Source organism: Thauera sp. WH-2, assembly GCF_048321015.1.
In the GTDB taxonomy this organism is placed as follows: domain Bacteria; phylum Pseudomonadota; class Gammaproteobacteria; order Burkholderiales; family Rhodocyclaceae; genus Thauera.
In genome coordinates, this window is sequence record NZ_JBLWFG010000006.1 from 109853 (window position 1) to 220132 (window position 110280).

The 110280-nt window shown below is 65.6% G+C and carries 105 protein-coding genes (1 of these 105 running past the window's edge); 49 read left to right on the forward strand and 56 right to left on the reverse strand.

Going from position 1 to position 110280, the window contains the following annotated elements; all coding sequences use genetic code 11:
- The 4 genes from ppk2 to ACNKW1_RS11560 form a co-directional block, all read left to right on the forward strand.
- Positions 1–744: the 3' portion of a polyphosphate kinase 2 gene (gene ppk2, locus ACNKW1_RS11545; RefSeq protein ID WP_418364738.1), read on the forward strand. Its footprint begins 438 nt before the window's first position; only the last 744 of its 1182 coding nucleotides appear in the window; its start codon lies beyond the left edge, outside the window; the stop codon is at positions 742–744.
- 175 nt (positions 745–919) lie between these two features.
- The gene (locus tag ACNKW1_RS11550) at positions 920–1486 is read left to right on the forward strand and encodes a glutathione peroxidase (RefSeq protein ID WP_418364739.1); all 567 of its coding nucleotides are present in this window, start codon (positions 920–922) and stop codon (positions 1484–1486) included.
- 106 nt (positions 1487–1592) lie between these two features.
- Positions 1593–2933 (forward strand): glutathione-disulfide reductase, encoded by a 1341-nt coding sequence (gene gorA / locus ACNKW1_RS11555; RefSeq protein WP_418364740.1) that lies wholly within the window; start codon positions 1593–1595, stop codon positions 2931–2933.
- Positions 2934–2944: 11 nt separating this feature from the next.
- The gene (locus ACNKW1_RS11560) at positions 2945–3154 is read left to right on the forward strand and encodes a hypothetical protein (protein ID WP_418364741.1); all 210 of its coding nucleotides are present in this window, start codon (positions 2945–2947) and stop codon (positions 3152–3154) included.
- On the opposite strand, the gene ACNKW1_RS11565 is transcribed toward ACNKW1_RS11560, so the two are convergent.
- Positions 3151–3486 carry a DUF2249 domain-containing protein gene (locus ACNKW1_RS11565; RefSeq protein WP_418364742.1) on the reverse strand — a complete coding sequence of 112 codons (336 nt, stop codon included), beginning with the start codon at positions 3484–3486 and terminating at the stop codon, positions 3151–3153. The genes ACNKW1_RS11560 and ACNKW1_RS11565 overlap by 4 nt on opposite strands.
- A gap of 161 nt (positions 3487–3647) precedes the next feature.
- Between ACNKW1_RS11565 and ACNKW1_RS11570 the strand changes: the two genes are divergently transcribed.
- The 4 genes from ACNKW1_RS11570 to ACNKW1_RS11585 all read left to right on the forward strand — a co-directional run bounded on the left by ACNKW1_RS11570 (position 3648) and on the right by ACNKW1_RS11585 (position 6549).
- Entirely contained in the window at positions 3648–4265 is a 618-nt protein-coding gene (locus ACNKW1_RS11570; protein ID WP_418364743.1) for a LemA family protein, read from the forward strand.
- A 14-nt stretch (positions 4266–4279) separates the two neighbouring features.
- Positions 4280–5299 carry a TPM domain-containing protein gene (locus ACNKW1_RS11575; protein ID WP_418364744.1) on the forward strand — a complete coding sequence of 340 codons (1020 nt, stop codon included), beginning with the start codon at positions 4280–4282 and terminating at the stop codon, positions 5297–5299.
- The gene (locus tag ACNKW1_RS11580; protein ID WP_418364745.1) at positions 5293–5832 is read left to right on the forward strand and encodes a TPM domain-containing protein; all 540 of its coding nucleotides are present in this window, start codon (positions 5293–5295) and stop codon (positions 5830–5832) included. Before ACNKW1_RS11575 ends, ACNKW1_RS11580 begins: the two co-directional genes overlap by 7 nt.
- Before the next feature lie 210 nt (positions 5833–6042).
- A complete protein-coding gene (locus ACNKW1_RS11585) occupies positions 6043–6549 on the forward strand; it encodes a phasin family protein (protein WP_418364746.1) in 507 nt (168 codons plus the stop codon).
- Positions 6550–6672: 123 nt separating this feature from the next.
- Here the strand turns inward: ACNKW1_RS11585 and moaE are convergent, their stop codons facing one another.
- From moaE to ACNKW1_RS11670, 17 genes are all read right to left on the reverse strand, one after another.
- Positions 6673–7188, reverse strand: coding sequence for a molybdopterin synthase catalytic subunit MoaE (gene moaE / locus ACNKW1_RS11590; RefSeq protein WP_418364747.1), 516 nt, complete (start codon positions 7186–7188; stop codon positions 6673–6675).
- Between the two features lies 1 nt (position 7189).
- Positions 7190–7450 carry a molybdopterin converting factor subunit 1 gene (moaD, locus tag ACNKW1_RS11595; protein WP_418364748.1) on the reverse strand — a complete coding sequence of 87 codons (261 nt, stop codon included), beginning with the start codon at positions 7448–7450 and terminating at the stop codon, positions 7190–7192.
- Positions 7451–7510: 60 nt separating this feature from the next.
- On the reverse strand, positions 7511–8716 hold the full coding sequence (gene glp / locus ACNKW1_RS11600; RefSeq protein WP_418364749.1) for a gephyrin-like molybdotransferase Glp: 1206 nt from the start codon (positions 8714–8716) through the stop codon (positions 7511–7513).
- A complete protein-coding gene (mobB, locus tag ACNKW1_RS11605; RefSeq protein ID WP_418364750.1) occupies positions 8713–9207 on the reverse strand; it encodes a molybdopterin-guanine dinucleotide biosynthesis protein B in 495 nt (164 codons plus the stop codon). The genes glp and mobB overlap by 4 nt, the downstream gene beginning before the upstream one ends.
- A gap of 77 nt (positions 9208–9284) precedes the next feature.
- Positions 9285–11246 (reverse strand): ATP-dependent DNA helicase, encoded by a 1962-nt coding sequence (locus tag ACNKW1_RS11610; protein WP_418364751.1) that lies wholly within the window; start codon positions 11244–11246, stop codon positions 9285–9287.
- Between the two features lie 151 nt (positions 11247–11397).
- Positions 11398–13629, reverse strand: coding sequence for a mechanosensitive ion channel domain-containing protein (locus ACNKW1_RS11615; protein WP_418364752.1), 2232 nt, complete (start codon positions 13627–13629; stop codon positions 11398–11400).
- A 281-nt stretch (positions 13630–13910) separates the two neighbouring features.
- Positions 13911–15026, reverse strand: a complete 1116-nt coding sequence (zapE, locus tag ACNKW1_RS11620; protein ID WP_418364753.1) for a cell division protein ZapE — start codon at positions 15024–15026, stop codon at positions 13911–13913.
- 100 nt (positions 15027–15126) lie between these two features.
- Positions 15127–16551 carry a dihydrolipoyl dehydrogenase gene (lpdA, locus tag ACNKW1_RS11625; protein ID WP_418364754.1) on the reverse strand — a complete coding sequence of 475 codons (1425 nt, stop codon included), beginning with the start codon at positions 16549–16551 and terminating at the stop codon, positions 15127–15129.
- An 85-nt stretch (positions 16552–16636) separates the two neighbouring features.
- A complete protein-coding gene (odhB, locus tag ACNKW1_RS11630) occupies positions 16637–17827 on the reverse strand; it encodes a 2-oxoglutarate dehydrogenase complex dihydrolipoyllysine-residue succinyltransferase (protein WP_418364755.1) in 1191 nt (396 codons plus the stop codon).
- Positions 17828–17851: 24 nt separating this feature from the next.
- Entirely contained in the window at positions 17852–20704 is a 2853-nt protein-coding gene (locus ACNKW1_RS11635; protein WP_418364756.1) for a 2-oxoglutarate dehydrogenase E1 component, read from the reverse strand.
- A gap of 160 nt (positions 20705–20864) precedes the next feature.
- The gene (gene gltA, locus ACNKW1_RS11640; RefSeq protein WP_418364757.1) at positions 20865–22160 is read right to left on the reverse strand and encodes a citrate synthase; all 1296 of its coding nucleotides are present in this window, start codon (positions 22158–22160) and stop codon (positions 20865–20867) included.
- A 62-nt stretch (positions 22161–22222) separates the two neighbouring features.
- Entirely contained in the window at positions 22223–22459 is a 237-nt protein-coding gene (locus ACNKW1_RS11645) for a succinate dehydrogenase assembly factor 2 (protein ID WP_418364758.1), read from the reverse strand.
- A gap of 15 nt (positions 22460–22474) precedes the next feature.
- Positions 22475–23185, reverse strand: a complete 711-nt coding sequence (locus tag ACNKW1_RS11650; protein WP_418364759.1) for a succinate dehydrogenase iron-sulfur subunit — start codon at positions 23183–23185, stop codon at positions 22475–22477.
- Positions 23186–23216: 31 nt separating this feature from the next.
- Positions 23217–25010 carry a succinate dehydrogenase flavoprotein subunit gene (sdhA, locus tag ACNKW1_RS11655; protein WP_418364760.1) on the reverse strand — a complete coding sequence of 598 codons (1794 nt, stop codon included), beginning with the start codon at positions 25008–25010 and terminating at the stop codon, positions 23217–23219.
- A 2-nt stretch (positions 25011–25012) separates the two neighbouring features.
- Entirely contained in the window at positions 25013–25363 is a 351-nt protein-coding gene (gene sdhD / locus ACNKW1_RS11660; protein ID WP_418364761.1) for a succinate dehydrogenase, hydrophobic membrane anchor protein, read from the reverse strand.
- A complete protein-coding gene (gene sdhC / locus ACNKW1_RS11665) occupies positions 25357–25746 on the reverse strand; it encodes a succinate dehydrogenase, cytochrome b556 subunit (protein WP_418364762.1) in 390 nt (129 codons plus the stop codon). Before sdhC ends, sdhD begins: the two co-directional genes overlap by 7 nt.
- Positions 25747–25845: 99 nt before the next feature.
- Entirely contained in the window at positions 25846–26574 is a 729-nt protein-coding gene (locus ACNKW1_RS11670) for a GntR family transcriptional regulator (protein WP_418364763.1), read from the reverse strand.
- Positions 26575–26787: 213 nt separating this feature from the next.
- On the opposite strand from ACNKW1_RS11670, the gene ACNKW1_RS11675 reads away from it, so the two are divergent.
- From ACNKW1_RS11675 to ACNKW1_RS11685, 3 genes are all read left to right on the forward strand, one after another.
- Entirely contained in the window at positions 26788–27777 is a 990-nt protein-coding gene (locus ACNKW1_RS11675) for a malate dehydrogenase (protein ID WP_418364764.1), read from the forward strand.
- Between the two features lie 121 nt (positions 27778–27898).
- The gene (locus tag ACNKW1_RS11680) at positions 27899–28888 is read left to right on the forward strand and encodes an HpcH/HpaI aldolase/citrate lyase family protein (protein ID WP_418364765.1); all 990 of its coding nucleotides are present in this window, start codon (positions 27899–27901) and stop codon (positions 28886–28888) included.
- 136 nt (positions 28889–29024) lie between these two features.
- Complete coding sequence (locus ACNKW1_RS11685) at positions 29025–30227, forward strand: MFS transporter (protein ID WP_418364766.1); 1203 nt, start codon at positions 29025–29027, stop codon at positions 30225–30227.
- 9 nt (positions 30228–30236) lie between these two features.
- Here ACNKW1_RS11685 and ACNKW1_RS11690 read toward each other — a convergent pair whose 3' ends face one another.
- The 5 genes from ACNKW1_RS11690 to ACNKW1_RS11710 all read right to left on the reverse strand — a co-directional run bounded on the left by ACNKW1_RS11690 (position 30237) and on the right by ACNKW1_RS11710 (position 36624).
- Complete coding sequence (locus ACNKW1_RS11690; RefSeq protein ID WP_418364767.1) at positions 30237–31616, reverse strand: NnrS family protein; 1380 nt, start codon at positions 31614–31616, stop codon at positions 30237–30239.
- Positions 31613–32611, reverse strand: a complete 999-nt coding sequence (locus tag ACNKW1_RS11695; protein WP_418364768.1) for an ABC transporter ATP-binding protein — start codon at positions 32609–32611, stop codon at positions 31613–31615. Before ACNKW1_RS11695 ends, ACNKW1_RS11690 begins: the two co-directional genes overlap by 4 nt.
- Positions 32608–33399: an ABC transporter permease gene (locus tag ACNKW1_RS11700; RefSeq protein WP_418364769.1), complete on the reverse strand. Its 792-nt coding sequence runs from the start codon at positions 33397–33399 to the stop codon at positions 32608–32610. The genes ACNKW1_RS11695 and ACNKW1_RS11700 overlap by 4 nt, the downstream gene beginning before the upstream one ends.
- Positions 33396–34388 carry an ABC transporter substrate-binding protein gene (locus ACNKW1_RS11705; protein ID WP_418364770.1) on the reverse strand — a complete coding sequence of 331 codons (993 nt, stop codon included), beginning with the start codon at positions 34386–34388 and terminating at the stop codon, positions 33396–33398. The genes ACNKW1_RS11700 and ACNKW1_RS11705 overlap by 4 nt, the downstream gene beginning before the upstream one ends.
- Before the next feature lie 181 nt (positions 34389–34569).
- Positions 34570–36624, reverse strand: coding sequence for a TonB-dependent receptor plug domain-containing protein (locus ACNKW1_RS11710; RefSeq protein WP_418364771.1), 2055 nt, complete (start codon positions 36622–36624; stop codon positions 34570–34572).
- A gap of 236 nt (positions 36625–36860) precedes the next feature.
- On the opposite strand from ACNKW1_RS11710, the gene ACNKW1_RS11715 reads away from it, so the two are divergent.
- Positions 36861–37091 carry a hypothetical protein gene (locus tag ACNKW1_RS11715; RefSeq protein WP_418364772.1) on the forward strand — a complete coding sequence of 77 codons (231 nt, stop codon included), beginning with the start codon at positions 36861–36863 and terminating at the stop codon, positions 37089–37091.
- Here ACNKW1_RS11715 and ACNKW1_RS11720 read toward each other — a convergent pair.
- The 3 genes from ACNKW1_RS11720 to ACNKW1_RS11730 all read right to left on the reverse strand — a co-directional run bounded on the left by ACNKW1_RS11720 (position 37075) and on the right by ACNKW1_RS11730 (position 40844).
- Positions 37075–37917 (reverse strand): UDP-2,3-diacylglucosamine diphosphatase, encoded by an 843-nt coding sequence (locus ACNKW1_RS11720; RefSeq protein ID WP_418364773.1) that lies wholly within the window; start codon positions 37915–37917, stop codon positions 37075–37077. The genes ACNKW1_RS11715 and ACNKW1_RS11720 overlap by 17 nt on opposite strands.
- The gene (locus ACNKW1_RS11725; RefSeq protein WP_418364774.1) at positions 37917–39152 is read right to left on the reverse strand and encodes a glycosyltransferase family 4 protein; all 1236 of its coding nucleotides are present in this window, start codon (positions 39150–39152) and stop codon (positions 37917–37919) included. The genes ACNKW1_RS11720 and ACNKW1_RS11725 overlap by 1 nt, the downstream gene beginning before the upstream one ends.
- 87 nt (positions 39153–39239) lie before the next feature.
- On the reverse strand, positions 39240–40844 hold the full coding sequence (locus tag ACNKW1_RS11730) for a L,D-transpeptidase family protein (RefSeq protein WP_418364842.1): 1605 nt from the start codon (positions 40842–40844) through the stop codon (positions 39240–39242).
- 103 nt (positions 40845–40947) lie between these two features.
- Between ACNKW1_RS11730 and ACNKW1_RS11735 the strand changes: the two genes are divergently transcribed.
- Entirely contained in the window at positions 40948–41514 is a 567-nt protein-coding gene (locus ACNKW1_RS11735) for a YcbK family protein (RefSeq protein ID WP_418364775.1), read from the forward strand.
- Between the two features lie 5 nt (positions 41515–41519).
- Here ACNKW1_RS11735 and ACNKW1_RS11740 read toward each other — a convergent pair whose 3' ends face one another.
- Complete coding sequence (locus tag ACNKW1_RS11740; RefSeq protein ID WP_418364776.1) at positions 41520–41888, reverse strand: diacylglycerol kinase; 369 nt, start codon at positions 41886–41888, stop codon at positions 41520–41522.
- A gap of 253 nt (positions 41889–42141) precedes the next feature.
- On the opposite strand from ACNKW1_RS11740, the gene ACNKW1_RS11745 reads away from it, so the two are divergent.
- Positions 42142–44514, forward strand: a complete 2373-nt coding sequence (locus ACNKW1_RS11745) for a protein kinase domain-containing protein (RefSeq protein WP_418364777.1) — start codon at positions 42142–42144, stop codon at positions 44512–44514.
- Positions 44515–44536: 22 nt separating this feature from the next.
- Here the strand turns inward: ACNKW1_RS11745 and ACNKW1_RS11750 are convergent, their stop codons facing one another.
- Positions 44537–45586, reverse strand: coding sequence for a PQQ-dependent sugar dehydrogenase (locus tag ACNKW1_RS11750; RefSeq protein ID WP_418364778.1), 1050 nt, complete (start codon positions 45584–45586; stop codon positions 44537–44539).
- A 233-nt stretch (positions 45587–45819) separates the two neighbouring features.
- On the opposite strand from ACNKW1_RS11750, the gene ACNKW1_RS11755 reads away from it, so the two are divergent.
- The 3 genes from ACNKW1_RS11755 (at position 45820) to ACNKW1_RS11765 (ending at position 48637) form a co-directional block, all read left to right on the forward strand.
- On the forward strand, positions 45820–46164 hold the full coding sequence (locus tag ACNKW1_RS11755; RefSeq protein WP_418364779.1) for a VanZ family protein: 345 nt from the start codon (positions 45820–45822) through the stop codon (positions 46162–46164).
- A gap of 94 nt (positions 46165–46258) precedes the next feature.
- The gene (locus ACNKW1_RS11760; RefSeq protein WP_418364780.1) at positions 46259–48235 is read left to right on the forward strand and encodes a peptidase U32 family protein; all 1977 of its coding nucleotides are present in this window, start codon (positions 46259–46261) and stop codon (positions 48233–48235) included.
- 15 nt (positions 48236–48250) lie between these two features.
- Positions 48251–48637, forward strand: coding sequence for a thioredoxin family protein (locus tag ACNKW1_RS11765; protein WP_418364781.1), 387 nt, complete (start codon positions 48251–48253; stop codon positions 48635–48637).
- A 15-nt stretch (positions 48638–48652) separates the two neighbouring features.
- Here the strand turns inward: ACNKW1_RS11765 and ACNKW1_RS11770 are convergent, their stop codons facing one another.
- Both ACNKW1_RS11770 and ACNKW1_RS11775 read right to left on the reverse strand, forming a co-directional pair.
- A complete protein-coding gene (locus ACNKW1_RS11770; RefSeq protein WP_418364782.1) occupies positions 48653–50140 on the reverse strand; it encodes a type IV pili methyl-accepting chemotaxis transducer N-terminal domain-containing protein in 1488 nt (495 codons plus the stop codon).
- A 137-nt stretch (positions 50141–50277) separates the two neighbouring features.
- Entirely contained in the window at positions 50278–50754 is a 477-nt protein-coding gene (locus ACNKW1_RS11775; RefSeq protein ID WP_418364783.1) for a CreA family protein, read from the reverse strand.
- A 222-nt stretch (positions 50755–50976) separates the two neighbouring features.
- On the opposite strand from ACNKW1_RS11775, the gene ACNKW1_RS11780 reads away from it, so the two are divergent.
- Positions 50977–51504 carry a cytochrome c oxidase subunit 3 family protein gene (locus ACNKW1_RS11780; protein WP_418364843.1) on the forward strand — a complete coding sequence of 176 codons (528 nt, stop codon included), beginning with the start codon at positions 50977–50979 and terminating at the stop codon, positions 51502–51504.
- 9 nt (positions 51505–51513) lie between these two features.
- Positions 51514–51807, forward strand: a complete 294-nt coding sequence (locus tag ACNKW1_RS11785; RefSeq protein WP_418364784.1) for a hypothetical protein — start codon at positions 51514–51516, stop codon at positions 51805–51807.
- Between the two features lie 6 nt (positions 51808–51813).
- On the opposite strand, the gene ACNKW1_RS11790 is transcribed toward ACNKW1_RS11785, so the two are convergent.
- Complete coding sequence (locus tag ACNKW1_RS11790; RefSeq protein ID WP_418364785.1) at positions 51814–52014, reverse strand: SlyX family protein; 201 nt, start codon at positions 52012–52014, stop codon at positions 51814–51816.
- A gap of 42 nt (positions 52015–52056) precedes the next feature.
- A complete protein-coding gene (gene queG, locus ACNKW1_RS11795; protein ID WP_418364786.1) occupies positions 52057–53160 on the reverse strand; it encodes a tRNA epoxyqueuosine(34) reductase QueG in 1104 nt (367 codons plus the stop codon).
- A gap of 15 nt (positions 53161–53175) precedes the next feature.
- Here queG and tsaE point away from each other — a divergent pair, with 15 nt between their 5' ends.
- The 3 genes from tsaE (at position 53176) to ACNKW1_RS11810 (ending at position 55984) form a co-directional block, all read left to right on the forward strand.
- Complete coding sequence (tsaE, locus tag ACNKW1_RS11800) at positions 53176–53706, forward strand: tRNA (adenosine(37)-N6)-threonylcarbamoyltransferase complex ATPase subunit type 1 TsaE (protein WP_418364787.1); 531 nt, start codon at positions 53176–53178, stop codon at positions 53704–53706.
- Positions 53646–55031 carry an N-acetylmuramoyl-L-alanine amidase gene (locus ACNKW1_RS11805; protein WP_418364788.1) on the forward strand — a complete coding sequence of 462 codons (1386 nt, stop codon included), beginning with the start codon at positions 53646–53648 and terminating at the stop codon, positions 55029–55031. Before tsaE ends, ACNKW1_RS11805 begins: the two co-directional genes overlap by 61 nt.
- Positions 55032–55123: 92 nt before the next feature.
- Positions 55124–55984: a tellurite resistance TerB family protein gene (locus ACNKW1_RS11810; protein WP_418364789.1), complete on the forward strand. Its 861-nt coding sequence runs from the start codon at positions 55124–55126 to the stop codon at positions 55982–55984.
- Positions 55985–56046: 62 nt separating this feature from the next.
- Here the strand turns inward: ACNKW1_RS11810 and ACNKW1_RS11815 are convergent, their stop codons facing one another.
- The 5 genes from ACNKW1_RS11815 to ACNKW1_RS11835 all read right to left on the reverse strand — a co-directional run bounded on the left by ACNKW1_RS11815 (position 56047) and on the right by ACNKW1_RS11835 (position 59882).
- Positions 56047–56259, reverse strand: coding sequence for a dodecin (locus ACNKW1_RS11815; RefSeq protein ID WP_418364790.1), 213 nt, complete (start codon positions 56257–56259; stop codon positions 56047–56049).
- 13 nt (positions 56260–56272) lie between these two features.
- Positions 56273–56422 (reverse strand): hypothetical protein, encoded by a 150-nt coding sequence (locus ACNKW1_RS11820; RefSeq protein WP_418364791.1) that lies wholly within the window; start codon positions 56420–56422, stop codon positions 56273–56275.
- A gap of 20 nt (positions 56423–56442) precedes the next feature.
- Positions 56443–57105 carry an MOSC domain-containing protein gene (locus ACNKW1_RS11825; protein ID WP_418364792.1) on the reverse strand — a complete coding sequence of 221 codons (663 nt, stop codon included), beginning with the start codon at positions 57103–57105 and terminating at the stop codon, positions 56443–56445.
- 119 nt (positions 57106–57224) lie between these two features.
- The gene (locus tag ACNKW1_RS11830) at positions 57225–58532 is read right to left on the reverse strand and encodes a homoserine dehydrogenase (RefSeq protein ID WP_418364793.1); all 1308 of its coding nucleotides are present in this window, start codon (positions 58530–58532) and stop codon (positions 57225–57227) included.
- A 45-nt stretch (positions 58533–58577) separates the two neighbouring features.
- The gene (locus tag ACNKW1_RS11835) at positions 58578–59882 is read right to left on the reverse strand and encodes a pyridoxal phosphate-dependent aminotransferase (RefSeq protein ID WP_418364794.1); all 1305 of its coding nucleotides are present in this window, start codon (positions 59880–59882) and stop codon (positions 58578–58580) included.
- Between the two features lie 135 nt (positions 59883–60017).
- On the opposite strand from ACNKW1_RS11835, the gene ACNKW1_RS11840 reads away from it, so the two are divergent.
- The 6 genes from ACNKW1_RS11840 to ACNKW1_RS11865 all read left to right on the forward strand — a co-directional run bounded on the left by ACNKW1_RS11840 (position 60018) and on the right by ACNKW1_RS11865 (position 65991).
- Positions 60018–60401 (forward strand): Mth938-like domain-containing protein, encoded by a 384-nt coding sequence (locus ACNKW1_RS11840; protein ID WP_418364795.1) that lies wholly within the window; start codon positions 60018–60020, stop codon positions 60399–60401.
- 152 nt (positions 60402–60553) lie between these two features.
- A complete protein-coding gene (locus ACNKW1_RS11845) occupies positions 60554–61009 on the forward strand; it encodes a peroxiredoxin (protein ID WP_418364796.1) in 456 nt (151 codons plus the stop codon).
- 72 nt (positions 61010–61081) lie between these two features.
- On the forward strand, positions 61082–62584 hold the full coding sequence (locus ACNKW1_RS11850) for a PhoH family protein (protein WP_418364797.1): 1503 nt from the start codon (positions 61082–61084) through the stop codon (positions 62582–62584).
- A 195-nt stretch (positions 62585–62779) separates the two neighbouring features.
- Positions 62780–64678 carry a DUF294 nucleotidyltransferase-like domain-containing protein gene (locus ACNKW1_RS11855; protein ID WP_418364798.1) on the forward strand — a complete coding sequence of 633 codons (1899 nt, stop codon included), beginning with the start codon at positions 62780–62782 and terminating at the stop codon, positions 64676–64678.
- Entirely contained in the window at positions 64675–65316 is a 642-nt protein-coding gene (locus tag ACNKW1_RS11860; RefSeq protein ID WP_418364799.1) for a PolC-type DNA polymerase III, read from the forward strand. The genes ACNKW1_RS11855 and ACNKW1_RS11860 overlap by 4 nt, the downstream gene beginning before the upstream one ends.
- Positions 65317–65445: 129 nt before the next feature.
- Positions 65446–65991: a C40 family peptidase gene (locus tag ACNKW1_RS11865; protein WP_418364800.1), complete on the forward strand. Its 546-nt coding sequence runs from the start codon at positions 65446–65448 to the stop codon at positions 65989–65991.
- Between the two features lie 73 nt (positions 65992–66064).
- On the opposite strand, the gene ACNKW1_RS11870 is transcribed toward ACNKW1_RS11865, so the two are convergent.
- Positions 66065–66415, reverse strand: coding sequence for a DUF2325 domain-containing protein (locus ACNKW1_RS11870; protein WP_418364801.1), 351 nt, complete (start codon positions 66413–66415; stop codon positions 66065–66067).
- 126 nt (positions 66416–66541) lie between these two features.
- On the opposite strand from ACNKW1_RS11870, the gene ACNKW1_RS11875 reads away from it, so the two are divergent.
- Positions 66542–67552, forward strand: coding sequence for a Fe(3+) ABC transporter substrate-binding protein (locus ACNKW1_RS11875; protein ID WP_418364844.1), 1011 nt, complete (start codon positions 66542–66544; stop codon positions 67550–67552).
- Between the two features lie 29 nt (positions 67553–67581).
- Here the strand turns inward: ACNKW1_RS11875 and ACNKW1_RS11880 are convergent, their stop codons facing one another.
- Positions 67582–69705 carry an MASE3 domain-containing protein gene (locus tag ACNKW1_RS11880; protein ID WP_418364802.1) on the reverse strand — a complete coding sequence of 708 codons (2124 nt, stop codon included), beginning with the start codon at positions 69703–69705 and terminating at the stop codon, positions 67582–67584.
- Positions 69706–69994: 289 nt separating this feature from the next.
- On the reverse strand, positions 69995–71662 hold the full coding sequence (locus ACNKW1_RS11885; protein WP_418364803.1) for an ABC transporter permease: 1668 nt from the start codon (positions 71660–71662) through the stop codon (positions 69995–69997).
- Between the two features lie 165 nt (positions 71663–71827).
- On the opposite strand from ACNKW1_RS11885, the gene ACNKW1_RS11890 reads away from it, so the two are divergent.
- The 5 genes from ACNKW1_RS11890 (at position 71828) to ACNKW1_RS11910 (ending at position 76677) form a co-directional block, all read left to right on the forward strand.
- A complete protein-coding gene (locus ACNKW1_RS11890; RefSeq protein WP_418364804.1) occupies positions 71828–72925 on the forward strand; it encodes an ABC transporter ATP-binding protein in 1098 nt (365 codons plus the stop codon).
- On the forward strand, positions 72922–73629 hold the full coding sequence (gene aat / locus ACNKW1_RS11895; protein WP_418364805.1) for a leucyl/phenylalanyl-tRNA--protein transferase: 708 nt from the start codon (positions 72922–72924) through the stop codon (positions 73627–73629). Before ACNKW1_RS11890 ends, aat begins: the two co-directional genes overlap by 4 nt.
- A 27-nt stretch (positions 73630–73656) precedes the next feature.
- The gene (locus tag ACNKW1_RS11900; RefSeq protein ID WP_418364806.1) at positions 73657–74382 is read left to right on the forward strand and encodes an arginyltransferase; all 726 of its coding nucleotides are present in this window, start codon (positions 73657–73659) and stop codon (positions 74380–74382) included.
- Between the two features lie 108 nt (positions 74383–74490).
- Entirely contained in the window at positions 74491–75510 is a 1020-nt protein-coding gene (locus tag ACNKW1_RS11905; protein ID WP_418364807.1) for a quinone-dependent dihydroorotate dehydrogenase, read from the forward strand.
- A gap of 78 nt (positions 75511–75588) precedes the next feature.
- Complete coding sequence (locus ACNKW1_RS11910; RefSeq protein WP_418364808.1) at positions 75589–76677, forward strand: BMP family ABC transporter substrate-binding protein; 1089 nt, start codon at positions 75589–75591, stop codon at positions 76675–76677.
- Positions 76678–76739: 62 nt separating this feature from the next.
- Here the strand turns inward: ACNKW1_RS11910 and ACNKW1_RS11915 are convergent, their stop codons facing one another.
- Positions 76740–77540 carry an N-acetylmuramoyl-L-alanine amidase family protein gene (locus ACNKW1_RS11915; protein WP_418364809.1) on the reverse strand — a complete coding sequence of 267 codons (801 nt, stop codon included), beginning with the start codon at positions 77538–77540 and terminating at the stop codon, positions 76740–76742.
- Between the two features lie 168 nt (positions 77541–77708).
- Between ACNKW1_RS11915 and ACNKW1_RS11920 the strand changes: the two genes are divergently transcribed.
- The 10 genes from ACNKW1_RS11920 (at position 77709) to ACNKW1_RS11965 (ending at position 86746) form a co-directional block, all read left to right on the forward strand.
- Entirely contained in the window at positions 77709–78134 is a 426-nt protein-coding gene (locus ACNKW1_RS11920) for a c-type cytochrome (RefSeq protein ID WP_418364810.1), read from the forward strand.
- Between the two features lie 31 nt (positions 78135–78165).
- On the forward strand, positions 78166–79545 hold the full coding sequence (locus ACNKW1_RS11925) for a cbb3-type cytochrome c oxidase subunit I (protein WP_418364811.1): 1380 nt from the start codon (positions 78166–78168) through the stop codon (positions 79543–79545).
- A 259-nt stretch (positions 79546–79804) separates the two neighbouring features.
- The gene (locus tag ACNKW1_RS11930) at positions 79805–80899 is read left to right on the forward strand and encodes a type I glyceraldehyde-3-phosphate dehydrogenase (RefSeq protein ID WP_418364812.1); all 1095 of its coding nucleotides are present in this window, start codon (positions 79805–79807) and stop codon (positions 80897–80899) included.
- Between the two features lie 68 nt (positions 80900–80967).
- Positions 80968–81573, forward strand: a complete 606-nt coding sequence (locus tag ACNKW1_RS11935) for a cytochrome c oxidase subunit 3 family protein (protein ID WP_418364813.1) — start codon at positions 80968–80970, stop codon at positions 81571–81573.
- Positions 81574–81583: 10 nt separating this feature from the next.
- Positions 81584–81865 (forward strand): cytochrome C oxidase subunit IV family protein, encoded by a 282-nt coding sequence (locus tag ACNKW1_RS11940; RefSeq protein WP_418364814.1) that lies wholly within the window; start codon positions 81584–81586, stop codon positions 81863–81865.
- Positions 81862–82662: a CbbQ/NirQ/NorQ/GpvN family protein gene (locus ACNKW1_RS11945; RefSeq protein ID WP_418364815.1), complete on the forward strand. Its 801-nt coding sequence runs from the start codon at positions 81862–81864 to the stop codon at positions 82660–82662. The genes ACNKW1_RS11940 and ACNKW1_RS11945 overlap by 4 nt, the downstream gene beginning before the upstream one ends.
- Before the next feature lie 24 nt (positions 82663–82686).
- Positions 82687–83103, forward strand: coding sequence for a hypothetical protein (locus tag ACNKW1_RS11950; protein ID WP_418364816.1), 417 nt, complete (start codon positions 82687–82689; stop codon positions 83101–83103).
- A gap of 47 nt (positions 83104–83150) precedes the next feature.
- Positions 83151–85076: a nitric oxide reductase activation protein NorD gene (locus tag ACNKW1_RS11955; RefSeq protein WP_418364817.1), complete on the forward strand. Its 1926-nt coding sequence runs from the start codon at positions 83151–83153 to the stop codon at positions 85074–85076.
- 4 nt (positions 85077–85080) lie between these two features.
- Positions 85081–85839 carry a Crp/Fnr family transcriptional regulator gene (locus tag ACNKW1_RS11960; protein WP_418364818.1) on the forward strand — a complete coding sequence of 253 codons (759 nt, stop codon included), beginning with the start codon at positions 85081–85083 and terminating at the stop codon, positions 85837–85839.
- A gap of 100 nt (positions 85840–85939) precedes the next feature.
- Complete coding sequence (locus ACNKW1_RS11965; RefSeq protein ID WP_418364819.1) at positions 85940–86746, forward strand: EAL domain-containing protein; 807 nt, start codon at positions 85940–85942, stop codon at positions 86744–86746.
- Between the two features lie 9 nt (positions 86747–86755).
- Here the strand turns inward: ACNKW1_RS11965 and ACNKW1_RS11970 are convergent, their stop codons facing one another.
- From ACNKW1_RS11970 to ACNKW1_RS12025, 12 genes are all read right to left on the reverse strand, one after another.
- Entirely contained in the window at positions 86756–87943 is a 1188-nt protein-coding gene (locus ACNKW1_RS11970) for an NnrS family protein (RefSeq protein WP_418364820.1), read from the reverse strand.
- A 95-nt stretch (positions 87944–88038) separates the two neighbouring features.
- On the reverse strand, positions 88039–89676 hold the full coding sequence (locus ACNKW1_RS11975) for a cytochrome D1 domain-containing protein (protein WP_418364821.1): 1638 nt from the start codon (positions 89674–89676) through the stop codon (positions 88039–88041).
- Complete coding sequence (gene nirJ / locus ACNKW1_RS11980; protein ID WP_418364822.1) at positions 89673–90881, reverse strand: heme d1 biosynthesis radical SAM protein NirJ; 1209 nt, start codon at positions 90879–90881, stop codon at positions 89673–89675. Before nirJ ends, ACNKW1_RS11975 begins: the two co-directional genes overlap by 4 nt.
- A gap of 96 nt (positions 90882–90977) precedes the next feature.
- A complete protein-coding gene (locus ACNKW1_RS11985; protein ID WP_418364823.1) occupies positions 90978–91493 on the reverse strand; it encodes an Lrp/AsnC family transcriptional regulator in 516 nt (171 codons plus the stop codon).
- Positions 91494–91495: 2 nt separating this feature from the next.
- Positions 91496–92005 (reverse strand): Lrp/AsnC family transcriptional regulator, encoded by a 510-nt coding sequence (locus tag ACNKW1_RS11990; RefSeq protein ID WP_418364824.1) that lies wholly within the window; start codon positions 92003–92005, stop codon positions 91496–91498.
- Complete coding sequence (locus tag ACNKW1_RS11995) at positions 91998–93062, reverse strand: Lrp/AsnC family transcriptional regulator (protein WP_418364825.1); 1065 nt, start codon at positions 93060–93062, stop codon at positions 91998–92000. The genes ACNKW1_RS11990 and ACNKW1_RS11995 overlap by 8 nt, the downstream gene beginning before the upstream one ends.
- Positions 93062–94270 carry a cytochrome D1 domain-containing protein gene (locus tag ACNKW1_RS12000; protein WP_418364826.1) on the reverse strand — a complete coding sequence of 403 codons (1209 nt, stop codon included), beginning with the start codon at positions 94268–94270 and terminating at the stop codon, positions 93062–93064. Before ACNKW1_RS12000 ends, ACNKW1_RS11995 begins: the two co-directional genes overlap by 1 nt.
- A 66-nt stretch (positions 94271–94336) precedes the next feature.
- Complete coding sequence (locus tag ACNKW1_RS12005) at positions 94337–94723, reverse strand: c-type cytochrome (RefSeq protein ID WP_418364827.1); 387 nt, start codon at positions 94721–94723, stop codon at positions 94337–94339.
- 155 nt (positions 94724–94878) lie between these two features.
- Positions 94879–95196 carry a cupredoxin domain-containing protein gene (locus ACNKW1_RS12010; RefSeq protein WP_418364828.1) on the reverse strand — a complete coding sequence of 106 codons (318 nt, stop codon included), beginning with the start codon at positions 95194–95196 and terminating at the stop codon, positions 94879–94881.
- Between the two features lie 145 nt (positions 95197–95341).
- Positions 95342–96220, reverse strand: coding sequence for an ethylbenzene dehydrogenase-related protein (locus ACNKW1_RS12015; RefSeq protein ID WP_418364829.1), 879 nt, complete (start codon positions 96218–96220; stop codon positions 95342–95344).
- A 48-nt stretch (positions 96221–96268) separates the two neighbouring features.
- The gene (locus ACNKW1_RS12020) at positions 96269–96880 is read right to left on the reverse strand and encodes a NapC/NirT family cytochrome c (RefSeq protein WP_418364830.1); all 612 of its coding nucleotides are present in this window, start codon (positions 96878–96880) and stop codon (positions 96269–96271) included.
- A gap of 66 nt (positions 96881–96946) precedes the next feature.
- Positions 96947–98629 (reverse strand): cytochrome D1 domain-containing protein, encoded by a 1683-nt coding sequence (locus ACNKW1_RS12025; RefSeq protein ID WP_418364831.1) that lies wholly within the window; start codon positions 98627–98629, stop codon positions 96947–96949.
- A gap of 403 nt (positions 98630–99032) precedes the next feature.
- Here ACNKW1_RS12025 and cobA point away from each other — a divergent pair, with 403 nt between their 5' ends.
- The gene (cobA, locus tag ACNKW1_RS12030; protein WP_418364832.1) at positions 99033–99803 is read left to right on the forward strand and encodes a uroporphyrinogen-III C-methyltransferase; all 771 of its coding nucleotides are present in this window, start codon (positions 99033–99035) and stop codon (positions 99801–99803) included.
- A gap of 138 nt (positions 99804–99941) precedes the next feature.
- Complete coding sequence (locus ACNKW1_RS12035) at positions 99942–101384, forward strand: putative nucleotidyltransferase substrate binding domain-containing protein (RefSeq protein ID WP_418364833.1); 1443 nt, start codon at positions 99942–99944, stop codon at positions 101382–101384.
- Positions 101385–101393: 9 nt separating this feature from the next.
- Here the strand turns inward: ACNKW1_RS12035 and ACNKW1_RS12040 are convergent, their stop codons facing one another.
- The 3 genes from ACNKW1_RS12040 to ACNKW1_RS12050 all read right to left on the reverse strand — a co-directional run bounded on the left by ACNKW1_RS12040 (position 101394) and on the right by ACNKW1_RS12050 (position 103332).
- Positions 101394–102314, reverse strand: a complete 921-nt coding sequence (locus ACNKW1_RS12040) for a YihY/virulence factor BrkB family protein (protein WP_418364834.1) — start codon at positions 102312–102314, stop codon at positions 101394–101396.
- A 289-nt stretch (positions 102315–102603) separates the two neighbouring features.
- Complete coding sequence (locus ACNKW1_RS12045; protein ID WP_418364835.1) at positions 102604–102975, reverse strand: helix-turn-helix domain-containing protein; 372 nt, start codon at positions 102973–102975, stop codon at positions 102604–102606.
- Positions 102976–102993: 18 nt separating this feature from the next.
- Positions 102994–103332, reverse strand: coding sequence for a type II toxin-antitoxin system HigB family toxin (locus tag ACNKW1_RS12050; RefSeq protein WP_418364836.1), 339 nt, complete (start codon positions 103330–103332; stop codon positions 102994–102996).
- A 100-nt stretch (positions 103333–103432) separates the two neighbouring features.
- Between ACNKW1_RS12050 and ACNKW1_RS12055 the strand changes: the two genes are divergently transcribed.
- The 3 genes from ACNKW1_RS12055 to ACNKW1_RS12065 form a co-directional block, all read left to right on the forward strand.
- Positions 103433–104950, forward strand: a complete 1518-nt coding sequence (locus ACNKW1_RS12055) for a TIGR02677 family protein (protein ID WP_418364837.1) — start codon at positions 103433–103435, stop codon at positions 104948–104950.
- Positions 104950–106188: a TIGR02678 family protein gene (locus ACNKW1_RS12060; protein WP_418364838.1), complete on the forward strand. Its 1239-nt coding sequence runs from the start codon at positions 104950–104952 to the stop codon at positions 106186–106188. The genes ACNKW1_RS12055 and ACNKW1_RS12060 overlap by 1 nt, the downstream gene beginning before the upstream one ends.
- 11 nt (positions 106189–106199) lie before the next feature.
- Positions 106200–110280 (forward strand): TIGR02680 family protein (locus ACNKW1_RS12065; protein WP_418364839.1); only part of this gene is annotated, 4081 nt, incomplete at its 3' end.

Genomic DNA, 110280 nt, shown 5'->3' on the forward strand with positions numbered 1-110280 from the left:
CAGAAGTACCGCCTGCAGGTGGAGTTGCTGAAGCTCCAGGCCTGGGTCAAGGAGACGGGTCAGCGCGTGGTGATCCTGTTCGAGGGGCGCGACGCCGCCGGCAAGGGCGGCACCATCAAGCGCTTCATGGAGCACTTGAATCCGCGCGGCGCACATGTGGTGGCACTGGAGAAGCCGACCGAAACCGAGCGCGGCCAGTGGTACTTCCAGCGCTACATCCAGCACCTGCCCACCGCCGGCGAGATCGCGCTGTTCGACCGCTCCTGGTACAACCGCGCCGGCGTGGAGCGCGTCATGGGCTTCTGCAGCGACGACGAGTACAACGAGTTCATGCGCCAGGTGCCGGAGTTCGAACGCAACCTCGTGCGCAGCGGCATCCACCTGATCAAGTTCTGGTTCTCGGTAAGCCGCGACGAGCAGCGCCGCCGCTTCCGCGAACGCGAGTCGCACCCACTCAAGCAGTGGAAGCTGTCCCCCATCGACCTCGCCTCGCTCGACAAGTGGGACGACTACACCAAGGCCAAGGAAGCGATGTTCTTCTACACCGACACCGCCGACGCACCGTGGACAGTTGTCAAGTCCGACTGCAAGAAGCGCGCACGCCTCAACGCCCTGCGCTATGTACTGCACAAGCTGCCCTACACCAACAAGAACCTCGAACAGATCGGTGCCCTGGACCCGCTTCTGGTGGGGCGCGCCAACGTGGTGTATGAACGTGGCGAGAAGGACGTTGCGCTGCTGTGAACGCGCTTGGAGTCCGCCCACAAGGCGGGCTCTCTGCGTATCGACCCGCAGCGCTGGCCCTTGATCGCATCAGCGCAAGTGGCAATGACGGCGATAGTACGGTCCGCATGTAGCGCGCGGCGAACCGGATTGGCTCGCGCGGGTCCATACGACACCTTCCACGGAGACCATGACCATGCTGCGCACCGCTCTTCGACACCTTGCTCGTTCCGCGACGCTCGTTGCCCTCGCACTGGCCGGCACAAGCGTTCTCGCCCAGTCAGCGGACGCACCGGACAGCCTCTTTGACCACAGCCTGCGCCGTCTGCACGCCGACGAAGTCGTGCAGCTCGCCGAGCGCTACGCGGGGCATCCGGTGCTGGTGGTCAACACCGCAAGCCACTGCGGTTTCACCCGCCAGTTCCGCCAGCTCGAAACGCTGCACCAGCGCTACAAGGACAAGGGGCTGAAGGTCGCTGGCTTTCCGTCCGACGACTTCCGCCAGGAAGCGGACGACGAGGCGAAGACCGCGGAGGTCTGCTTCGAGAATTTCGGCGTCACCTTCGACATGTACGCGCCCATCCCGGTGACCGGCGAGGCCGCGCACCCGATCTTCCGCGAGATCGCGCGCCAGTCCTCGGCGCCAGAATGGAACTTCCACAAGTACGTGATCGATCGCAACGGGCGCGTGGTCGCCGCCTTCCCGAGCGAAGTCAAGCCGGACGCCCCTGAAGTGATCGCCGCGATCGAAAAGGTGCTGTAATCGCCCGCTGCCGCGACGCGCGAAACACGATAGAGTCCCCTTGGTGATCGCCGAGGTGCACCATGCACCCCGGCCGCGAGGACAAGAGAACAAGCAGGGAGAACGCATGAAGGAATACGATCTGATCGCGATCGGTGGCGGCAGCGGTGGCGTGGCCACGGCACGGCGCGCAGCCGAGTATGGCGCGCGGGTTCTGCTGATCGAAGGCGCCCGCCTGGGCGGCACCTGCGTCAATGTGGGCTGTGTACCCAAGAAGGTCATGTGGTACGCATCCAGCATCGCCCAGGCCATGCGCGACGCGCCGGGCTATGGTTTCACCGTGGGCGAAACACGCTTCGACTGGAGTGCGCTCAAGCAGCGCCGCGACGCCTACATCGAACGGCTGAACGGCATCTACGCGGGCATGCTCGACAAATCCGGCGTGGAAGTGGCGCGCGGCTTCGGGCGCTTCACCGGACCGGGCACGGTCGAGGTGAATGGCGAGCGTTTCAGCGCACCGCACATCGTCGTTGCCACCGGTGGCAAGCCGGTGACGCCGGACATCCCGGGCGCCGGGCTGGGCATGGACTCGGACGGCTTCTTCGCGCTCGAGACGCAGCCGCGCCGTGTTGCAGTGGTCGGCGCCGGGTACATCGCGGTGGAACTCGCAGGGGTCTTCGCAGGACTGGGCTCCGAGGTGAATCTGCTTGTGCGCGGCGATCGGCTCTTGAAGAACTTCGACGCACTCCTGCGCGAAGAGCTCGCAGTGCAGATGCAGGAAGACGGTGTCCGCCTCCATCTCGGGACGCAGGTCACCGCCATCGAGCGCACCGCAGACGGCGCACTGCGCGTCGCGTGCCGCGACGGCAAGGTGCTGGAGGTCGATGCGCTGGTCTGGGCGACCGGTCGCCGACCGAACACCGATGCGCTCGACCTGGCTGCTGCGGGAGTCGGCGTACGGGACGATGGCGTGATTCCCGTCGACGCCTTCCAGAATACGAACGCCGCCGGCATCTACGCCATCGGCGACATCACCGGTCACGCGGAGCTCACGCCGGTGGCGATCGCGGCCGGACGCAGGCTCGCGGCGCGGCTTTTCCTCGGCCAGACGGACAGCAGGCTGGAGTACGAGAACATCCCGAGCGTGGTCTTCAGCCACCCGGCGATCGGCACCGTCGGCCTCACCGAAGAGGCCGCACGCGCGCGCTTCGACACCGTGAAGACCTACGTGACCCGGTTTACTGCGATGTACCACGCCCTGACCGAACATCGCCCCAAGACTGCGATGAAGCTCGTATGCGCGGGCCCCGAGGAGCGTATTGTCGGCGCCCATGTAATCGGCGACGGTGCGGACGAGATGCTGCAGGGCTTTGCGGTAGCGGTGAAGATGGGCGCAACCAAGGCAGACTTCGACAACACTGTGGCGATCCATCCGACCAGCGCGGAAGAGTTCGTCACCCTGCGCTGAGGAAGCAACCCATGCCGATGACGTACGAGCAACATCTGGACGAGGTTGCAACCCTGCTCTACGAGCGCTTCGACCAAAATGAAAAGGCGGCCATCAAACTGGTGATGGCCGCCCAGGAGGACGGGTTCTTCAGCGGGCATGACGACGATCCGTCCATTTGCACGCTGGAACGCGCGCAGGCCGATGCCCGCGCGGTCTTCCGCAAGTACGGAAAGGCTTAGGAGCAGCAGCCGTGGCCGCCACCGCCACCGCAGCCACCGCCATGGCCGGCGACGGCTGCAGCCGCTGCGGGGGCACCCGCTGCAGCTTCGGCACCGAGCTGGATGGTGAAGTCGATGACGATGTTGCCGGGCTCGCGCTCGACATAATTGATACCGACCTGTTTGCCGTAGCGCTGCTGGATCTGGTTCAGCAGCGGCAGCGGATCGTGGTCATTCACGAAGCGCATGACTTCGCCGTCCTCGAGCGACTCGAGCGCACCGAAGATCGCGGCATGGCGGAAGCGCTTGGCGACGCCGCGCGCATCAAAGGGGTGAACAGCGTTCTGGAACATCGGGGGTCTTCCATCGAAGAGGTCCGGTCTCGGACTGCGGCCGGAATCGCAGCGAGCAGATCCTATCCCCACCAGCAGGAACGGACCTTGAGCAAGGACAAAAAAACTGCTCTTGCTGCTAAAGTAGTCCTCATCCACTCAGCATTCCCCGGGAACACACCATGCGCCCAGCGCCGATCCGACACTACCTTGCCCTCCTCGCCCTGGCCGCCTCGCTCGGACTGGGTGGGTGCGGCTACAACGACTTCCAGCGTCTGGACGAGGAAACCCGCTCCGCATGGTCCGAGGTGCTGAACCAGTACCAGCGGCGCGCCGACCTGATCCCCAACCTGGTGGAGACGGTCAAGGGCGAGGCGGATTTCGAGCAGGAGACCCTGAGCCGGGTGATCGAGGCCCGCGCCAGGGCGACCGCCATCCAGGTAACGCCAGAGATGCTGCAGGATCCGCAAGCCATGGAGCGCTTCCAGGCAGCCCAAGGGCAGCTTGGCAGCGCGCTGTCTCGCCTGCTCGCCGTGTCGGAGAACTATCCCAACCTGAAGGCCAACCAGGGCTTCCAGGATCTGCGCGTGCAGCTCGAAGGCAGCGAAAATCGCGTCACCGTCGCGCGCAACCGCTATATCGAGGCAGTCAGGAATTACAACGTGCTCGCACGCAGCTTCCCGAGCAATCTCACCGCGATGGTGTTCGGCTACGAACCCAAGCCGGGCTTCACCGTCGCCAACGAGGCCGAGATCGCTACTCCGCCGCGCGTGGACTTCGGTAGCCAGGACAAGCGCTGAACGGGGGCACGCGCATGCCCGATCCAGGTCTGACCCGGCTGCCCGACGTAGCCGCGCCCCGGCAGGGCCGCCGCGCGAGGCGGCGGCGTCCGGACCCCGGACGCCGTCTCGCCCTGCTGCTCACGCCGCTGCACACCCCCCTGTTCGCACTGTTTTTCGCCCCGCTGCTCGCACTTCTCGTCGTCGTCTGGCCGACCTGCGTGCACGCCGAACCCCTGCAGCCGGTTCCGCCGCTGAGTGCACGCGTGATCGACCAGAGCGGCGCGCTGAATGCGGAGGAACGCAGCGCGCTCGAACAGAAGCTCGCCACCTTCGAAGCCGAGCGTGGCAGCCAGATCGTCGTTCTGCTGCTGCCGACGACCGCTCCCGAAGACATCGCAGCGTTCGCGTTTCGCGCTGCGGATACCTGGAAGATAGGGCGTCGTGATGTCGGCGACGGCGTACTGCTGGTCATTGCCACGACGGATCGCAGGATCCGCATCGAGGTCGCACGTGCGCTCGAGGGCGCGATTCCCGACCTCGCCGCCTGGCGCATCATCGACGACGTCATTGCCCCCGCCTTTCGCCACGGCGGCTACGCGGCAGGAATCGATGCCGGCGTGGATGCGCTGTTCGCGCTGATCCGTGGCGAAGCCCTGCCGCTGCCCGAACCCAGGCTGGACGACGCACCGAGCAGTGCGCTGGAAGACATCGGTGCCCTGCTCGTCGTCATCGTCCCCATGCTCGGGGCCGTGCTTGTCAGCAACTTCGGCCGCAAGCTGGGTGCCCTTCTCACCGGCGGTGCGACCGGCTTGATCGTGCATGTGCTGACCGCGAGCGTGCTGCTCGCCCTCGTCGGCGCCGTGCTTGCCGTGGTCCTCGTTTTCGTCCTTGGCGTAGGCGCCAGCGGGCGCGGCGGACCACCCCACGCGGGCGGCGGCCCGGTCATCCGCAGCCGGGGCGGGTTCGGAGGTGGAGGATTCAGTGGCGGTGGCGGCTTCCGCTCCGGGGGTGGGGGCAGCTTCGGTGGCGGGGGAGCATCGGGGAGATGGTGACGGAGAAGTTGCGTCGCCTGCTCCGCCACCTCTGGCTGGACGCCGGAGACGCACGCCGCGCCCTGGACGAGGCCGCGAACGGCCGGCTAGAGGCCCGCATCGCACAGAGCGAAGCCACCCACAGTGGACAAATCTGCGTCTGTGTGGAGGCGAGCCTGCCGCCCAGTTACCTGTGGCGCCACCTCCTGCACGGCGAGCCCCTTTCCGAGGTGGTGCGGGACCGCGCCATCACGCTCTTCGGCAAGCAGCGCGTCTGGGATACTGAAAACAACAACGGCGTGCTGATCTACCTGCTGCTGGCCGAGCATCGCATCGAGATCGTCGCCGACCGCGGACTGACACGTGCGACCGGAGCGGCGCACTGGAACGATCTGGTCGGGGCAATCGGGCGCTGCTGCCGGGACGGCGAAGTCGAGCAGGCGCTGCTGCTCGCCATCGAGGATGTCGGAGCCTGCCTGCAGCGGCACTTCCCACGCTCGGGCGAGCCACCTGCGCCGGATGCGGGCCTGCCGAACCGGCCGATGATCCACTGAGCGAATCCCGCGGCAGAAATTGTTGCTGCATTGCGACATTCAAGCCGGATTTCCCACGCCAACTGCAGTCCCGGCGGAATGCGGCATCGCTTGTGCTATTGTGAAGCCAGGACGTTCGCTGCGGCACCAAGACCGCTTGCGCCGAAAAACGGTGTGCATAAACGTCCGACATTACAGCAACCGATCATTCAAGCGAGTGGAGAGGATCTTATGGCCAGCAAGCAAGACCAGTTGAACGAACTTCAGAAGAAAAACCTTGAGGCCGCCATGCGCCTGGCCCAGATGTCCATCGAAAATTCGCAGCGCATCATGGAGATCCAGGTCAACGCTGCCAAGCGTCTGTTCGAGGAGGGTGTCGAAAACGCCCGGGCGCTGACCGCGGCGAAGGACCCGAAGAGCATGATGGACATGCGTGCGCACTTCGCGCAGAACACCACCGAGCAGATGCTTGCCTGCGCACGCCAGATCACCGAGATCACCGCGGCTACGCAGGCGGAGTTCGGCAAGCTCATCGGCGAGCAGTTGAGCACCGGTAGCGCCGACATGTTCGAGGCCATGCAGAAGATGTTCAAGGGCATGCCGATCGCTGACCAGAACGCACTGGGTGCGATGCAGACCGCGATGGATACCACCCGCGCCGCCTTCGAGCAGATGACCCGCGCCTCGACCGAGGCCTTCCAGTCCTTCACGCAGCAGGCCGGCAAGGGCCGCCGCTGAGCCTCGCAGGGCGGAAGCCCCGGCAACCCGCTTACGGGTGACACGGATCGAAAGACGGCGCCTGCGGGCGCCGTCTTCACGTCTGCCCAGGCACTGCCCGGGCCGCGTGCAGCGCAGGTGCGCTCAGCGCCGCTGCTCGATCTCGTCCCAGGAAACGTCGTCCACACCTTCTCCTTCTTCCGCCCAGCGCGCCGCCGCGGAATCATCCGCCTCGCGCGCGTCGACCCAGCGCGCACCATGCGGGGTTTCCTCGCACTTCCAGAACGGCGCCCGTGTCTTCAGGTAATCCATGATGAATTCACAGGCAGCGAAGGCCGCACCGCGATGGGCGCTGGCGACTCCCACGAACACGATGCGGTCGGCCGGCTCAAGCCGGCCGTAGCGGTGGATCACGCGCACGCCGAGCAGGGGCCAGCGCGCACGCGCCTGCGCGACGATCTCCTCCAGCGAGCGCTCGGTCATGCCGGGATAGTGCTCCAGCGTCATCGCGCGCACACCGCTGCCGTCATTGACATCGCGCACCAGGCCCACGAAGCTCGCCACGGCGCCCACGTCGTTCCGATCCATGCTCAGCGCGGCCATCTCGCCGCCGACGTCGAAGTCGGCTTCCTGCACGCTGACCTCCGGGCGCATTTCCATCTCAGCCTCCCGTAACCGGTGGAAAGAACGCGACCTCATCCCCCGCGCCCACGGCCGCTTCCGCGCCCACCATGTGCTGGTTGAGCGCGGCGCGCACATTGCGTCCCGCCGCGAGCGCCTGCCAGCCGTCCCCGCGCTGCGCGAGATGGGCGCGCAATGCACCCACGGTCTCAACACCGGCAGGCAACTCGAGTTCCTCACCCGATTTCCCGACCGCCTCGCGCAAGCTGGCGAAATAAAGAAGCTTCACCTTCGTCGTCATTGCTGTATTCGTCCGCTGTGTTCGTCCACGATCGTTGTTGCGCGCCGGCCGCGGCGCGGCTCAGAGCATCAGGTCGCCATAGGGCAGGAAGCGCACGCTCTCACCACGTACGATCGCTGTGTCGGCCGGGATATCCACCAGGCCGTTGGCCCACACCGTGGAGTTGAGCGCCGCCGACCCCTGATTGGAGAAGAGCTCCACACCGCCCTGCGCATTCACGCGTGCGCGCAGGAACTCCCGCCGGCGATCGGGCCGGGGCCAGTCGAAGTCCGCACGCAACAGGATCGAGGCCGGCGCAACCTCACGCACGCCCTGTGTGGCGAGCAGGAAGGGGCGCACCATCATCAGGAAGGTGACGAAGCTCGAAACCGGGTTGCCCGGCAGGCCGATGAAGGCAGCGCCATGCACACGGCCGTACGCGAGCGGCTTGCCGGGCTTCATCGCGATCTTCCACATGTCGAGACTGCCCTCTGCCTCCACCGCGGGCTTGACGTGGTCTTCCTCGCCCACCGACACGCCGCCGCTGGTCAGGATCAGATCGTGGCCCTCGGCAGCACGCCGCAGAACCTCGCGCGTGGCGTCCAGGCGGTCGGGCACGATGCCGAAGTCTTCCACTTCGCAACCAAGCGCGACCAGCAGTCCGCGCAGCATGAAACGGTTCGAGTTGTAGATGCCCCCCGGCGGCAAGGGCTCACCCGGCATCACGAGTTCGGAGCCGGTCGAGAACATCGCTACTTTCACCCGTCGATACACGGGCAGCTGCGCCAGCCCGACCGAAGCCGCCAGGGCGACGGCCTGTGGTGTCAGGCGCAGGCCCGCAGGCAGGATGGCGTCGCCCGAGGCGATGTCCTCGCCCATCCTGCGCACGGCTTCGCCGATCCTGGGTACGGTGTTGATCAGGACCTCTTCGCCCGCATGCTCGCACAGTTCCTGCATCACCACCGTGTCGGCCCCCGGGGGCAGCGGTGCGCCGGTAAAGATGCGTGCGGCCGTGCCCGGTGCAAGCTCGTGGCCGACGCAGCCTGCGGGGATGCGCTGACTGACCGGCAGCCGCGTGCCCGCGACAGGCACGTCGGCCGCGCGTAGCGCGTAACCATCCATGCCGGAGTTGTCCATCGGTGGCTGATTGATTGCCGAGTACTGCGTCGCGGCAAGCACACGACCCGCGGCAAACATGGTGTCCACCTGCTCGATCTCGCGCACAGGGCGGACGAAGCCGAGCAGCTTCTCGTGGGCTTCATCGAAGGAAAGCATGTTGGCGTTCATTGGATCTTGAGGAAATCGAGAATGAAGTCTGCGATCGGGGCCGGCGCGTCGAGTGGCAGGCACGGCAGCGGGCAGTCGATCTCGCCGTTGGTGGCGACCGCAACCACGTGCGGATTCTCCGGCCACAGCGGCGGCTTGCCATGCGCGGGGCGATGGATTTCGATCTTCGGCACGGCGGCGGCCTTGTAGCCTTCGATCAGCACCAGGTCGCAGGGTTCGAGCAGGCGAAGCTGTTGTTCCAGCGTGGGCTCGGGCGCGCCGCGGAGTTCATGCATCAGCACCCAGCGGTCGTTCGACAGCATCAGGACCTGTGTCGCCCCAGCCTCGCGATGACGCCACGAGTCCTTGCCCGGCTTGTCGAGGTCGAAGCCGTGATGGGCGTGCTTGATCACCGACACGCGCAGGCCGCGCGCAGTGAACTCTGGAATGAGCTTTTCCACCAAGGTGGTCTTGCCGGAACCGGACCAGCCGGCGAAACCGAAGACTTTCATCGAGAAACCACGGAAGGTTGGGAGTTGCGTGACCCGAGAGGATACAACAGAGAGGCCCTCCTCACCCTTGACCCCGCTCAGTCGCCCTCCCGGGGCGGCGGCAGCTTCTCGAGGAACGCGACCGCATCGGCTTCGGCGCGCGTGCGCCGCATCGGCGGCAGGCTGCGCCACACGACCTTGCCGTAGGATTTCTCGATCATGCGCGGATCGCAAATGCACAGCACGCCGCGGTCGCGCTCGGTGCGGATCAGCCGTCCGGCGCCCTGCTTCATGTTGATCACGGTCTTCGGCAACTGGTGGTGTACGAAGGGACTCAGACCCTGCTTCTGCATGTGCTCGACGCGCGCAGCGAGCACCGGATCGTCGGGCGGCGCGAAGGGCAGCTTGTCGATCACGACCAGTGACAGCGCATCACCCGGCACGTCCACACCCTCCCAGAAGCTCTGGCTCGCCACCAGTACCGCATTGCCCAGGCGGCGGAAGCGTTCGAGCAGCTCGGTGCGCGAACCCTCGCCCTGCAGCAGCACCGGCAGCGCGTCGCCACGCTGCTGCAGGCCATCGAGGATGAGCTCGTGGATACGGCGCATCGCGCGCAGCGATGTGCACAGCACGAAGGCGCGCCCGCGCGCCGCGCGAATCAGTGGCAGCGCGACCTTCGCCACGCGCTCGGTGTAGTCGGGCGAGTTCGGCTCGGGCATTCCGGCAGGGGCATACAACAGGGCCTGCTCCGCATAGTCGAAGGGACTGCCCCACACCGCGGTGAGCGGCGGCGGATCCATCCAGGCCAGACCCAGCTCGCGACAATAGTGGCCGAAGTCGGCCTTGCCCACCGCCAGCGTCGCCGAGGTGAAAATCCACGCCCGCGGGTGACCTTCGAGCTGGCGCTTGAACACGTCGGATACGTGCAGGGGGGTCGCGTTAAGCGCAAGCGACTGGGAGAAGACCTCGACCCAGCGGATCACCTCCCTGCCTTCCGGCTTGCGCCAGCTCGTCAGCCGTTCGGCCATCTCCTCGGTGCGGCGCAGGCAGTTGCCCAGGCCCTCGGAGCGTTCGGCCTGGGTGTCGAGCACCGCATGGAAGTCCGCCAGCGCCTTCTCCAGCGCCTCGACCATGGCGTCGAAGTGCTCTTGCTCGGCAGCCTGCGCGGCCGAGATGCGCGCAGACTCGGCGCCAAACACCAGTCGCAGGTCGCGCGCGGCCTTCTCCAGGTTGCGGGTCTGGTCGATCATCGCCACGCAGTCGCGCGCCGCCGCCACCGTCTCGGAACGCGTGTCACGGGCCAGTTCCAGCACCTGGGCGGTGGATACGCTGTCGCCGAAGAACAGGCTCGCGGTTTCGGGCAGCTGGTGGGCCTCGTCGAAGATCACCGCGTTGCACGCCGGCAGCAGTTCGCCCATGCCCTCATCGCGCAACATCACGTCGGCGAAGAAGAGATGGTGATTGACCACCACCACGTCGGCCTCCATCGCGTTGCGCCGCGCCTGCATCACGAAGCACTCTTCCTTGTGCGGGCAGTCCTGGCCGAGGCAGTTGTCGCGCGTCGAGGTGGCAGCGAGCCAGGCCAGCGAGTCCTCGCGCACATCGGTGCATTCGGCCTTGTCGCCACTCTGCGTGACCTGGGCGAAGCGGCCGATGGCGCGCAGGTCGGCGGCATCCTGCGCGGTGAGGAAGCGGCCGTCCCGGGCGTTGCGCTCGAGGTGGTAATGGCAGACGTAGTTGGCGCGGCCCTTCAGCAGCGCGATCGACACCGGCACCTTGAGCGCCGCGCGCACCGTGGGGAGGTCGCGGTTGAAGAGCTGATCCTGCAGGGTCTTGGTGCCGGTGGAGACGATGACCTTTCCACCACCGAGCAGGGCGGGCACCAGGTAGGCGAAGGTCTTGCCCGTACCCGTCCCCGCCTCCGCCACCAGCACGCGGTTGTCGCGCAGCGCCTCGGCGATCTTCTGCGCCATCTCGATCTGCTGCGCACGGGCGCGGAAGCCGGGGATGGCAGTGGCAAGCGGACCGTCGGCGGCAAAGATCGGAGTGGGGTCGGACATGATGCAAGAGCGTGAAAACCCGAGAGTATAGCGCTCGGAGCCCCGCGCTCAGCGGGAAGCGGGACATCCCTTCATCATCAAGCCTCCGTGCGCTGGATGCAGCATCCCGACCGGCCAGCGACGCGATCGAGGTCCTGTCCTCTCGCCTAGCTCACGATCGCTCCTGCGTAATCTCGCCCGCCAGCGTGCCGTTAAGCACGCGCAGATTTGCCGGGGGCGCCTTGCCCTGCTTGTCCTCGCCGAAGTAGAGCGTCATGTGCGGATACGGGATCTCGATGCCCGCCGCGTCAAAGTGGCGCTTGACCAGGCGGTTGTAGGCGCGGCCCACCGGGAACTGAGAACCCGCGCGGGTCTTGATGCGCACGCGGATATTCACCGAGCTGTCTGCCAGCGCGGTCACGCCGTGCACTTCGAGTTGACGGTCCAGGATCACGTCGCACTGTGCCGGATCCTCGAGCAGTTCGGCGAAGGCTGCGCGCAGATGAACGATGGCTTCGTCGGTATCTTCACGGTAGCCGATCCCATATTCGCCGACGTGGTAGGCGAAGTCGCGGTTGTAGTTCGACACCATGTCGACCGACGAGAACGGCAGCAGGTGGTAGGTGCCATGCAGGTCGCGCATGCCGATGGAGCGGATGGTCATGCGCTCGACGGTGCCGGTGATGCCGCCTGCAGTGACGACATCGCCCACATCGATCGCACGCTCGAGCTGGATGAACACGCCGGTGATGACGTCCTGCACCAGCTTCTGTGCACCGAAGCCGATCGCAAGGCCCAGCACGCCGGCACCGGCAAGCAGCGGCGCAATGTTGATACCGATCTCGGCCAGCACCACCATGGTCGTGAGCACCACGAGCGCGATCGCCACCGCATTGCGGAAGATGGTCAGCAAGGTCCGCGCGCGCGGGTTCGACGCCCCCCCTGCCTCAGCGCTGAGCCTGAACTCGATCCAGCTCGCCACCACCAGCCACACGAGCAGCGCGAGCGCCACGATCAGCGCGACCGACACCACCCGGCCGACGAAGCGACCGCCTGCCTCCGAAGCGAGCCACGCACCGAAATCAAAAGGCGTCCACGCGTCCACGACGAAGGCCAGCACCACGGCCAGGATCACGAAGCGGGCGACCTTCAGCGCCGTCGGTACATAGGCGTTCAGCCGCGCCTCCAGGAGCGGGAACTTGCGCCGCAGTTCGTCGCCGATGCGGATGCGACGCAGGATCACCTGGGTGAGCAGCGCCGCCAGCGCGATGCCGATGAACACCGCGAGCAAGGTCTGGCCGGTCGCGCGCAGCATGAAGGGCAAGGCATCCTTCGGATACAGCAGCGAGGTGACCAGCACTGCGCCCAGATACACGAGTGCGGCGACATGCCAGATGCGCGCGCTGATCGTCATGCTGATGCGCCCGAAAGAGGTCTGCATGCGTTCGCCGAGCGCCTCGAGGGCGAGGCGGCCGCGCTGGCGGTTCTGCATCACCACCACCGCCGCACGCAGCACTGCCGAGAGCAGGATCAGGATCACGAGCGCACGCCCCAGCTCGGCGGTGAGATAGTGCTCCACCACCGGCACCAGCCACATCAGTCCATAGCCGAGGAAATACACCATGCGCCCGGCCCAGGTCGCCCAGTAGGCCTTGTTCTCGCCACTCATCGGAAGAACACCCAGGTTGTCGCCACGCTGCGACAGCAGCAGGCGTATCACCAGGCGAACGAGCTCCACCGCGAGGAAGGCATTGAGGAACAGCGACTCCTGGATGCGCAGGCTGCCCGGCTCGCCGAGCAGGAAGAGCGCAACGCCGTAGCCCGCAAGCCAGGCAAGCCCGATGGCAATGAGATCGACCAGGGCCGCGCCGGCCACCGCAAACACGCGACGAATCCAGCCCAGGGCGCGCAAGCCCTCGCCGCCCGCACCGTAGCGATCGAGCGCACGAAAGGCGGGGCCGGCCGCGGCGCCCAGGATCCGGTAGGCAACGAGCGTCACGACCACGAGCACCACGAGTTCCCCAAGCACCCACAGCAGGGCTTGCGGATCGGCCGCTCTCGCCTGCGCCCAGGCGTCCTGCAGCGCAGCCACGGCGGTGCGGCTTTCGTCGACGATCCCCTGGGCGAGCTGTTGCGTCAGACCGGCGACACGGCCGGCCAGCGTCTGCGCACCCTGCTCGCCTGCGATGGCCTCGGCAGCCTGGTCCTCACCGAGCTTGCGCAGCTGTTCGATGAGGGCGTTGCGGGTGGCTTCGTCTTCCAGCAGGTCGGCGAGCCGCTGATGGCCCGCCTGCTCGGCGCTCGTTGCTGCCGCCGGGTCGGCCGCATGGCTGGTCGTGGGGTTGATGGCCCCCATCACGATCGCGAAGACGAACGCGAGGAAGGCCGTGAGCTTTTGCGTCACAGCTGGGCTCCTTGAAGTCGGGATTGTCAGAACCGGCGCTTGCCCGAAAAGGCCTGCGGTTCGGGCGTCGGATCAGCGCCCACAAGGCCGTCGCAGGCGGCGCTTGCGAGAATGCGCCAGGCCGCCGGCCGGCCGCATTGGCAGCCAGAAAAAGCAGACCGCCTGTTACGGCGGTCATTTATATTTGCGCAATTGTAACACGCGACCGAGGTGGCTCGACAGGCCGACGCCCCTCTGCCGCGCGCCGGCTCCCGAGCCCCATGCGTGCGATGAGGCCCGCCTCACTCCGTCCGGTGCGCCTCGGCCAGGTAGTCGCGGGTGCGCATCTCGATCAGGCGACTGACCGTGCGCACGAACTCGTGAGCGTTGTGGCCTTCGGTGTAGAGGTCGTGAGCCTCGACGGCGGCACTCATGATGAGCTTGACGCGATGGTCGTAGAGCACGTCGATCAGCCAAGTGAAGCGGCGTGCCTCGGAGGCGTTGCCAACAAGCATCTTCGGCACGTCGGAGAGGATCAACGTGTGATGCTCGCGCGCGATCTCCAGATAGTCGTTCTGCGAGCGCGGTCCGCCGCACAGCGTGGCGAAGTCGAACCAGATCACCCCCGGAGCATGCCGCACCACCGGAAGGCTGCGACCCAGGATCTCGATCTGGCCCGGCCGGCCCTCGGTGGCGGCGAGGCGGCGGAAGTCCTCCGCCATCTTGGCCTCGGCCGCGGTGCTGTGCGGGACCAGGTAGATCTCCATCTTCTCCAGCGTGCGCAGGCGGTAGTCGGTGCCGTGGTCGACCTCGATGACGTCGAAGCGCTGTTTGATCTTCTCGATCGTGGGCAGGAAGTTGATGCGCATCAGGCCGTTGGGATAGAGGCCGTCGGGCGGATAGTTCGAGGTCATCACGAAAATCACGCCGCGGTCGAAGAGCGCGTCGAGCAGACGCCCCAGGATCATCGCGTCGGCGATGTCGGACACGTGGAACTCGTCGAAGCACAACAGGCGGGTGTGCTCGGCGATACGGTCGGCGACCTTCTGCAGCGGATCGGGCGCGTTGTTGAACTTGCGCAGGTCGTTCTGCACCTCCTGCATGAAGGCGTGGAAGTGCACCCGGCGCTTGCGGCGATATGGCACCGAGTCGTAGAAGCAGTCCATCAGGAAACTCTTGCCGCGGCCCACGCCACCCCAGAAATACACGCTGCGCGGCATCTTCGGCTTGTTCAGGAACTGCTTCAGGCGGCTGCCCTGGCGGGCGACCTTGAAGCCGACGAGTTCGGTGTACAGCCCCTGCAGGCGCTGGGCGGCGGCGCGCTGGGCGGGGTCGGACTGGAAGCCGCGCGTCTTGAGCTGGGCCTCGTAGGCGTCGATCATCCCGTGCTGGGGAACGTTCAGGATGCGATGGGGCATGAGAATCGGTCAGAAGCGTTGATCGGAGAGCAGCAGGTTGACGCGAAAAGGGGTGGGTGCGAGAGACCCCGCACCTCACCCCTCACGCCTTGCGCTTCGCTCAGAAGTGCAGCGGGCGCTTGTCGCAAGCGAGCGCGGCCTCGTGCACCACTTCCGACAGGGTCGGGTGGGCGTGGCAGATGCGCGCGAGGTCTTCCGAGCAGCCGGCGAACTCCATCGCCACCACGGCTTCGGAGATCAGCTCCGAAGCGTTGGCACCGATGATGTGCACGCCGAGGATGCGGTCGGTGTTGGCGTCGGCCAGCATCTTGACGAAGCCGGTAGGATCGCCCATGCCAAGCGCGCGACCGTTGGCGAGGAACGGGATCTTGCCGACCTTGTACGCCACGCCGGCGGCCTTGAGTTGCTGCTCGGTCTTGCCGACCCAGGCGATTTCGGGGCTGGTGTAGATGACCCAGGGCACGGTGTCGAAATTGCAGTGCCCGGCCTGACCTGCCATCAGTTCGGCAACCATGACGGCCTCTTCCATCGCCTTGTGCGCCAGCATCGGGCCGCGCACCACGTCACCCACCGCCCACACACCGGGCAGGTTGGTACGGCAGTGGTCATCGACCTCGATCATGCCGCGCTCGGTCACCTTGAGACCGACCGCCTCGGGGTTCAGGCCTTCGGTGTTGGGCACGCGGCCCACCGACACGATCAGGCGGTCGGCTTCCAGCTTCTGGTCGGCACCGTCCTTGTCCTTGTAGGCGATGATGACGCCCTTCTTGCCGATCTTGACCTCACCGATGGTGACGCCGAGGTTGATCTTGAGGCCCTGCTTGGTGAAGACCTTGAGCGCTTCCTTGGCCACGTCCTGGTCCGCCGCCGCGAGGAAGTCGGGCATGGCTTCGAGCACGGTGACATCCGCACCCACGCGGCGCCACACCGAGCCCATCTCCAGACCGATGACGCCGGCACCAATCACGGCGAGCTTCTTCGGCACCGCGTCGATGTCGAGCGCACCGACGTTGTCACACACGATCTTGTTGTCGACCGGAATGCCCGGCAGGTGGCGCGGGGCCGAGCCGGTGGCGACGATGACCTGCTTCGCGGTCACGGTCTCGTCGCCCACCTTGAGCTGCCAGCCCGCGTCCGCCTTGCCGACGAACGAACCATGGCCGTTGAGCAGGGTGACCTTGTTCTTCTTGAACAGGCCCTTGATGCCGCCGGTGAGCTGGTCGACGATGCCCGACTTGCGCGCGATCATCTTGGGCACGTCGATCTTGGGCGTGCCGACGCTGATGCCCTGGCCTTCGAAGGCGTGGCCGGCTTCCTCGAACAGGTGCGAGGTGTGCAGCAGCGCCTTGGACGGGATGCAGCCGACGTTCAGGCAGGTGCCGCCGAGGCGGGGCTCACCCTTGGGGTCGGCATAGGGGTTGGATTCGCAGCACGCGGTCTTGAAGCCGAGCTGCGCCGCACGGATGGCCGCGACATAGCCGCCGGGGCCGCCGCCGATGACGAGGACGTCGAATTCTTTGGACATTCATCTCTCCCTTCAGGAAAACGGGGCGCTGCCCCGCCGCGCGGGCGAGAAGCCCGGCGGCGTGACGCGCCCCTGTGCGTTGTGATCAGACGTCGAGGATCAGGCGAGCCGGATCTTCCAGCGCTTCCTTCATCGTCACCAGGCCGAGCACGGCCTCACGACCGTCGATGATGCGGTGGTCGTAGGACATGGCGAGGTAGTTGATCGGGCGCACGACGACCTGCCCGTTCTCGACCACGGCACGGTCCTTGGTGGCGTGGATGCCCAGGATGGCCGACTGCGGCGGGTTGATGATCGGGGTGGACATCATCGAGCCGAACACACCGCCATTGGAGATCGAGAAGGTGCCGCCGGACAGTTCTTCCAGCGACAGCTTGCCGTCCTTGGCCTTCTGGCCGAACTCGGCGATCTTGAGCTCGATCTCGGCGATCGACATGGACTCGGCGTTGCGCAGGATCGGCACCACCAGGCCGCGCGGCGAACCGACTGCGATGCCGATGTCGATGTAGCCGTGGTAGACGATGTCGTTGCCATCGACCGAGGCGTTCAGGATCGGGAACTTCTTCAGCGCGGCCACGGCGGCCTTGACGAAGAAGCCCATGAAGCCCAGGCGCACGCCGTGGGCCTTCTCGAACTTGTCTCCGTACTGCTTGCGCAGAGCCATGACCGGCGCCATGTTCACTTCATTGAACGTGGTCAGGATGGCGTTCTCGTTCTTCGACTGGAGCAGGCGCTCGGCGATACGGGCACGCAGGCGGGTCATCGGCACGCGCTCTTCGGCACGGTCACCAACGGCCGCGATCACGGCCGGCGCTGCAGCGGCAGCAGGCTTGGACTGCGCCGCAACCGCGTCTTCCTTGGTCACGCGCCCGCCACGGCCGGTACCGGCCACGTCCGCGGAAGCGATGCCCTTCTCGTCGAGGATCTTGCGCGCGGCCGGGCTGGCGGCGCCGGCAGCCGACGAGGCCGCAGCAGCCGGCGGCGGAGTGACCGCCGGGGCCGGCTCGGCGGCCGGCGCTGCACCGGCGGCGGCCTTGGCTTCGGTGTCGATCTGGGCGATCAACTCGCCCGACGCGACGGTGTCACCGCCCTGCTTGATGATCTTGACCAGCACGCCGTCGGCCGGCGCGGGGGTCTCGAGCACGACCTTGTCGGTCTCGATGTCGATCAGGTTCTCGTCGCGCGAGACGGCCTCGCCTTCCTTCTTGTGCCAGGTGACCAGCGTGGCCTCGGAAACGGACTCGGACAGCTGCGGTACTTTGACTTCGATCAGCATGAATATCTCTCCCTAGGTGTGCGTTCAGTTCGGGGACTGCGGCGTGGTGTCCTTGATCGGACCGAAGGCGTTTTCGATGACGCCCTTCTGTTGTGCATTATGCACGGCGTAATAGCCCACGGCCGGCGACGCCGCAGCCGGACGGCTGACGAGCAGCAGACGGCGCTTGGTGCCGAGCACGTTGACCAGGTGCTGACGCGAGGCGAGCCAGTACCACGCCCCTTGGTTGCGAGGCTCTTCCTGGCACCAGACCACTTCCTTGGCGTTCGGGAACTGGTTGATCGCCTTGGTGAACTCCTCCACCGGGAAGGGATACAGCTGCTCGATACGCACCAGCGCGGTGTCGGTGATCTTGTTCTCGCGACGATGCGCCAGCAGTTCGTAGTAGATCTTGCCCTGGCAGAGCACGACACGCTTGACCTTCTTGGCGTCGAGCTGCTCGACCTCGGGAATCACCGTCTGGAAACGGCCGCTGGCGAGCTCGTCCATCGACGAGATCGCTTCCTTGTGACGCAGCAGCGACTTCGGCGTGATGATGATCAGCGGCTTGCGCAGCTTGCGCAGCATCTGGCGACGTAGCAGGTGGAAGATCTGCGCCGGCGTGGTCGGCACGCAGATCTGCCAGTTGTGCTCCGCGGCGTTGTTCATGTAACGCTCGAGACGCGCCGACGAGTGCTCGGGCCCCTGTCCTTCGTAGCCGTGCGGCAGCATCAGCGTCAAGCCGCACAGACGGCCCCACTTCGCCTCGCCGGAGCTGATGAACTGGTCGAGCACCACCTGGGCACCGTTCACGAAGTCGCCGAACTGGGCTTCCCACACCACGAGCTCATTCGGTTCGGTGGTGGAATAGCCGTATTCGAAGGCAAGCACGCCTTCTTCGGACAGCACTGAGTCGAAGCACTGGAAGCGCGCCTGGCCGTCCTGGATGTGGTCGAGCGGCTTGTAGTTGCCCTCGTCCCAACGCTCGCGCTTCTGGTCGTGCAACACGGCATGGCGGTGGAAGAAGGTGCCACGACCGACGTCCTCACCGGAGATCCGCACGCCGTAGCCCTGCGCCAGCAGACTGGCGTAGGCGAGGTTCTCGCCCATGCCCCAGTCGAGCGGCAGGTCACCTCGACCCATCGCGGCACGGTCGTCGATGATCTTCTTGACGCGCGAGTGCAAGGTGAAGCTGGCGGGCACGGCGGTCAGACGCTCGGCCAGACGCTTGATCTCCTGCACCGGGATGCTGGTATCGGCCTCGTCGGTGTAGGGCTGCTTCAGGTACGGCGTCCAGTCGACCGCAAACTGGCGGTTATGACCGGACAGCACCGGGTTGTACAGCAGCTCGCCCTTGTCCAGGTGCTCGCGGTACTCGGCGATCATCTGGTCGGGCTCCTCGGTCTTCAGCGTACCCTCGGCCACCAGTCGGTCGGCGTAGAGCTTGCGGGTGCCCGGGTGCTTCTGGATGGTCCGGTACATCAGCGGCTGGGTCACCATCGGCTCATCCTGCTCGTTGTGGCCGAGCTTGCGGAAGCAGATGATGTCGACCACGACGTCCTTCTTGAACTCCTGACGGAACTCCACGGCCAGCGCGGTCACGAAGGCCACGGCCTCTGGATCGTCGCCGTTCACGTGGAAGATCGGCGCCTCGACCATCTTGAAGATGTCGGTGCAGTACAGCGAGGAGCGGTAGTCGCGCGGGTCGGAGGTGGTGAAGCCGATCTGGTTGTTCACCACCAGGTGCACCGTGCCGCCGGTGCCATAGCCACGGGTCTGCGAGAAGTTCAGCATCTCCTGGTTGACACCCTGGCCAGCAACCGCCGAGTCGCCGTGGATGAGCACCGGCAGGACCTGGCCCTTGGCGGTGTCGCCACGGCGCACCTGGCGCGCATACACCGAGCCCTCGACCACCGGGTTGATGATCTCGAGGTGCGACGGGTTGAACGCGAGCGTCAGGTGCATCGGGCCGCCCGGCGTCATGACGTCGCTCGAGAAGCCCATGTGGTACTTGACGTCACCCGCAGTGAGATCGGCCAGTGCCTTGCCTTCGAACTCCGAGAACAGCATCGAGGGCGATTTGCCAAGGGTATTGACCAGTACGTTGAGGCGGCCGCGGTGGGCCATGCCGATCACCGTCTCGGCCACACCGAGACTGCCGGCAACGCGGATCAGTTCGTCCATCGCCACGATGGTCGACTCGCCGCCTTCGAGCGAGAAGCGCTTCTGGCCGACGTAGCGGGTGTGCAGGTAACGCTCCAGGGTCTCGGCGGCCGTGGTCCGCTCGAGGATGCGCTTCTTCATCTCCGCCGAGTACTTCGCGGTGCCGCGAACGCTTTCCAGACGACTCTGGATCCAGCGCTTCTGACCGATGTCGGTCATGTACATGTATTCGGCGCCGATCGAGCTGCAGTAAGTCTGACGCAGCGCTTCGAGGATCTCGCGCAGGCTGGCGTGCTCGGTCGAGAAGCCGTGGAAGGAACCGACGTTGAAGTTCTTGGAGAGATCCGCCTCGGTGAAGCCGTAGTAGGACGGCTCCAGCTCGGCGATCTGCGGACGCTCGGTGCGCTTGAGCGGGTCAAGATTCGCCCAGCGGTTGCCGAGGAAGCGGTAGGCGTTGATCAGTTGCAGCACGGACACCTGCTGCTTGTCCTCACCGGCGCCCGACACGATGGTGCGTACCGGGCCACGTTTGGCCATCTGCTCGAAGGCCGCGATGATCGGACCGTGCGCGACATCACGCTGCGCAGCGCCCCCTTGGGCCTGCAGCTTGTCGAAATACTCACGCCACTCTTCGGACACCGACGCCGGGTCGGCAAGATAGTTCTCGTATTGCTCTTCGATGAACGGCGCGTTGGAGCCGAACAAGTGCGAAGTCTGTTCGAGTTGCTTCATCATGATGAAAGCCACCTGTTATGTACGGTTGCCCCGATCGACGGGGCTGCAGTGTCGGGGGTCTGCTCGATGCCACCCTGAAGGAAAAACGGGATGACCGCGCACACGCAGCCACCCCGTAGGCTCAGAGTCGGCGAAGCCCCTCTCCCCTCTTCATCGCCTCTTACGGACGCTGTGCGAGATCCGGCACGTCGCGGCGAGCCGCGCCAACGTAGAGCTGACGCGGACGGCCGATCTTGTACTCGGAATCCGTGATCATCTCTTCCCACTGGGTGATCCAGCCCACCGTGCGCGCCAGCGCAAAGATGCAGGTGAACATGGAGGTCGGGATGCCCAGCGCCTTCTGCACGATACCCGAGTAGAAGTCGACGTTCGGATAGAGCTTCTTCTCGACGAAGTATTCGTCTTCCAGCGCGATCTTCTCGAGTTCCTTGGCCAGCTTGAACAGGCGGTCGTTCTCGAGGCCGAGTTCACCCAGCACGTCGGAGCAGACCTTGCCCATCAGCTTGGCGCGCGGGTCGAAATTCTTGTACACACGGTGACCGAAGCCCATCAGCTTGAAGCTGTCGTTCTTGTCCTTGGCACGCTTGATGTACTCACCGACGCGCGAAACGTCGCCGATCTCTTCCAGCATGTTCAGGCAGGCCTCGTTCGCGCCGCCGTGCGCCGGACCCCACAGGCAGGCAATACCGGCCGAGATGCAGGCGAAGGGGTTGGCACCCGAGGAGCCAGCCAGACGGACCGTCGAGGTCGAGGCGTTCTGCTCATGGTCGGCGTGCAGCGTGAAGATGACGTCGAGCGCGCGCACCAGCACCGGGTTCGGCTCGTACTTCTCGCACGGGGTGCCGAACATCATGTGCATGAAGTTCGCGGTGTAGTCGAGGTCGTTGCGCGGGTACATGAAGGGCTCGCCCTTGTTGTACTTGTAGGCCATTGCAACGATGGTCGGCAGCTTGGCGATCAGACGGTTGATCGAGACGCTGCGGTGCTCGGCGTCGGAGAAGTCCATCGCCTCGTGGTAGAAGGCCGACAGCGCACCCACCACACCGACCATGACCGCCATCGGATGTGCGTCACGACGGAAGCCCGAGTAGAACTTGGTCATCTGGTCGTGCAGCATCGTGTGGTTCTTGATGGTGTTCTCGAACGCGGTCTTCTGGGTCGCGTTCGGGAGTTCACCGTTCTTGAGCAGGTAGGCGACTTCGAGGAAGTTGCACTTCTCGGCCAGCTGTTCGATCGGGAAGCCACGATAGAGCAGTTCGCCCTTGTCACCGTCGATGAAGGTGATCTTCGACTTGCAGCTCGCGGTGGAGAGGAAGCCGGAGTCGTAGGTGAAGAGGCCGGTCTTGGCACCAAGCGTGCGGATGTCGATGACATCATTGCCATGGGTGCCGGTCATGACCGGAAATTCGACGGTCTTGCCATCGACGGTAAGGGTTGCAGTGCGTTCAGTGCTCATAGATCGTCCCTTCTACTTGCCGGTTTAACTGCCTTTGGTCTCGTGGGACCGGTGCTGCCGCATCACCCCTGACGCAGCAGCCCGATCATCTCCTTCCAGCGGTCGTTCTCACATGCCTTGCTGCCATTGACCCACGCCCAGAGGTCGTAGTCGTCGCAGCGCAGCAGGTCGTCCAGATCCGCCACCTGATCGTCGGTCAGACGATCGAAATGCTTTTCGAGAAAGCGCGTGAACACCAGATCGAGCTCAAGCAACGCCCGTCTGCACTGCCAGCGCACGCGCCCCCTGTTGATGGTCATGCCGCTCGCCTGCCCTTAGATCGCGCGGCGAACCATCATGTCCTTGATCTTGCCGATCGCGCGGGTCGGGTTCAGACCCTTCGGACAGACATCGACGCAGTTCATGATGGTGTGGCAGCGGAACAGACGGTACGGATCCTCGAGGTTGTCGAGGCGTGCATTCGTATCCTGGTCGCGCGTGTCGGCCAGGAAGCGGTAGGCCGCGAGCAGGCCCGCCGGACCGACGAACTTGTCCGGGTTCCACCAGAACGACGGGCAGGACGTGGAGCAGCACGCACACAGGATGCACTCGTACAGGCCGTTGAGCTCTTCGCGGTCTTCGGGCGTCTGCAGACGCTCGCGCTCGGGCGCCGGGTCGTTATTGACCAGGTAGGGCTTGATCGAGTGGTACTGCTTGAAGAACTGCGTCATGTCCACGATCAGATCGCGGATGACCGGCAGGCCCGGCAGCGGACGCAGCGTGATCGGCTGCTGCAGGTCGTCGATGTCGGTCAGGCAGGCCAGACCGTTCTTGCCGTTGATGTTCATCGCATCCGAGCCGCACACGCCTTCTCGGCAGGAGCGACGGAAGGACATCGAGTCGTCCTTTGCACGCAGGCGCATCAGGGCGTCGAGCAACTTCTTGTCGGAAGCCTCGAGCTCGACCGAGATGTCCTGCATGTAGGGCTTCTCGTCCTTGTCCGGATCGTAGCGGTAGATCTTGAATTGAACGGTACGCTTGGTCATGTATGTTTCTCCCGTGCGCTCATCACGCTGATCAATAAGTGCGCTTGGCGAGCGCGATCGGCTCGACGTCGTCGGACAGCGGCTTGAGGTTCACCGGTTTGTAGTCGAGGCGATTGCCTTCGCTGTACCACAGGGTGTGCTTCAGCCAGTTGGCGTCATCGCGGCCGTTGGGGTTCTCCGCCGTATCCGGTGCATCGTCGCGCACGTGGGCGCCACGCGACTCCTTGCGGGCTTCGGCCGAAACCATCGTGGCGCGCGCGACCTCGATCAGGTTGTCGAGCTCCAGGGCCTCCATGCGGGCGACGTTCCAGACCTTGGACTTGTCCTGGATGCCGGTGCGCTTGGCGCGCTCGGCGACCTCGCCGATCTTCTGCACGCCTTCCTTGAGCAGGTTGTCGAAGCGGAACACGCCGGCGTGCTTCTGCATCGTGCGGCGCATCTCGGCGCCGACATCGAATACGCTCTCGCCGTTGGCCTGGCCTTCGAGACGCGCGATACGCGACAGCGAGAAGTCGGCGGCATCGGCGGGCAGCGGCTTGAGCTTGAGCTGGCCGGACTGGAAGTCCTCGACCACCGTCTCGCCCGCCGACTTGCCGAACACCAGCAGGTCTAGAAGCGAGTTGGTGCCCAGACGGTTGGCGCCGTGCACCGAGGCGCAGGCGCACTCGCCGGCGGCGTAGAAGCCGGCCACCGGGCTGTTCGGGTTGCCGTCCTTCGGCACCACGACCTGGCCCTTGTAATTGGTCGGGATACCGCCCATCTGATAGTGGCAGGTCGGCACGACCGGGATCGGGGCCTTGATCGGATCGACGCCGGCGAACTGAATCGCGATCTCGCGGATTCCGGGCAGACGCTTCATGATCGTGTCGGGCGCAAGGTGCGTGATGTCGAGCAGCACGTGATCCTTGTCCGGACCGCAACCACGGCCTTCGTTGATCTCGGTGGTCATGGCGCGCGAAACGACGTCGCGGGAGGCGAGGTCCTTCAGGTTGGGCGCATAGCGCTCCATGAAGCGCTCGCCCTGGGCGTTGCGCAGGATGCCGCCTTCTCCGCGCACACCTTCGGTGATGAGCACGCCCGCGCCAGCCACGCCGGTCGGGTGGAACTGCCAGAACTCCATGTCTTCCAGCGGGATGCCGGCGCGCGCCGCCATGCCCACGCCATCACCGGTGTTGATGAAGGCGTTGGTCGAGGAGTGGTAGATGCGGCCGGCACCACCGGTTGCGAAAATGGTGGCCTTGGAATGGAAGATCGAGACCTCACCGGTCTCCATTTCCATCGCGGTCACACCCAGCACGTCGCCGTCGGCGTCACGGATCAGGTCGAGCGCCATCCACTCGACGAAGAACTGGGTGTTCGCGCGCACGTTGCGCTGGTACAGCGCGTGCAGCATGGCGTGGCCGGTACGGTCGGCTGCGGCACAGGAGCGCATTACGGGCGCCTGACCGTAGTTCATCGAGTGGCCACCGAACGGGCGCTGATAGATCTTGCCGTTGTCGGTACGGTCGAACGGCATGCCGTAGTGCTCGAGTTCGATGACGACTTCGTTCGCCTTCTTGCACATGAACTCGATCGCATCCTGGTCGCCCAACCAGTCCGACCCCTTGACGGTGTCGTACATGTGCCAGTGCCAGTTGTCTTCGGTCGAGTTGCCGAGCGAGGCCGCCACACCACCCTGGGCGGCGACGGTGTGCGAACGGGTCGGAAAGACCTTGGTCAGCACGGCGGTCTTGAGGCCGGCTTCGGAGAGTTGCAGGGCCGCACGCAGGCCGGCACCGCCGGCGCCCACGATGACCGCATCAAAGGTACGCTTCGCGACGTTCACGCTTAGAGCCTCCACAGGATCTGGGCAGCCCAGCCGGCATAGCCGACGAGCAGGAAAATGGTGATGAGGTGCAGCGCCAGGCGCACACCGGTCGGCTTGATGTAGTCCATCCACAGGTCGCGGACACCGATCCACGCGTGATAGAACACCGACAGGAAGAACAGGAAGCTGAGGAATTTGAACAGGCCATGGGAGAACAGCCCGGACCATTCTTCGAAGTTCAGCTCACGCAGACTGAATGCACAGAGCGCGAAGATGATCGTGTAGACCGCCATGTAAACCGCGGTTGCACGCTGCGCGATCCAGTCCTTCAGACCGTAATGCGCGCCGACGACAATACGTTGCTTCACCATAGAACCACCCCGATGATCACAGTGAGCGTGAGGCTCACGGCCAGAACGATTTTCGAAGACTTGCGGGCAGGCTCGAGATCGACGCCCTTGTGCATGTCGAGCATCAGGAAGCGGATGCCGGCACAGAAGTGGTGCAGGTACGCCCAGAGCAAGCCGAACAGCACGAGCTTGATGAACCAGTTATCGACCACCGCGGCGAAGGTCTCGAAGGTTTCCGGCGAACCCAGGCTGCGATCCAGCAGATACAGCAGGAACGGCAGCATCAGGAAGATGCCCACGCCGCTAACCCGATGAAGGATCGACACGATGCCCGGCAACGGCAGCCGGATCTCATTCAAGGCCAGGTATTTCGGCCTTTGTTTGCGCACTGTCACTTCTGACATGAAGACTCCCCTCTGCATGTGCGACGAACACCCGCCGCGGACTCCGTTAAAGCCATAATTATAGCGCCGTCGACCTGCCTCTCGGCACCCTCGATCACGTCAATTCAATTCGTTCAGATAAAAATGCTCTGCCGTCGAATACAGCCCGCGCCGCCACTCCACAGGCTTGTCGCCATACGTGTAAGTCACCCGCTCCACCGACAGCAACGGCGTTCCCTCGGCGACCTGCAGTGCCTCGCTCACGCCGCGATCGGCCGCAACCGCACGGATGCGCTCCTGGGCACGGAGCATGCGCACACCGAAGCGGGTCTCGAACAGACTATAAAGAGAGCCATGCCAGCCCTGCAGGGTCTCGGCGGAAAGCCCCTGGAACACGTCACCCGGCAGATAGATCTCGTCGATCACCACCGGTCGATTGGTGAAGCGCAGCAAGCGGCGCACGATGATGATCGGCGCGCCGGGCTCGATCGCGAGCATTCGCGAGGCTTCCTGACCCGCCTTTGCGCGCCAGCAATCGAGAGGAAGGCTCTGCGGATGAGAGAGGTCACCATCCAGCGGCACCAGACGCAGGAAGCGGAACAGCGCGCGCGGATCATTGTGCGACGCAACGAACGTACCCTTGCCCTGCTTGCGTACGAGAAGGTTGTCGGCCGCCATCTCATCAATCGCCTTGCGTACCGTGCCCTGCGATACGCTGAAGCGCTGGGCGAGTTCCTGCTCGCTCGGGATTGCCTGACCCGGACGCCACTCACCCGCCTCAAGCGCCTGAAGAATCAAGGCCTTGATCTGTCGGTAAAGCGGGCTGAAGGTGGGCGATTCGTGTGACATGCGCGCATTTGAGCACAAAAATTCCAAATCGTCTATCCTCGGTCTTATGTCTTATATAAGACATAAGATGCCATTTGACATGCTCCGGACAAGTCTTTAGTATCCCCGCGCCTGTCGGGGTTCCGTCACGCCAGAGTCAGGTACCGCCCGGCGCGGTGGCATCGGGCCAGGTTCCAGTTCATCCAAGACCGTCTCACTCGAGGGAGTAATCATATGAGCAAAGCCCCCATGCGCGTTGCTGTCACCGGCGCTGCCGGCCAGATCGGCTACAGCCTGCTGTTCCGTATCGCCAGCGGCGAGATGCTGGGCAAGGACCAGCCCGTCATCCTTCAGTTGCTCGATTTGCCCCAGGCCCAGAAGGCCGTCAAGGGCGTCATGATGGAACTGGAAGACTGCGCTTTCCCGCTGCTCGCGGGCATGGTCGCCACCGACGACCCCAACGTCGCCTTCAAGGACGCCGACGTCTGCCTGCTGGTCGGCGCCCGCCCGCGCGGCCCCGGCATGGAGCGTGCCGACCTGCTGACCGCCAACGGCGCGATCTTCACCGTCCAGGGCAAGGCCATCGCCGAGAACGCCAAGGAAGACGTGCGCGTGCTGGTCGTGGGCAACCCCTGCAACACCAACGCCTACATCGCCCGCGCTGCCGCGATCAAGGTCGGCCGCACCAACCCGGCCAACTACCACGGCATGCTGCGCCTGGACCACAACCGCGCGCTGTCGCAGCTCGCCGCCAAGTCCGGCCGTGCAGTGTCCTCGCTGAAGAAGATGGTCGTGTGGGGCAACCACTCGCCCTCGATGTACGCCGACTACCGCTTTTGCGAGTCCAACGGCGACAGCGTCAAGGCGCTGATCAACGACCATGCCTGGAACAATGACGTGTTCCTGCCCACGGTTGGCAAGCGCGGCGCCGCCATCATCGAGGCGCGCGGTCTTTCGTCGGCGGCATCGGCTGCCAACGCCGCCATCGACCACGTGCATGACTGGGTACTCGGCTCGAACGACTGGGTCACCATGGGCGTTCCGTCCGACGGCTCCTACGGCATCCCCGAAGGCGTCGTGTTCGGCTTCCCGTGCGAGTGCAAGGACGGCCAGTTCAAGATCATCCAGGGCCTGGAGATCGACGAGTACTCGCAGGGCAAGATCAACATCACCCTGAAGGAACTCGAGGAAGAGCGCGCGGCCGTCGCCGACATGCTCAAGTAAGCACAACCGCCGCGCCTTGCCGCGACGGAGAAAGGGCCACGGGGTAGAATCCGGTGGCCCTTTTTTCATTGTGGCCGGCAGCGCCGAGAACGCGCGAAGCCTGCCCGCCAAGGAGACCCCGATGCCGCTACACCCGGACCAGGTTCTGTTCGCCGGCGAGAAGCCCTTCCCCGCCCTGCCCGCCGTGGACCACTACGCCGGCGCCGAGAAGCTGATGTTGAAGGCGCTGAAGCTGCAGCAGGAACTGGGCCCGGTGTTCGACATTACATGCGACTGCGAGGACGGCGCGCGCGCGGGGGCCGAAGCCGAGCACGCACGCATGGTGGTCGAGGTCGTGAATGGCGCAGACAACCATTTCGGACGGGTCGGCGCACGCATCCATGACATTACGCACGGCCACTGGCAAAGCGACCTCGAGATCCTGGTCGGTGGTGCTGGCCGCCGCCTGGCCTTCGTGACGATCCCCAAGGTGCGCTCGGCCGCCGATGCTGCGGCGCAGATCGACGAACTGCGCCGCATCGAAGCTGCGTGCGGTCTCCAGCGCGCGTTGCCCGTCCATGTGCTGATCGAAACCCATGGCGCCCTGCGCGAAGCCTGGGACATCGCGGCACTCGACGGCGTCGAGTCACTCGACTTCGGCCTCATGGACTTCGTCTCCGGCCACCATGGCGCTATCCCGGGCAGTGCGATGAAGAGTCCGGGACAGTTCGAGCACCCGCTCATCGTGCGTGCAAAGGCCGACATCGCCGCGGCAGCACTCGCCAATGGCGTGGTGCCCTCGCACAACGTCACCACCGAACTCCAGGACGTGGCCGTGATCCGCCACGACGCCGAGCGCGCACGGCGCGAGTTCGGCTACCTGCGCATGTGGAGCATTCACCCCAACCAGATCCTCCCGATCATCGCCGCCATGCAGCCCGACTTCACCGAGGTGACTGAAGCCGCAGCAATCCTGGGGGCAGCGCAGGACGCCGAGTGGGGGCCGATCCAGCACCAGGGCCGACTGCACGACCGCGCCTCCTACCGCTATTACTGGGAGTTGCTGCAGCGCGCGCGCCACACCGGCATGGAGATCCCGGACGACACGCGGCACCGCTTCTTCGCCCTGTGAGCGCCTGGCGCGCCCTCAGCCGGGGACACAGGCCCTTGTACGCCCCCAGCCCGATCCTTGCGCCACAGTCCGTCGTATCATCGCCTTCTCCCGAAAATCCGCGCCCCAGCATCATCAGGCGCCTGGCCTTCCAAGCATGATCGGTCCACAACACCTTCCCCTTCTGCTGCTCTTTGGCCTGATGCTTCCGGTCACGGCAATGGTGCCCGTGCTGCCCGATTTCACCGCGCAGCGCTTCCCCGGCCTGGGACAGTTCGCCAGCCATCTTTTCATGTCGATCAACATGATCGGCGCACTCCTTGGCGCGCCGATCGCTGGCCTGCTTTCGGACCGTCTGGGGCGACGCAAAGGCCTCGCCGTCGCGGCGCTCTCGATCAACGGGGCCACCCTGCTCGGCATCGCATGGGCATATGCGAACACCGAGCACTACGGGGTGCTGCTCGCCCTTCGCTTTCTCGAGGGTTTCGCGCACATGTCTGCGCTGTCCCTGCTGATGGCGCTCGGCGCCGACCACGCCGGAAAAGCCGGACTCGGAGCACGCATGGGCGCAGTCGGGGCCTCCATCAGCCTGGGGGTGGCAGCAGGCGCGCCATTGGGCGGCTTCGTCGGCGGGCTGGATCCACTGTGGGTACCGCTGGCGGGCGGCGCGCTATCGATCGCGCTCGCACTCGCCGGCCTCATCGGTCTGCACGACAGCGCCCACACTCGCCCTCGCATGGCTGCCGCCGAGATCGTCGGAACCCTGCGCCGGCGCCGGCAGTTGCTGATCCCGCTCGCATTCTCCTTTGCCGACCGGCTCACCGTCGGCTTCATTGTATCGACGCTGTCGCTCTACCTCGGCCTGGTGATCGGCTTCGACGCGCGCCAGATCGGTCTGGCGATGGCGGCCTTCCTGGTGCCTTTCTCGGTGCTGACCTACCCCGCCGGCCACCTGTCCCGGCACCTCGATCCGCTACTGATGATGGTGACCGGCAGCGTCCTGTATGGCATCTTCCTCGCCGTGCTGGCTTTCCTGCCCGGCGAATCGATCGCCACCGCGATGGCGGTCGGTGGCGTGATCGCCGCGCTGATGTACGCGCCGTCCCTAGTGCTTGCGGCCCAGTACGGGGGCACCGACTGCCGCGCCAGCGCGCTCGCTGCATTCAACATGGCGGGCTCGCTCGGCTTCGCCGCAGGCCCCGTGATCAGCAGCGTCCTGCTCGCGTTTTTCGGGCTGTTCATGGCCAAGGCCTACGCCCCCGTGTTCGTCATCATCGGGATGATCGAGGTGGTGCTCGCGGTCACCGTGCTGATACTGGCGCGTCGCGGGTACCTGAACGAGCAGGCTACTGCGTCCTGATGCGGCGAGTCAGCTTGCACCGCCCTGCGCCTGTGCGGCCGGCTCCACGCCTGCCGGCTCATCATATTCCGCGCATGCCGAAAGTCCATCCACGCGCGGGCGCACGAACACCACGCCCAGCCGCACACTCACCAGCACGAACGCCACCACCCAGGCCATGCCGGACAAGCCCTGCAACATCGCCGCTGGGGTATCCGGCAGGCCCGATGCCGCACGCAGAAGCGCTGCCAGCACGATCAGCCCCGCAGCTGCGCCTACCCAGGGCCGCTCGTCGAGCGGATAGCCCGCATGGGTACGTCCGGCAATGCACAACACAGCAAAGATGGACAAGCCCATCGCACCCACAGCGAGCAGATGCGTCCCCGCGCTGGGGGCCACTGGCGCGCCCAGATGCCCCAGCCCAAGCAACAGGTAGCCCAGCGCAAGGAGCCAGTACACCGCGTAGAGCATGAAGGCCCAGCGTGTAAACAGCGCCCGCCCGACATGCCAGTCATTGAGCAGGTTGAACAGCGCCGCGGCTGCTCCCAGGCCGAGCCAGCCGGTGATCGGGGACTGCGGAATCAGGAACTCCGCCGCGGTGTAGAGCACGATTGCAGAGATCGCCAGATTGCGCCGCGGCGGACGGGCACGATAGGACGGCAGCTCGAGTTCCGCATCCTCGTCGTGGCGCAGCGCACGCGCCGGCAGGCGGCGCGCGCGCTCGGCATCGAGCGCGTCGTTCATGACCCGCATGGAGATTCGGCTCATCGCCACCACGATCAGGGTCATCATCACCCCCAGGCCCACCAGCACCCAGCGCATCGGATACTCGCCACGCAGCACGTCCACATGGAAGCCGGCGAGCGCCACCGCCATCGCCAGCAGCCCCCACAGAAAGCCGAGCTGCCGACGCTCGGGGTCGCGCCACAGACGCGGTGCGAGCAGCGCGAACAGCGCGCATGCGAAGCCGACATTCAACAACGCTGAGGGCAGATTCCCCACCCACTCGATCCCCGTCACCGCAGCCAGCCCGCCCGACAGCCAGAAGGCCGCTCGGCCTGCAAGCCACAACAGCACGAAGTTCAGCGCCACACGCGGCGCAAAGGGCGGCGTGGCGGTGAACTCCGGCACCGCGGTGAGCAGAAAGCCCGCCACTGCGGCAAGCCCGAAGCCGAACATCAGCTCGTGCGCATGCCACACGAAAGGTCCGCCCGCCACGGCCGGCAGCGGCAATCCAAAACCAAGAAAGCCGGTCCATCCGAGTACCACCAGCACGGCGTAAAGCGCGGTGAGGAGAAAGAAGGAACGGAACCCGCACATGAACAGCGGCAATCCATCCAGCCGCGCAATCCAACTGGGACGATCGTCCGGGGATTGCGCCGCATTCGTCATCGCTTCATGCATGCTCATGCTCCACAGCGCTTGCCGCCCTGAACCGCGATCAGACCCGCCGAAGGCGACACCAGGCGCAGGCCCGAGGCGCCGCCCGGGCGTTCGACGCCGCCGCGCGCCCCTTGGGGGGAGGACCCTTCCACCACCACCACGGGTGGCATGCCGAAGCTCTCCCGCACCGCAGGCGTCTGCAGCAACTCGGCGGTGTGGTGATAGACCCAGGCGTCATCGCGCCGGGCCGCGGGTCGGTCGAGCTCGAAACGGCACACGATGCGACCGGGTTCAGGCGCCATCACAAGAATCGCATCCGACAAGCGCACCGCCTCCATCAGGTCATGGGTGATCATCAGCACGCCCATGCCACGCTCGGCCTGGTGGTCGAGCAGCAAGCGATAGAGCTCTTCCTTGAGGCCGACGTCGAGCGCCGAGAAAGGCTCGTCGAGCAGGAGCAGCTCGGGCGCGAGCACCAGCGCACGCGCCAGCGCCACCCGACTCTGCATGCCACCCGAGAGCTGATGCGGGAACTTGTCGAGGTCGCGATGCGCGAGCCCCAGACGCAGCGCCAGCGCGCGCGCGCGGAAATGGCGTTCGGCGCGTTTGACGCCCGCCGCCTTGAGGCCGAGGGCAACGTTGTCGAGCGCAGTCTTCCACGGCAGCAAACGCGGCTGCTGGAACATGAAGGCGGTCGAGGCGAAGCCGTTGTCCACCCGCCCCTCCTGCACAGTCAGCAGGCCAGCGGCCAGGTGAAGCAGGGTAGTCTTGCCACAGCCCGACGGCCCGACCAGCGCGACGACCTCACCCGCCCGCACCCGGAAATGGATGCCCGAGAGCACCTCATCGCGCGCAAAGGCGTGGGCAAGGTCGTGCACCCGCAACTCGGCGCGCGGCGCCGGGGCGGAGAGGCCAGCCGCGGAACCGGCGGATCGCGCCGCCCCCTCCTCCACCGGGCCGCCCTCCGTGACGGCGAGCACACCCAGGCTTCGGCTCGTGAATGGATTGGCCAGTGTCTTCATGCGCCCTGCATCCTCCAGCGTTCGACCTCGCGCTTGATCGGCTCCAGCACCAGGTACTCCACGGCGAGCAGCAGGCAGACCACGGCTGCGATCCAGGCCATGGTGGCAGAGGTATCCAGGTGCGAGCGCGACACCGCGAGCGCAGCGCCCACGCCGTCCTGTGTGGCGAGCAGCTCGGCCATCACCACCACCTTCCATGACGTACCGAGCGCCGCGATCCAGGCCGGAAACAGATAGGAGACCACATGCGGCAGATAGACGTCGGTGAGCATCATCCGGCGCGGCAGGCGAAAGGCTTCCGCCATGCCATGGAGCTGGTTGTCCAGCGTGCGCGTGCCCTGCAGGGCACCAATGAAGATCACCGGAAAGGACGCCACGAACACGGTGAACACCGGCGTGCCGTCGCTCGCACCGAACCACAGCATTGCCAGCACCAGCCAGGCGATCGGCGGCGTGCCCATCAGCACGGTGACAAGTGGGCGCGACATCATCGACGCCGTCATCGACAGCCCGGCGATCAGGCCAAGGACGCTGCCGGCGACCACCGACAGCGCATAACCGGTGAGCGCGCGGCGTGCGGTGGCAGCCAGTTCAGGCCAGGCCGCGCCGCTGTCGATCAGGCCCCACAGCGTAGCGAAGGCCGAGCGCGGGTCGGGCATCACCAGCGGGCCGTAAACGAGGCTCACCGCCTCCCAGGCGGCGAGCAGCAGAAAGAGGCTGGCGATCGCACCCCAGCCGCTCCACAGGTAGGCAGGCAGGCCAGCCAGCCAGGCACGCAACAGGTTCATTGCGGCCTTGCTCCACCGTAGAATCCCTCATCCGGCAGCTTGCCGCCGACCAGCGCCGGGTTCTTCGCCACCAAGTGGCCGAACATGAACTCCAGCTCTGCGCGCGCGTCCGCAATGGGAACCGCCTCGAGCTGGCTGACCGCGATGGAGTCCGCAACCGCTTCTGGACTGAGCATGTCGATGCGTGCCGCAACCGCCTTGCCACAGGCGTCGGCGTTCTCCTTGCACCACTTCAGCGAGCGTGCGTACTCGGCCGCGATGCGCGCCACCAGTGCGGGCCGGTCACGCAGTGCTCCCATCACTGCGATGCCCGCCTGCGGAATGCGCGCCTCGCGAGCAAACACCCTGCCCCACTCCTGCTGCAGGTCCACGCTGCGATGCAGTTCGGGCGCAACCACGCTGAGCGGGAAGGACCCGGTCTTGCGCAGCGCCATCGAGGCCGCCGGTTCGGCGAGCAGCGCGTGGTCAACGCGGCGCATCACCAGCAGTTGCATCGCATCCACCGGGCTTGCAACGTAGCGCAGCTGCAGGTCTTTCCGCACATCCATGCCCTGCTGCTCGGCAAGCAATTGCAGCACGATGTCAGGCATGTCACCGCGGAAGGGCATCGCCAGCTCCTTGCCGCGCAGGTCGGCCAGCGTCTTCAGCGTCGGGTCGCGCGACACCAGCCACAGCACGCCCCACGTCGATACGTTGATGAGTTGCAGCTTGGCGCCGCGGTTGTACAGATTCGCGGCAACGTTGGTCGGCATGGCCAGCACGTCGGCACGCCCGTCGAGCGCCATCACGCGCAACTGGTCGGGGTCGCGCCAGGGCACGAACTCGACCACCTCGGCGACATCGTTCAGCGCGCCCGAATCGACCATGTGAATGAGCGCATTCGACACCGACGCCGAAGGCCCGGCCAGGGTCAGCTTGGGCAGCTTATCCGCCTGGGCGTGGACGATGCCGGTCACGAGCAGGAAGGCACATACCACGCACACGTGCATGAGCGCCCGCGTCCACGCCGGAAGCGCAAGGCCGCGCCGCGGCGGGACGGACGCCGCCGCCCCCGCATCGGACCGGTCTGCGCGCGCAGAGCAGGCAGCCGATCGATCCACGAAGAGGAGGCCGCGTCGCGGACCCTCTTGGTGACCCTCGTGATGGAGGCTGGGGCGGCGGTCATGCATGTCAGAAGCTCCCGTTCAGGCTGAGTGCGATACCGCGGCCGGGCGCGGCGAGTTCGTTCCCCGAGACCCCCTCGGTCTGGTGCTCGTGATAGCGCTTGTCGGCCAGGTTGGTCAGCTGAACCGCCAGCCCGGCCGACTCGAAGGCGCCGACCTTGCCGAAACGCCAGCCGAACTCGGCGTCCGCGGTGACGAAGCCGGCGGTTGCGTTCTCGGCGCCGTTGGAGAACTTCGTCGCGATGCGATCCTGCTCGGCGACCGCACGCAGTTGAGCACGCCACCAGAAACCACGCTCAGCGGGCTGCCCGATCCCCAGCGTCAGCTCGGGCGCAGGCATCTGGAACAGGGGCTCATCATCCTGATGGTTCTTGCCACGCAGCCAGGTGAAACCAGCGTCGGCGACGAAGGCACCGACCGGCATGCTGGCACTGCCCTCAATGCCGTAAATGGAGACCTTGTCGAGGTTCTCGGTGAGCTTGAAAGGCAGACCGTTCTGGGGGTGATTCGTCCCGGTGATCCGCCCCGCAATGTAGTCATCGATCCGGGTGTAGAAGGCCGCGATCTGGTACTGCAGGCCGGCGCCACCCTGCTTGAAACCAAGTTCCAGACTGGTGGACACCTCGGCATCCAGCTGGGGGTTTCCAACGTGGTAATACCCGTCACCGCGCGCCGAATCCTCGAAACGCTCACGCATGTCGGGGGCACGATAGGCGCGACCGAGATTGGCGTAGGCGCTCAGGTTGTCATTCAGCGGCTGGATGGCACCGATCGACCACGAAAGATTGTTGTCCGTCTTGTCGAGCCCGGTCGTCTGCGTCATGCCCTTGCGCGCCGCATCGCCCTTCACCCGATCAAAACGGGCGCCGGCAACAATGCGGGTTTCGCCGATCGCGAACTCGTCCTGGACGAACACCCCCGCGGATTCGATCTCACCCTTGTTGAACGGATCATTCCGCATGTTGTTGTTGAATGCCGGAGGGTTGTTGTCGATGTAGCGCTCGGGATCGCCCCGCATACGCCATGTATCGGCACCCACCGTCAGCAGGTGGTTGTCGCCCAGCGGAAAGAGATATTTCGCCTTCGCACCATCGGTCACGAAGGTCACGTCGTTGCGCACGTAGTCGCGCTGCCGCGTGGACGAGAACGCACGAATCTGACGGAAAACCTCCTGACGATAGACCTCGGCTGACAGCGTACCCTCGCCCAGGCGCGCATCCACGCCGAGCTCGTAGAGCTCGCGGCGCTGCTCGGGGGAATGGATTGTGGCCGTACCGAGCGGAGCGGGGATGCCCGCGCCCGTGCGCGCCGACCCCGGATACCAGACATCCTCATCCTGATGCCGCTGCAAGTTCACCCGCAGCGTAAGGTCCTCGTTCAGCTTGTGCTTGTACTTCGCCAGCAGGGTGTCGGACTGGTAGCCGGTGCGATCCTCTCGACCGTCCGGGCTGCGATAGTCCTCCACGTCGCGCCCGGCCACGCCCAGCACCAGCGCACTGTTCTCGCTGGAGCGCGTCAGCAGCGCGGCCCCGGCGACGCCCTTGTCCACGCTGGAGAAGCGCGCGCCGATGCGGCCACCGAGCTTCTCCTCCGCGCTGAAGCCGACGTCGGGCGTGATCAGATTGACCACCCCGCCCATCGCGCCGCTGCCGTACAGCACCGAGCCGGGGCCCTTGACCACCTCGGCACGCTCGAGCAGACCGAGGTCGAGGAAGGAGGCGATTGCGCCCTGCGGTTGGGCGGAGTTCATGCGCACGCCGTCGACCATCACCACCACGCTTTCCTTCTTGAGCCCGCGCAACACCGGGTTCTGCCCCCAGGCGCCATCGGACTGGACCGCCAAGCCAGGCTTGCCGCGCAGCAGCTCGCCTGCCACGGCACCGGTCGCGCCCGGGGCGCGCAGGATCTCGACCGCCTGCGGCGTCTCGAGCGCTTCGGCGGCGTAGCCCTTGGCGGTGACGAGCTGCGTGTCGAGCACGGTTTCCGCCTGCAGCTGGGTCGCAAGGGAAGTCAGGAAGAGACCGAGCAAGGCAGCGGTCAGCGGGCGCAGGCGAAGAACCATCGAAAGCTCCGGAAATGTAGGGTTACGGGCTGGCTGGCGACGGCTGGCTTGCCCTGCATCTGTATTTACGGAAGCGATGATATATCAGACGCGAATCATTCGCATTTGCTTTCGATCAAACATTGTGCTGTTTGTGCAACAAATTCGCCGCGTATGATCCTGTCGAAGACAATCCATCGCGCACAGCACGCCGGGCAACGAGCGGCTCGCGCGACACGTATGGAGAACCATCGAGGATGAAGCTGTCCCGCCTATGGAGACCGCACGACCGCCGTTTCTGGCTGCTGATCGTGCTGAACCTGCTGTCCGCGGCATTGACCTGGGCGATGCGCGCCTACCCGCTCACCGCGACCGCGAACACGGTCGCCGGATTGATGGCGCTGGCCAACGCCGTGCTGGGTATTCTGGTCGCGATCGACCTGTTGCGCGACGACCGTGACGACGAAGCGCTCAGGAACCGGGAGTGAGCCTGTCCGTGCGCGCCACGCCCAGCGCCGGCGTCCGCATCTCGGGCCCAGCCCCCGCCTGAGCGGGCGCTGCGCCCGAGATGCCCGCCGCCTCGGAACCCCAATTCACCACCTCGATGCGTCCGTCGTAGTACTCGACGATGGCGCTGCAGGTATCCACCCAGTCGCCGCAGTTAAGGTAGCGCACCTTGCCGATGCGCCGATCCGCGGGCCAGTGGATGTGGCCGCACACCACACCATCCACACCGCGCAGGGAGGCCGCGTGGGCCACGGCATCCTCGAAGTCGAAGATGAAGCTCACCGCCTTCTTCACCTTCTGCTTCGCATAGCCTGCGAGCGACCAGTAGCCGGGCCGCCGCAACAGACGCCGAACGCGCGAGATCAAAAGGTTGATGCGCACCAGCGTGTCGTAGCCGACGTCCCCCAGCACCGCGACCCAGCGGTGGTGGCGAGTGACCTGATCGTATTCATCGCCATGCACAAGAAGGTAACGGCGGCCATCCAGCCCCTCGTGAATCCACTCGGACTCGACGCGGATATCACCGAAGGCGACACCCGCGTACTCGCGCAGGGCCTCGTCATGATTTCCCGGGATGAAAAACACCTGGCAACCATGCCGCGCACGACGCAGCACCTTCTGTACCACCGTATTGTGCAGGGACGACCATTGGACGCTGCGATTCATCGCCCAGAAGTCGATGATGTCTCCGAGCAGGTACAGATACTCGGACTCGTGCTCCTTCAGAAAGGCCAGCAGGCGCTCGGCCTGACAGGCGCGGGTACCGAGATGGACATCGGAGATGAAGATCGTGCGCACGCTCTGCATCAGGCGTCGGCTCCCCGGACACGTGCCGGCGCGTGCGCGACGGCCGCAGGCGCGAGCCCCGGCCGCCAGATGCGCAACAGCGCCTCTGCAAAGCGGTCGTTCACCCGTTCCCAGTCGATCCCCTCCGCGCTGCTGCGCGCGGCAGCACCCAACTGGGCACGCAGCTCATCCGCACAGGCCAGATGCACCGCCCGCTCCACGAAACCATCCGCATCCCCCAGCGTGGCAAGCCCACCATTGCCGAGATCACGGATCACCTCGGAGGCCGCCGCATAGTCGTACGCAAGCACGCACAGGCCACTCGCCATGGCCTCGAGCGTGACGTTGCCGAAGGTTTCGGTCTGGCTCGGGAAGAGGAACAGATCCGCCGAGGCATAGTGCGCGGCAAGATCCTCTCCGTGGCGCATGCCGGCAAACACGACCTGCGGATGTTCGCGCGCCAGCGCACCGCGCAGCGGGCCGTCGCCGACCAGGATCAGGCGCGCGTCCGGGCGTTGCCGGCGGATCTCGGAGAAGGCGCGCAGGACAAGGGCAAGATTCTTCTCGGGCGCGATACGGCCCACGCACATCACGGCGAGCGCACCGGGTGCCAGACCCCAGCTGCGGCGCAGGGCATCGTCGCGGCGCGTAGGCGAGTAGAGCCGGGTATCGACCCCGCGCGAGATCACCTCGACCCGGTCGTAGCCGCGCGCGGACAACTGGGCTGCAAGTGCCGCAGTGGGGACGAAGGTGATCGCGGTGCGATTGTGGAAGCGGCGCAGGTAGGCTGCCACCGGCTGGCGCAGCCACGCCATTCCATAATGGCTGCTGTAATGATCGAAGTTCGTATGAAAGTCGGACGTGACGGGAATGCGCAGCTTGTTCGCCGCCGTGACCGCGGTCCAGCCGAGCGGTCCTTCGGTGGCGACGTGTACAAGGTCGGGGCGGCCCACCGTCCACTCCCGGATCAGCCGCGCACGCGCAGGCAGCCCCAGCTTCAACCCCTCATAGCGCGGCAAGCGCAGGCTGCGCGACAGCACCTCATCGAGCACACCACCCCGCAGCGCCGTGTCGGAGGGCGTCTGGCGCGGACGCACCAGCTGCAGCGAATGACCGCGTTCGATCAAGCCATCGACCATGCGCCGCAAGGTCATCGCGACACCGTTCACCTCGGGCGGCCAGGTCTCGGTAACCAGCGCGATACGCAGCCGCGGCGCCACTCCGAGCTCTTCGGTCGTGTAGTCGAGTGTTCTCATGGCGCTGCAGCATAGGCGGCGCACGAGACAACGACGTTACGCGCGTCTTGCCGTCAGGTTACGAGGATGGCTGCTACAGGCACCCCTTCAGTGCCCACCCCCCGGACCGGCGGCCAGCGCGTCCAGAATCCCGGCGTCGTGATCGTAGATGTCGTTGCGTAGCAGCAGGCGTCCGGAAGCGTCGAGCGCTGCGGTGCTGTAATGCAGCAACACCCTCACCTCACGCCCGACCGGCAGCGTGCGCGTGCGGCCGCTGTCAAGCGCGGCCGCCAGCGCCGCCGGCCCCCAGTGGTCGGCATCGTCGAGCAACAGCACGGCAAGCTCTTCCGGTTGCTGAACACGCACGCATCCCGAGCTGAGCGCGCGCTCCGCGCGACCGAAGAGCGCGCGCGCATTGGTGTCGTGCAGGTAGATCGCGTAGCGATTCGACAACGAAAACTTGATGCGACCGAGCGAGCCCTGCGCGCCCGACGCCTGCACGATCATGTAAGGAAAACCGCCACGCCGGGCACCGCTCCAGTCGATCGAAGCCGGATCGATCGTCTGACCACTACGGTCGACCACGTGCATGCGGTGGCTCTCCAGGTAGTCGGGATTGTGCACCACGCCGGGAATCACGTCCTCGCGCAGGATGGTTGGCGGCACCACCCATTTGGGATTGAGCACCAGATTCACGACGCTGTCGCGCAGCGAGGGCGTCTTCCGCGTCGGCCGCCCCACGATGACCTTCGACGACCAGGCGCTGCGGCCACCCAGCACGAGGTCCGCACGGTAGCCAACGATATCCACGTACAGCCGATCGCCCTCCAGATCGGCCGCCACCCAGCGCAAGCGCTCGAGGTTCGCACGAACCTGCCGCGCACGCTCTGCGGGGCTGGTGTTGAGCGCGCGCAGGGTCTGGGCGCCGACGATGCCGTCGGCCTCCAGCCCATGGCGTTCCTGGAAACGCTCCACCGCCGCCGCAAGCAGCGCGTCGAAGCGCGCTGGGTCGGCGGCGTCGAGCCCCTCCTCGCCGTCGGCCTGAAGGCGCGCGCGCAGGGCCGGAACCCGGACACTGCTTTGACCGGGGCGCAGGGTGGAGCCACCCGGCACCTTGGGCCAGTCGCCCAGCGCTGCCAGGCTCTGATAGGTGGCAAGCGCCCTGCGCAAGGCTCGGTACAACGGGACTGCGGGGGCCTGCGCTTCGATTGCGGCGCGCAGGTCTGCGGCGTCGAGAACGCGCGCCAACTCGCCAGCGAGCTGGTACGGGTTCGGCACCGGCGTGTAGTTCCACTCACGGTACAGCGTGCGCGGATCCACCTTGCCATACCGGAGCTGGCGCACGAGCTCGGCCAAGGTGTCCGTCAGCACGAGCTCACGATCCACGCGCTCGACCGGATCATCGGGCACAGCGCGCAGCATGCGAAGCCGCTGCGGGCGGAAATCCTGCGGATCGAGGCCATGCGTCGCAGCCTGTTCGATCGCGGACAGCAACGCCGAGGCACGCTCCGGATCGCCCCACAGGGGTCGATAGCCGCGCCCCAGGTACAGCAACGCGGTGGTTTCATCCGCCGCCGCGGAGCGCAGCGCGAGGCGCTGCTCGATGAGCGCCGCGATCGGATCCATCGCGCCATCCGGCGCAGATTCCACCGAAGCCGGGCCGCCCGCGGCCCACGCCACATCATCCGCCCGTACCTGCGCCGCAAGCACCATCAGCACGCTACAGGCCGCAAGCGTTACAAAACTTTTGCCCAAACGGGCGCCGCTTTCGTTTAGGATTCGGCGCTCAAGTGCTTGTTCGGATTGCTTATTATCCATGTCGAAGATCATCCTGGACCACGCCGCACCCCAACGCCGCCTGTTCCTCAAAGGCCTTGCCGCGCTGCCGCTCGGCCTGTCTGCCGCGCCCTTGCATGCGGCAAAGACGGAACGTCACCTCGGCTTTCGCCACACCCACACCGAAGAACGCCTGCATCTCGCATTCCGCAACCACCACGGTTACATCGAGCCTGCGCTCAAGCGCATGAACTGGCTGCTGCGAGACTTCAGAACCGGAGAGTCTACACGCATGGACCCTCGGCTCTATGACATGCTTCACGCAATCAGCATCGCATGCGGCGGCGACACCTTCGAGATCATTTCCGGTTACCGCTCCCCCAAGACCAACAACATGCTGCGCAAAACGCGCGGCGGCGGCGTAGCCAAGCGCAGCCTGCACATGGACGGCAAGGCGATCGACATCCGCCTGGTCGGCGTCGACACGATCCGCGTGCGCGACGCGGCAATCGCGCTGGACGCCGGTGGCGTTGGCTATTACCCGGAGTCGGATTTCGTGCACATCGACACCGGCCCGGTCCGGAGTTGGGGCCCCAAGAAGGCCTGAGCACTTCAGCCGACGAGCAGGAACCCCCACACCACGGCAGCGTTGAGCAAGGCGATCAGCACTGCTGCGCTGCCGACGTCCTTCGCACGCTTCGCGAGCAGATGCCGCTCCAGCGATACACGGTCGACCGTGGCTTCGATTGCGGAGTTCAGCAACTCGACCACCAGCACCAGCAGCACCGAGCAAATCATCAGCGCGCGCTCCAGGCCCGACTCGCCCAGCCAGACGGCGAGCGGAATGGCAACGACCGCCAGCCAGATCTCCTGCCGGAAGGCGTCTTCATGGCGGTATGCCGCAGCGAGTCCATCCCGCGAATAGTTGAAGGCGTTCCATATCCGGCGTAAACCGGTCTTGCCCTTGTACGGACTTTCCATGCTGGCATTCCATCGCGGCTGAAAAAAGCTGCGCGATCATGCCACGAAAGATGTGAAGCGCCATCGTTGCGGGCAAGGCGAGAGGGGTAACAATTACACAAACACGGGCGAAACTTGCGTCAATGCCACATTCGACGGCAAACGCCATGGACGCCGCAACGCGCCTGCTATAGTTTCTCCCTCCCGGAGATCCGCCGCAGGGAGCCCCCGCCCCGCAGCGCACGAAAAACGACAAGACCACTCAGGACGGCACATGGCAGGCAGGATCGGACGCTTCGAGATCAGACGCGAACTGGGACGAGGCGCGCAGAGCGTGGTACATCTCGCCTGGGATCCGCAACTCGAGCGCGAGGTCGCGCTCAAGACCCTGCACTACGCGCCCGAACGCGGCCCCGACACCGCCACCCTGCTCGCGGAGGCACGCTCGGTGAGCCGTCTGCGCCACGCGGGGATCGTGCCTGTGTTCGAGGCGGGAGAAGAGAACGGCACGCCTTACCTGGTGTTCGAATACGTGCCCGGCCGCAGCCTGGCCGAGTTGATGCACCAGCGCGGCGCCTTGCCCGCGCACGAGGCGGTGACGCTGATGCGCGGCGTGCTGACCGCCCTCGGTGCAGCGCACACACAAGGCATTGTTCACCGCGACCTGAAGCCGAGCAACATTCTCATCGACGCGGATGGCAGGCCGCGGGTCATGGATTTCGGCATCGCACGGCGGGTGGACGATCCTTCTGCGCGCCAGGGACTCTCGGGCACACCGGGCTACATGGCACCCGAATACATCGAGCGGCGCGAGATCGGCCCGCAAAATGACATCTACGCGGCAGGCGTCCTCCTCTTGGAACTGCTCTCGGGCCGACGGGTGCACCGCGAAGCCGACCCCCGACGCCTGCTCGAGCACACCTGCACCAACGCGGTGACGCTCCCCCCCGGCGGAGCCCCGATCGACGACGCCCTGGTTGCGATCGCACTGCGGGCCGCCGCCCTTGCCCCTGAGACGCGCTTCGGCAGCGTCGACGCGTTTCAGGCCGCACTCGAGGCCTGGCAGACGCCCCAGGTCGAAGAAGACAGCACCGAGGCCGCACGCCCGGGCGCAATGGAGTTCCTGCTGCGCCGCATGAAGCATCGCGGAGACTTCCCCGCCCTCTCCGAGTCGGTGGTTGCGATCAACCGCATCGCTTCAAGTGAATCGGAGAACGTCGGTACGCTTTCCGGCCTGATCCTGCGCGACTTCTCGCTCACCAACAAGTTGCTCCGCCTTGTGAACTCGGCGCAGTATCGCCCTGCAGGCGGCGGGCAGATCAGCACCATTTCGCGCGCGATTGTCGTGCTCGGCTTCGACGCGGTGCGCAACATCGCCATCACCGTGCTGCTGTTCGAGCACATGCAGAACAAGGCCAACGCCGACCACTTGCGCGAGGAGTTCCTGCGTGCCTGCCTGGCCGGTCTGTTCGCGCGTGATCTGGCGGCACGGTTGCGCATCCGCGAGACCGAGCAGGCATACATCTGTGCGGTATTCCACAACCTGGGGCGCCTGCTGTGCCAGTTCTACTTCCCCGAGGAGAGTCAGGACATCCGCCGCCTCATGCAGCAAGCGGGCTGTAGTGAGGAAGCCGCGGCCGTCCGCGTGCTGGGGGCAAGCTTCGACGAGCTGGGGATCGCCCTCGCACGCAGCTGGGGTTTCCCGGAGCTCATCCAGCGCAGCATGGAGAAGCTGCCCGCTGACCGACCACACCGCGCCAAGAACGCAGAAGAGCGGCTGTGCGCCCTCGCGGCCTGTGCGAACGAGTACTGCGATGCATTCAGCCAGCTGGCGCCCGCCGAGCGCGAGCGGGCGATGCGGGCGATCACGAAGCGCTTCTCGGACGCCGTGCCGCTCGACCTGAAGGGGGTCGGAGAGGTTTTGTGCGGAGCCGCACAGGAGATCGAAGAGCTCGCCAACGTAATCCAGCTCGACCTCAAGCAGACCCACATCGGTCGCCAGTTGCGCCAGTTCGTCGAGGCCGCGTCCTCCGACGAGGGACCAAGGCCCAGCACCACCGAGATACCGAGTACCGTGCTGCTGGAACAGTCCGGCCCGGTCGAAGGCGCACCTCAAGGGCACAAGGCGCCCGACGCACAGGCGCTGCTCAGCTCCGGCATTCAGGACATCAGCAACACGCTGGTCGAGGACTTCAAGCTCAACGACGTACTGCGCATCATCCTCGAAACCATGTACCGCGCCATGGGCTTCAAGCGGGTGATGCTGTGTGTGCGCGATGCACGCAGCAACAGCATGACCGGCCGTTTCGGCTTCGGCCCCGACGCCGGCGAACTCGCAAAGAAGCTGCACTTCAGCCTCTCGGCGCATCCCGATAACGTGTTCAATGTGGCCACCGCAAAGGGCGTGGACATCCTGATCTCGGACATTGACGAGCCGAAGATCGCGCCGCGCATCCCCGAATGGTTCCGCAAATCCGTCCCCTCGCGGACCTTCGTGCTCTTTCCCCTCATGATCAAGGGCCGCCCCATGGCGCTGATCTACGCTGACAAGGATTGCGCGGGCGACATCCGCATCAGCGAGCAGGAACTCGCCCTGCTGCGCACGCTGCGCAACCAGGCCGTGCTCGCGATCAAGCAGACGGGCTGAAGGTATCCGCGCCCGGTCCGACTCAGGCCGGGTCCAGGCGCAGAATCCGTCCCTCGCTCTCCTCGAGCAGCCAGAGATGCCCATCCGGCCCCTGGCGCACGTCGCGCACGCGCTGGCCGATGTCGATGCGCTCCTCGTGGATCACCCGATCGCCGTCGAGCACCAGGCGCGCGACAAGCTGGAACTTGAGTGCCCCGACAAACAAGTTCCCCTTCCATTGCGGAAACACCTCACCGGTGTAGAAGGCCATGCCCGAGGGCGCGATCGACGGCGTCCATTGCGTCAGCGGGGGTTCCACATCGGACCGGGCCGTACCTTCGCCGATTCGGGTCCCGATCACGTATTCGCGCCCGAAGGTGATCACCGGCCAGCCGTAGTTACGGCCGGCAAGCACCTTGTTGAGCTCATCCCCGCCCTGCGGGCCATGCTCGTGCGCCCACAGGTCGCCGGTCAGCGGATGCAGCGCCGCACCCTGCACGTTGCGGTGCCCGTAGGACCACAGATGGGCGCCCGCATCGCCGCGGCCGACGAAGGGGTTGTCCTGCGGAACACGCCCATCGGGGCGGATGCGGACCACCTTGCCGAGGTCGCTCTGCAGCCACTGCGCCCGCTCGCGCAGGTGATATCGGTCGCCCAGCGTCACGAACAGGTTGCCTGCACGATCGAACACCAGACGCGAACCCCAGTGGAGGTTCCCTCCCGGGCTTTCGTTCTGGGCGAAGATGACCTCCACCTCCTCCAGGCGCATCGCATCGAGGTCGAGCCGGGCACGGGCCACCGCAGTACGCGCTCCGCCGTCGGTCGGCTGCGCGAAGGACAGGAAGAGGGTCCGGTCCTGCACGAAGTCCGGGCTCAACACCACATCGAGCAAGCCGCCCTGTCCCCTCGCATGCACCGCAGGGACGCCAGGCAGTGGCGGCGAAACGGTGCCTTCGCGCGTGACGACGCGCAGACGTCCGGGGCGCTCGGTGACCAGCATGCGCCCGTCGGGAAGGAAGGCTAGCGACCAGGGATTCTCTAGCCCCGTCGCCACTTCGACGAGCTTGACGCGCCCCTGTTCGGTACGCAGCATTCGTTCCGCCGCCTGCGCCGGCAGAATCGCCACGAGCGCCAGAAGCCCTCCGAGCGCTGCGCCCATCCACTGAGGCGCCCCGCATCGAGGCGAGTCATCCTCTCGGCGCAGTGCCCACAGGCCTCGCCGCTGCGAACGTACTGAACAAGGCACGGTCTGCTCCTCTCTGGATGGGCGCTCCGCCACACGTGCGCCCCATTCAAGTCCATGTACTGCGCATTTTAGGACCCTGCATGCTGAATTCCGTTCGTCACCTGCTCCGCCTCGCTTTCGTGGTCGCTTTGCTGGGCGTGTTCTGGCTCGCACTGATGCCGGCACCCGACACCGCCAGGCTGTTTTCGTGGCAGGACAAGGTCGAGCATGCCATCCTCTTCGCCGGGCTGGCCCTGCTCGCTTTGGCGGCCTGGCCACGCCACCCCTGGCTGATCGCCCTTGGTCTGCTCGCCTATGGCGGCGGAATGGAGATCGCACAGTCCATGACCGAGCATCGCCACGGAGACCCCTGGGACTGGCTGGCCGATGCGGTCGGTCTGCTGGTGCTGCTGCCCTTCGCGCTGCGCCGCCACGACCCGGTGTGACTCGACCCGGTGTGACCCGTCGGCCCATCCCGACAGCCTGTTATCATTGCGCCCCTTGTCATTTGCGATCAGACGCTTGCAATCCCCACTGCCCATGAACGATCCGCGCCGCACCCTGGAACTCCTCGCCCCCGCCAAGACCGCCGACTTCGGCATCGAGGCCATCCACCATGGCGCGGACGCGGTCTACATCGGCGGCCCAGCCTTCGGCGCACGCTCGGCCGCAGACAACACGGTGGAGGACATCGCCCGTCTGGTGCAGCACGCCCACCGCTACCACGCCGAGGTCTTCGTCGCCACCAACACCATCTTGTTCGATGCCGAACTGGAGCCGGCGCGCAAGCTCATCTGGCAACTCTACGATGCAGGGGTCGACGCCCTGATCGTGCAGGACATGGGCCTGCTCGAGCTCGACCTGCCACCGATCCAGCTGCACGCCAGCACCCAGACCGACATCCGCGACGCAAGCAAGGCGCGCTTCCTGCAGGACGTTGGCTTCTCGCAGATCGTGCTGGCGCGCGAACTCTCGCTCAGTGAAGTGAAGAAGATCGCCGCCGCCACCACCTGCCAGCTCGAGTACTTCGTGCACGGCGCGCTGTGCGTGGCCTTCTCCGGCCAGTGCTACATCAGCCACGCCCACACCGGGCGCAGCGCCAACCGCGGCGAGTGCTCGCAGGCCTGTCGCCTGCCCTACGACCTCAAGGATCAGGCCGGCAACACCGTCGCCAGCAACCAGCACATGCTGTCGATGAAGGACAACAACCAGAGCGCCAACCTGCGTGCGCTGGCTGCCGCGGGCATCAGTTCGTTCAAGATCGAAGGCCGCTACAAGGATCTTTCCTACGTCAAGAACATCACGGCGCATTACCGCATGCTGATCGACGAGATCCTCGAGCACCCCGAGGCCGACGGCCTTTCTTATCGTCGAGCCTCCAGCGGCCGCACCACCTTTTTCTTCACCCCTCAGGCCGACAAGACCTTCAACCGCGGCTACACCGACTACTTCACCAACGACCGCCGCCACGGCATCGAGGCCTTCGAGTCGCCCAAGTTCGTCGGCGAACCGATCGGCCGCGTGAAGAAGATCGACACCAAGGGGCGAAAGTTCTTTGACGTCGAGCGCGTGGCACCGATCCACAACGCCGACGGCCTGACCTGGTACGACCCGAAGGGCGAGCTCACCGGTCTGCGCGTCAATCGCGCCGAGGCGAACGGCGGCGGCGCAGGCATCGATCGCATCTTCCCCGCCGACCCGCTACCCACGGATCTCGTGCCCGGAACCTCGCTGTTCCGCAATCACGATCACGAGTTCGAGCGCGCGCTGGAGAAAAAGTCGGCCGAGCGCCGCATTGGCGTGGACGCGCGCTTCGAGGTGAGGGCAGACGGCTTCGCGCTCACCCTGGCCGACGCGGACGGCGTCTGCGCCACCGCGACACTCGCCGCAGCTTTCGAGCCGGCGCAGAACGCCGAGCGTGCGCTCGCCACCGTGCGCGACAACCTCGCCAAGCTAGGCAATACGATCTTCAGCCTTGGCGAGCTCGTGCTCGATCTGCCCGCTGCCCCCTTTCTGCCTGCCGCCCAACTCAACGCGCTGCGCCGCGAGGCCGTGGAGAAACTCGAAGCCGCCCGCCTCGCGGCCCACCCGCGTCCGACACGTGCCGCGCCAGTCGAGCCGCCCGTGGCCTACCCGCAGGACGCGCTGAGCTACCTCGCCAACGTGCTGAACGACAAGGCGCGCGCCTTCTACGCGAAGCACGGCGTCAAGCTGATCGACGCAGCCTACGAGGCCAACGCAGAGCACGACGATGTCTCGCTGATGATCACCAAGCACTGCCTGCGCTACAGCTTCAACCTGTGCCCGAAGGAAGTGAAGGGCATCCGCCCCGACCCGATGCAGTTGGTCAACGGCGACGAGACGCTGACCCTGAAGTTCGACTGCAAGCGTTGCGAGATGCATGTTATCGGCGCCCTCCGACCGCATGTGGCGAAGATGCGCGACACGGTGGTGGCGCAGAAAATCAACTTTTTCCCGGCCCGATCACCCAGCGTCGGGCATGCTGCCAACGGCTGAGGCAGTCACGTCGCCATGTCGATCCCCATCGCCGTCACCGAACTGCCCGGAAACACCCGTATCGCCGACGCAGCCCTCGTCGTCGTGGCCTTCTGCGCGAATTGGTGCGGCACCTGCCGCGAGTTCCGCCCGGTGCTGGAGCGCATCGCCAAAGCAAGACCGGAGATCCTGTTCGCCTGGGCCGACATCGAGGACCATGCGGAGCTGGTCGGCGACATCGACGTGGAGAATTTTCCGAGCCTGGCGGTGTTTCGCGCCGGCAGCGTGCTGCACTACGGCGTCAGCCTGCCCCATGAGGCGGTCGTGGCACGTATGGTGGACGCGCTGTCCGCGCAGCCCCCCGCGCGCGCTGCCGATGCCCCCCCCGAAGTGCGTGCACTCGCGGAGCGAATCTCACGCTGAACAGCCGCCTCTGCGCTAGCGGATCAGGCGTTCGTAGAGCTTGACGGCGGTATCGACATAGCGCAGCAAGCGACTGCTCTCACCCAGCACCTTACGCAACTGGCGGCTCCGCCGCAGGCCCCTCTCATCGGAGACGAGCGCCTCATTGAACCGACGCCACTGCTCATCGACCTCGTCCAACTGCGCGAGCAGTTCGGGGAGCGCCTGACCGCTCTGCCGCAGTTCGGCAAGATTGGCCTCGAATTCTTCCGCCGAGCGCGCGATCTCGACGTCCGCCTCGGACTCGCATTGAGCAAGGTCCTTGAAGGAGAAGAACTTCAGCATGCGCTGCGACAGCATGCGGTTGCGACCAGCAATATTGACGTAACGCGCCAGCTGACCCCCTGCCGCATGTTCCGCCAGCGTCGTCAGCGCATCGGCCGCACCGAGAAACACTTCGCTCGCAGCAAGCACCCTGCACGCAGCACCATCGGCTTCGCTGGGCGCCGCGAGCGAATGCTCATAGGTCACCCATGCATCGTCCAGCACATCCAATGCGTCGCCAAGCTTCAGGGCCAGTTGTGCCCCTCTGAGCCGTGCAAGGATGCGCTCGAGCTCACTGGCGCGCTGGCGAAGTTTCACGCGTGCGTCCGCAGGAGTGACCCCATGCGCAACCAGCGCCCAGGCAAGTGCCAGGCGCGGGGAAAGCAGGCGCAGCTTCCCGCACAGATTGACCAGTTCGCCCGGTGCAAGGCCCTTCTCAGGGGTGCCGCGCGGCGTGCGAAGCTTGCGCGCGAAACTCAGGCGCCGCGGCGCCTCGCCCGCACCGGTGTCGAGCAAAGCTGCGTTCTGAATGTGGATGCGGCTCTTGTCGACGACGATTACGCCCTTGTCCGAGAGCTCCCGCAGGCTGCGCGAGAAGGCCTCGGGGGTAATGCCCAGCCTGGCGGCGATCACCTTCTTCGGCGCCTTCAGTTCGACGGTAGTCTCTCCTGCAAGCGGCACATGACCACCTGCCAGTTCGAGAAGATAGTCGAGCATGCGCTGGGCGACGATGGCACCCGAACGATGTCCGGTGACATCGAACTCGATCGCGCACTGGCGCTTGGCGAGCACCTCGATGGTCCGCGCTGCGAGGCGGGCATCCTCCATCATCAGCCTGCGCAGCACCGCCACCCGGATGGCCACGGCCTCAGCCGCGGAAGTGGTCTCGCAGGTGGATTCGTAGCGTGCCAGCGCGAGCACCTCGCCGAGCGCGAGCATCTGCGGCCCCTGGACCAGTTCGATGACCTTCCGCCCATCGGCCGCAAGCTTCTGGAAACGCACGACGCTACCGCTGCGCAGCATGTAGGCCTCACGCAGGGGGTCGCCTGCGTCATAAAGCGTTTCTCGCGCGGGCAGCTCGATCAGCCGGCTCGCGGCGCAAAGCGCGTCAAGCCTGCCTGCATCGAGCGCGGAAAAGAGCGCGCAGCATGAAAAATGGTCGCGCTGCACGGCGCGACGGGTGGATGAACGCGGAATCAAGAGGGGACCTTCGCGCCCGGGGGCGAACGGCAACGGAGCGGTAACGATACTCCATCTCAAGCACTGCTGTTCTTGATGTTCATCAGAGGGAATACCTCCTCTGTTGCCGGATCACACCCGACGCGCGCGCGAGCACTTCAACGCAGCGGAATCGGCAGCGCGGCCGGGACCGGCACCGCAGTGACGTTGTTCTGCGGACTACCATCGATCAGCTTGTCGCTGTAGACGAGATAGACGAGCGTGTTACGTCTGGGGTCGACCATGCGCACGATCCGTACTTTCTTGAACAGGATCGAGGCGCTCTGCGAGAACACCTCCTCCTGCTCGCGCAGTGGCTCCGAAAAGGCGATCTCGCCCACCTGGCGGCATGCGACCGATGCATCGGAAGTATCCTCTGCCAGCCCGAAGGTACCCTTGAGCCCGCCCGTGCGGGCACGGGACACATAGCAGGCCACCCCCTTCACCTTCGGATCATCGAAGGCCTCGACCACGACCTGATGGTTGCGGCCGATCAGCTTGAACGCGGTATCGACGCTTCCAACCGTCTCTGCCGCCACGGGGTAGGCCAGTACGAAAGCGAGCAGGGAGAACACAGACCCGATGATCTTCGACATGAACGACTCCTGAATGCGGACAATTCTGCATTATCGCACTCGTACAACCCCATTCCTGAGCCGAATCAAGGCCACCCTGCCCCGCCGCTGGCAGCATGTGCCTGCTTACCAACCCGCTGACGCAAGGTCTTCCCCACACTCGTGAACCACGCCGCCCCCCTCCCCCTGCCCGCGTCGGTGACCGGGTTGCCCTCCATCGGGCGCATCCCGGGCAGCAAGGCCATGTGGGTGGGCATCTTCTGCGAATTCACCGAGTTCGCGTTGCTGTTCGCCGTTTATTTCATAGCGCGCGCACACAACCCCGAGGCCTTCGCTGCCGGCCCCGGCCGGCTGTCGCTGCTCGCCGGAACCGGCTACACCCTGATGCTGCTGACCAGCGGCTGGTGCGTGGCACGCGCTGTCCACGCGATGCGCAAGGGCGAGCGTGCCCGCTGCCTGCGCTGGCTGGGCGCGGCCTTCGTGTTCGGACTGGGCTATCCGGCGATCAAGATCTTCGAGTTGCAGCGCAACTTCGCACTCGGACTCGACGGTAGCGCCGGCGTGTTCATCGTCACCTACTACTACCTGACCTTCACCCATCTGGTCCATGTGTTCTGGGGGCTGCTCGGCATGTTGTGGGTCATGGCGCGCACCGGCTTCGGCGCCTACACGCCCGAAGAGCACGGCGGGCTCGAGGCGTTCGCCTGCTACTGGCATGCCACGGACATGCTCTGGCTGATGATCTTCCCGATGTTCTACCTACTCGGTTAAGAGGCGCACATGAACGCAGAACGCAAGCTCGACCTCGCCTGGGTGGCTCTGGTGCTGCTGAGCATCGGCGGCGCGCGCCTCGGCGGCGCGGACGATGACGGCTTCGGCGTCGCGGTGGTCGTCGCCCTGGTGATGGGTGCCAAGCTGCTCATCGTGAGCCGCTACTTCCTCGAACTCCACGAGGCGCACCCGCGCATCCGCCGGGCGGTGCATCTGTTCTGCTACGGCATGCCGTTCCTGGTGATCGCCACCACGGGCTTCCGCGAGGCCCTGGCACGCCTCACCGGCGCGGCGCTGATCTGACGCTGCTCACCAGTGCGGAGGGATCTCGTCTTCCGGCCGCAAGGGGTTGGCCGGCTGGATCGTCTTGACCTGCTGTGCAAGCTGGCGGACCTGTTCGCGCAACAGGTCTAGCTCCTGCCGCTGGCGCCAGACAGTGCGATTAAGCTCTTCGAGCAGATCCTCGGCGGCCATCAGCTTGGTCTCGAGCGTGACGATGCGATCTTCCATGGTGATTCCTGTCTTGAAGGCCCTGCCTGCGGGGCGCGGATTCTAGCCTGCAGTGGCCGCAGCGTGTCGCGCCAGCGCCCATGCCACATGTTCGCGCACCAGCGCGCTGTCGTGCTCCGCACGCGCGCGCAGCGCCGCACACACCTCGGCTGAGGTCTCCGCATTACCCAGCGCAACCGCAATGTTGCGCAGCCAGCGCTCATGACCGATGCGATAGAGCGGACTGCCTGCGGTGCGCTCTGCAAACTCGGCCGCGCTCCACGAGAAGAGCTCGACCAGGCGGGCGCGATCGAGGCCATGCCTGGGCGCAAAATCGGGCTCGGACGCGAGCCGCGCGAAGCGGTTCCAGGGACAGGCGAGCTGGCAATCGTCACACCCGTAGATACGGTTGCCCATGAGCGGGCGCAGATCCTCGGGAATCGCACCATCGAGCTCGATGGTCAGGTAGGAGATGCAGCGGCGCGCATCCACGACAAAAGGCGCGACGATCGCCCGGGTCGGACAGGCATCGATGCAGGCGATGCATCGGCCGCAGTGCGGCTCTACGGGCGCATCGGCTGGCAACGGAAGGTCGGTGAAGATCTCGCCAAGGAAAAACCACGACCCCACCGCACGATCGAGCAACAGCGTGTGCTTTCCACGCCAGCCCAGGCCCTTGCGGCTCGCGTGCTCCACCTCCAGAACCGGTGCCGAATCGGTGAACACCCGGTATTGATGCGGCACTTCCTGCGCGATGCGATCCGCGAGCTTCTGCAGCCGTGCGCGCACCACCTTGTGATAGTCCCGCCCCAGGGCGTAGCGCGAGACATACGCGCGTCGCGTATCGGCCAGCACGTCGCGCGCCGGGGCTGCGTCGGGCCAGTAGTTCATTCGCACGCTGATCACGCTCACCGTTCCCGGCAGCAGTTCCTGCGCACGAGCACGCTTCATCCCGTGGCGGGCCATATAATCCATGCCGCCATGGAAGCCCGCTTCGAGCCACGCCGCCAGCCCGGGCTCCGCGTCGGAGAGATCGACCCCGCCCACGCCGAGAGCATCGAAGCCCAGTTCAGCCGCCCACTGTCTCATGCGCGCAACAAAGGCCACACCCTCGGGCAGGCTCGCCCAGACCGTACCTGCGGCCTCGCGATCGGGGTTGTCGGCCATCTTTCAGAGGTTCCAATGATCAAGTTGATTCAAGCTGCCGATGATAACGGCGAGCGCCTGCAGGCGCACTTGCCCGCGGAAGAAGACACCGAAGCGCTGGGCCGCACGCTCGCGTCGACGCTGCGCCCCGGACTGCAGATCTGGCTACAGGGCAACCTCGGCATGGGCAAGACCACCCTCACCCGCGGGGTGTTGCGCGGCCTCGGTTACGAGGGTCGTGTGAAAAGTCCCACCTACACCCTCATTGAACCTTACGTAGTTTCTAGATTAGACTTATATCACTTTGATTTTTATCGCTTCAATTCGCCCGAAGAATATCTCGACGCGGGGCTGGACGAATACTTCGCCGGACAAGGGGTCTGCCTGGTGGAATGGCCTGAAAAGGCTGTTCCCTATCTGCCGTCCCCGGACTTGGAGGTGAGCCTCTCGCCAGCCGCGGATGGACGGATTGCAGTGATTCGCAGCAACACGGAAGCGGGGCAGACATGCGCGATCGAACTGGTGAGAGCTTTGCGGGGCACGGACCCGGCGCCCGGGCCGATCTGAGCGCCGGCACGGAGACGTTGCCGGCCGGCACACCTTCGTCGCGCATCGATCGCCGGCGCCTGCTCAAGTTCGCCGGCGCCTCGCTGGCGCTGCTGGTCAGCCCGGTCGGCCACGCCGCCAGCACCAGCCTCGTCGCGGTGCGCGTCTGGCCCTCGCCCGAATACACCCGCATCACCCTCGAGGGCTCATCGAACCTGCGCTTCAGCCATATGCTGGTGCAGGACCCGGATCGCCTCGTGGTCGACCTGGAAGGCGTCGAACTCAACAGCGTGCTGCAGTCGCTGCCGTCCAAGGTGCTCGACAGCGACCCCTACATCAGCCGCATCCGTGCGGGGCAGAACCGCCCCGGCGTGGTACGCATCGTGGTCGAGTTGAAGGCGGTGATCGAGCCTCAGGTCTTCACCCTCGCGCCGGTCGGAAGCTACGGCCATCGCCTCGTCCTCGACCTGCATCCGAGCGAGGAACATGATCCGCTCATGGCCTTGATCCTGAAGGACTCGCCGATGGATGCGGCGATGGGCGACGAAGGCCGCAGCAGTTCCACCGTGGCGAGCCGCGCCCCGCGCGAGCCGGAGCGCCCGGGCAAAGGCAACAGCCCCGCGGTGAACAGGCTCTACACGGTGGTGCTCGATGCCGGCCACGGCGGCGAGGACCCCGGCGCCATCGGTCGTCGCGGCAGCTACGAGAAGAACGTCACGCTCTCGATCGCGCGCCGGCTCAAGCGCAAGATCGACGCCGAACCCGGCATGCGGGCGGTGCTGACCCGCGACGGCGACTACTTCGTGCCCCTGCACCAGCGCGTCGCGCGTGCGCGGCGTGTGCGTGCGGACCTCTTCGTGTCCATCCACGCGGATGCCTTCGTGCGCCCCGAAGCCAACGGCAGCTCGGTGTACGTGCTGTCCGAGCGCGGGGCATCCAGTTCGGCCGCACGCTGGCTCGCACAGAAAGAGAACGACGCCGATCTCGTCGGTGGCGTCAATCTCTCCCGCCAGGAGGGACATCTGGCACGCACGCTGCTTGACCTGTCGCAGACCGCAACCATCAACGACAGCTTCAAGCTTGGCCGGGCGATGCTCGGTGAGCTCGGCACCATCAATCGCCTGCACAAGCCCGAGGTGGAACAGGCCGGATTCGCCGTGCTGCGCGCACCGGACATTCCCTCCGTGCTGGTCGAAACCGCGTTCATCAGCAACCCGCAGGAAGAGCGCCGTCTGAACGACGAGGCCTACCAGGAGAAGATGGCCAACGCCCTCATGCGCGGCATCAAGCGCTACTTCAGCGAACACGCCCCCACCGCGCCCACCCGCGTCGCGCAACTCGACTGAGCCCCCTGCACCCAGCGCAGGCCGGCACACAGGCGCCTCCGCCGTATCGGTGGAGTACAATGCCATTTCGCGCAAACGCACAGGAGCCGGACATGAACCTGGGAAACATCCTCGGCCAGATTCTTCAGCAAGGCATGGCGAGCCAGAGCCGCGCCCGCCTGGATCATGCGGTCGGCAGCAACGGAATCGGAGATCTTCTGGGTGGATTGCTCGGCGGTGCGCAGGGTGCAGGCAGCGCCAGGCAACCCGCGGGCCCGGGTGGCCTCGGCGATCTGCTCGGCGGCGTGCTGGGCGGCAGCCGTAGCGGTGGCGCAGGCGCGTTGGGCGACCTGCTCGGCGGCGTACTGGGTGGTTCTGCGGGCGGCCGGCCCACTGCCCCGAGTGGCGGTCTCGGCGATCTGCTTGGCGGCCTGCTCGGTGGCACACAGGGCACAGCGCCCCGCCGCAGCGGGAGCACGGGCGGCAATGCCGGCATGGCCATCCTGGCGACGATCGCCATGGCCGCGCTCAAGAACTGGACCGACAAACGGCGCGAACAGGCTGACTCCACAGGTGCCATGGCCGGCTTTGCGCCCGAGGACGTTCAGGCCATGACCGCCCCCGAAGCCGAGGCGCTGATCGTGCGCGCCATGATTTCCGCATCCAAGGCGGACGGCGAGGTGAGCGAGGAAGAGATTCAGCGCATCGTCGGCAAGCTCGGCGCGGACGGGCTCAGCGAAGAGGAACGGCAGTTCATCCTCAGCGAACTACGCCGCCCGCTCGACATCGCCGGACTCGTGCGCGACGTCCCCAACGCAGCTGTGGCCGCCGAGATCTACGCCGCATCACTGCTTTCGATCGGCATCGACACACCGGCCGAAGTGGCGTACCTACGCCAGCTCGCACAGGCGCTGCACCTGGACGCGGGCACGGTTTCGCGCCTGCACCAGATCACCGGCGCCACCGCGGTGTAAACAGGCGCGCGGGACCATGGGCGCGCCGCGCGGCGAGCGCAGCGCGCCCAAGGTGAGGCGGGTCATTCCGTCTCGAGACGGAAGCCCACCTTGAGCGTGACCTGGAAATGCGCCACCTCGCCATCGACGACGTGGCCGCGCGTTTCGACCACTTCGAACCACTCGATGTGGCGAATGGATCTCGCCGCAGTTTCGATGGCATTGCGAATGGCAGCATCGGTCCCTTCGCGCGACGAACCTACGACCTCGACGAGTTTGTAGACGTGATCGGACATGCTTGCGCCTCCTTCATTCCAGTTTGGATGCATCGTCGCTGCACAACGCCCGACGGATTCCACCCCGTTCCTCGAAGCGCCGCACGGATGCACGATACGCGCGCACTCCGAGCACCGCAATCAGGATCAGGATGGCGATGAACACGGCAAGCTTGAAAGCCATCCCGAACGCCCCTGCCGAACTCACAAGGAAGCCGATTCGAGCCAGTCGGCCCGCTCGGCCCAGCGCTTCGCCTTGTCGGCAGCGAGACCGGGCGCCATGGCGATCCGGCGTAGCATGCCCGGCTCCGGGCGATGAGCGGTCACCGACTCCCAGTAGTGCGCCAGCGTCAACCAGGGGTTGGGACGCTCGATGAGCTCGAGCACATCCCCTGCACCGATCAGGCCAGGCTGCAGCACCCGGTAGTACCAGCCGGTGATGCCCGCAGCCTCGACGAAGCGCGACGCGCCCTCGGCCTTTACGCGCAGATCGATCTTCCAGCAGGGCGAGCGGGTCTGGCTGACCTGGACGCGTGCGGCACCGATCGAAAGTACGTCTCCGATGCAAAGCTCGTGCTCGGTCAGGCCGTGCGTGCTGAGATTCTCACCGAGGAAACCCGCACCCACACTGTCCGCACAGTGCGGCCATTCCGCAGCGAGCAGGGCGTAGTGCTCGACCGGAAAATGATGCAGGGCCTTGTCAGGGCCACCATGATGACGAAGGTCGGCCTGTTCGTCCCCTGCGAGCCCGGTGGGCGTGAGCATCACCGGGCCATCGACCGGCGCCTTGAAGATGCCGCTACGTTCGCCATCGGCCGAAAGCAACCGCACCGTGCCGATGAAGACCTCGTCCACCGTGTAACGCATGTCCTTCCCCATTCTGTTCGTGGCGCGCTCTGCGCGTACGCCCAAACCGTCCCCTGAAATCAAAAAGGGCCGCACCCTGCGCGGGATGCGGCCCCCGTGTCACGACGCCCGGCGCTGCGTCACAGGCCTTCCATGCGCAGCTTGGTCACCTTGCCCTGCACCACCGGTAGCGCCTCGATGCGCGCGATCGCAGCGTTGGCGTTCTTCTCCACGGTCTGGTGGGTGAGCAGGATGATGTCGGTGTGGGTCTCGCCCTCGGCCGCTTCCTTCTGGCTGAGCGCCTCGATCGAGATGTCGCTGTCGGCCAGGATGCGGGTGATGTCGGCGAGCACGCCCGGCTTGTCTTCGACCCGCATGCGCAGGTAGTAGGAGGTGACGACCTCCTCGATCGGCAGCACCGGCACGTTGCGTACCTGGTCGGGCTGGAAGGCCAGATGCGGCACGCGATGCTCGGGGTCGGAGGTGTGCAGTCGGGTCACGTCGACCAGGTCGGCGATGACGGCGGAAGCGGTCGGCTCGGCGCCGGCGCCCTTGCCGTAATACAGCGTCGCACCGACGGCGTCGCCCTGCACCAGCACCGCGTTCATCGCGCCTTCCACGTTGGCGATCAGGCGCTTCTCCGGGATCAGCGTCGGGTGCACGCGCAACTCGACGCCCTGCTCGCGGCGGCGGGCGATGCCCAGCAGCTTGATTCGGTACCCCAACTGCTCGGCGTAGGCGATATCGACCGCATCGAGCTTGCTGATGCCTTCGATGTAGGCCTTGTCGAACTGCATCGGGATGCCGAAAGCAATCGCGCTCATGATCGTCGCCTTGTGCGCGGCGTCCACGCCCTCGACATCGAAGGTCGGATCGGCCTCGGCGTAACCGAGCGCCTGGGCTTCCTTCAGCACCTCGGCAAAAGGCAGACCCTTGTCGCGCATCTCGGACAGGATGAAGTTGGTCGTGCCATTGATGATGCCCGCCAGCCACTCGATGCGGTTGGCGGTGAGGCCTTCGCGCAGCGCCTTGATGATCGGGATGCCACCGGCGACCGCCGCCTCGAAGGCCACCATCACCCCCTTCTTCTGCGCCGCGGCGAAGATCTCGTTGCCATGCACGGCCAGCAGCGCCTTGTTGGCGGTGACCACGTGCTTTCCATTCTCGATCGCCTTGAGCACCAGTTCCTTGGCCACGCCGTAGCCACCGATCAGCTCGACGACGATGTCGATCTCAGGATCCGTCACCACTGCGAAGGCGTCGTCTGTGAGCTTCGCGTCACCGCCGGTGACCTTGCGCGCCAGCTCGAGGTTCTTGTCGGCCACGGTGGTGATGACGATCGGGCGACCGGCGCGACGGGTGATTTCTTCCGCGTTGCGTTTCAGAACGGTGAAGGTGCCGCCGCCGACGGTACCGATGCCCAGCAGGCCAACATTGATCGGTTTCATGCAGTGTGTTCCGTGGTGAGTGAGTGGTGACGAGTACGCCGCGATTCAGGTGCCGTGGCGCTTGCGATAGTTTTCGAGGAAGCGGGCGATGCGGCCGATCGCGTCGCGCAGGTCGTCTTCATGCGGCAGGAAGACGAGGCGGAAGTGATCGGGATACGGCCAGTTGAAGCCCGAGCCCTGCACCAGCAGCACGCGCTCTTCCTCCAGCAGTTCGGCGATGAAGGCCTGGTCGTCCTCGATCGGATAGATCCTCGGATCCAGCTTCGGAAACATGTACAGCGTCGCGTCGGGCTTCACGCAGGAAACCCCCGGGATCTGGGTGATCAGTTCCCACGCCAGGTCGCGCTGGCGACGCATGCGCCCCCCCTCGGCCACCAGGTCGTCGATGCTCTGATAACCGCCAAGCGCGGTCTGGATCGCGTACTGGCCGGGCACGTTGGCGCACAGACGCATCGAGGCCAGCATGTTCAGCCCCTCGATGTAATCGCCCGCCCGACGCTTGTCGCCGCACACCACCATCCAGCCGGCACGGTAGCCGCAGGAGCGGTAGTTCTTCGACAGTCCATTGAAAATGATGGTGAGCACATCTTCCGACAAGGCCGCCATGGACGTGTGCTTCACGCCCTCGTACAGCACCTTGTCATAGACCTCGTCGGCATAGATGATCAGGTCGTGCTCGCGCGCGAGTTCGATGATCTGCTTGAGCGTTTCGTCCGGATACACCGCGCCGGTGGGGTTGTTCGGATTGATCACCACGATCGCGCGCGTATTGGCGTTGATCTTGGCGCGCATGTCCTCGATGTCAGGCAACCAGCCGCGCGACTCGTCGCACAGGTAGTGCACCGGCCTGCCGCCCGACAGGCTCACCGCTGCGGTCCACAGCGGGTAGTCGGGTGCCGGCACCAGCACCTCGTCACCGGCGTCGAGCAGCGCATTCATCGCCATGACGATCAGCTCGGAGACGCCATTGCCGATGTAGATATCCTCGATCGTGACACCCTTGATGCCCTTCTGCTGGGTGTAGTGCATCACCGCCTTGCGCGCGGAGAAAATGCCCTTGGAGTCCGAGTAGCCGGCCGCGTTGGGCAGGTTGCGGATCATGTCCATCTGGATCTCTTCGGGCGAATCGAAGCCGAACGCAGCGAGGTTGCCGATGTTGAGCTTGATGATCTTGTGGCCCTCGTCCTCCATCTGCTTGGCGCGCACCAGCACCGGACCACGGATGTCGTAGCAGACTTCGGCCAGCTTGGCCGACTTGCGGATGGGGCGCGGTGCAGCCGCGCCCGCCTCGGCCTTGATCACCGGTTCCGGAGATGCCGTCGCGAGCTCGAGTGTCTTCACCGCTTTCATGCCAATCCTTTCTGATCGATGGATACGCGCATTGCCGTTTTCCGGCCCTGCAAAAGATTGCTATCTTAGCCCCGCTCCCGCATCGCGGCAATTTCACCCATGCAACGCGAGCAGCCCCTCGACCAGGAACGCGCAATGAAGCTCTACCAGGACAAAAACGCCAACACCAACATCATCACCGCCTATGCCGACGACCACGTCATGGTCGGCAAGGAGCGCCACGAGGGCAATCTGCTCGTCAGCGCCGGGCAGGTCGTCACCGGCTGGGCGCCTGCGGCGGCGGGTGACCTGTCCGGGCTCACCACGAGCGACCTGGCAGCCGCAGCGGAATCTGGCGCCGAGATCCTGCTCGTCGGTACCGGCCGCCGCCAGCGCTTTCCTGCCCCCGAGCTCCTGCGCCCGCTGATCGAGGCCAGGATCGGCTTCGAGTTCATGGACTTAGCCGCCGCGTGCCGGACCTACAACATCCTCGTCGGCGAGGGCCGCGCGGTGACGCTCGCCCTGCTCTACGAGCGTTGACGCCGCCCCCAGGCTGCAACCATCCGGTAACCTGGGTTCAACAAGATGTTCACCGCGAGCCGGCCTTTCCGCTACCCTGAACCCCGCGCACCGGCCGGGCTGCCCGCCGCCTCGCCTGCGCAGGCGCATCGACAAGCAGAAAAGGAGAAAGCATGAGCGCACATCCCGCCCCCGACTTCAGCCTGCCCGCCACCGGGGACCAGACGGTCACCCTGTCCGCGCTGCGCGGTCAAAAGCTGGTGCTCTATTTCTATCCCAAGGACAACACCCCCGGCTGCACCAACGAAACCCGCGATTTCGCTGCACTGCACGCGGACTTCGCCGCTGCCGGATGCCGGGTCTATGGTCTCAGCCGCGACAGCCTCCGCAGCCACGAGAACTTCAAGGCGAAGCTGACACTTCCCTTCGAACTGATCTCCGACCCGGAGGAAAAGGCCTGCGAAGCCTTCGGCGTGATGAAGCTCAAGAACATGTACGGCAAGCAGCTGCGCGGCATCGAGCGCAGCACCTTCCTCATCGACGCCGGGGGTGACATCGCGCGCGAATGGCGCGGCGTGAAGGTTCCCGGGCACGCCGAGGAAGTCCTCGCCGCCGCACGCGCCCTCTGACGCCCCGCCGGGAAGGCCGCGCCCCGGCCCGTCCCGCCGCCCTCCCCGCCACCGAACGGATCCGCCCGCCCAATGCCCGCGAAACGCCAAGCCCCCGCCACGCAGCCCCCCCCCGAACCCAAGCCCAAGGCCGCCGCAGCATCCGGGACGGCGCGCCGGACACGCACCGCGCGCGCAACCGCGCCGCACGGCGGTGCGTGCAAGCTCTTCGTGCTCGACACCAACGTGCTCATGCACGACCCCACCAGCCTTTACCGCTTCGAGGAGCATGATCTGTACGTGCCGATCATGACCCTTGAGGAGCTGGACAACAACAAGAAGGGCACGAGCGAAGTGGCGCGCAACACGCGCCAGGCGAGCCGCATGCTCGACGAGATCGTGTCGCAGTCCGAGAACGGCATCGAGGCCGGGATCGCGCTTGAAGGGCCATCGCGCGGGCTCGCCACGGGCCGGCTCTACCTGCAGACCGAGGCCATCGACGTGGCCCTGCCAGCCGCGCTACCCACCGCCCGTGGCGACAACCAGATCCTCGCCGTGGTGATGTTCCTCGCCGACAAGCACCCGCAGCGCGAAGTCATCCTGGTGTCCAAGGACATCAACATGCGCATCAAGGCCCGCGCGCTCGGGCTGGCGGCGCAGGACTACTTCAACGACAAGGTGCTCGAGGACAGCGACCTGCTGTACACCGGCACGCGCGAACTGCCGCCCGACTTCTGGGACGCGCACGGGCGTGGCATGCAGTCGTGGAAGGAGGAGGCGCACACCTACTACCGACTGAGCGGCCCGCTCGCACCCGAGATGCTGGTCAACGAGTTCGTGTACCAGGACGGGGAGCCGGCCCTGCAAGCCTGGGTGAAGGAAAAGGAAGGCCGCAGCGTGGTGCTGGAGACGCTGGTCGACTTCAGCCACCAGCGCAACAATGTATGGGGCATCACCGCGCGCAACCGGGAGCAAAACTTCGCGCTCAACCTGCTGATGAACCCGGAGATCGACTTCGTCACGCTGCTGGGCCAGGCCGGCACCGGCAAGACCCTCCTGACGCTCGCCGCCGGGCTCACCCAGGTGCTCGAATCGAAGCGCTACAGCGAGATCATCATGACCCGGGTCACCGTGCCGGTGGGCGAGGACATCGGTTTTCTGCCCGGCACCGAGGAAGAAAAGATGGCGCCGTGGATGGGCGCGCTCGAAGACAACCTCGACGTGCTCAACGGCACTGCCGGCGAGGGCGGTGACTGGGGCCGCGCCGCCACCCGCGACCTGATCCGCAGCCGCATCAAGATCAAGAGCCTGAATTTCATGCGCGGGCGGACCTTCCTCAACAAGTTCCTCATCATCGACGAGGCGCAAAACCTCACGCCCAAGCAGATGAAGACCCTGATCACCCGCGCAGGCCCCGGCACCAAGGTGGTATGCATGGGCAACATCGCACAGATCGACACCCCTTACCTCACGGAAGGCTCGTCCGGGCTGACCTTCGTGGTCGACCGCTTCAAGGGCTGGGCGCATGCCGGCCACATCACGCTGCAGCGCGGTGAACGCTCCCGGCTGGCGGACTACGCCGCAGAGGTGCTCTGAGCCGCGGGTTCCGCACGCAGGGGCACCTCGCCCGCACACGCCCCGTCCCTCGACAAATCCCCTCCTGCAAAGGAGGCCACGGCCTGCGCGTGCGCCCCCCGCCGGGGATGGCACGCCGCTGCAGCCCGGATCCGCCCGCCGCATCATCGGGCTGCTCACCTATAATCGGCGGATTCCTTCGTCGATCGAGCCGCCATGAGTACCGAAGCCGCCGACCTGCTGGTGGGTGCCAGCACGGATTTCCTGCGCAACTTTTCTCCATTCAACCGCATGGAGGCGGAAGCGCTCGCATTTCTTGCCGAGCGCGCAGTGCTGAGCTTCTTCCCACGCGGCGCGGACATCCTCACCCCCGAGATGGGGGTTCCCAAGCATTTCCATATCGTCCAGCGGGGCAAGATCCAGGCGCGTCAAACGGGCTCGACCACGGTGACCGAGTATGCCAGCCTGACGCTTGGCCCTGGCGAGTGCTTCCCGATCGGTGCGATCTCGGCACGCCGGCCTTCGACCAACGCGTATGTGGCGGTGGAGGACAGCTTCTGCTACCAGGTCACGACGGACGAGTTCCTCCACCTGATGCAGATCAGCCCGGTCTTCCACCTGTTCTGCACGCAGTACATCGCCAGCCTGCTGAACCAGTCGCGCCAGCAGCTACAAACCACCTTCGCGCAGCGCGCCGCCGAACAGCAGACCATGACCACGGCGCTGGGCAAGCTGATCCAGAAGGAGCCCGTCTTCGTCACGCCCGAAACACCCACCCGCGAGGCGCTCGAGCGCATGAGCGAGTTGCGCCTGGGCTGCATGGTCGTGGTGGACGAACAGACCCGCCCGGTCGGCGTACTGACCCAGAGTGACCTGCTGCCGCGAGTGATCCTCGCTGGCTTCGACCTGTCGCGACCGATCGGCGAGCTGATGACCGCCAACCCGCACCAACTGCCGCAATCGGCATCCGCCTACGACGCTGCGCTGGAGATGGCGACACACGGCGTACGCCACCTGCTCGTGGTCGACGTCGACGGCGTGCTCAAGGGCGTGGTGTCCGAGCGTGACCTGTTCTCGCTGCAGCGCATCAGCCTGCGCCAGATCCGTGCCGGCATCGACAACGCCGCGGACATCGAAGCCCTGCGGCACGCCAGCGGCGACATCCGCCAGCTCGCGCTCAACCTTATCGCACAGGGCATTGGCGCCGAGCAGCTCACTCAGTTCATCTCGGCGCTCAATGATGCACTGACCCGGCGCATCATCGTGCTGGCGCGCGAACGCCACGACCTGCTCGGCATCGATTTCGGCTGGTTCGCGTTCGGCTCGGAAGGCCGGCACGAACAAACGCTCTCCACCGACCAGGACAACGGGATTGTCTTTCGCGCCATGGAGGGGCAGTCGGTCGACGGCGCACGCAAGCGCCTGCTCGCCTTCGCGCAGACGGTCAACGACGACCTCGCCGCCTGCGGATTCCCGCTCTGCAAGGGCAACATCATGGCGAGCAATCCGGAACTCTGCCTTACCCTCGATGAATGGAAATCACGCTTCGGCGACTGGATCCGCGAGCCCGACCCCCAGGCCCTGCTCAATGCGTCGATCTTCTTCGATTTCCGCATCCTGTATGGCAACCCGCGCTTCGAGGATCAGCTGCGCAGCTGGCTCAACAAGACGGTCAAGGGCAACAGCAGCTTCCTGCGCATGATGGCGGTGAATGCGCTCAAGGTGCTGCCGCCGCTTGGGCGTATCCGCGACTTCGTGCTGGAAGACGACAGCACGATCGACCTCAAGAAGTCGGGTGCCCGCCTGTTCGTGGACGTCGCCCGCATCCTCGCCTTGCGCACCGGCGTGGACTCCAGCAGCACCGTGCAGCGCCTGCGTCAGGCCGCAGCCCGGATCGGCATGTCAGCCGAAGAGGTCGACGCCATGATTGATGGCTTCAACTTCATCCAGCTCCTGCGTCTGCGCGCCCAGCATCTGGAGACCGAGCACGACGCCCCGGAGGACAACCGCGTCAACCCGGAATCGCTGAACGAACTCGACCGCCGCATCCTCAAGGAAGCCTTCCGCCAGGCACGCAAGCTCCAGTTGCGACTTAAGCTGGATTACCAGATATGAGCCTGCTCTCACGCCTCAAGGCCGCCCGCGGCGGCTCGGTCAAACTCGATGCGGCGGCTGGACAGGCCCTGCAGGACTGGCAGGCCTTGCCGCGTGCGCGGCGCAGCCGGCCGCACTTCGAAACACGCTATGTGGTCCTCAACACCGAAGCCTCGGGGCTGGACCTGGAGCGCGACCGCCTGCTCGCAGTCGCCGCCATTGGCGTGGATGGGGGCCTGATCCGCCCAGCGGATGCCTATTACGCACGGCTCGACCCCTCACCTGCCGAGGCTCTCGTCGGTCTGCTCGCCATCATGGGGAAGAATCCGCTCGTGGTGTTCAACGCCTCGTTCAATCGCAACATGCTCGAGCGTGCCCTGCAGGAGCACCTCGCGCTCACCACCGAGCTTCTCTGGCTCGACCTCTACTTCCTGCTGCCCTCACTGTTCCCCGAAAAGCTGGAGCGCCCCAGCCGGCTCGGCGACTGGATGACGGCCTTCGGCATCGAAACCTTCCAGCGTCACCACGCGCTCGGCGACGGCTGGGCGATCGCGCAGCTCTTCCTCGCGGCACAGGCACGTGCGCTCTCGCTCGGGGTTGCCACGCCGCGTGGGCTGGCCGAGCACGAACAGGCCTTCCGCCACAAGCTCAAGATCTGAGCAGGCACCACGCGAAATGCCCCACGCTACGCCGCCCGCCGCGGCGGGTCGCCGGGCATTTCAGCTAGCAGCTTCGGCAAGCAGACATTTCCATTTACAAGTTCCATGCCGGTGCGTATATTCCGCCGAATGTTTTTTCGTGCTATCGCTTTCGCGCTGCTCATCTCAATCGCGTATGTGCCGGTCACACACGCGGATCAGCACGCACGCATGCAGGGTTCGTCCCGGGCGAGCGCAGGCGATGAGTACGTTACGGCGGCAGCACAACTCGTTGACGAAGCGCTGAGCCACCTCGGCATTCCCTACCGCTTCGGCGGCACCTCTCCCGAGACCGGCCTCGACTGCAGCGGCCTGGTGCTCAACGTGTTCCGGAACGCCGTAGGGCTGGATCTGCCCCGCACTGCACGCCAGATGGCGGGCCTGGGGGACAAGATCAGCCGCTCCGATCTGCAACCCGGCGACCTGGTGTTCTTCAACACAATGCGCCGCACCTTCTCTCACGTGGGCATTTACCTGGGCGACGGAAAGTTCGTGCACGCCCCCTCCCGCGGCGGCAAGGTGCGCGTCGAGAGCATCGGCACCCGCTACTGGGCAAAACGATTCAATGGCGCGCGCAGACTGATCGACGAACCGACACTCGGCAACGCATCTTCAGCGCTGCTTACGGCACGCTGAAGCGCGTCGACATCCCAGAAACAAGAAAGCCCGGCGTCAACCTCCGGGCTTTCTTGTTTCTGACGCGGCAGGTTCAGTTCCGCGTGCTGCGTGCGCCCTCACGATGCTTGCAGTCGATCTCGCACGATGCACAGCGCTCCCCCAGCCGCTTGCCCAGCGCCTGCTGCAGCGCGCAGGTCGACCGTCGGCAGCAGACGAACATCACACCCTCGCGACTTGCCGCCTCGCGAAAGCGCTGCATCACGTTGTGCCCGATGAAGTCTGTAAACAGGATCACCACGCCAATGCCGCTCGGCAAGGGCGCGCTGCGTCGCTGGTGTGTGGTGTCCCGCCCGCTCACATGCGCGGCGATGCGTATTCCGAAACTGCCGAGGACGTCGGGAATATTGCCCAGACGGTCGGCCCCCACGAGCAGTGCATTCATGAATCCCCCTTTATTGTTGCGAATCGTTCTCATCAATAATGCCGCTAATGAGATCCGTTTGCAACTGTGAATTCTTCTCGTTATTATCGCGCTGCAAGATCAACAACCCGGGGGTTCTCCAACATGATGAAGAAGGCCGTACTCGCCTCATTGCTCGCCGCATTCGGCGTTGCCGGCACCGCAGCCGCTGCCGAACTGAATATCTACTCCGCCCGTCACTACCAGACCGACGAGCAGTTGTACGGCGATTTCACCAAGCAGACCGGCATCAAGATCAACCGCATCGAGGCGAAGGAAGACGAGCTCCTCGAACGTATCCGCAACGAAGGCGCCAACAGCCCGGCCGACATTTTCATCACCGTGGATGCATCACGCCTGGCCAAGGCCGATGAGCTCGGGATCTTCGAGCCGGTCAAGTCGGAGGCACTCGAAGCCCGCATCCCGGCACACCTGCGTGCGCCGAACTGGTTCTCCTACTCCACCCGTGCACGCGTCATCGTCTACAACCCGGAGCTGGTCAAGGCCGAGCAGGTGCAGACCTACGAGCAGCTTGCGGATCCTGCGCTCAAGGGCAAGGTATGCACCCGCTCGGGCAGCCATCCTTACAACCTGTCACTGGGCGCTGCGCTGATCAAGCACAACGGCGCAGAAGCCGCCGCGAAATGGGCCGAAGGCCTGGTCGCCAACTTCGCACGCGCGCCCAAAGGCGGCGACACTGACCAGATCCGCGCCGTCGCTGCAGGCGAATGCGGCGTGGCGATCGCGAACAGCTACTACCTGGCGCGGCTGATGAATTCGCCCAGGGAGGAAGACCAGCGTGCCGTGGCCAGCATCCAGGCCGTGTGGCCCAACCAGCAAAGCTGGGGCACACACATCAACGTCTCCGGCGCAGGCATGCTGAAGCACGCGCCGAACAAGGAAGCGGCCGTGAAATTCCTTGAATATCTCGCCTCGGACTCGGCGCAGGCCTACTTCGCCAACGGCAACAACGAATGGCCGGTCGTGCCCACGGTCAAGGTCGAGAACGCCGCACTGACGAAACTCGGCGAATTCAAGGCCGACACCCTGCCGATCGGCGAACTCGCCGACACCGTGGCGGAAGCCCAGCGCATCTTCGACCGCGCCGGTTACCGCTGAGCGCCCACCGGGTCGCCGCTTGCGGCGGCCTACAGACTGGCCGGCGACGCGTCGGCGGCCAGTCCCGCAGCATCCTCCCGGTCCGCAGAAGACATCAGGGCGCGATTGCGTCCGGCATGCTTCGCTTCATACAAGGCCTCGTCCGCACGTGCGTAAGCGGCTTCGTGGTCCTCATCGTCCAGCGACAACATGGTGACGCCGATACTGACCGTGAACACAAGCGGGCCCGAGTCGATCGCCGCCGGATGCGCCGCAACGATACGGCACAGCCGCTCGGCAACACGCAGCGCACCGCGCGCATCGATACACGGCAGCAGGATGGCAAACTCCTCGCCCCCTAGCCGGGCGAACACGTCTGCCTCACGAAGCTGGGCGGTAACGGTCGCTGTGAAGTGACGCAGCACCTCGTCGCCGGCTGCGTGACCATGGGTATCGTTGATGCGCTTGAAGTGATCGAGATCGAGCAGGAGCAGCCCGGCCGTCGACTGATGTCTGCGCAGCCGTCCGAGTTCGCCGCGCACCATCTCCGCAAAGTGTCGGCGATTCCAGAGCCCGGTCAGGGGGTCGCTGGTCGCAAGCTGGACCAGGCTCTCTTCCATCACCTTGCGCTGCGAAACATCCTGCAGGATGCCAACCATGCGTAGCGCCTGCCCGCGCTCGTCACGGTCCAGCACCCGACCTGCGGCGAGCACCCACACCCATCTCCCGTCCTTGTGCCGAAGCCGGTACTCGGCCTGATAGGCGTCCCTTTCGCCGCGCAGGTGCGGCTCGAGCGAGTTGCGGATGTCGTTCCAGTCGTCGGGATGGACCAGCGACTCCCAGGTTTCCACATCCTGCTCGAACTCATGTGGCTCGAAGCCAAGCATCCGGCCCCAGGCCGGGCTATAGCTTGTCCGCCCGCTTGGCACGTCCCAGTCCCAGAGCCCCAGCTCCGCGCCCTCGAGCGCAAGCATGACCCGCCGCTCACGCTCTGCGATCTGCTCGCGCACCCTGCGCCGCTCGGTGAAATCGCGGCTTACCCGGATCTCGCCGAGGCTCTCGCCGCGCTCGTCGCAGAACGGCGCGCGCAGCGTGTCGAGCAGGCGCAGGGTGCCATCCGGCCCTTCCAGCCACTCTTCCACACGCACGGCTTCAGCGACCACCGCGTCCGGCGTGCCTCCCGCCAATCCTGCAAGCTGCGGGAAGACATCGGTCTCTCGGCGCCCGAGCAACTCCGCTTCCCGCACACCGTATGCCGCCGCGAAGGCCTTGTTGCAACCCAGGAAGCGCCCGCGCAGATCGCGGAATGCGATCAGGTCCGGCACCGAATCGATCAGTGCCCTCAGCAGCGCCCGCTCGCGGGCCAGCGCGTCGTGAGGCTCGCGCACGCCCGACACGAAGACCGCCCGGTAGATCATCGCAAAGCCCGCGATCTTGAACACGTGCCCCATGACGTTGAAGAAGTCGCTCACGTCCACATAGAGCGTGAAATAGAGCTCGGTGAGGGCAAGCACCCAGGCCGCCGCAGCAAGCCAGTTCGCCGACTTGTCCCGCTTCACCATTGCATGCCTTGCGAGCAGCACGGCCGCGAGCAGATACAACCCGGCGAGCACGTATTCGACCGCCAGCTTGAGCGTCGTGACGCCCTGCCCCGGCACGAAGGTGTGCGGCATGCGATCGGGCTGGAAGAGCACCATCCAGCTCCATGCCAGCGCCAGCGCAAGGCCTCCTCCGGTGACGACCAAAGCGCGCACGGACGACCAGCGCCCATCCCCCACGAAGGGATAGCCGATCAGGCCGATGAGCACCAGAGTCCGCGCCGCAAGCCAGAAATGGATCGCCTTCTCGGTGCCGCTGGGCGTGATGAAGAGCGGCATGCCCGCATACGAGAGCGTGTGCGCCAGATCGAGCAATCCTGCGCCGAGGAAGGCGGCACCAAGCCAGACCCGCCGCGCACTGCCGACTGCCTTGCGCAGGTTCCACCCCAGGGCCAGCACCATCACCGACACCGCAACCGAGAAGAACTCCAGCCCGGCATGCAGGGCGAGATAATGCTCAGGGGTTGGAAACAGGTTGGCGTGAACGAACAGCGTCCCGCAGAAAACCACGCTCAGCAGAGTTGCCCAGCCATAGGGACGGGCGATCTCGCCTTTCATGCCTAGCACACGCTGCATCGCCAGCCTGCTCGCAGGATGAGGGCAACACCCCCCTGCGCCGCAACGGCGAAAGGGGCATCGGAACACGGCGGCGCTGAAAGGAGAGGAAGCCGCAGCGCAGGCACCGGACCCCATACGATCGATTTCATGTTCTTGGCTTTATTCTCGTGGCCGCGATTATCCCCCAGCCTCGTATTCATGTGCGATCGCACAACCGCGCAATGGGGCAATTTTTCACGCTGTACAGCCAATGAGCAGGACCGCGGGCGGGGACGCCCCCCCCAACCGGGGGCGCCCACCTTGCATCTCAGCTGCGCCGCCGGCTCGTGCCAAGGATCTGGCGGGAGATCACGATCATCGGCAACAGGCCAACGGCGACGATGATCAGCGCGGCCGTCGAGGCCTCGCTCAGGCGCTCGTCCGCAGCGAGGGTGTGTGCCTGTGTCGCCAGCGTATCGAAGTTGAACGGACGGATCACCAGCGTTGCCGGCAACTCCTTCATCACGTCGACGAACACCAGCAGGCCGGCGGTCAGCAGGCTTCCGCGCAGCATGGGCATGTGCACGCGGCGCAAGGTCTCCCACTTGCCGGCACCGAGACTGCGCGAGGCGTCGTCCATGCTCGGCGTGATCTTGCCCAGGCTGGACTCCACGGTCTGCAGCCCCACCGAGAGGAAGCGCGCCAGGTAGGCGTACACCAGCGCCGCGATGCCTCCCGTGAACACCAGCCCGGGATTGACCCCGAACAGCGCCTCCCAACTGTGCGCCAACCAGTTGTCCAGCCGTGTGAGCGGGATCAGCACCCCGACCGCAATCACCGAACCAGGCACTGCATAGCCCAACCCAACCACCCGGTTCAGCGCGCGTGGCAGCTGCGAGCGCGCGAGACGCGCCGCATAGGCGAGCAGCACTGCAAGCAGCACCGCAATGAAAGCGGTGACCGCGGCCAGCACGAAGCTGTTGCGGGCCAATTGCACGAAACGGGCGCCGAACTGTGCGTCACCCTCGACCAGCGCCATCTCCAGCAGCAGACCGGCCGGCAACAGAAAGCCGAGCAGCAAGGGCATGAAGCAGGCGAGCGCAGCAAGCCGGCCTAGCCCCCCGCTGAGCTTGACCCGCACCGGCAGCGCCGCCTGGCGCGAAGTGTTGTTGAAACGCGCACGCCCGCGCGAAAGATGTTCGAGCGCGAGCACGAGCACCACGAAAGCGAGCAGCGCTGCAGAAAGCTGCGCGGCAGCGATGCGATCACCGAGCGAAAACCAGGCACGGTAAATCCCGGTCGTGAAGGTCTGCACGCCGAAGTAGGACACGGTCCCGAAATCGGCCAGCGTTTCCATCAGCGCCAGCGCCGTGCCCGCAACCACCGCCGGTCGCGCCAGCGGCAGCGAAACGCGGAAGAACGAGGACCACGGTCCAAGCCCCAGCGAGCGGGCGGCCTCGAGCATGCCCCCCGCACGCTCGAGAAAGGCCGCGCGGGCAAGCATGTAAACGTAGGGATAGAGCACGAACATGAACATCGCCACCGCGCCACCGACGCTGCGCACATCCGGAAACCAGTAATCGCCGTGCCGCCAGCCGAAGGCTTCCCGCAGCCCGCTCTGCACCGGACCGACGAACTGGAGGAAGTCGGTATATACGTAGGCCATCACGTAGGCAGGCATGGCCAGTGGCAGCACCAGCGCCCACTCGAAGAAGCGCCGCCCGGGAAAATCAAGCATCGTGGTCAACCAGGCCGCCGTTACCCCGATCGAGGCCACACCCAGGCCCACGCCGACACACAGCACGACGGTGTTGAAGACGAACTCGCCCAGCACGGTATCGGCCAGATGCGCCCAGGTGTCGCTGGTCTGCCCCACGAACACGTTGGAGAACACCGACAGCACCGGCGCCGCGATCAGTGCAGCAACCAGCACCGCGGACAGCGTGAGTGTCGACCCCTGCAGGCGCCTTGCGCCCCATACTCCCGAAGAATTCATTCCGTTCCCGTCTGATCGGGGCCTGGCCGCACATCGGCCGGCTCCGCTGCTGTCGGCGAATTATAATTGATCGCATTTGGAAACCTGCGGTGCAATAATCGACGCCTCGCCCCCTCAGCCCTGCAGCCCCTGCCGTCGCACCCGTTCCTCCCCTGGATCCGGCCCATGTCCCACCTCGAACTAGACCGCATCGATCTTGCCTTCGGCGACAATGTGGTCGTGCGCCAACTCTCGCTGCACCTCGCCAAGGGGCGCATCGGCTGCCTGCTGGGCCCCTCCGGCTGCGGCAAGACCACGGTGCTGCGCTGCATCGCGGGGTTCGAACGGCTCGCTTCCGGCCACATCCGGCTCGACGGAGAGATCGTCAGCACGCCGGCCCACAGCGTGCCCCCCGAGCGGCGGCGCATCGGCATGGTTTTTCAGGACTACGCGCTCTTCCCGCATCTTTCGGTAGCCGACAACATCGCCTTCGGCCTGCGGGGAGAGACACCGACCGAGCGGCGCCGGCGCGTGGAGGAACTGCTCGCACTCGTCGGGCTCGGCAGCCAGGGGGGCAAGTTCCCCCACGAGATGTCCGGCGGCCAGCAGCAACGGATCGCGCTCGCGCGCGCGCTCGCGCCGCGTCCCAGCCTGCTGCTGCTCGATGAGCCCTTCTCCAATCTCGACGTCGAATTGCGCGAAAGGCTCTCCTACGAGGTGCGAGACATCATCAAGTCCACAGACACCACGGCAATCCTCGTCACCCACGACCAGCACGAGGCCTTTGCGGTCGCGGACGAGATCGGTCTGATGCACGAAGGGCGCATCCAGCAGTGGGATACCCCCTACAACCTGTATCACCGCCCGGCGAACCGGTTCGTAGCCGATTTCATCGGCCAGGGCGCCTTTGTGCGCGGCAGGGTGCTCGACGACCAGCGCGTACAAGTCGAGCTCGGCGTGCTCAACAGCAGCACACCGCTGGTATGCGGGGAGAACTGCGCTGCCTGCGCGCACGGCAGCGAGGTCGACGTGCTGCTGCGTCCCGACGACATCGTGCACGATGACACCAGTCCGCTCGTGGCCGAGGTCGCCCACAAGGCGTTCCGCGGCGCGGACATCCTCTACACCCTGCGCCTTGGAAGCGGGGCACGGGTGTTGTCACTGGTGCCCAGCCATCACAACCACGCAGTCGGCGAGCACATCGGGATCCGGCTGGATGTGGACCATGTGGTCACTTTCCCCGATGGCGACACAGACCGCAGCTTCTCCACCCCGAAACCATGATTTCCTGGCTGGGCGATGCGCCGGAGTTTCCGCCCGACACGGCGGCGCTGGCCGAGCCCAATGGCCTGATCGCCGCGGGCGGCGCGCTCACGCCGCCCTGGCTCCTGGCCGCCTATCGGCGCGGCATCTTCCCGTGGTTCAGCGCCGGAGAGCCCATCCTTTGGTGGACGCCCGATCCGCGCCTGGTGCTCGACCCCGGGCACGTCCACATCAGCCACTCGCTACGCAAGACGCTGCGCCGCCGGCGTTTTGAAGTGCGTGCCGACACCGACTTCGCCGAGGTCGTGCGCGCCTGTGCCGCGCCGCGCGAGCCCGGCCTCGGAACCTGGATCACCCCCTCCATGCAGGCCGCTTACCGTCACATGCATGAACTCGGCTATGCCCACAGCGTCGAATGCTGGCAGGATGAACGGCTGGTCGGCGGCCTGTACGGCATCGCGCTGGGGCGGATGTTCTTCGGCGAGTCCATGTTCTCGCTCGAAACCGATGCATCCAAAGTCGCGCTTGCCCACCTCGCACGGCTGCTCGCAGCGCGCGGCTATGGCATGATCGACTGCCAGATGACCACACGCCACCTGCTGTCGATGGGCGCACGGGAGATACCGCGCGCACGGTTCATCATGGCACTGCAGCAGCTCGTGGCCGCAGGTGATGCGCCGGCCAAATGGGCTGCGGACGCCATGGACGACTTCGACTGGCCCTGAACCCAACCCTGTCTGGCGAACGAGGCAATGCAACAGGACTACCCCTATGCGCTGATCCAGTTTTATGCAACAGCGCCCTATGCCTGCTCCTACCTCCCCGAGCGCAGCGCACGCTCGCAGGTCGCCACACCCGGACACCTGATCGACACCCCCATCTACAGCGAGCTTGTGCGTCGCGGCTTTCGCCGCAGCGGCGTGTTCACCTACCGGCCCCACTGTGACAGCTGCAAGGCCTGCGTGCCCGTGCGCATCCCGGTGCAGGACTTCCGCCCCGACCGCAGCCAGCGCCGCGCGTGGAAGTTGCATGGCGGCCTGACAAGCACGGAGCGCCCACTCGCCTTGCACGAAGAACACTTCCAGCTTTACCAGCGCTACCAGGCGGCACGACATGCGGGCGGCGGGATGGATCTGGACAACCGCGAGCAGTTCAGCCATTTCCTGCTGCAAAGCCATGTCGACACGCGCCTGATCGAGTTTCGCGAATACGGCATGCTGCGGATGGTGAGCGTGATCGACTGCCTCAGCGACGGGCTGTCCAGCGTATATACCTTCTACGAACCGAGGCTGCCGCGCAGCGCGCTGGGCACCTACGGCATCCTGTGGCAGATCGAAGCCGCCCGCCGCCTCGGACTGCCCCACGTCTATCTGGGCTACTGGATCGAGGAGAGCAAGAAGATGGCCTACAAGTCGCGCTTTCGGCCGCTCGAGGCTCTGCAGGACGGGATCTGGCAGCCGCTGCGGACACAACCGTGAGCGGTCGGACCTTTCCGCGGACTACGCAGCGCCCCCCTCACCCCTTCAATTCCCCGCCTCCTCAACCGCCCCCTGCACCGCCACGGGGCGAACCGATACAATCCTGCAATGCTTTACGAACTCGCCCGCCCGCTGCTGTTTTCGCTCGACCCCGAAAGCGCACACAATTTCACCCTGCAGAGTCTGCATCTGGCCGGCAAGCTGCTGCCCGCCGGTCAGCCTCAGGCCGCCGATCCGGTCGAGGTCATGGGCCTGCAGTTCCCCAACCGGATCGGTCTCGCCGCAGGACTCGACAAGAACGGTGAAGCGCTCGACGGCTTGGCCCGGCTGGGCTTCGGCTTCATCGAGATCGGCACCATCACGCCGCGACCACAGCCCGGCAACCCGCGCCCACGCATGTTCCGCCTGCCCGAGGTGCGGGGCATCATCAACCGCATGGGGTTCAACAACCACGGCGTCGATGCGCTGATCGCCCATGTGCGTGCGGCAAAATTCCGCGGCATCCTCGGCATCAATATCGGCAAGAACTTCGACACCCCGATCGAACACGCCGCAGACGACTACCTCGCCTGCCTCGAAAAGGTCTATGCATTAGCGAGTTATGTCACGGTCAACATCTCTTCGCCCAACACGAAGAACCTGCGCCAGCTGCAGGGCGAGTCCGAGCTCGACGACCTGCTCGGCCGGCTCAAGGCCGCGCAGACCCGCCTCGCCGACACCCACGGTCGCTACGTACCCATGACGCTGAAGATCTCGCCCGATCTCGAGGACGCACAGCTCACCAACATCGCCGACGCGTTGCGCCGCCACCGCATCGACGCCGTCATCGCCACCAACACGACGGTCGCGCGCGACCAGGTGCAGGGCATCCGCCATGGAAACGAACAGGGCGGCCTGTCGGGCGCACCGGTGTTCGAGGCCTCGACCACGGTGGTGCGCAAACTTGCACAGGCGCTCGGAGACGAATTGCCGATCATCGCAGCAGGCGGGGTGCTCGAAGGCGCGCAGGCACGCGCCAAGCTCGATGCCGGGGCAAAGCTGGTCCAGCTCTACAGCGGCCTGATCTACCGCGGCCCCGAACTCGTGCCCGAATGCGTGCGCGCCACCGCGCATTACCCGCAACGCTGAACACGGCCCGGCGCTTCGCCACGGCTGAATTCCATCCGACCCACACCCGCCTTCACGACTGCCTCAGGAGACTCGTCCATGACCCATCGCCGCCAGTTCATGCTGTGTGCTGCCGCATTCGCTGTCGCCGCCACCCTTCCGCTGAGCGCGGCCGCCGAGGCACCCGCCAAGGTTGGCTTCGTCTATGTCAGCCCGATCGGCGATGCCGGCTGGACGTTCCAGCACGACCTCGGCCGCAAGGCGCTCGAAGCCGCGTTTGGCGACCGCATCGAGACGCGTTATGTCGAGAGCGTGGCCGAAGGTGCAGACGCCGAACGCGTGATCCGGGAGTTTGCCGCCAGCGGCAGCAAGATCGTGTTCGCCACCAGCTTCGGCTACATGAACTACGTCGAGCGCGTCGCCCGCCAATTCCCGAACGTCACTTTCCTGCACGCCACCGGCTACAAGTCGGCGAAGAACTTCGCCCCCTACAACGCGCGCTTCTATGAAGGGCGTTACCTCAACGGCGTGATCGCCGGCAAGATGACCAAGTCCAACGTGCTCGGCTACGTCGGCGCCTTCCCCATCCCGGAGGTACTGCAGGGCATCAACGCCTTCACCATGGGCGCGCGCAGCGTGAACCCGAACGTGGAAGTGCGCGTGATCTGGGCCAACAGCTGGTATGACCCGGGCAAGGAACGCGAGGCTGCGATGACGCTGATCTCGCAAGGCGCCGACATGCTCACTCACCATACCGACTCGACCGCCACCGTGCAGGCCGCCGAAGAAAAGGGCGTGCACGCCTTCGCCTACCATTCGGACATGTCCAAGTACGGACCGAAGGCCCAGCTCACCGCCACCACCCACCACTGGGGCGAGTTCTACAAGCGCACCGTCGACGCAGTCCTCGCCGGCACCTGGAAGCCCGAGGGCGTGTGGGGCGGCATGAAGGACGGCATGATCAAGCTCACGCCGCTCAATCCGGCGATCCCCGAGGACGTGCAGACGATGGTGCGTGATCTCGAGGCGAAGATCACCGCAGGCAGCTTCCACCCCTTCACCGGGCCGGTGGTGGACCAGGCCGGCACCGAGCGCCTCGCGACGGGGGCGGTCATGGACGATGCCGCGCTGGGCAAGATGGACTACTTCGTGCAGGGCGTGTCGTCGCGCCTGCCGAACGCGAAGTAAGCGGCCTCGCGGCACCCGCGCGGCGCCCCGCGAAGCGCCTCCGCCGGGTGCCGTGCGCGCCTTCACGACTGAACCCGATCGGCCGCGGTCTCGTCATCAGCGGGTTCGCCCATGCGCAGGCAGGCAGCGATCGCGGTCGCGATGCCGTCCGCCATGCGTGCCTGCCGTTCGGGGTCGCGCAGCAACACTTCCTCACCCCGGTTCTTGATCACGCCTGCCTCGAACAGCACGGCCGGCATCCGCGCATGGCGCAGCACGGCCAGCCCATCGTAGTAGTGCACCGCATGGGGATGATCTGCATAGGCACGCCGGAGGCCGTTCTTGTGCGTGGGCTCGAAGCCCATGCGCTGCAGCCGCGCGCCAATGGTGCGCGCGCACAGGACGCTGCGCGCCGTATCCGGGTTGTCGCGCGACACGAACAAGGAATGTCCGGCGAACTTATCGTTGTAATCCAGCAAGTGGCCGCCCCAGCGCCAGGGCCGCAGTTCATGCGCGCCCACCGAATCGTGATGGATCGACAGGAGGAAGGCTGCCCCTGCAGCAGCCTGGGGGCGCGCCTTCAAGCTGCCGATCCGCCCGTCCGCATTGATCAAGCGCACCGCAAAGCCACGCGATTCAAGTGCGGCGACGATATGCAGGGCGAGCGTGCGATTGAACTCGAACTCGCTGCGGCCGCGTGCGCTGATCGCCCCAGGTGCCTCAAGGGTATGCCCCACGTCGACCGCGACCCACTGACCAGCAGCCACGGGCTCCGTACGCGCCGGAACCGCCCCGCCCGCCAGCAGCACCGCGCATGCAAGATGCAAGCACCACACGCAACGACGATGCGCCCTCGCCCGGTCAGATGTGCCTCCATTCCTCATCAGCGCCTCCTTGCCGCTACATCTTGATTCATATCATGGAGCGGGTGGGGGGCCCCCACCCACAATGCCCCCACCATCGGCTTAGCCGTGGACAGTTGTAACCCCTGAACCACCCGGGCAAACCGACACCTTTTCGGAAAAAACGAGACAAGCGATGAGGAGTACTCCATGAGCGGTATCTTCACAAAATCAATGGCGCGGAACATCTTTTACGGGGGAACGGTATTCTTCTTCCTTCTGTTCCTGGCGCTCACCTTCGATACGGAGCGAGAGCTTCCGAATCGTGACAACCGGCAGGCAATCACCCCCGAGGTCGCAGCCGGCAAGCACATCTGGGAAGTCAACAACTGTCTCGGCTGCCACACGTTGCTCGGCGAAGGCGCCTACTTCGCGCCCGAGCTCGGCAACGTCTACAAGCGCCGTGGCGGTGACTTCATCAAGGCCTGGATGCAGGCCATGCCCACTGGAGCCCCCGGCCGTCGCCAGATGCCGAACTTCAATCTGACCGAAGAACAGCTCGACCAGCTCGTGGCCTTCCTGAAGTACACGTCCGAGATCAACACCGCCAACTGGCCGCCCAACATCGAGGGCTGATCGGAACACTGGAGACCAAAAGGGGATATCCATGCAATACAAATCACAAGCGGTCGCCATGCCCTACTTCATCGCGGCGATCGGGCTTTTCGTGGGGCAAATTATCTTCGGTCTGATCATGGGCCTGCAATACGTGGTGGGCGATTTCCTGTTCCCGGAAATCCCCTTCAACGTGGCGCGCATGGTGCATACCAACCTGCTGATCGTGTGGCTGCTGTTCGGCTTCATGGGGGCGGCCTACTACCTCGTGCCTGAAGAGGCGGAGACCGAACTGTTCAGCCCGAAGCTGGCGCTGGCATTGTTCTGGGTCTTCCTCGTCGCCGGGGCGCTGACCATCCTCGGCTACCTGCTCGTGCCCTACAGCACGCTGGCGTCGATGACGGGCAACGACATCCTCGCGACCATGGGCCGGGAGTTCCTCGAACAGCCTTTGCTGACCAAGATCGGCATCGTGGTCGTGGCACTGGCCTTCCTGTTCAACATCACCATGACCGTGCTGAAGGGCCGCAAGACCGTCATCAGCATCGTCCTGCTGTTGGGCCTGTGGGGTCTGGCGATCTTCTTCCTGTTCTCCTTCTACAACCCGGTCAACCTCGTCCGCGACAAGTTCTACTGGTGGTGGGTGGTTCACCTCTGGGTGGAAGGCGTCTGGGAACTGATCATGGCCGCGCTGCTCGCCTTCGTCCTCATCAAGGTGACCGGTGTTGACCGCGAGGTCATCGAGAAGTGGCTGTACGTGATCATCACCCTGGCGCTCGTGACCGGCATCATCGGTACCGGCCACCACTACTTCTGGATCGGTACGCCGGAATACTGGCAGTGGTGGGGTTCGATCTTCTCCGCGCTGGAGCCGATCCCGTTCTTCGCCATGACCGTGTTCGCCTTCAACATGGTGAACCGTCGTCGTCGCGAGCATCCGAACAAGGCGGCCGTGCTGTGGGCACTGGGCACCGGCGTGATGGCGTTCCTGGGCGCCGGCGTGTGGGGCTTCCTGCACACCCTGGCTCCGGTGAACTACTTCACGCACGGCTCGCAGATCACCGCGGCGCACGGCCACATGGCCTTCTATGGCGCCTACGTGATGGTGGTGCTGACGATCATCAGCTACGCCATGCCGATCATGCGCGGCCGCGCTGCCAACAGCGAGAAGGCTCAGGTCGTCGAGATGTGGTCGTTCTGGCTGATGACGATCGCCATGGTCTTCATCACGCTGTTCCTGACCGCTGCCGGCATCCTGCAGGTCTGGCTGCAGCGCGTGTCGGACACTCCGATGTCCTTCATGGCCACCCAGGATCAGCTGACGCTGTTCTACTGGATGCGTGAATGGGCGGGCGTGATGTTCTTCATTGGTCTGATCGTCTATCTCGCCAGCTTCTTCATCAAGGGCGAAGCGAAGGCAGTCAAGGCCTGATTTACGAGGTTCTTCGGTAGCAACTCCTGGGCGATCCAGGGGAAGGGGTTGGGGCGGCGATAGCCGCCCCTTTTTTTTGCTCGTCACGCCGCCCGAGTCAGCCGTGGCCGCGGCCCGGGTGCGCAATTCCGGGCGCCGTAGCTGCCCGCACCGCTAGAATGGCGGCTGCCCTGCGTTTGTTGACCACCCCGTGGTTCCATCGCCTGTGCGCAGATCAGCCCACCGCCGCCACCCATCCCCGCCTGCCCTCGAGTTCGACGTGACCGCTCCCGATCTCACCGCCAAACCTGCCTCCCCGGACAGCCGCTTCCGCGTCGCCATCAACGGCTATGGCCGCATCGGCCGGTGCTACCTCCGAGCCTTGCACGAAGCGGGACTCGCCGAGCGCTTCCGCATCGTCGCCATCAACGAGCCGGCCGACCTGGCCAGCATCACTTACCTCACCCGCTTCGACTCGACGCACGGCCGTTTCCCCGAACCGGTCGGCAGCAAGGAATCGAGCCTGCTCATCTCCGGCCACGAGATCACGGTCACGCACGCCTCGACGCCCGAAGGGGTGGACTGGGGCGCGCTCGGCATCGACCTGCTGGTGGAGTGCTCGGGACAGTACGGCGGCCGCGAGGCCTTGCAGCGCTTCCTGCACGCCGGGTGTCCACGACTGCTGCTCTCGCACCCCGGCAACAGCGGCGAGGACGTTGATGCAACCGTGGTGTTCGGGGTCAATGAAGGGCATCTGAACGGCGACGAGCAGCTGGTTTCGAATGCCTCGTGCACCACCAACGCAATCGTGCCGGTGCTCGACCTGCTGCACCGCGAGATCGGCCTCGAGCAGGTACTGCTCACCACCCTGCATTCGGCGATGAACGATCAACCGCTGATCGACGGCTACCATCACACCGACCTGCGCCGTACGCGCTCGGCGATGCAGTCGATCATCCCGGTGTCGACCGGCCTCGCCCGCGGCGTGGAACGGCTCCTGCCGGAGCTTTCCGGGCGGGTCGTCGCCAAGGCCATCCGGGTCCCCACGCACAATGTCTCGGCCATCGACGTGGTGCTCACCCTCGCACGGGACCTGCATCCCGGCGAGATCAACGCCTTGCTGCATGAGGCGGCCGCTGGCTGCTACCGCGGCCTCATCGCGTACTCGGACGATCCCCATGCGTCGATCGACTTCAACCACGATCCGCACTCGGCGATCCTCGACGCCAGCCAGACGCGCAGCGTCGGGCCGCGCATGATCAACCTGATGGTCTGGTTCGACAACGAGTGGGGCTTTGCCAGCCGCATGGTCGACGTCACGCGGCACTGGCTGGAAAAGAAAGCCCGGCTACAAGCGAGATTGGATCTCAATTAACCCCGATCAAGTTATTCGGGGGCAGGGTTTCCTAGACTCACGGGAAACCAACACGAGCCGCTCCCCAAATGACCACAAACACTGCCATCGCCCCGGATTCGGCCCCTGCGCAGGACAATGCCCCGCGCCTGGCGGGGGACCTGGCGATCTGGTTCTTCATCCTCGCCGAGTTGCTCGCCTTCGGCGTCTTCTTCGCCGCCTACGCCTTCACCCGCGCCAACAACATCGAACTGTTCAACACCGAGCAGCTCGAGCTCAACCGCCACGCCGGCGCGATCAACACCATCCTGTTGCTCACGGCGAGCTACTTCGTCGTGCGCGCGGTGCAGGCCGCCGAGCGCGAGGCATCGCGCGAGTGCGCCAACTGGCTGCTCGGCGCCATCCTCACCGGCTTCGGCTTCATCCTCGTCAAGCTCACCGAGTATGCGGCGGCGTTCGAGCACAACATCAGTCTCTCGAGCAGCCCGTTCCACATGTTCTATCTGTCGCTGACCTTCTTCCACTTCATGCATGTGATCCTCGGCCTGGTGATCCTGATCGCGATGTGGAACGGCGCACGCCAGGGGCGCTATCGTCCCGGCGAGATGAACGGCCTCGAAACCGGCGCCGCGTACTGGCACATGGTCGACCTGGTCTGGCTGGTGCTGTTCCCCCTCGTCTACGTCATTCACTGAGGAGAACGACATGAGCAAGAGCATGCACGGCACCCCTCGTACCTCCACCCTGCTCTGGGCCACGCTGATCCTCGCCACCATCGCCACCTGGGCCATGGGCGCACTGGGCGAGACGGGCACCTGGGGCGTTGCCCTCCTCGCCGTCATATCGTTCTGGAAAGGCGCAGTGATCATTCTCGATTTCATGGCGCTACGCCACGCACCGCTGCTGTGGCGCGCGGTCACCATGGGCTGGATGGTCCTCGTCTGGGCCGTCATCGCCATCGCCTACATCAAGGGACTCGCACAATGAAGCCGGACACCCCGAACCTCGACACCCCGTTCTACGAAGCCTCCGGCGACGAGATCAGCATCTTCGAGCACGCATGGAAGAACCGGCTGCCGCTGCTCATCAAGGGACCGACCGGTTGCGGCAAGACACGCTTTGTCGCATACATGGCCGCCCGCCTCGGCCTGCCGCTCTATACCGTGGCCTGCCATGACGATCTGACCGCCGCCGACCTCGTCGGCCGCCACCTGATCGGCGACGGCAAGACCATGTGGTGCGACGGGCCGCTGACGCGCGCCGTGCGCGAAGGCGGCATCTGCTACCTCGACGAAGTCGTCGAGGCGCGCAAGGACACCACTGTGGTGCTGCACCCGCTCGCGGACGACCGCCGCCTCCTGCCGATCGACCGCACCGGCGAGTTGCTCCAGGCACCACCGGGTTTCATGCTGGTGGTGTCGTACAACCCCGGCTACCAGAACCTGCTCAAGGGCATGAAGCCCTCAACTCGGCAGCGCTTCGTCAGCCTGCGCTTCGACTTTCCACGCCCCGCGCAGGAGGAAGCCATCCTGATCGGTGAGACCGGCTGCGCGCCCGACCTGGCCAAACGCCTGGTTGCGATCGCGGGCTCCCTGCGTTCGTTGAAGGATCGCGACCTGGAAGAGGCTGCGAGCACACGCCTGCTGGTCTACGCTGCGCTGCTCACCAAGGACGGCATGGATCCGATCGCTGCCTGCCGCGTCGGCATCGTCGAGAGCCTCACCGACGACCCCGAGATCGCGGAAGGCCTCATGGAGGTGGTTTCCGCCACCTTCGGCCGCTGACGGCCACCACGAACGGACACTGCCATGAGCCCCCAGCGCCCAGACCCCTTGCGGCATGTCATGCCGGGCCCCAAGCTGGCCGTCGCGGCCGAGGCCCTGTTCCTGATCAACCTGATGTTGCTGCCGGGGATCGCATTTATCGCGCTGATGGTGCTGTGGTCGCGCCATCACAACGACCCCGATCCGCTGGTACGCAATCACCTGCGCCAGACCGGATGGACCTGCATCTGGGGTGGCCTTTTACTGGTGACGATCAGCGTGGCGATCTTCCTGCTCGGCGGTTTCGACAACCCCTGGACATGGGTGATCGGTGTGCTTTACTTCACCTTCGTGCACTCAACATTGATCCTGCTGGGTGTCATGGGCCTGTCACGTGCAATCAACGGTCGCACCTGGCGCTACCCCGTTTTCGGTCCGCGCGAAGCGCCCGAACAGTCTTGAGCCATGGGCTTGCGGCGGAAAAGCCGTCGCATGAGGAGCACTGACAGATGGAAGAACACGTAGGCCTGCTCTGGCACCGACTGATCACCCGTGCGGCCGGCGGGCACTTTCCCAAGGCAGCGGTCAAGCTCAAGGAAATGGAGAAAGTGGCCGGGGTGTTCTTCCGTGCGCTGGGTGGCGACCCCGGCCTGCGCGTGGCCGCAGCCACGTCCGATACGCACGGCGCCCGCCGCAGCCTGCTGCAGCGCATCGCCGGCGCCGACGAGCGCATTCCGCGCGGTCGCATGGACATCAGCACCCTGCGCCTGCCCCCGGAACTGGACGCGCTTCCCGAACGCAGCCTCAATCGTGATCTCTATCTCTGGCTGGCGGCCCTGGCGGCCGCCCACGGCGGTGGGAACACCATCACCGATGCCGCAGCGGACGCCGCGCTTGCGCCCCTGCCCACGGGCGATTTTGACGAAGCCGCCACGCGTGAACTGCGCGAGAACCAGCGTGCGACGCTGCGCGCACTGCGCCGCTGGCCGGGCATCGAGACACGCTACCGCCGTCTGGTGGAGGCCGTGATCGCGCAACGCCCCCAGGTCGCCAAGTTGCCCGCCCCCGAAGCCGAACGCGAGAACCTGCTACGCCAGGCGCTGCACGCGCCCGGCAGCATCGCCGCACTCCCCAAGCTGCCCGCCAAGGCCCGGGAAACCCAGCCGGTGTTGCTGTGGCTGAGTGACTACCGCGGAGCGGGCGCCGGGGGACTCACCGGCAGCGCGAACGGCCCGGAAGGCGGCGAGGCCGGCAACAGCAAGCCGGGCCGCGATGCCAGCGAGCAGGCACACCGCGTCGAACGCCAGGACAACGCGCCCGAAAAGCATGGCATGATCATCCCCTTCCGCGTCGAGAGCCTGCTTTCGGTCGCGGAGTTCATCAAGGTCAAGCGCAGCACCGACGACGACCCCGACGACAATGCGGCCGAAGCCGCGGCGAACCTCGATCAGCTATCGATCACCCGCGACGGCGAGCGCGTGGCCTCGAAGATCCGCTTCGACCTCGACCTGCCGTCCGCGGCGGAAGACGACGTGGTGCTGGGCGACGGAATTCCGCTCCCGGAGTGGGACTACCGCAAGGACCTGCTGCGGGAGGATCACGTGCGCCTGACCGAGTTCACCGCCTCGGTGCACGACCCACGCGCCGCGCCCTGCAAGCTCCCCGACCATCTTCGTCGCACCGCACGCCGACTGCACCGTCAGTTTGCTGCGCTCACCCCCGCACGCCGCTGGCTCAAGGCTCAGGCCGACGGCAGCGAACTCGACGTCGACGCGCTCGTGCGCGCAACCACCGACCGCGCCACGGGCCATCACCCGTCCGACCAGCTCTATCTGTCGCTCGAGAAGCGCGAGCGCGACCTCGCCTGCCTTGCGCTCGCTGACCTCTCGCTATCCACCGACACCTGGATCTCTTCGCATGCCCGCGTGATCGATGTCATCCGCGACTCGCTGCTGCTGTTCGGTGAAGCGCTGCTCGCCACCGGCGACCGCTTCGCGCTGTGCGGCTTCTCCTCGGTCAAACGCAGCAACGTGCGCTTTCATCGCCTGAAGGATTTCGATCAACGCTTCGACGACCAGGCACGCGGCCGCATCATGGCGATCAAGCCCGGCTACTACACCCGTCTTGGCGCAGCGATCCGCCACGCCACCAACGTGCTCGAGAAACAGAGCGCGGCGCGGCGCATCCTCCTGATCCTGTCCGACGGCAAGCCCAACGACCTTGATCTCTACGACGGTCGTTACGGCATCGAGGACACCCGCGTGGCCGTCGTCGAGGCCCGCAATCGCGGCATCGTGCCCTTCTGCGTCACCATCGACCGCGAAGGCGCGAGCTACCTGCCCCACCTTTTCGGCCCCGCAGGCTTCGCGGTCATCCGCCAGCCGGACGAACTGCCCGCGCGCCTCCCCATGTTCTATGCCCAGCTCACACGCTAAAGCCATGCCCAGATGTGACGACCTGTGCCGCGACGGGCTGCAGCCAGCGCAGTACGGCACGCCGCCTGCGGACGAACTGGACCGCCTGTGCCGCCTGCTTTCGCAGGCCTCGCTGTTCAACGGGCTGTCCTGCAGCGACATCGCACGCTTTGCCCGTGGCGTGCGCGAGGTAAAAGCGCCCAAGGGCGAGATCCTCTTTCACCGCGGCGACCCCTGCAACGGCTTCCACCTGATTCTCAGCGGCCAGATCAAGCTGGCCTTCACCTCGGCCGATGGCAACGAGAAGGTGGTGGACATCCTTTATGCGGGGCGCAGCTTCGGCGAGGCGGTGATGTTTACCGACAAGCCCTACGTGGTGATGGCACAGGCCCTGACCGACTCCACCCTCCTCCACATCGGCAAGCAGGTGTTCTTCGACGAGATGGCGGTCGACCCAAGCTTCTGCCGCAAGATCATCGCCGGCCTGGCGCAGCGCCTTCATCACCTGATGGCCGACGTCGAGAGTTACTCGCTGCGCTCCGGCCGCGAGCGGGTGATCGGCTACCTGCTGCGCGAGGAAGAACGCGACGGCGATCACGTCGCCGAGGGCCAGGTTTCCATCCGGCTTCCCACCAGCAAGGGCACAATCGCCTCACGGCTGAACCTAACGCAGGAACACTTCTCGCGCATCCTCAACGAGTTGTCCAACGCGAGGCTCATCCAGGTCGAGGGCCGCACCATCCACATTCCGGACATCGGCCGCCTGCGCAAGAGCCTGAACTGAAGCCGCACGGGCGAGGCGCAAGCGTGACCTACGCCCTTGATCCTCGAAGCCCCGCGCCATAAGGTGCGAGGCGCGACCACATCACACCACGGCTGAACACATGACCGGCACGGAACACCCCCTGCACCCCCTTCAAGCCACTGTCGATACACCAGGCTGCAGCCGTTGCCGCGATCTGCCGCCCCTGGCCTTCGACTTCAGCATGGCCTTTCAGCCCATTGTCGACTTGGGCAAGGGCGAAACATGGGGCTGGGAGGCACTCGTGCGCGGCCCCGGTGGCCAGGGTGCAGCGACTGTACTCTCTCAGGTGACCGACGAGAACCGATACCCGTTCGATCAGCAATGCCGGATTCGTGCCATCGAGCTCGCACAGAAGCTGGGCCTGTCGACGCGACTGAGCATCAACTTCCTGCCGAACGCGGTGTACGAGCCCAAGGCCTGCATACGCGCCACCATCGAGGCAGCAAACCGCGTGGGTTTTCCCCTCAACCGGCTGCAGTTCGAGATCACTGAAGTCGAAGAGGTGCGCAACGATGGGCATCTACGCCGCATCGTGGAGGAATATCGTGCGATCGGCTTTGCGACTGCAATCGACGACTTCGGTGCAGGGTATGCCGGTCTCAACCTGCTCACGCACTTCCAGCCCGACACGCTGAAGCTCGACATGAACCTGATTCGCAACATCGACCAGGACCCTCGCCGTCAACTGATCGTGCGCCATCTGGTCAACCTGGCCGAAGAGTTTCCCTGCAGCCTGATCTGCGAGGGCGTGGAAACCCTCGGCGAGGCGCGTTGCCTCGCTGACATGGGCATATTGCTTCAACAGGGATACCTGTTCGCACGACCGGGCTTCGAGTCCCTTCCGGTTCCCGACCCCGGTGTGCTGTCCAGCCTGTTGCGTACCTGATGCGGCGGCTCAGCCCTCCTTGCCGTCTGCCCGCGCCCGCATGAGAAAGGGCGTATAGCGCCACAGATAAAGCAGGAAGCCGAGCGACCACAGGGTGGCGGCTGCATGCACGCCACCGATCTGTGCTGCCGGGATGAAGCCCACCGTCAGCACCCGCACCAGCGCCGCAAGGAGCACGAGCGCATACGCTGCCGTTTCGATCCGGCCCGCGATCAGCATGCGGCCCGTGTGCCCGAGCGCGGTGCGGGTGATCATGCCGATGATGAGACCGCCGGTCGCACCGATTGCCAGCGCGTGAATCCCTGCCGAGCGCGGCAGCACACCGAACTGCGTGAGACCAACCAGCGCGAGACCGAGCGGAATCCACAGATACGCCAGGTGCAGCACCCACAGGATCGGCGTACCACGGGTTGCCCACGGGTTCCAGCCTCCCAGCCGGATCGCCTGCAGCACGGCTGCCAGCAGGGAAACCACGCCCGCCCATGCACCGGCGTCAAACGCCCACAGCAGGAGGGCGATGCCCGTGGCGATCGCCGCAGCCCAATCGAGTTGCTTGTTCCGCCACTGACGGACGCCGCGCAGGCCATTGAAGGTGAACATCGGGATCACCCGTCCGCCCACGATGGTTTCGAGCACCACCACCAGACCGAGGGCAAAATGCATCGCCATCAGCGGATCCGCCTCGATCACGCCGAGCACCGCCAGATGGAAGAACAGGTTGGCCAGCGACAGCGCCGCGGGCACGGCCCCAACGAAGTAGTTGCGCGTGCTCTTGCCCTTGATCAGCACGCGCAACAACATGCCTGCCGCGACCGGCAGGAAGGCGAGATCGACGACCGCTACCCAGGCGCCGGAGCCAAAGGCCATGGCGAGCCGGCCAGCCAGCCAGACCGCAGCCAGCGCCGCGAGTGGCTTGCCCACGGGCGTCTTCAGTCCGGTCCAGTTCCCCGCCGCGGTGTACAGGAAGCCGATAATGACCGCCGCGGCAAAGCCGAAGATCATCTCGTGCGCATGCCACCAGATGCCGGGCATGGGCAGATCGATGCCCCCCGCGTAACCCACCGCCCACACCGGCACGGCGATGGCTGCGAACAGGGCAGCGAGCAGATAGAAGGGCCGGAAACCGAGCGCCCAGAGCGAGAAGGTTTCGGGGGGGATGCGTTTGCTTGTCGGTTCGTCGAGGCGAATCAGCGCCATGTCTAGATCTCTGTCTTGCTTGAGGAAGTGCCGGGGAGGATAAACCACCGCCGGGTCCACCCTTGTATAGGGACCCCGGCGGCGGAGCGTTGCGTTCAGTGGCTGGTGCCCTCTTCGCGCGTGATCTTGTTCCAAACGTTGTACTTGCCCACGGGCTTGCGCATCGGCAGACGCTTGCGCTCTTCGAGGGTCTGCGCGTCGAGCACGATCACCGCACCTTCGTCCTCCCAGAGACTGGCGAGCGCGTAGCGCCCGTCGCGGGTGAACTCGACGTGCGCCAGTGTCTTGCCCGGCTCGCCGGTGATCTCCTTGACCACCTCGAGTGTTTGCTTGTCGATGATCTGCAGGATGTGCTTGGCCTCGGGGCTCATCATCGAGTCCACGAAGGCGTAGCGGCTGTTGCCGTGGCTGCGCAGGAAGAAGCCCGGGCCACGCGTCTGGATGCGATTGACCACCTCCCAGGTCTTCATGTCGATCACCGTGACCTCGCCAGCCTTGAGGTTGGTACTCGCCATCACGGTGCGCGGCTTCGCATCCGGCCCGGCGGCGGGGTCGGTCCATTCCCAGGTGATGCCCGAGCCCAGGTGCGGCATGCCATCCAGCGGCAGGTTGGCGATCTTCTTGCGCACATCGAGGTTTACCACCTGGCCCACACCCTCGCGCGAGGCGCCCATCAGCTCGGAGTAATCCTGGGTGAAGAAGAAATCGTCCAGCACCTCGGCAAGCACCGTGCGGCGCGGGTTCAGGTAACCGGGGATGAAGCTGCCCTCGCGCTGCTTGTAATCATGGATGAAACCGGTGGGAATATCCTCCACCGCCTTCGTGTAGCTGATCTCCCAGACCTCGGGCACGTCCTTCAGCGCGGCAATGAAGGATTGGCGCGGTGTCGCATCGTAGACGGCCGACACGCGCGAGGTCTGCCTGCCATCCTGGTCCTTGGCCTCGAGGGTCTTGATCAGGTTCAGGTCGCCGTCGAGCAGCACCAGGGTGTGCGGCAGGTAGTTTGCAACCGCCACGTGCGTACCATCGGGCGATACGGCCACGTTGCGCGTGTTGATGCCGGCGCGCACCTCAGCCACCACCTTGAGGTTCCACATGTCGAACTTGGTGATCCAGCCGTCGCGCGAAGCGAAGAAGACGTAGCGCCCCTCGGCGGCAAACTTGGGCCCGCCATGCAGCGCGAAACGGGACTGGAAGCGATGGATCGGCTCGAGCTTGTCGCCGTCGAGCACGCTGACGTGATGATCGCCCGCCTCCACCACCAGGAAGAGGTTGAGCGGATCGGCGTCAAACACCGGCTTGTCGGAGAGCGTGGCCGGGTCGACATGCACGATGCGCGAGGCGCGGACATCCTCGTCGGTCCAGCGCGGCGCGGGTTCGACCGGCGTGTAGATCCACTCGGTGATGGCGGCGATCTCGCCGGCGCTGAGCACCTCGCCGAAGGCAGGCATCTGCGTGGCGGTGCGCCCCTTCGTGATGATCTTCACCGCCTCGGCCTTGCGCAGGCGCGCAAGGTTGTCGGGCAGCAGGGCCGGACCCATGGCGCCAAGGCGGTTGGGTGCATGGCACTCCGCGCAATGCTGGGCATAGAGCGCAATCACGTTCTGCAGGGGAATCGCCGCAGCCTGTCCTGGTGTTGCCGCCGGGCCCGCGGCTGGCGAGGCAAGCGTACCAGTCGATAGCGCAGCCGCAAGGGCTGCGAGCACGGTGGTCAGCGCGGTGCGGATTATCATGCCGACACCTTGTTGATGCGTTTCCAGGGCGTGGTGACCACACGCTCGGCGCCATAGTCCGCTGCGCTCACGCCAATTTCTTCGTCATACAGATAGCAGGCGGGATCCTCCGCCCACGGATTGCCGGTGACCTGTTCGGCACGCACCCGAGAGCTGCCGTTGCAGATGTCGAGATACCTGCACGCCCCGCAGCGCCCTTCGAGCTTGCGCGGATGCTGCTTGAGCCCGGCGAGCAGCGGATTGGAGAGGTCATTCCAGATGTCGCCGAAGGCCCGCTCGCGCACGTTGCCCAGCGGCACATGCCACCACATGGTGTCAGGGTGCACAATGCCGAGGTTGTCGATGTTCGAGACATTCACCCCGCTCGCGTTACCGCCCCACTGGCGCAGCCTGGCCTCGATGTGTGCGGCCTTGTCCGGGAAGCGCTGCTGCACCCAATGCAGCAGGAAGGGGCCGTCAGCGTCGTTGTTGCCCGTGACGAAGTCCTTCTCGATACCACGCTGGTGCAGATCGAGACAGGTCTCGAAGAGCAGTTCCATGGCCTCGCGTGTGGTCCGGTGCTGGGCGTCGCCGGCACGGTTCTTGTTACCGCGGCCAGCGTAGTTCAGGTGCGAGAAGTAGAACTTGTCGATGCCCTCGTCCTCGACCAGCTTCAGCAGCGCGGGCAGGTCGTGCGCATTGCCCTCGGTCATGGTGTAGCGCACGCCGACCTTGATGCCCCGATCGCGGCACAGGCGGATGCCATGCATCGAGGCCTCGAAGGCACCCTGCTTGCGGCGGAAGTGGTCGTGCGTGGCGCCGATGCCATCCAGGCTCACGCCCACGTAGTCGAAGCCGATCCCATCGATCGCATCGATGTTGGCGTCGTCGATCAGCGTGCCATTGGACGACAGGCCCACGTAGAAGCCCATGCCCTTGGCGCGGCGGGCGATGTCGAAGATGTCGGAGCGCAGCAGGGGCTCGCCGCCGGACAGGATCAGCACCGGCACGCGCGCGGCCTTCAGGTCGTCCATGACCTTGAAAACTTCCTGCGTGTTCAACTCGCCGGGGAAATCCTTGTCGGCCGAGATCGAGTAGCAGTGCTCGCAGGTAAGGTTGCAGCGCCGGATCAGGTTCCAGATCACCACCGGCCCGGGTGGATTGCGGCGGGGGCCGGCCGGCGTGGGATGATCGAGCTCGCGGATGAATTGGGAGATACGGAACATGAGGCCCTCCTGAATGGCGCCCATTTCACCCGAGTACCCCCATGCTGTAAATGACCCGTGTCAAGGGCCCCGAAGCGGGCAAGACGTGGCGCGCCCTCAGCCGCCGATGCGCAGCCCCGTCTTTTTGAGGATCCCAGCGGAGAACAGCACGTCGTGCTGGCGACAAGCCGCGGGGAATTCATGTTCGATCAGGGCGGCGATCTCCTGCACCCGCTCGAGCGCCGCCTCGCGACTGCCTGCATGGACCATGGCGAAAAGGTTGTAGGGCCAGTCGGGCAGATGGCGCGGCCGACGGTAGCAATGCGTGACAAAGGAAAGCCCCCCGACCCGCTCGCCCACGGCATCGATCGCCGCGTCATCGATCTCCCATACGCTCATCCCGTTTGCCGTGTAGCCGATGGCGTAATGGTTGGGCACGGCACCGATTCGGCGAATGCGCCCGTCCTCTAGCATCGCGGCCATGCGCGCACGCACCAGCGGCTCCCCCACGCCGAGCGTTTCAGCAACCGCCGCATAGGGCCGCGGCACCAGCGGCAGGCCGCCCTGAGTGGCCAGCACGATGCGTCGGTCGAGTTCGGCAAACTCGGCCAGTGCGGCAGCAGATCCGGTCATGCTCATGCCTCCAGCCTCATCTCGACAAAGTACTCGCGCTCCTTCGGAAACCGATGCACCAGCAGCCCGGTGGCCGCCTCGATACGGCGGGCGCAATCGACAATGCCTTCCGGCGTTTCAGTGGCAAGCACGAACCACATGTTGAGCGCATGCTCGCGGCGATAGTTGTGTGCAACTTCAGGAAAGGCATTGACCGCCTCGACCGTGCGCTCCCAAAGCGCCTCGGGCACGGCGATCGCTGCGAGGCAAAAGGCGCCGCCCATGCGCTCGATCTGGAACATCGGGCCGAAGCGGGTGAGTACGCGATCTTCGAGCAAGCTGCGCAGCCGCACGATGACCTCCTCTTCCCCAAGCCCCAGTGTGCGGGCGACCTCGGCGAAAGGGGTCTCCGAGAGCGGGAACTCACCCTGCAACGCATTGATGATGCGGCGGTCGGTGTCGTCCGGCTCGCGGCGGGCCGCCACCCCGCGGCGCCCTGCCGGAGTATGCGAGTTGGTGGAAGGATCAGGCATCGATCAGGTCCTTCGCGCCCAGATAGCGGGCGCCGGTTTGCTTGAAGCGGCGGCAGCTGAACAGCACGGCATGTGGAAAACGGTCCAGTCCCAGTCGGCCGGCGAGCTCGTCACGGGCGGCAAGCACCTCGTCCCGCTCGCTGCCATGGATCATGCAGAACAGGTTGTAAGGCCACTGCGGGGCCACCCGCGTCCTGCGGTAGCACAGGGTGACGGCAGGTTCACGCGCGAGCTGGCGCCCGAGCGCCGAAACCTCGCCGTCGGGGATGTCCCACACGCACATCGCGTTGGCGCCCAGTCCGAGTTCGTGGTGGCGGACGACCACGCCGAATCGCCGGATCAGGCCCGTCTCCACCCAGCGCGCAACCGTCGCGATGACCTCGGCCTGATCCAGTCCAGCCTCCAGGCCCAGACGCGCAAAGGGTTCGGTTTCGAGCGCAAGCCCGCCTTGCAGCGCAGCGACCAGCCGCCGCTCGTCCGCGCTCAGGCACGCAGCATCGCCCTGGTCCGGCAAGGCGATCGGCTCGCCGCGCCGCACCGCGCTGGCTCGGCGGAGCGGCGCGTGCGCGCTACGCTGGCCGTTCTCCCGCAGGTCGAAGCCCAGATCGATGTGGAACTCCTCCTCCAGCGGGAGCACGATCACTGCACAGCCGGTATCGCGCTCGATACCGGCAACCACCTCGCGCAGCTGGACCTCAGAGGCCGCGGTCACGACGAACCAGAGGTTAAACACGTGCTCGCGCTGATAATTGTGGTTGATCGCCGGCTCGCGGCTGACCCGCGCCGCGACGGCTTCGAGTCGATCGGGCGGCGCAGCCAGTGCTGCCAGGGCGCTCGCCCCCAGGCGCCGCGGCGCAAACACCGCACCAACCCGGCTCACCAGCCCCTGGCTTTTCAGCCGCGTGTAGGCGCCGACAACCTCGTCCTCACTGCAGCCCACTGCCTGTGCGATGCGCGCAAAAGGCCGCGCCTCCAGCGGGAAGTCGCGCTGCCATTCGTTGAGGAGGCGGAAGTCGATCGCGTCGACGGCATCCGGGATGGCGACCTGGCGCGGCATCAGAACCCGGTGCGCGCTGCGCGCGTAGTGAAGAAGATGCCACTGGGGCTGGCCGAGTCGAAGCTGCCAATCTGTTCCTTCGTAGCGGTGTCGTAAATCACGACCTTGTTGTCGTCGCGCGCCGACATCCACACCTCATGTCCCTTGGACAGGAACTCCATGTGCAGGATGCCGCGCCCGGGCTGGAGGGTGTCCGTCACCTTGCCGCTCACGGTATCGATGACCTGCACCCAGCCGTTGTCCGGGAAGGCAAAGTTGACCCAGATCTCGCGACCGTCGGGGCGCGCCATGGCAAACACCGGCTGGCTCTTCACCGGGATGCGACCGACCTCCTGCCAGGTGCCGGTATCGACCACGAGCACCTCATGACGACCAATGGCGGGCAGGTATGCACGTCCGCCGGCGATCGACCAGCCGCGCAGGTGGGGCATCTTGAACACCGGCAGCGGTTGCTCGCCGCGGCCGTAGCCGGAGAGGATCTTGCGGCTGCCCTTGTCCAGGTTCCACAGGTCGAGCATAGCCAAGCCATCCTCGCCGAACAGGCCTGCGATGTAGTGGCGACCGTTAGGGCTGACGAGTGCATCATACGGCTGCTTGCCACCTTCGAAGCGCTGCGTGACCGGGTTCCTCGGATCGCTGAAATCGGTGATGCGGATCTCACCCGCCTCGAACAACGAATAGATGAAGCGCTTGCCCGAAAGGTCGGCCAAGCCGACGACCTTGGAGCGCGAGCCATCTTCGATGCTTGCCGGCACGTCGGCGAGCAATTCCAGCGTGTTCGCGTCGAAGGCCTTGATGCCGCCCGGCTCGTAGTTCTGCACCACCACCATCGAGCCGTCGTGCGAGATCGATCCGCCGATCGCATTGCCCGCCTGCACCACCCGCCCGACGATCTTCGCCTCGAGCAGATCCACCTTGGTGAGCCCGCCGTCACGACCGAAGACGAAGGCGTAGCGGCCATCGCGGGAGAAGACTACCGAGGCATGCGACAGGTCGCCCAGCCCGCCCACCGTGGCGAGCACGCTCCGCCCCGTGGTCTCGATTACCTTGAGATTGCCGTCCGCGCGCTCGATGACGACGCCGAGGTCGCCGGTCCCACGCAGCGCGGCGGGCGGCGTTGTGGAACAGGCTGAGAGCAGCATGACCATTCCGGACAGCACCAAGCCCCAAACGACAGGGGGCGCGAGACGGACTTTCTTGACTGACATGGAATCTCCGGTTTGCAGGCCAGGGGAACACCCCCGGCAAGGAAAAGCTCGATGGGGCGGATGCGCTCAGCGGGCATCGGCGGCGGGCGGTAGCCCCTTGTCGGGCGGGAAGCCGCGCATCAGCTGATCCACGATCCACTCTGCCTCCGCCTCGCTGAGGATGGTGTGGAAAGGCGGCATCGGTGTGCCCGGGCGGCCGCCCACGATGGTGGCGACCAATCCCTCGGCAGGCTTGTCAGCGAGCGCCTCAGGGGTCAGGGCTGGACCCAGCCCGCCCTTGAATGTGAGCCCATGGCAGGAGCCGCAGTCCTGACGCACGATGTGCACGAGCTCGCGGGCGCGCTCGGGCGCGGGTGCGGGCGGCTGCAGCGCGTCCGCAGCGGAAGCCAGCGCGGAAACGAGCGCAGCCCCGATGAGGACGGCTACATGAGCGGCAAGGGGCGGAAGTTTCATGCGTTTTCCAGCATTGTGCGATTGAATCGGAGCCTAGGATGGCGCCTGGAAGCCGGTGAAACCTTGACTCGAATCAACCCTCTTGCCTGCGTGGTTGAAAGCCCGCGCGACGAAGCTCCGAATGGGCGTAACGCGCCCGCCGGGCAGGACCGGATTCAGTCCTCGACAATCACCACACCGAGCATCTCGGGATGCGGACCACAGCGGTACTCGAACCGTCCCGTCTCAGGAAAGGCGCGCGACCACCGCTCACCGGGGAAGAAACGCTCCGACTCCTCTCCCCGCGCGATGAAGAGCACCGAATGACTGGTCCGCTTCTCCTCGTTGATCCACGTGACCGTGTCCCCCACCCGCACCCGCAACTCTGTTGGCTCGAAGCGGTAATCGGAGATGCGCACCTCATGTTCGGCCGCCATCGCCACGCCCTGCAGGCACGCCAGCGCGCTCGCGCAAAGCAGTTTGCCAAATTGCATTCCAGCCCTCCGTCGCATGCTTGCTCTCATCGGTCATCCTCCTCTACCTGTCTCTGAAATGGCAAAGCGGGAGCAAGGGGCTACACCCCCGACTCCCGCTCATCCAGGGCCGCCGCGAACGGGCGGCCCAATATCGCGCAAGGCCTTACTGCTTGGCAGCCTTCACGTCGCCTTCGGCATCAAGACCCAGCTTGTAGCCGAGCGAAACGTGGTGGAAACGCCCTGCCGAGCTATCGTCGTGAATGGCGAAGCCAAAGTTGTAGCTCTTGCCGGACTCGAGACTAACGTCACCCTGGCCACCGGCCAGCTTGCGGGTGAAGACCACCGACCACTCGCCACCTTCCTGCTTGCCTTCGGCGCTGACCAGCGCATCGCCGCCTTCCATGACGCGCTCCTCGGCAATGTAGCCGTTGTAGGCCTTGTTCTCGCCGCTACGCCACTGGTAGAGGTCAAAGAACTTGCCATCCGCCAGCGAGCCACCCTTGACATACTTCGTCTTGGTTTCAGCCGCGCCCGGCATAGTCCGCGAATCGGTATGGCAGGTCGCCCAGCAACCCGACTGGTCGGCCATCTCAACCTTGCCACCGGACTCAAGCATGAACGCGATCTTGACCGGATTGGCGTCATCCTTGGCGGGCGCCGGCGCACCGGAAGCAGCCGGCTGCTTCCAGCTGAAGCGCATGTAGAGGTTCTCGCCATCATGCGCCGCCTGCACCTTCACCGGGATGAACGCGGCCTTGCCGGCAATCGGCGTGGGCTCGATCTTCTGACCGGTGGCCATGCGCGGCCCCATGTCGGCGGTCTCTTCGCTGTGGCAATCGGCACAGGTCTCGCCTTTCTTGAGCGCCCGGGCACCACCATGCTCGGTGCCCTTCATGATCCATTCCATCGGCGAAGCGCCGGGATAGAAGATGGTGATATTGGCGGCTTCGACCTTGCTCCAGTCGGGCGCGGCGGCAAGCGCATTCCCCGCACCGAGGGCGAAGAGCGCGCCCATGGCGCCAGCGATCATGGTTTTTTTCATCGTCATTTCCTCACGTTGCTTGGGTTGGCCTGTAATGCACGAGGGATCTTACTCCTCGTCTTCCTCGGTCATGCCTTCCGGCTTGTGGTGGGCAATGCCCTTGTGGCAATCAATGCAGGTCATGTTGTCTTCGATCGCCATCTCGTGCTGCTTGCGTGCGCGCTGCTTCTGCGACTCGGTGTTCATGCTCTCGAGGCTGTGGCAGTTCCGGCATTCACGCGAATCGCTCGCCTTCATGCGCTTCCACTCGCGGCGAGCAAGCTCCAGCCGCTTGGCCTCGAACTTCTCCCGGGTATCGATGGTTCCGGTGATCTTGCCCCAGACTTCCCGCGACGCCTGGATCTTGCGGATCATCTTGTGCGTCCAGTCCTTCGGCACATGACAATCGGAACACACCGCGCGCACCCCCGTGCGATTGGTGTAATGAATCGTTTCCTTGTACTCCTGATACACGTTGTCGTACATCTCGTGGCAGGAGATACAGAATTTCTCGGTATTGGTGGCTTCCATCGCGGTATTGAAACCGCCCCAGAACAGCACACCCACGATGAAACCCACGGACAACAGCCCGCCCAGCGATTTCCTCGAAGGACGGCGCAGGCGTGCCAGCAGGCCGCCCGAATCTTCTTGTTTGAGGTTGTCGTCGTTTCGGTCAGACATAAAACTCCCCTCGAGTCCCCCGCACCGAAGCGCGGGGGAGGTTCACACTATGATCGCTTCAGCCGATCAATAGACGTCGTGCATCGTGTTCCACACGTTGAACTTGCCGGTCGGCGTAACGACGGCCGGGTCGGTGATGACCTTCTTCACCTTGAGCGTCTTGTCGTCGTAGATCACGATGGCCGACTGGTCGGTCTTGCCGCCCCACAGCGAGATCCAGACTTCGTCGCCTGCCTCGTTGTACTCAGGCTGCACGGCACGACGGATCGCCTTGCTTTCGGGCAGACCCGAATCCTTGGCGACGTCGAGACGCACCGGCTCCTTCTTCAGGTCGGCCTTGTCGAACACGAAGACAGCTTCGGCAATCTCACGCTCGGGGTTCATCGGCGCGTCAGCCCAGAAGTTCTTGGACTTCGGATGGGTCTTCACGAACAGGTTGCCGGCACCCGGCATCTTCAGCTCCTGAACGACCTTCCAGTTGTGATCCTTGTGCTTGGCGAACTTGGGATCGTCGGAAGCAGTGGAGATCAGCGACACGACATCGTCACCCAGGTGACCAGTCGACCACACGGGACCAAACTCCGGATGGACGAAGTTGGCACCACGGCCCGGGTGCGGGATCTTGGCGGTATCGACCAGAGCGGCGAGCTTGCCGGTCTTGGTGTCGACCGCTGCAACCTTGTTGGACGCGTTCGCGGCAACCATGAAGTAGCGGCCCGAGGCATCCCAACCGCCGTCATGCAGGAACTTGGCCGATTCGATGGTGGTGGTCTTCAGGTTCTTGATGTCGCTGTAGTCCACCAGCAGGATCATGCCGGTTTCCTTGACGTTCACCACCCACTCAGGCTTCTGGAGCGAGGCCACGATGGAGGCCACACGCGGCTCCGGGTGGTACTCGCCATCCACCGTCTGGCCGCGGGTCGAGACGACCTTGATCGGCTCGAGCGTCTCACCGTCCATGATCGAGTACTGGGGCGGCCAGTAGGTGCCACCGATCAGGTACTTGTCCTCATAGCCCTTGAACTTCGAGGTATCGACCGAACGGGCATCCGAACCCAGACGCACGGTCGCAACCGTGGTCGGCTCTTCGAACCACATGTCGATGATGGTGGTCAGGCCGTCACGACCGACGGTGTAGACATAGCGCCCCGAAGCCGACAGGCGGGAGATGTGCACCGCGTAACCGGTGTCGAGGATCTTCCAGATCTTGTGGGTGTCGCCATCGACGAGCGCGAGCTTGCCCGCATCGCGCAGGGTGATCGCGAACACGTTCTTCAGGTTGACCTTGTTCATCTGCTTGGTCGGACGCTTGTCAACCGGAACGAGCAGCTTCCAGCTGTCCTTCATGTCCTTGAGCGAGAACTCAGGCGGAATCGGCGGCTCGACCTGGATGTAACGCGCCATCAGGTTGATTTCTGCGTCGGTCAGGATGTCGTCGTAGTTGACCATCCCGCCTTCGGTACCGTAGGCGATGATCTTTTCGAGACGGTCGGTGCCCAGCTTGAGGGTACCGCCTTCCATCTTGGTGCCGTCCTCGAGCGTCTTGGTCCAGTGCGGCTCAAGGTTCTTGCCGGTTGCGCCCTTGCGCAGCACGCCGTGGCAGCCTGCACAGCGCTCGAAATAGATCAGCTTGCCCTGCTCCATTTCCTCAGCGGTCAGCTTCGGCGCTTCCTGCGCCCATGCGCTGCTCATGGCCAGCGGCAATACCGCCATGGCAAGCGCCGTACCGAAAAACCCCTTCTTTTGCATAGCCCTCTCCTTACTCGACACGGGAAGTAAAACAAACAGTGCAGGCGCAGTATGGTTTTTCCCGCTACCGCCCATCCTTGATGTGAATTAATTTTCCCCACGATCGCTAGGGATAAAGTTCATCACACGCAAACGGCGCCATGCGGCGGTTTCCGAAGCAGGATCACGGCCCTGCGCACAGCCCGTTCTTCCCCGCGGAGATTGCCTTGCAGCACGCAAATCAACACCGTCGACCGTTATCAGACACTTATCCCCGCTACAGCCCGGAGCAATGAACATGTACGCAGCCAGTCACGCATCGGACACACCGAAACCGGGCGCACGCCTCTCGCGCAACCGATCCGCCAGCAGATATTCGCTTCCGGAACGCGGCAGAGGAGACGGGGTCGAGAGTGATGACGCCATGCGCAACCGACAGGGAACGGGCAAGGTCTTTCTTGTAGGCGCGGGTCCCGGCGACCCCGAGTTGCTCACGGTCAAAGCGCTACGGCTGATCAGTTCGGCGCAGGCGGTGGTCTATGACCATCTGGTGGGCGACGAAGTCATCGCTCTGATTCCGCCAGGCGCGCGCAGGGTCTACGCAGGAAAGGAGGCAGGCAACCACGCCCTACCTCAAGATCAAATCAACGCGTTGCTGGTATCCCTCGCACGCGAGGGCCTGACCGTGGTGCGGCTCAAAGGTGGCGACCCCTTCATCTTCGGGCGCGGAGGGGAGGAAATGCAGTCCGTGCTCGATGCAGGCTTCGCCTGCGAGATCGTGCCGGGCATCACCGCAGCAGCTGGCGCTGCGGCCTGTACGGGAATCCCGCTCACCCATCGGGCGCACGCACAGACCCTCGTGTTCGCCACCGGGCACCTGAAGGACGATACCGTCGACCTGGACTGGGAAGCCCTCGCACGCCCCTGTCAGACGGTCGTCATCTACATGGGGCTGGGCGCCCTCGAGCAGATCTGCGCGCAGATGGTCGCGCACGGCCTGCCTGGCGAAACTCCGGCTGCCGTCATTCACGCCGCAACCACCGCGCGCCAGTGCGGCGTACACAGCACACTCGCCGGCCTGCCCGCTGCAGTGCGCAAAGCCGGCATGAAGACGCCAGCCCTGATCATGATCGGCGAAGTCGTTTCACTGGATCCAGGCCTGCTGCTGGCGAAGGCCGGCACCGCGATGGCCTGAGCAGGCGCACCCCACGCACGGGCGGTCGCACCCTGCGCGCAGAAGCGGTAGGGTCGCGCGCCCGATGCGCAACATGAAGACTTGCCCCTGGATTGCGCAGGGTAGAATCGTGATTCAACCAGTCGGGCAGGGGATGGCATGGCCGAGGAAAACCAGTTCTTTCGCCCGATCCGGGAGTTCTGCCAGCGCAAAGTCGTCAGCTGTGCAGAGGGCGACGCGCTCGTGGACATCGTCGCACGCATGCGCGAGCACGGCATTTCATGCGTCGTTGTCCTCGAGGCCGGCCACCCGAAGGGCATCCTCACCGACCGCGACCTGCGCAACAAGGTTGTTGCGACCGGGACGTCTCCCTCCTCGCTGACCGTTGGAGACGTCATGACCTCGCCCGTCGTCACGGTGAGTGAACACGACGTGCTCTACGAGGCGCTCTACCGGATCTCGCGACACAACATCCACCGTCTGGTCGTCACCGACCAGGCTGGCGCGCTTGCCGGCATCATCACCGTCACGGACATCCTGCGCCTGCAGGCACACTCCCCGCACCAGTTGGTCGTCGACATCGAGAAGGCGGACTCGGTTGATACCCTGCGTGACCTCCATCGGCGGGTCCAGCGCCTCATCGTCCACCTGTCGGGCACCGGGATCGCGATTCGGGATATGGTCAAGCTGATCGCGAACCTGAACGATCAGATCCTGATCCGCCTGATCGAGCTGTTGCGTCGGGAGAAATACCCAGGACTCACCAACGACTTCGCCTTCGTCGTCATGGGCAGCGAGGGACGTGGCGAGCAGACCCTATCCACCGACCAGGACAACGCGATCATCCACGCAGACAGCGTCGAAGGCGGCGCGCTGCAGCAACTCGAGGCCTTCTCCGTTGACCTGATCGACGCGCTCATCTCCATCGGGATACCGGCCTGCCCCGGCGGCATCATGGCGAAGAATCCCCCGTGGCGGCGCAGCGCCTCGGCGTGGAAGATGGAGCTCACGCGCTGGCTGTCCACCCCCTCGCCCGAGAACGTCATGACCGGCAGCATGTTCATGGACCTGCGTCCACTATACGGGCGACGAGAACTCGCTGACACGCTGCGCGACCATGCGCTGCACTACATGAGCCAGGAGCCCGTATTCCTGGTGCGGATGGTGCAGAACATGACCCGATTCGCGCCACCGCTGGGCTGGTTCGGACGCATCCGCACCGAAAAATCGGGACCCTATCGCGGCATGGTCGACGTGAAGAAGGCGGGCATCTTCGCGATCACCGACGGCATCAAGGCGCTGGCGATGGAGTCCCGCTGCCTGGATGGCAGCACGCACGACCGCATGGAGGCCCTGGTCGAGAAGGGCGTGCTCATGGCGGACCAGATGGCCGACCTGCGCGCTGCCTTCGACTTCCTCGTGCTAAAGCGCCTGCAGGGGCAGGTAGCCGCCTTGCGCGCCGGAGCGGCACCGAACAACTATGTCGCGCTCGACCAGCTCAACGCCATGGAACAGGGCGAACTCCGTCTCGCGCTGCAGGGGGTCGGCCACTTCCAGCGTTTCATGCACCACCACTTCAAGCTGCATCTGATGCGCAACTGAAGCTTGCGTTCAGGCCTGCTCTTCGAGCAGTTGCCGATGCACGCATACGGCCGCAGCGCGCGGCCTCACCGTGCGCCCGCAGGCTTCGACGTGCGCCCGGGTGAATGCCGCACCGAACAGCAGGATCAGCGACGAATAATTCACCCACAACAGCAGCAGGACAAGCGAACCCGCCGCACCATAGGTCGAGGCCGTGGCCGTGGTGGACAGGTATATTGCGATCAGCGCCCTGCCCGAGACGAACAGCAGCGCCGTCACGAAACCACCGAGCAGCACATCGCGCCAGCCCAGCTCGACGTCCGGGAGCAGACGGAATATGGTGGCGAACAGCAAGGTAACGACCAGTAGGGACACCGCCCAGTCCAGCCCCAGGATGAGCCCGGCGGGCACCGGCAGCCAATCCTGCGCAAAGGCCACCAGGGCACGCACGAACACGCTCAGCATCAGCGACACGAGCAGCACGAAGCCGATGCCGATGACCACGGCGAGCGAAAGCACACGCGACTTCAGGTAGATGAAGACGCTGCTGCGGGTGGGGCGCGGAGCGACCCCCCAGATCGCATTAAGCGCGGCCTGCATCTGCGAGAACACTGTGGTGGCGCCGAACAGTACGGCACCGAAACCTGCCACGGCCGGTAGCAGGCCGCTGTGTTCGATTCTGCTGTTCTGCACGGCGGTCTGCACCGCGGCCGCAGCCTCGGCACCAATCGCGGCCTGCAACTGCTCGGCGATCTGCCCCTGCGCCGCATTCTCGCCGAGCACGAGCCCCACGACAGTCACCGCGACGATCATCACCGGTGCAACGGAAAACACGGTAAAGAAGGCCAGGGCTGCTGCATGGATGAAGACCTGAGCTTCCAGCCACAGCCGCACCGTGGTTTTCGAGACCGCAGCGAGGTAACGGAAAATCGGCAGTTCGAGTAAGCGCATACCGTAATCTTAGCGCCTGCCCACGCCGAGCGCGCCCCATGCCGTCCCACGAAAGGGACTGTCCCGCGGAATCGCGAAGCGGACAGACGATCAGCAGCGATTTCGTGGCCATCGCTCGAACCGGGCGCCACCCATCTTTACCCGGCAGGTTGTTCAATGACCCTGATCTGACGGTATCAACGGCCGTACTTCTTGGACATTCCGCTGATACCGTAGGCGATACCGTCAATATGCCATTAGGATTGGAACGGAAGTCGAAACAAGTGCATCTCTCGCCAGCACCATCAAGTCAGCCCGCAACGGTCTCGGCAATCAGAACCTCCGCCGGAATACCCAGGCCTTGGTGCAATCTACGGATCATGCCCAGTGTCAAGGGGCGCTTGTGGTTCAGGACTTCGTAGACACGGTTGCTCCGGCCAATGAACGGCTCCAGATCCTTCACCGACAGGCCACGTTGCTCCATCCGGAATTTGATCGCTTCGACCGGATCCGGCGCGCCAATGGGGCAGTGTTTGGCTTCATAGGCCTGCACCAGGGTGGTCAGAATATCCAGGCGGTCCCCTTTTGGGGTACCCGGATCGGGGTCGAACTCCATCAAGGCCGAAATTTCATTCAGCGTAGCCTTGTAATCGGTTTCGGTGTGAATAGGGCGGATGTCCATGTGGTTCTCCATGGTCACTCAGATCATTTCAACGGTTTCTGCGTCCACTTCGTCGTATTCCTTGTGGGTACCGACGAATTTCACGTAGACGATCTGCAGCCTGTAGGCGATGGCCACGATCAACCGATAGTCGTTGCCCTTGATGTTGAAAACGACACGCCGGTTCTTGAGGATGCTGGCGCTGCCGTACTGCGCCTTGATGTCTGATGGCTGAGTCCAGGACGCTTTGGTCACTTCCTCAAACCAAGCCTTCAAAGGCTGCTCGGCGTCCGGATGAAGTTTCCAGAAGTCTCGAAGGGTGGAGACGGCTATCACTCGCATCGGCAGCACTTTAGTCCCATTTTGGGACTTTCGCAAGGGGCTTCCAGGTTTTAGTCCTGTAACGCAAACGCATATACTCGACAACCGCTCGCATTGTTGCCAACGTCGGACGAAGAAAACCCCCAGAATCCAACCCATGCCATTTTCGGACACATCGGCCGACCTGTTCCGACACGTCAGCGCGGACAAGGCCGGCATCTACCGAAGCATCATGGCGAGCTTCGCCGCGGCAAAGCGCCAGTTCAAGCTCCACATGCGTCCCGACGAGGTGCTGGCCGAAGCCCGCTGGATCAACGGCGTACCGAAGCTCGAGGAGGTCCACACCGCACTCGCCCAACTCGCCGAGTGGGGCAACCTCGAGGCGCAACCCGATACCGCGCGTGTGGCGAGCATCAGCGACTTCTACCGCGCCCGCTTCCTCTACCGCCTGTCCCATGGCGGCGAAGCCGTCGAGACGGCTCTCACTGCCTTCGCCGAAGCGCTCGGTCGGCGTGCCGAGTTGCAGACGGTCGCGCTCGAAGACATCGCCAGCCGGCTCAAGACCCTGCTCGCGCTGGCCGATGCGCCCACGCCCGATGCTGCAAAACTGCACGAAACCCTGCGCGATCTGGTGCGCGTATTCGAGGGCCTGGCCGACAACGCCCAGGCCTTCATGGCCGGCATGGCGCGCAGCATCGAGCTGCAACAGGCAGATGCCGCCGCGGTGCTGGCCTACAAGCAACGGCTGATCGACTACCTCGAACGCTTCATCGGCGACCTCGTCGGACGCTCCGGCGTGATCGCGCAGCACATCGCCTCGCTGCATCCGCGCATCGATCCGCTGCTGTGGGCGGCCGCACAGCGCGAAGTACGCGACGCCGCGCCCGGCGACAACCAAGCGCAGGCCGACGCGCTGGCGCAGCGCCAGCAGGCCTGGCGCGAACGCTGGGGCGGTCTGCGCGGCTGGTTCGTCAGCACCCATCATGAACCGCCGCAGGCCGAGGTGCTGCGCTCGAAGGCGCGCGCGGCGATTCCACAGCTGCTGGCCGCGGTCGCGGCGCTCAATGAGCGGCGCAGCGGGCGCAGCGATCGCTCTGCCGACTTCCGCGTGCTCGCCGGCTGGTTCGCGAGCTGTGGCAGCGACGACGACGCGCACCGCCTGGGGCGCGCCGCCTTCGCCCTCAATCCGGCCCGTCACTTCTCGCTGAACCCGGGCACCGGCCATGAGCTGCCGGCCACCACGCCGTGGGCCGAGGCGCCACCGCTACGCATCCATCCGCGCCTGCGCGAGTACGGCGAAGCCGCCCCGCGGGGCCCTTTGCCCAAGGTACGCGAGCGCAGCGAGGAACGCGCCCTGCTCGCGCGCCAGCTGCATGAGGAACACCTGCAAGTCGAAGCCGCGCGGGCGCGCCTGGCGACCGGTCGAACGACGCGCCTGTCGGAGCTCGGCCACCTCGATCCGCACGCCTTCGCGCTATTCCTGTCGCTGCTCGGTGAGGCGCTGACCGCGCAATCCTCGCCCGAAGACGTGGTTGAACGTCAGACCGGCGACGGCCTGCTACGCATTCGCCTCGAGCCGCTGGAAGCGCACACGCGGGCCGAAGTCATCACCGATGCCGGCGTCTTTGCCGGCCGCGACCACCGCATCACGATTACCGCCACACAAGCGCCCTGATGACAACCGACAGCACCGCGATCGGCCTGCAGCAGGCCCTCCACCAACGCGAGGAGTTCACCACCGCGCTGCGCGCCCTGTTGATGGCTCCACTGATGACGCCGGCACACGCGGAGTTCGCTACCGTGCGCCGCCACGCCGATGCATTGCGCGAATGGTTCGTCCGCGAGACCGGTTGGCCCCTGCACATCGAACGCGATGCGGCGCGCCTGTACAAACGTCCGGCCGATGTGAGCGACGCCAGCCGCGGGCTGCCCAGCTACGAGCGCCGCCGCTATGTGTTGCTTTGCTTGGCCTGCGCGGTGCTGGAGCGTGCCGACCCGCAGATCACGCTACGCGTGCTCGGCGACCGGCTGCTCACCCTCGCTGCGGACCCGGCGCTGGCCGCCCTCGGCTTCAGCTTCACGCTCCAGGCGCAGCACGAGCGGCGGGAGCTGGTCGCAGTGTGCCGCACGCTGCTCGAACTCGGCGTCCTGCATCGCGTGGCCGGCGACGAGGAGGGCTTCGTACACGGCGGCGGCGAAGGCTCGGACGGACTCCATGACGCGCTCTACGACGTGCAGCGGCGGGTCCTCGCCGGCGTACTCGCGGCGTCGCGCGGGCCGTCCACGTGGCCCGCGGACGAAGCTCCGGCCACGCTCGAGGCACGGCTCGCCGCGCTGGGGGCGGAGCCGGTGCCGGACAGCGACGAGGGCCGGCGCACGGCGCTACGCCACCATCTGGCGCGCCGCCTGCTCGACGACCCGGTGATCTACCTCGACCGCCTCGACGCCGACCAGCGCGCCTATTTCATGAACCAGCGCGGCACCATGGCCACCCGGCTGTGCGACGCCACCGGGCTGGTCGCCGAACAGCGCTCCGAGGGTCTGGCCCTGACCGACGAGGACGGCGAGCTGACCGACGTGGCGATGCCGGCCGAAGGCACCGAAGCGCATGTCACCCTGCTGGTGGCCGAATTCCTGACGGCGCCCACGAACGGCGGCACAAACACCGACGATGTCGCCGCATTCATCGCCGACGCACGCCAGCGCTTCGGCAAGTTCTGGCGCAAGTCCGCGCGCGAAGCCGGCTCGGAACACGAGTTGGCGGCGATCGCGCTCGATCGCCTGCAGCGCCTTCAACTGGTCGAACGCGCGGGCACCGGCGTTCTGCCCCTGCCGGCGCTGGCGCGTTTTGCCGTCGGCGAGACCGAGCTCAGGCCCGCGCCGTCCGCTTCTACCGGCACCCTGTTCGACTGAGACCCAGCCCCGTGGACACACTCGATACCCTGCTAGACACGCCGTCCGATCTCCCGGCTACCGACGCTCGCCCTGCACTCCCGCAACCGACTCGGGTCCGGTGGCAACCCCTGCGCCTCGGCCTTGTCGAGCTGTTCCACTACGACAGCGAGGAATTCTGGTTCCGTGATGGCCACCTGCTGCTGCGTGGCAACAACGGCACCGGCAAGTCCAAGGTGCTGTCGCTCACCCTGCCCTTCCTGTTCGATGCCCAACTCAAACCCTCACGCATCGAGCCCGATGGCGACGCCGGCAAGAAGATGGCCTGGAACCTGCTGCTCGGCAAGCTCGACCGCCGCATCGGCTATGCCTGGATCGAGTTCGGCCGCATCGCCGACGATGGTGCGCCCGACTATCTGACGCTGGGCTGCGGACTCTCGGCGGTCGCCGCGCGGGCACAGGTTGATCCGTGGTACTTCGTCCTCGAAAAGCGCCGCATCGGCGAAGACCTGTGGCTCACCAGCCCGGCGCGCAGCGTCCTCACCCGCGAGCGGCTGAAGGAAGCCCTGGACGATCACGGCCAGGTGTTCTACAACGCCACCGCCTACCGCCGCGCGGTCGACGAGCGCCTGTTCCAGCTCGGCGCCGTCCGTTATGCGGCCCTGATGGACACACTGGTCCAGTTGCGCCAGCCGCAACTATCCAAGAGACCCGACGAAGGCAACCTATCGAACGCGCTGACCGAGGCGCTGCCACCGCTATCGGCGGAGCTACTGACCGACGTCGCCGAGGCGCTCAACCAACTCGAGGAATACCGCCGCGAGTTGCAGGGTTACGAAGCGCTGGCGAAGGCCGTCGGCCAGTTTAACCAGCGCTACCAGCGTTACGCCGCGATCAACGCGCGGCGCCAGGCCCGCGGGCTGCGCAGCGCACAGAGCGGCTATGACGCCGCCAGCCGCAATCTGAACGAGGCCCGCACCGAGTTGCAAACCGCGCAGCACGCCGAGGCGCAGGCGAAAGGCCGCCTCGATGCCGCCGAAGCCGCATTGCTCGCCGGCCGCACGCGGCTCGACCAGTTGCAGTCCGACCCGGCAATGAAGGACGCGAATCGCCTGAACCAGGCCGAACGCGACGCCGAGGCGCGGGCCGCCGACCTCGCCGACGCGACGCGCATGAACGCCGAGGCAACCGTCCGCCTCGAACGCGAACAGCGGGCACTCGACGAACGCGGCGCGCGCCGGACACAGGCCGAAGAGGCCCTCGCCACCGCGCGCGAGGGCGTCGACGCGGCGGCACTGGCCAGCGGCATTGGCGAGCCGTGGCGAGCCAACGCGCTGGCGGCGCTTCCGGCCGCCGAATTGGCAACACTCGGCGACCTGTCCCTCGACACCGCCCGCAATGAGCTGCGCCAGGCAATGCTCGTTCGCCGCGAACAGCTCGCCCTCGTGCAGCGGCGCGTCAGCGAGGTGGCGCAGGCTGAGGCCACCCACACCAGCCGGCAACAGGCCCGTGACGAACGACAGGACGAAGTCGAAGCGGCCGCCGCCCGCCGCAGCGCGGCCGATACCGCGGTAGAGACCGAAGGCAGCCGCGTCGTCGAGGCTTGGCAGGAGCACTTCGCGAACCTGCAGGTGCTGCAGGTGGACGAACCGCCGCTGCCCGCGCTGACCGCGTGGGTCGCCAACCTGCAAGGTGACAACCCGGCCCGTGCCGCCTTGTCGTCGGCCCAGCAGCGCGCTGCCGACGACCTGGCGCAGCAGCGCGCCGAGCACCTCGCTGCACAGAAAGCCCTGCACGACGAGCAGGCGACGCTGCGCGCCGAGCACGAGCGACTCACACAGGGCGAAGACGCCACCCCGCCGCCGCCTTATACACGCGGCACCGAGACCAGACGGCAACGTGCCGGTGCGCCGCTGTGGCAGCTGGTCGATTTTCGCGAGCACGTCGACACCGCCCACCGTGCCGGTCTCGAAGCCGCGCTCGAGGCGGCCGGACTCCTCGACGCCTGGGTCACTCCGGATGGCCGGTTGCAGGCGGCCGACGGCGCGCCGCCCCTGCACGACACCCAGTGGCTCGAACGACCGCGCCAGAGTGCCTCGCTCGCCGGGTGGCTCACCCCATCCGCCGGCTCCCCAACGCCCGCCGTCGATCCCGCGCTGCTGATGCGCCTGCTCGAAGGCATCGCCTGCTCCGCCCACGACGACGGCCAGTCCGAAGGCTGGCTTGCGCCCGACGGTCGCTTTCGCCTCGGCGCCCTGGCCGGCGCGTGGGCCAAACCGCAGGCCACCTACATCGGCTACGCGGCCCGCGCCGCCGCGCGTGCGCGACGGATCAGCGAGATCGACTTTCGGCTGCGCGAGATCGCTGAAGCATCACGCCGGATCGACGAGGCGCTGGCCGAGCTCGCGCGGCGGCAGGCACGGGCGGCCGCCGAGTGGCAGGGAGCACCGTCCGACGACAGTTTGCGTGCCGCCCACGCCGACGCCGCGGCCGGCGAGCGCGAGTTCCAGACTGCGCGAAACCGGCTCGAGGCAGCCGATCGGCAGCTGCGCGCGGCCATCGACGCCTTGCAGAGCCGCCGCGATGCGCTGGCAGCCGACGCGGCCGACCTGCACCTGCCCACCGGTGCTGCGGCGCTGGAAGCCGTCGGCGCCGCACTGCTGCACTTCGGTGAGACCCTGCACGGGCTCTTCCAGCTGGTGCACGAACTTCGCCTGGCGGCGGCCGAACTGACCCGCCAGCAAGAGCGGACACGCGAAGCCGAGGCCGACGCGCGCCAGCGTGCCGAACAGCTCGCCGAGCGCCGCCGGCAGGCCGAGGAGGCGCGGGTGCGCCTCGCCACCTTGCGCGAATCGATCGGCGCCCGGGTCGATGAGCTTCAGGCGCGGCTGCGCGAGGCGCGCACTGCTGTGAGCGACGGTGAGCGCCACTTGAAGGCCGAAGGCGAAGCCCTGCGCAACGCCGGCGAGGCACGCGCCCGCGGCGAGCAGAAGGTACAGGACGCCGACACCACCCTGCAGGAACGCGCCGCTACCCGCCAACACGCCATCATCCAGCTGCAGGGCTTTGCCGCCACCGGCCTGCTGTCCGCCGCGCTGCCCGAGGCCGAACTGCCCGACCTGCGCGCACCGTGGACGATCGAGCCGGCGCTCGCGCTGGCCCGCCGCACCGAGCAGGCCCTTGCCCAGGTGGCGGACGATGACGAGGCCTGGACGCGCATCCAGAGCCAGATCTCCCACGACTACGGCGAGCTCGGGCGCGCCCTCACTGCGCTCGGCCAGCAGGCCCAGGCCGACACCAGTGACTACGGCATGGTCGTCAGCGTCATCTACCAGAACCGTCCGGAGCGCCCCGACCAGCTCACCGCCCGGCTCGACGCCGAGATCGCCCAGCGCCGCGAGCTGTTGACGGCGCGCGAGCGCACCCTGCTCGAAAACCACCTCCAGGCCGAAATCGCCGCGGAGATCCAGCGGCTCCTGCAGGCGGCCGAGCGGCAGGTCGATGCGATCAACAAGGAGCTCTCCAAGCGCCCGACCTCCACCGGCGTCAAGTTCCGCCTCTTGTGGCAACCGCTTCCCGAAGGCGGCGAAGGCGCACCGGTGGGCCTGGAGGCCGCCCGCAAGCGCCTGCTCAATACCAGCACCGACCTATGGTCGGCCGAGGACCGGCGGGTGGTCGGCGAGATGCTGCACCAGCGCATCACCGCCGAGCGCCTGAAGGCCGACGCGGTCGGCGGCAGCCTGCTCGAGCAACTCGCCCAGGCGCTCGACTACCGGCGCTGGCACCGCTTCCGCGTCCAGCGCTGGCAGGACGGGCAGTGGCGTCCGCTCTCCGGCCCGGCCTCGAGCGGCGAACGCGCGCTCGGCCTTACGGTACCGCTGTTCGCCGCCGTGTCGAGCTTCTACAGCCAGGCCAGCTACGCCTTCGCGCCCCGCCTGGTGCTGCTCGACGAAGCCTTTGCCGGCATCGACGATGCCGCCCGCGCGCATTGCATGGGCCTGATCCGCGAGTTCGACCTCGATTTCGTCATCACCAGCGAGCGTGAATGGGCCTGCTACGCTGAGCTGCCTGGGGTGGCGATCTGCCAGTTGCAGCGGCGCGAGGGTATTGATG

What these genes read in the sequence shown, in the direction of transcription:
- ACNKW1_RS11550 (WP_418364739.1), top strand. Translation starts at nt 920, where the DNA reads ATGCTGCGCACCGCTCTTCGACACCTTGCTCGTTCCGCGACGCTCGTT.
- gorA (WP_418364740.1), top strand. Translation starts at nt 1,593, where the DNA reads ATGAAGGAATACGATCTGATCGCGATCGGTGGCGGCAGCGGTGGCGTG.
- ACNKW1_RS11560 (WP_418364741.1), top strand. Translation starts at nt 2,945, where the DNA reads ATGCCGATGACGTACGAGCAACATCTGGACGAGGTTGCAACCCTGCTC.
- ACNKW1_RS11565 (WP_418364742.1), bottom strand. Translation starts at nt 3,486, where the DNA reads ATGTTCCAGAACGCTGTTCACCCCTTTGATGCGCGCGGCGTCGCCAAG.
- ACNKW1_RS11570 (WP_418364743.1), top strand. Translation starts at nt 3,648, where the DNA reads ATGCGCCCAGCGCCGATCCGACACTACCTTGCCCTCCTCGCCCTGGCC.
- ACNKW1_RS11575 (WP_418364744.1), top strand. Translation starts at nt 4,280, where the DNA reads ATGCCCGATCCAGGTCTGACCCGGCTGCCCGACGTAGCCGCGCCCCGG.
- ACNKW1_RS11580 (WP_418364745.1), top strand. Translation starts at nt 5,293, where the DNA reads ATGGTGACGGAGAAGTTGCGTCGCCTGCTCCGCCACCTCTGGCTGGAC.
- ACNKW1_RS11585 (WP_418364746.1), top strand. Translation starts at nt 6,043, where the DNA reads ATGGCCAGCAAGCAAGACCAGTTGAACGAACTTCAGAAGAAAAACCTT.
- moaE (WP_418364747.1), bottom strand. Translation starts at nt 7,188, where the DNA reads ATGGAAATGCGCCCGGAGGTCAGCGTGCAGGAAGCCGACTTCGACGTC.
- moaD (WP_418364748.1), bottom strand. Translation starts at nt 7,450, where the DNA reads ATGACGACGAAGGTGAAGCTTCTTTATTTCGCCAGCTTGCGCGAGGCG.
- glp (WP_418364749.1), bottom strand. Translation starts at nt 8,716, where the DNA reads ATGAACGCCAACATGCTTTCCTTCGATGAAGCCCACGAGAAGCTGCTC.
- mobB (WP_418364750.1), bottom strand. Translation starts at nt 9,207, where the DNA reads ATGAAAGTCTTCGGTTTCGCCGGCTGGTCCGGTTCCGGCAAGACCACC.
- ACNKW1_RS11610 (WP_418364751.1), bottom strand. Translation starts at nt 11,246, where the DNA reads ATGTCCGACCCCACTCCGATCTTTGCCGCCGACGGTCCGCTTGCCACT.
- zapE (WP_418364753.1), bottom strand. Translation starts at nt 15,026, where the DNA reads ATGCCCCATCGCATCCTGAACGTTCCCCAGCACGGGATGATCGACGCC.
- lpdA (WP_418364754.1), bottom strand. Translation starts at nt 16,551, where the DNA reads ATGTCCAAAGAATTCGACGTCCTCGTCATCGGCGGCGGCCCCGGCGGC.
- odhB (WP_418364755.1), bottom strand. Translation starts at nt 17,827, where the DNA reads ATGCTGATCGAAGTCAAAGTACCGCAGCTGTCCGAGTCCGTTTCCGAG.
- ACNKW1_RS11635 (WP_418364756.1), bottom strand. Translation starts at nt 20,704, where the DNA reads ATGATGAAGCAACTCGAACAGACTTCGCACTTGTTCGGCTCCAACGCG.
- gltA (WP_418364757.1), bottom strand. Translation starts at nt 22,160, where the DNA reads ATGAGCACTGAACGCACTGCAACCCTTACCGTCGATGGCAAGACCGTC.
- ACNKW1_RS11645 (WP_418364758.1), bottom strand. Translation starts at nt 22,459, where the DNA reads ATGACCATCAACAGGGGGCGCGTGCGCTGGCAGTGCAGACGGGCGTTG.
- ACNKW1_RS11650 (WP_418364759.1), bottom strand. Translation starts at nt 23,185, where the DNA reads ATGACCAAGCGTACCGTTCAATTCAAGATCTACCGCTACGATCCGGAC.
- sdhD (WP_418364761.1), bottom strand. Translation starts at nt 25,363, where the DNA reads ATGGTGAAGCAACGTATTGTCGTCGGCGCGCATTACGGTCTGAAGGAC.
- sdhC (WP_418364762.1), bottom strand. Translation starts at nt 25,746, where the DNA reads ATGTCAGAAGTGACAGTGCGCAAACAAAGGCCGAAATACCTGGCCTTG.
- ACNKW1_RS11670 (WP_418364763.1), bottom strand. Translation starts at nt 26,574, where the DNA reads ATGTCACACGAATCGCCCACCTTCAGCCCGCTTTACCGACAGATCAAG.
- ACNKW1_RS11675 (WP_418364764.1), top strand. Translation starts at nt 26,788, where the DNA reads ATGAGCAAAGCCCCCATGCGCGTTGCTGTCACCGGCGCTGCCGGCCAG.
- ACNKW1_RS11680 (WP_418364765.1), top strand. Translation starts at nt 27,899, where the DNA reads ATGCCGCTACACCCGGACCAGGTTCTGTTCGCCGGCGAGAAGCCCTTC.
- ACNKW1_RS11685 (WP_418364766.1), top strand. Translation starts at nt 29,025, where the DNA reads ATGATCGGTCCACAACACCTTCCCCTTCTGCTGCTCTTTGGCCTGATG.
- ACNKW1_RS11690 (WP_418364767.1), bottom strand. Translation starts at nt 31,616, where the DNA reads ATGAGCATGCATGAAGCGATGACGAATGCGGCGCAATCCCCGGACGAT.
- ACNKW1_RS11695 (WP_418364768.1), bottom strand. Translation starts at nt 32,611, where the DNA reads ATGAAGACACTGGCCAATCCATTCACGAGCCGAAGCCTGGGTGTGCTC.
- ACNKW1_RS11700 (WP_418364769.1), bottom strand. Translation starts at nt 33,399, where the DNA reads ATGAACCTGTTGCGTGCCTGGCTGGCTGGCCTGCCTGCCTACCTGTGG.
- ACNKW1_RS11705 (WP_418364770.1), bottom strand. Translation starts at nt 34,388, where the DNA reads ATGCACGTGTGCGTGGTATGTGCCTTCCTGCTCGTGACCGGCATCGTC.
- ACNKW1_RS11710 (WP_418364771.1), bottom strand. Translation starts at nt 36,624, where the DNA reads ATGGTTCTTCGCCTGCGCCCGCTGACCGCTGCCTTGCTCGGTCTCTTC.
- ACNKW1_RS11715 (WP_418364772.1), top strand. Translation starts at nt 36,861, where the DNA reads ATGAAGCTGTCCCGCCTATGGAGACCGCACGACCGCCGTTTCTGGCTG.
- ACNKW1_RS11720 (WP_418364773.1), bottom strand. Translation starts at nt 37,917, where the DNA reads ATGCAGAGCGTGCGCACGATCTTCATCTCCGATGTCCATCTCGGTACC.
- ACNKW1_RS11725 (WP_418364774.1), bottom strand. Translation starts at nt 39,152, where the DNA reads ATGAGAACACTCGACTACACGACCGAAGAGCTCGGAGTGGCGCCGCGG.
- ACNKW1_RS11730 (WP_418364842.1), bottom strand. Translation starts at nt 40,844, where the DNA reads ATGGTGCTTGCGGCGCAGGTACGGGCGGATGATGTGGCGTGGGCCGCG.
- ACNKW1_RS11735 (WP_418364775.1), top strand. Translation starts at nt 40,948, where the DNA reads ATGTCGAAGATCATCCTGGACCACGCCGCACCCCAACGCCGCCTGTTC.
- ACNKW1_RS11740 (WP_418364776.1), bottom strand. Translation starts at nt 41,888, where the DNA reads ATGGAAAGTCCGTACAAGGGCAAGACCGGTTTACGCCGGATATGGAAC.
- ACNKW1_RS11745 (WP_418364777.1), top strand. Translation starts at nt 42,142, where the DNA reads ATGGCAGGCAGGATCGGACGCTTCGAGATCAGACGCGAACTGGGACGA.
- ACNKW1_RS11750 (WP_418364778.1), bottom strand. Translation starts at nt 45,586, where the DNA reads ATGCTGCGTACCGAACAGGGGCGCGTCAAGCTCGTCGAAGTGGCGACG.
- ACNKW1_RS11755 (WP_418364779.1), top strand. Translation starts at nt 45,820, where the DNA reads ATGCTGAATTCCGTTCGTCACCTGCTCCGCCTCGCTTTCGTGGTCGCT.
- ACNKW1_RS11760 (WP_418364780.1), top strand. Translation starts at nt 46,259, where the DNA reads ATGAACGATCCGCGCCGCACCCTGGAACTCCTCGCCCCCGCCAAGACC.
- ACNKW1_RS11765 (WP_418364781.1), top strand. Translation starts at nt 48,251, where the DNA reads ATGTCGATCCCCATCGCCGTCACCGAACTGCCCGGAAACACCCGTATC.
- ACNKW1_RS11775 (WP_418364783.1), bottom strand. Translation starts at nt 50,754, where the DNA reads ATGTCGAAGATCATCGGGTCTGTGTTCTCCCTGCTCGCTTTCGTACTG.
- ACNKW1_RS11780 (WP_418364843.1), top strand. Translation starts at nt 50,977, where the DNA reads ATGTGGGTGGGCATCTTCTGCGAATTCACCGAGTTCGCGTTGCTGTTC.
- ACNKW1_RS11785 (WP_418364784.1), top strand. Translation starts at nt 51,514, where the DNA reads ATGAACGCAGAACGCAAGCTCGACCTCGCCTGGGTGGCTCTGGTGCTG.
- ACNKW1_RS11790 (WP_418364785.1), bottom strand. Translation starts at nt 52,014, where the DNA reads ATGGAAGATCGCATCGTCACGCTCGAGACCAAGCTGATGGCCGCCGAG.
- queG (WP_418364786.1), bottom strand. Translation starts at nt 53,160, where the DNA reads ATGGCCGACAACCCCGATCGCGAGGCCGCAGGTACGGTCTGGGCGAGC.
- tsaE (WP_418364787.1), top strand. Translation starts at nt 53,176, where the DNA reads ATGATCAAGTTGATTCAAGCTGCCGATGATAACGGCGAGCGCCTGCAG.
- ACNKW1_RS11805 (WP_418364788.1), top strand. Translation starts at nt 53,646, where the DNA reads ATGCGCGATCGAACTGGTGAGAGCTTTGCGGGGCACGGACCCGGCGCC.
- ACNKW1_RS11810 (WP_418364789.1), top strand. Translation starts at nt 55,124, where the DNA reads ATGAACCTGGGAAACATCCTCGGCCAGATTCTTCAGCAAGGCATGGCG.
- ACNKW1_RS11815 (WP_418364790.1), bottom strand. Translation starts at nt 56,259, where the DNA reads ATGTCCGATCACGTCTACAAACTCGTCGAGGTCGTAGGTTCGTCGCGC.
- ACNKW1_RS11820 (WP_418364791.1), bottom strand. Translation starts at nt 56,422, where the DNA reads ATGGCTTTCAAGCTTGCCGTGTTCATCGCCATCCTGATCCTGATTGCG.
- ACNKW1_RS11825 (WP_418364792.1), bottom strand. Translation starts at nt 57,105, where the DNA reads ATGCGTTACACGGTGGACGAGGTCTTCATCGGCACGGTGCGGTTGCTT.
- ACNKW1_RS11830 (WP_418364793.1), bottom strand. Translation starts at nt 58,532, where the DNA reads ATGAAACCGATCAATGTTGGCCTGCTGGGCATCGGTACCGTCGGCGGC.
- ACNKW1_RS11835 (WP_418364794.1), bottom strand. Translation starts at nt 59,882, where the DNA reads ATGAAAGCGGTGAAGACACTCGAGCTCGCGACGGCATCTCCGGAACCG.
- ACNKW1_RS11840 (WP_418364795.1), top strand. Translation starts at nt 60,018, where the DNA reads ATGAAGCTCTACCAGGACAAAAACGCCAACACCAACATCATCACCGCC.
- ACNKW1_RS11845 (WP_418364796.1), top strand. Translation starts at nt 60,554, where the DNA reads ATGAGCGCACATCCCGCCCCCGACTTCAGCCTGCCCGCCACCGGGGAC.
- ACNKW1_RS11850 (WP_418364797.1), top strand. Translation starts at nt 61,082, where the DNA reads ATGCCCGCGAAACGCCAAGCCCCCGCCACGCAGCCCCCCCCCGAACCC.
- ACNKW1_RS11855 (WP_418364798.1), top strand. Translation starts at nt 62,780, where the DNA reads ATGAGTACCGAAGCCGCCGACCTGCTGGTGGGTGCCAGCACGGATTTC.
- ACNKW1_RS11860 (WP_418364799.1), top strand. Translation starts at nt 64,675, where the DNA reads ATGAGCCTGCTCTCACGCCTCAAGGCCGCCCGCGGCGGCTCGGTCAAA.
- ACNKW1_RS11865 (WP_418364800.1), top strand. Translation starts at nt 65,446, where the DNA reads ATGTTTTTTCGTGCTATCGCTTTCGCGCTGCTCATCTCAATCGCGTAT.
- ACNKW1_RS11870 (WP_418364801.1), bottom strand. Translation starts at nt 66,415, where the DNA reads ATGAATGCACTGCTCGTGGGGGCCGACCGTCTGGGCAATATTCCCGAC.
- ACNKW1_RS11875 (WP_418364844.1), top strand. Translation starts at nt 66,542, where the DNA reads ATGAAGAAGGCCGTACTCGCCTCATTGCTCGCCGCATTCGGCGTTGCC.
- ACNKW1_RS11880 (WP_418364802.1), bottom strand. Translation starts at nt 69,705, where the DNA reads ATGCAGCGTGTGCTAGGCATGAAAGGCGAGATCGCCCGTCCCTATGGC.
- ACNKW1_RS11885 (WP_418364803.1), bottom strand. Translation starts at nt 71,662, where the DNA reads ATGAATTCTTCGGGAGTATGGGGCGCAAGGCGCCTGCAGGGGTCGACA.
- ACNKW1_RS11890 (WP_418364804.1), top strand. Translation starts at nt 71,828, where the DNA reads ATGTCCCACCTCGAACTAGACCGCATCGATCTTGCCTTCGGCGACAAT.
- aat (WP_418364805.1), top strand. Translation starts at nt 72,922, where the DNA reads ATGATTTCCTGGCTGGGCGATGCGCCGGAGTTTCCGCCCGACACGGCG.
- ACNKW1_RS11900 (WP_418364806.1), top strand. Translation starts at nt 73,657, where the DNA reads ATGCAACAGGACTACCCCTATGCGCTGATCCAGTTTTATGCAACAGCG.
- ACNKW1_RS11905 (WP_418364807.1), top strand. Translation starts at nt 74,491, where the DNA reads ATGCTTTACGAACTCGCCCGCCCGCTGCTGTTTTCGCTCGACCCCGAA.
- ACNKW1_RS11910 (WP_418364808.1), top strand. Translation starts at nt 75,589, where the DNA reads ATGACCCATCGCCGCCAGTTCATGCTGTGTGCTGCCGCATTCGCTGTC.
- ACNKW1_RS11915 (WP_418364809.1), bottom strand. Translation starts at nt 77,540, where the DNA reads ATGAGGAATGGAGGCACATCTGACCGGGCGAGGGCGCATCGTCGTTGC.
- ACNKW1_RS11920 (WP_418364810.1), top strand. Translation starts at nt 77,709, where the DNA reads ATGAGCGGTATCTTCACAAAATCAATGGCGCGGAACATCTTTTACGGG.
- ACNKW1_RS11925 (WP_418364811.1), top strand. Translation starts at nt 78,166, where the DNA reads ATGCAATACAAATCACAAGCGGTCGCCATGCCCTACTTCATCGCGGCG.
- ACNKW1_RS11935 (WP_418364813.1), top strand. Translation starts at nt 80,968, where the DNA reads ATGACCACAAACACTGCCATCGCCCCGGATTCGGCCCCTGCGCAGGAC.
- ACNKW1_RS11940 (WP_418364814.1), top strand. Translation starts at nt 81,584, where the DNA reads ATGAGCAAGAGCATGCACGGCACCCCTCGTACCTCCACCCTGCTCTGG.
- ACNKW1_RS11945 (WP_418364815.1), top strand. Translation starts at nt 81,862, where the DNA reads ATGAAGCCGGACACCCCGAACCTCGACACCCCGTTCTACGAAGCCTCC.
- ACNKW1_RS11950 (WP_418364816.1), top strand. Translation starts at nt 82,687, where the DNA reads ATGAGCCCCCAGCGCCCAGACCCCTTGCGGCATGTCATGCCGGGCCCC.
- ACNKW1_RS11955 (WP_418364817.1), top strand. Translation starts at nt 83,151, where the DNA reads ATGGAAGAACACGTAGGCCTGCTCTGGCACCGACTGATCACCCGTGCG.
- ACNKW1_RS11960 (WP_418364818.1), top strand. Translation starts at nt 85,081, where the DNA reads ATGCCCAGATGTGACGACCTGTGCCGCGACGGGCTGCAGCCAGCGCAG.
- ACNKW1_RS11965 (WP_418364819.1), top strand. Translation starts at nt 85,940, where the DNA reads ATGACCGGCACGGAACACCCCCTGCACCCCCTTCAAGCCACTGTCGAT.
- ACNKW1_RS11970 (WP_418364820.1), bottom strand. Translation starts at nt 87,943, where the DNA reads ATGGCGCTGATTCGCCTCGACGAACCGACAAGCAAACGCATCCCCCCC.
- ACNKW1_RS11975 (WP_418364821.1), bottom strand. Translation starts at nt 89,676, where the DNA reads ATGATAATCCGCACCGCGCTGACCACCGTGCTCGCAGCCCTTGCGGCT.
- nirJ (WP_418364822.1), bottom strand. Translation starts at nt 90,881, where the DNA reads ATGTTCCGTATCTCCCAATTCATCCGCGAGCTCGATCATCCCACGCCG.
- ACNKW1_RS11985 (WP_418364823.1), bottom strand. Translation starts at nt 91,493, where the DNA reads ATGACCGGATCTGCTGCCGCACTGGCCGAGTTTGCCGAACTCGACCGA.
- ACNKW1_RS11990 (WP_418364824.1), bottom strand. Translation starts at nt 92,005, where the DNA reads ATGCCTGATCCTTCCACCAACTCGCATACTCCGGCAGGGCGCCGCGGG.
- ACNKW1_RS11995 (WP_418364825.1), bottom strand. Translation starts at nt 93,062, where the DNA reads ATGCCGCGCCAGGTCGCCATCCCGGATGCCGTCGACGCGATCGACTTC.
- ACNKW1_RS12000 (WP_418364826.1), bottom strand. Translation starts at nt 94,270, where the DNA reads ATGTCAGTCAAGAAAGTCCGTCTCGCGCCCCCTGTCGTTTGGGGCTTG.
- ACNKW1_RS12005 (WP_418364827.1), bottom strand. Translation starts at nt 94,723, where the DNA reads ATGAAACTTCCGCCCCTTGCCGCTCATGTAGCCGTCCTCATCGGGGCT.
- ACNKW1_RS12010 (WP_418364828.1), bottom strand. Translation starts at nt 95,196, where the DNA reads ATGCAATTTGGCAAACTGCTTTGCGCGAGCGCGCTGGCGTGCCTGCAG.
- ACNKW1_RS12015 (WP_418364829.1), bottom strand. Translation starts at nt 96,220, where the DNA reads ATGAAAAAAACCATGATCGCTGGCGCCATGGGCGCGCTCTTCGCCCTC.
- ACNKW1_RS12020 (WP_418364830.1), bottom strand. Translation starts at nt 96,880, where the DNA reads ATGTCTGACCGAAACGACGACAACCTCAAACAAGAAGATTCGGGCGGC.
- ACNKW1_RS12025 (WP_418364831.1), bottom strand. Translation starts at nt 98,629, where the DNA reads ATGCAAAAGAAGGGGTTTTTCGGTACGGCGCTTGCCATGGCGGTATTG.
- cobA (WP_418364832.1), top strand. Translation starts at nt 99,033, where the DNA reads ATGCGCAACCGACAGGGAACGGGCAAGGTCTTTCTTGTAGGCGCGGGT.
- ACNKW1_RS12035 (WP_418364833.1), top strand. Translation starts at nt 99,942, where the DNA reads ATGGCCGAGGAAAACCAGTTCTTTCGCCCGATCCGGGAGTTCTGCCAG.
- ACNKW1_RS12040 (WP_418364834.1), bottom strand. Translation starts at nt 102,314, where the DNA reads ATGCGCTTACTCGAACTGCCGATTTTCCGTTACCTCGCTGCGGTCTCG.
- ACNKW1_RS12045 (WP_418364835.1), bottom strand. Translation starts at nt 102,975, where the DNA reads ATGGACATCCGCCCTATTCACACCGAAACCGATTACAAGGCTACGCTG.
- ACNKW1_RS12055 (WP_418364837.1), top strand. Translation starts at nt 103,433, where the DNA reads ATGCCATTTTCGGACACATCGGCCGACCTGTTCCGACACGTCAGCGCG.
- ACNKW1_RS12060 (WP_418364838.1), top strand. Translation starts at nt 104,950, where the DNA reads ATGACAACCGACAGCACCGCGATCGGCCTGCAGCAGGCCCTCCACCAA.